The organism is Sphingobium xenophagum (assembly GCF_002288285.1).
GTDB classification, from domain to species: Bacteria; Pseudomonadota; Alphaproteobacteria; order Sphingomonadales; family Sphingomonadaceae; genus Sphingobium; species Sphingobium xenophagum.
In genome coordinates, this window is record NZ_CP022745.1 from 2,453,503 (window position 1) to 2,568,845 (window position 115,343).

Consider the following 115,343-nt stretch of genomic DNA (forward strand, 5'->3'; position numbering starts at 1 on the left):
CCTTGGCGTTGGCGAGGTTTATGACGGCGCGCTCACCGTTCGGCTGCCCATCGACGCATCGGGCGATTATCGCATCATCGTGCAAAGCGACAGCGCCGCCGCCGTGCCGGAAACCAGCGCAGGTGAAGCCAATAACAGCGCCTCTGTCGCGCTCACCGTCGCGCTCGCTCCCTATGCCGACCTGGACGTCAGCAACGTCACCGCGCCAGCCCGCACGATCAATGATCCCGCGCGCGTCAGCATCGGCTGGACCGTCACCAATATCGGCACGGGGCTGGGAACGGTCGATAGCTGGACCGATCGCGTCTATGTGTCGCGCGATGACATATTCGGCGATGCTGATGACATATTGCTGGGCGAACTGGTGCATTCGGGCAGCGTGGCGGTGGGCGAAAGCTATGACGCCAATCTCGACCTGATCCTGCCTGCCGGATTCTATGGGCGCTATACGCTGTTCGTCCGTTCGGACGCGACGGATGCGGTGTTCGAAAATGGCGCGGACGCGAACAGGACCGCGCTGGCTGGCTTTTTCGACGTGTCGCCGATCGTCTGGGCCGATTTGCAGATTGATAGCGTCGTTGCGCCCACAGTGGCGCAATCGGGCACATCCATCGATGTGACATGGCAAGAAAGCAATCAGGGCATCGGCCTCACCAACACGGGCGAATGGTTCGACAGCGTCTATCTGGAAAGGACCGACGGCACTGGCCGGGTACTGCTTGGCTCGGTCAACCATCTCGGTTTCCTGGGGGTAGGGGACAGCTACGAACGCACGGCCAACTTCACGCTGCCCGACGGGATAGCGGGAGAGTATCGCATCGTCGTGATCGCGCCGGGTTCCGACAATCCCAATGCCACGCCCTATGAATTTGCCTTTACCGGCAACAATAGCGGCACGTCCGCCCCGATCAGCATCTCGCTGGCGCCGCCACCCGATCTTCGCGTCACGGCCATCTCTGCGCCGACAAACGGCGTCGAGGGCGGCGTCGTCGACATTAGCTGGACGGTCAAGAATGAAGGGCTGAGCGCGGCTGAAGGCAGTTGGGTGGACAGGGTCTATCTGCGCAAGGCGGGCGACAGCGGCGCTGGCACGCTGATCGGCACCTACAGCTATACCGGCCCGCTGGCGGCCGGCACCAGCTATACGCGGCGCGAGGAAATGCGCCTGCCCGCCAAGACCAGCGACCGGTTCGAGGTGATCGTCGTCACCGACGCCGCAGACGCGGTATATGAACATACGGCGGAAACGAACAACCGCTCGGTCGATGACGAATCCATCCTGGTATCGGTGCTGCCGCGCCCCGATTTGCAGATCAGCGAGATCATCGCGCCTGACCGGGTGACGGCAGGGGCGACCGCGTCGGTCGATTTCACCGTCATCAACCAGGGGCTGGTGGAAGCCAATGGCAACTGGACCGATCAGGTCTGGCTGTCGCTGGACGACAAGATCAGCGGCGACGACATTCTGGTGTCGCGCCTTGCCAACCCGATCGCGCTCGGTTCGCTGGAAAGCTATGAATCGAGTTCCGCCACCTTCACCGTGCCATTGCGGTTCCGGGGCAATGTGTTCGTGCTGGTGGCGACCGATAGCGGCAACGCCATCGACGAATGGCCGAACGACACGACTGCCAGCAATGTGCGCGCGCAGCAGATTTATGTCGAACCCGTGCCCTTTGCCGATCTGGTCGTCGACAATGTTGTCACCAATGCCCAGGCGTTCGAGGGCAACAGCGTGCCGGTGCGCTATACCGTGACCAATCGTGGCGCGGGCACCAGCAACCTGGGCCAATGGACCGAGCAGGTCTGGTTGACGAAGGACAAGAACCGGCCGCACCCCGGCCTTGGCGATATATTGCTGACCAGCCTTACCTACACCGGCGGCCCGTTGGAAGTCGGACAGGGCTATGACCGCGAACTGACCGTGACCCTGCCGGCAAGCGTGGTTTCGGGCACCTATTATATCATGCCCTGGGTCGATCCCTACGCGACGCTGCTGGAGGACTCCCTGGCCATCAACGTCAATCCCGACGATCCGGCCGAAATTCAGAGCAGCAACTATCGCGCCCGCGCGATCCAGATCGTTGGTACCCCGCCCGTGTCCAGCACGCGCGCCATTGCGGTGACGGACGTGACCGCCCCGGCGGAGGCCAAGGGCGGCGACGATTTCACCGTCAGTTGGACAGTGCGGTCGACCGGGGACGCCAGGGCGACTGGCTGGACCGATCAGGTCTATCTGGCCGACGCGCCGTTGCTGGAGAATGCACGCAACATATTCAATCTGGGCAGTTTCGACAATCTGTCGCCCCTCGATCCGGGTGCGAGCTATACCAACAGTGCGACGTTCAAGCTCAATCCTGCCGCGGCCGGGCTCTATGTCATCGTCAAATCGCAGCTGGGCGGCGATCCCAACACGCTCGACAACGCAAAATTCGCCAGCACCAGCGTGACGAACGCACCGGCCGACCTGCAGGTTGTCAGCGTGGTGCCTGCCGCGCCGGGTGTCGTCGCTTATTCCGGCGAGCGGACAAGCGTTACCTATACCGTGGAGAATAAGGGCGCGCCGGTCTGGTCGGGCACGCAATATTGGACTGATCAGGTGTGGGTGTCGAAGGACCCGACATTCATCGAAAACCGCGCAACCTATGTCGGATCGGTCACGCAGGCCAATGAAGGGCTGGGCACGGGGCAGAGCTACACCAACACGCTGGACTTCGACATGCCGCCGGGGGTGGATGGCGAATATTATGTCTATGTGTTCACCAATACGCCATCGCGCCCTAGGGTGCCGAGCGACATCGTCCGGTCGGGCGTCAATGATTCACTAAGGGACGATGTTTTCCGGAAGTTCGTGTTCGAGCTGCCTGCCGGCACGGTTGCCCAAGCGGAATTCCCTGTCGTCTATCGCGAAGCGGACCTCAAGGTTACCGAACTGACGCTGCCGGACACGCTGCCTGCGGGTGGCACGGTCGAAATCAGCTTCCGCGTCGAAAATGTCGGCACCCGCGCGACGCGAGAGGATAGCTGGGTCGACCGGGTCTATCTGTCGCTCGACGCCTCGCTGGATGAAGGCGACTGGCTGATGTCGCGGGAAGCGTCGCCGGGCGTCATCGTCCGCGCCGAAAACGCGCATGTCGGCATACTCAATCCCGGCGAATCCTATATTGCGAAAGTCACCGTCAGCCTGCCTTTCGAGCTGGAGGGCGAATTTAATGTCATTGCGGCTGCGGATTCGGGCCTGGAGCAGTCCGGCTACGCCAAAAGCACGCTGTCGCCGCGTTTGTCCGGCGTGCGCGGGCAGGTCAACGGCAAGGTCAAGGAATATGCAGGGGAGGGCAACAACCTCACCGTGCAGCCGGTTACGCTCACGCCCTACACCCCGCCAGACCTTCAGGTTGCCTCGCTCGGCGTGCCCCTGCGCGCGACCCGTGGACAGCCGTTCCGCGTGGAATATAGCGTCACCAATGCGGGCGGCGCGACACCGGCCCTGCAACCGCAATGGGACGACCTTGTCTATCTTTCCCGCGATCCGTTTCTTGACCTGACATCGGATCGTTTCCTGGGCTCGATCCGCCACACAGGGGGGCTGGACGCTGGCGGCACCTATTCCGTCGTCAAGGATTTCGTTGTGCCGGGCGACCTGGGCACCGAAGCCTATTATGTTTTCGTGGTGACCGATCCGGCGCGCTATGACGCCACGGGCAGCCTGTTTGAAGCCGACGAGCGCAACAATATCCGCGGCAGCGACGTGCCGATGGTTATCGAGTTGCCACCGCCCACCGACATACAAGTCACCGATATTGTCGCGCCCGACAATAAGCAGGCGGGCGATCCCGTCACGATCAGCTGGACGGTGACGAACAAGAGCACAGTGACCGCGTCGGGCAGCTGGAGCGATGCGGTCTATCTCTCGCGCGATGCGACCTGGGACGTAGGCGACAAGTTTTTGGGACGCGCCAATTTCGCAGGCTCCCTGCTGGCGGACCAGAGCTATACGCTGAGCCTGGATACGACGCTGCCCGGTGCGGCGGCGGGCGACTATCGCATCATCGTGCGGGCCGACGCGCGCAATCAGTTGTTCGAGGATGTGGGCGAGGCGAACAACATCACCGCTGCCCCCAACGCCACCAGCATCTCGATTGAGACGCTGACGCTCGGAATCCCCTTGTCGGTCAATCTCAAGCCGGGGCAGGAGCGGCTCTACCGTATCGTCGTGCCGGCAGAACAGACGTTGCGGTTGCGCGTAGCCTCCGATGACGAGCGGGCGATCAACGAAGTGTTCGTGCGGCATGACGATGTACCGACATCGGCGCTGTTCGATGCGACCTATACCGGACCACTGGCGCAGGAACTGACCGCGATCGTCCCGGATACGGAGCCGGGCGTCTATTATGTGATGGTGCGGGGCTATAGCGGCCCGGACGACGGTAGCACGGTGCGGCTGATCGCCGATCTGATGCCGATGGTGATCACCAGCATAGAGACCGATACCGGCGGCGACAGCCGCTATGTGACGACCACGATCAAGGGCGCGCGCTTCCACGAGAATGCGATCCTCAAACTGTCTCGGCCGGGCATTGCCGAATTCGAGCCGGTGACCTGGAAGGTGATCGACAGCAGCACGATCATCGCGACCTTCGATTTTACGGGCGCGGCGCACGGCCTTTACGATCTGAAGGTCACCAATCCCGATGGGGCGCAGACGGTCGAACCCTATCGTTTCCTCATCGAACGGGGCATCGAGCCGGAAGTCACGATCGGCGTGGGTGGGCCGCGTGTCATATTGGCGGGTGATCAGGCGACCTATTCCATCGCGCTCAAGAATATCTCGAACCTCGACGCGCCCTATACCTATTTCCAGGTCGGCGTGCCGGAACTCAATTACAACCAATATGTCTATGGCCTCAAATTCCTCGAATTCTTCACCAATGTGCGGGGTATTCCGGAGGGCGCGGAGGGCAGCGATAACGCCAGTGTGCCCTTCATCAACCTGGAATCGATCACCAATACCAACGGGCAATTGCTGACATCGGGCTTCCTTTTCGATCAGCCCGCTGACGGCTTTGGCGGCTTCACCGTCAACGTCCGCACCTATCCTGGCCTCAAGGAAATGGCGGATCGTGCCTTCAGCGCGTTTCAGGACAGGATGAACAACCAGTTCCCCGACCTCGCGCCGCTCCTCGATGGAGGAGAGGGCGGACTGGGCGAATGGTGGGAAGCGGTGAAGGACAAGGTGAGCGAGATCATGCCTGCCGCGCGCAGCACGCTCGACCAGCTCGATTTTGTCGGCCTTTACCAGCAGAATAGCGCCGTGCCGAGCAAGGACGAGATCCCGTTCATCCCGTTCCGCTTCCATATCGTCGCTGCCGCCACGACCATGACGCGGGCCGAATTTGTCGAATTCCAGTCGAAGCAGGCGCGCGATTTGCGCACCGCCATCCTGGAGGCGAATGACGCCCCCGCGCCATTGCTGGCGCTTGCCGCCGATGAAGGGCAGTGGACGGAACTGTATCTCGCCGCGCTCGAACAGGCCGGGCTGTTGCGCGACGAGCAGGACGTGCCGCCGATCCGGACGAAACAGCATATCGTCAGTCTGATGACCACGTTGGCATCGGGCATCTTGTTCGGCCCCGGCGGTTCGTCGGTACGCTCTACTGGCGATCTGCTCACCTTCTTCGATCAGGTCCGCGCCTATTACGGGCATGAAGACGGGCTGATGGCCGCCATCGAATATATGGACCCGCGCCATAGCGACAAATATGATGGCGAGGTGCCGGTGCCGGCGCTGCCGGAACGGGCCGACTATGATCTGGGCCTGTCCACGCCCACGCATTTCGAAGCGTTCCGAATTTTCGTACCATGGGTGCCATTCGACCAGCGCGGTGCCGGGCTGCCCGCCGATTTTCAGATCAACGGGCCAGAGCCGGTCGACGGCCAGGAATTTGCCCAGCTGGATTTCTCGCGCTTTTTCGCCAGCGAAGGGCAGGTGAACCGGCTGGCGTCGATCACCGGGCCGCAGACGCTCGACACGCAGGGCTGGCTGCCGGGAGCGGCGGAGCTGCCCTATACCGTCAGCTTCGAAAATGCGGCTGGTTCAGCGCGCTATACCAATGAAGTGCAGATCGTCACCACGCTCGATCCCGATCTTGATCCGCGCAGCTTCCGGCTCGGCGATATCAAGATTGGCGACATCACCATCGACGTGCCTGATGGCCGCACCAGCTTCGACGCGGAGATTGATTTCACTGCCACGCGCGGTTTCATCCTGCGGGTCAGTGCGGTGCTGGACCTGTTCCAGCAACCGGCAAGCGCGAGCTGGCTCATCCAGGCGATCGATCCGCTGACCGGCGAAGTGTTGCAGGACGCGACCCGCGGTTTGCTGGCACCCAATGATGCCAGCGGGACGGGCGCGGGCTTTGTCAGTTACACGGTGGTGCCGGGCGACGATGTGGCGACCGGCGAGCGCATTTCCGCCTCCGCACGGGTGCTGATGGACGGCTTTGCGCCAGAAGACACCATCGTCCTCAGCCAGATGGTCGATGCCGTCGCGCCGACCAGCACGCTCACCGCCAAACGCGTGGGCACGACAGCCAATTTCGAGGTAAACTGGCGCGTTCTGGACGATGTCGGCGGTTCCGGCGTCAAGCATGTGACGCTTTACACCGCTGAAAATGGCGGCGATTTCAAGATCTGGCAACGGATGTTGCCCGACGCGATCGGTATGCTGGTCTTTGAAGGGGAGGCTGGCAAAAGTTATGAATTCCTGGCGCTGGCGACTGACATTGCGGGCAATCGCGAAGTGCCCAAGCCCGGCGTCAACGCTATTTCCGACGGGTCCAGCGTCAATCTGGGCGGCGTGCCCACCGTGCCCGACACGACGGCGCCCAATTTCGGGCAGCCGCCAGCACCCACGCCGGAACCTTCGACCAACGCGCTATTCACGCAGGCCGAAGCGCTGGTTCCTGCTGCGGCTCCGCTGAGCGCGCCGAGCGAATTTGATTCCGTCCTAAGCCCCTTTGTCGCCCGCGCTTTCGCCACCGGCATCACGCGCAGCACGACCGAAATTGGCCCGATGGCGATCGTGGAGACGCCGGACGGTGACTTCCTTGTTTCCGGCGGGACCAATCGCGGCACGATCTGGAAGTTCAGCGGGCAGGGCGGCGCGGCGGCGACGCCGTTTGCGGAGCTGGACACGCCCATTTTCAACATGGCGTTCGATGCCGAGGGCGGCCTGTGGGCGACCACGGGCGGCGGGCCTCTGCTGCGGCTCGATCCGCAGACCGGGGCCATTCTGGACCGGTTCGGCGATGGCATCACCATCGCGCTGGCGGTGCATCCCACGACCGGCAAAATCTACGTGTCGACCAACAGCGGCGTGTCGATCTTCGATCCCGACGATGGCAGCTTCACACAGTGGAGCAGGGATGAAAATCTGCGCGTCGGCAGTCTGGCCTTCGACGATGACGGTGCATTGTGGGCGGTGACCTGGCCCGACCGCAAGCAGGTGGTGCGTTTCACCGATCGCGCGCGGGCGGAAACAATGCTCACCTTCGATGCGCCCGCAGATTCGCTGGCGTTCGGCAAGGCCGGGACGCGGCTCGAAGGATTGCTGTTCGTCACGCACACCGCCGGAACGGTGGACGATGCAGGGCTGGCCGAACCGGGCGGCGCGCTGACCATGGTGGACAGCGCGACCCTGCGTCGGATCGACGTGGCCAAGGGCGGTTCGCGCGGCGACGTCGTCATCACCACGAGCGATGGCCGTGTGCTGGTGAGCCAGAGCAACCAGGTCGACATCGTGGCGCCCGCGACCGCGCCCGTTGTCATCGCCACGAATCCGTCTCCCGATGCGCAGATTGCGCTGCCCCAGGCTTTCCTGTCGGTCACCTTCGATCAGGATATGTTCGCCGGTTCGGCCAGTCAGGCCGGATCAGTGACCAATGCGGAATATTACACGCTCAACCACGCCACTCTGGGCGTTCAGCAGATCCGCGCCGTCACTTATGATGCGGCCAGCCGGACCGCGTATCTGAACGTCGGCAACATCCCGGCGGGCGATTATATACTGACCATCGGCGCACCGCTGACATCGGCCAATGGCCAGCGCATGGGCGTCAATTATCAGACCGGATTTTCCGCGTTCGAGGATATTTCCACGCTTGTCGACATCCTGTTCGAGGATACGAGGCTGGACCGTGCGACGGGCACCATTTCCTACAAGGTCACGATCACCAACAAGACTGACGGACCGATCACCCTGCCGGCCTTGTTGACGATCGACCCGCTTGGCGGCTTCCCCGGCATTCCGCAGGGCGCGACCGGCCAGACCGACGATGGCCGCTTCCTGATCGACCTGTCGGGCGCATTGCCCGCCGATGGCGTGCTGGAGGCAGGGGAAAGCACGTCTGGCCGTACGGTTTCGATCACGACCTCGGCCAATCGACGGCTTGATTTCGTGACCGGCATCGTCGCGAACGCCGTTCCCAACACCGCGCCGTCCTTCGTCAGCGTGCCACCGCAATCGGCGACCGTCGGCACGCCGCTTAGCTATCAGGTGGTGACGAACGACGCGGAAGGGCAGGCGGTGTCCTTCGGATTGCTGACCGCGCCTGCGGGCATGACGATCGACTCGACGACCGGCTTGCTGGAATGGACGCCGCCTGCGGGGACGGCATCGCTCGCGCCGGTGGTGATAGAGGCTTTCGATTCACGCGGCGCCGTGTCGCTGCAACGCTTCGTGCTGGCGATCGCCGGGGGCAATCGCGCGCCGGAATTTGTCTCGTCCCTTTCCGCCGTGTCGAGCGGGGAAGGGCAGTTGTTCGAATTCGAGCTGGTTGCAGTCGACCCTGAATCGCAGCCGCTGACCTATTGGGCGGATGGTCTGCCTGCCGGGGCGACCTTCGATCCGGCGACACGGGCATTTTCCTGGTTGCCAGGCTATGAATCGGCGGGGACATATGATGTCCGCTTCTTCGTCACCGACGGCCTGTCGCGTGACGAAGTGGTCGTCACCCTATTCGTCGCCGAACGGAACGAGCCGCCGCAGGTGGTGCCCGTCGCCGACAGGATCGCGCGTGAAGGCGACTTCGTCAATTTCCGGATCAACGCCAGTTCGCGCAGCGACCGCGAACTATCCTATGGCGCGGAAACGCTGCCCTTTGGCGCGACGCTGAACCCGACGACCGGCGAATTTTCCTGGACGCCCAACTATATCCAGAACGGCGTCTATGACATTGCCTTCTTCGTCACGGACGGCGAAACGCTGGTTCGGTTCGTCACGAAAATCACCGTCGAAAATGCCAATGCCGCACCCGTGTTCGACCAGCTTGACGGATGGCAGGTGCTGGAAGGGCAACAGCTTGCCTTCAACATATTCGCCTTTGATCCCGACAACCCCTATTATACCCCCGCCCTTCGCAACGGCGAAACGGGCGAGGCGGTCGAGACCAGCGAAACGTCCCGGACAGTCACCGTCGAGTTGATCGGCGATCTGCCGCCCGGCGCGACTTTTGATCCGGACACCTATGATTTCACCTGGACGCCGACCAATGCGCAGGCTGGCGATCATGTGGTACGTTTCCGTGCGACCGATGACGGCAATGGCACGGGCGTTCCGCTGACCACGGACATCATCGTCCCCATCAGCGTGTTCAACCAGAACCGCCGTCCGGTGGTAAGCCCGATCGAAAATGCGACGGTCGCCAAGGACGCCGTCTTGGAAATTCCCGTCAGCGCCACGGATGCGGATGGCAATCCGCTGGTCCTGGCCCTGCGGAACGAAAGCCCCTTCCGTCCGCTGCCCGATTTCATCACCTTCGTCGACAATGGCGACGGCACCGGCAAGATCCGCGTTGCGCCGGTTGCCAATGCACGGGGGGATCATGTCGTCATCCTCACGGCGACCGACGACGGGGACGGAACGGGTGAACCGCTGGCGGGCGGCTATGCCTTCACGATCAAGGTCACCAGCCCCAACGAGGCACCGGAAATCGGCTATATCGGCGACGTTGTGGCGGTGATTGGCGAGACGATGAAGGTCATCGTCAATGTCACCGACATGGACCAGGATGCGCTGACCTATGCTGTTGCCGGACTGCCGGGCGCAACGATCATGCCGACCAGCGTTTATGGCCGGGCGCTGATCGAGTGGACGCCCACACTGGCGCAGGCGGGCACGCATGATGCTCTGGTCACCGTAACCGATTCCGGTGGCGGCGCGGTTACGCCGGTAAGCGACACCGCCGCGTTCAAGGTGGTCGTGCGCGCGACCAATACGGCCCCGCAGCTTGCGCCGGTCGGCAACCATAGCATCACGGAAGGCGAAACGCTCTCATTCACCCTGGGCGGTGCTGACGCGGACAATGACAGCCTGACCTTCACGATGAGCGGCGCGCCCGATACGGCCTCGCTCGATCCGGCTACCGGCGCATTTGTGTGGACGCCGCCGCTCAATTCCAGCGGCGAATATAGCATTACTTTCTCCGTCAGCGACGGCCATTCAAGCAGCAGCGAAACGATCATATTGACGGTCGCCAATGCCAATCAGGCGCCTGTGTTCGTGCCGATGGGCCTGCAACTGGCGCGGGAAGGCGCGCCGATGGTGTTCCGCATCATCGCGGGCGACCCCGATGCCGATCCCGTCATCTATCAGGCGCCCAACGGCTTGCCCGAAGGCATGCTGTTCATCCCCGCGCGGGGCGAAATTCAATGGACGCCGGGCTATGCGCAGGCCGGTGATCATATCCTGCGCTTCACCGCGACCGACCCGCTGGGCGCTGTCGATACGATCGACGTCACGGTCAGGGTGGCCAATGTCAACCGCCTGCCGGTGCTCGACGAAGGCTTCCACGCCTTCCTGATCGGAGAAGAAAAGCGGTTCACCGTCCGGGCGAGCGATCCGGACAGCGAAGATGTCCTGACATTCTCCGCAGAGGATTTGCCCGAAGGGGCAACCTTCGATGCTGTCACCGGCGAATTTGTCTGGACCCCCGGTCCCGGCCAGGCGGGCGATTATGCCGTCACGCTGATCGCCGATGACGGGCGGGCAAAGGTCCGGCAGACCATATTGCTGCGCGCCACGATCGAGCCGGTGCCGCCCGTGGTCCGCCTGGAACTGACGCCCAGTTTCCCGGCGGCGCCGGGTCAGAATGTGCTGATCCATGCCGTGGCCGACAGTCTGGCGGACATCACATCCCTGCGCGTTCAGCTTGACGGTCAGGACGTGCTGCTCGACGCCAATGGTCGGGCGACCGTGGTTGCCGGCGCACCGGGCAAATATGTCTTCACCGTCACCGCGCGGGATGCAGATGGTGGTGAAAAGACCATCACGCAAAGCTTCAAGGTCCGCGATCCGCTGGACAAGAATGCGCCCAGCGTCTTGTTCGACGGCGCGATCGATGACGCTATCGTTACCTCGACCCTCGCGATTGCCGGGACCGTCGACGACAGCAATCTCGACCGCTGGACGCTGCAACTGATCGACGGGCAGGGCGATGTCACCCTGCTGGGCGAAGGCGGTTCCAATCTGACAGGCACGCTCGCGACGCTTGACGGGCGCAGTCTGGCGGATGGATTCTATCGCCTGCGGTTGACCGCTACCGACATTTCCGGTCGCACCAGTGTCGACACGGCGATGATCGAACTGCGCACCGGCGCTGACAAATTGTCCCGCTATACGACGCAGCATGTCGATATATCGACCGTGCTGGGCGGCGTACCGTTCGATCTCGTCCGCGCCTATGACAGTATCACCGGCAAATGGACGTTCCTTGGGATCGACGCCGATATTGTGACCAGCGTCGGCACCCAGCCCAATGCGGGCGGCGCGCTGCCCGCGTTCGAGATTGGCACGCGGCTGTTCCTGACCTTGCCCACCGGCGAGCGGGCGGGCTTTACCTTCAACCCTGTCGAAGAGGTTATTGGCGGACAGACTTTCTACCGCCCCGCCTGGATAGCCGATGGCACGCATGGCTGGCAGTTCAGCTCGATCGATGTGCAGCTTCGCAAGATTGGCGGCAAATTCTACGATGTGGATAGCGGGGCGGCCTATAATCCGGGTTCGCCGTCATTTGGCGACCGGGACTACGCCCTGCGCGCGCCCGATGGCACGATCTACATCCTCGATAGCCAGCGCGGCACGGTCGAAATCCAGAAGGCGGAAGGCAAGCTGCTGATCGGCGACAGCGGCGTCACCGCGCTGGGCGGCGATGCGCTGCGTTTCCTGCAGGACGCGCGCGGCAATGTCACCCAGGTCACCGATGCGTCGGGCAAGGCCAGCATCTATAGCTGGGACGAGGATAACCGGCTGACCGCATTGCGCGACCTCGTGACCGGCGCTGGCATCCGTTACGGCTATGTCGATGGGCGGCTGGCGCTTGAAGTGCCTTCGTCGGGGACTGGCAAGCGGATCGTCTACGCTTCCGACGGCACAGTCGCGACCGAAGCGATTGTCGCTGATCTGGCTACTCCGGCAAAGTTCACCGGCCAGACGATATCGGGCGATCTTGGCGCAGGCGGGGCTGAAAGTTTCGCCTTCACCCTGCGTGAAACCGAACTGGAAGGATTGCCCAATGCCTTCGTCATTCTGAGGGTAGAGACGACGGGTTCGGTCACGCCGCAGATTGCGGGGCTATCCCCCCTGGCCAGCGCGCAGGCGGGCGGCAAGGTCGTGACGCTGTTTGCGCTGTCCACATCGGGCCTGAACGAATTGCGGATTGCCGGCAGCGGCGCCTACGCCTTCGAAATGCGCGCTGCGGGCGACATTAATGGCGATGCGAAGGTAGACGGACTGGACAGCGCCGCCGTGGTCGCGGCCCTGGCCGGATCGGACATCAGTGGCGATGGCGTGACGAACGCGACCGACACGCAGATCGTCGCTGCCAATTATGGGTTCCGGGCGAACCAGTCACCCCTGATCGCCCCCACCATTCCGACGGAAAAAACCCATGTCGACTTGCAGCGCTATGTCGACCTGACCAAGCTGGCGACCGATCCCGATGGAGACCGTCTCTATTTCCGGGTCGTCGGGGCAACCGGCGGATCGGCGGCTCTTGCCGCTGACGGGCGTGGCGTCCTGTTCACGCCGACCGCTGGCTATTCCGGCGCGGCTTCGATCCGTTTTTCGGCCGATGACGGCTTTGGCAGCTCGGCGGAAGGTGTCATCGACATCAATGTTTCCGACGCGGCCTTGCGGTCGTTGAATTTCGCGCAGCGCCAGCCTGCCTTTGCGGCTGCTGGCGAAAGCGGCGGCGTGGCCCTTATCGGTCAGTTCGCCGATCAGGCCGATGTTGCGCTCCCCTATTCCTATGTGACGGCGAGCGTCGGCCATCCCGACATCGTGCGTCTGGGATCGGACGGGACATTATTGGCTCTGGCCCAGGGTGCGACCTATTTGAAGGTTTCACGCGGCAACATTGCGGCGGCCACGTCCCTGACGGTGGGCGATCCCAATAGCGTGCGTGAGTTGATGACGCAGATTTACGGGATCAACGCCTATCCAGACAGCGTGACCCTGTTGCCCGACGGTGGTTCGCGCGCGATCATCACCAGCCTTGACGTGACGGAGGAAACCTTCGCCAACGGGGCGGCGGCGGGGACCGTCTATGTGTCGGCCGACAGCGCGATCGTGACCGTGGATGAAAACGGGCTGATGCGCGGTGTGGGTGCCGGATCGACCTTTGTCACGGTGATCAACGGGTTCAGCGAGGACCGGGTGATGGTGTCCGTCGCACCGCCGGTCATTGGCGACGATGTCGCGGTCAACGGCGCTGCTGGCGCGATTGTGCAGAATGCCGATGGCGTCCAGATCGCCTTTGGCCCAGGGGCGCTGAGCGGCGATGCCACGGTGACGATCGATACGCTGACGGAGGCTGAGCTGCCCATCGTCATGCCAGCGACCGATGCATTTCATTTCCTGAGCGCGTTCGACCTTCAGGTCGATGGCGCGGAATTCAACGATACCGTGCAGATCGCCGTGCCGGTAGCGGGCAATGTGGGCGATCAGGTCTGGTTCTTCGCCAGCGTTGATTTGCCGCTCGGCCCGAATGGCGAGACTATCCCTGTCTGGACGGTGATCGATTCAGGCGTGATCGATGCCGACGGGATGGCGCGGGCGAAATCGCCGCCCTTCCCGGGCCTCAGCAGGCGCGGGGCCGTCCTGGTGGCGGGGGCGGCCAAACCGCTGCCGATCCTGCGGCTGAACGTCGGCTTCACGGCGCTCAATGCGCTGGTATTCGCGCCCGCGATCGGCATTGCCGCGGTTGGTGGCCTGGCTGGCGCGACGGTCGCGCTGGGTCTGGCTGGCGCCGCGCTTGGATCGGTGGCGCTGCCATTATTTGCGCAGCTCAAGGAAATCCAGATTTACGCCGATCTGGCGAAAGACCAGGCAGCCGTCCGCCGTATCGACCTGTCGCCCGAATTCACGCAAGCGGAGCTTAACGACGGCAAGACGATCGTCGCCAACTTCCCGCCGCAAGCCTTCCAGTCCGACAAGGGGCCTGTGGTCTCCAGCGTGTCGACGCTGGTCGCCAATGACGGGAGCACGGCCGTCACGATAACCGGCCTTGACTTCATCGATGGCGAAGCCGGGTCGATCAGCGCCAAGAGAGACAATGTCCGCGTCGTCCTGACCCATGGATCAAAGCGCGTTGTCATATCCGACGCGGTGATAACGGGCGAAGTTGGCGCGGTGCAGCAACTCAAATTCACCGCGCCGCCCACTGTCCTGCTGGGGGCCAGCGATGTCACGATCGTGCGCCCGGCAGTCGGCTCGTTCGGTTCGGCGAGCGGCGAACCCAATGATTTCACGGAACTGGTGGAAAGCGCGGTCGTCAAGATCGACAATAAGGCGGGATATGCCTTTGTCGGCGATGCGAACGGCGTTCAGATCATCGATCGCAAGCTCTCGTTCGAAGAATCCCAGCCCAATGACGAATTGATCGCGCGCATCGATCTGGGCGCGCCGGTCAGGGAAATCGTCGTGACCGGCGATCTCGGCGCGGCATTCGTCGCGACCGAAAAGGGCATTGCCGTCATCGATACGCTGACGCTGCGCCAATATGACCTCAACCCCAATAGCAACGATGATTTCATCAAGGTCGAAGGCGGCGTTGTCACAGCGCTCGCGGTCGATACGGAGAATGGCTATCTCTACGCGGCCGGGCTGGGCAAGGTCTATGTCATCAACATCGATCCGGGCCGGGACAATTATCTTAAGGTCGTTGGCGATCCGCAACATACGCTGAACATGGAAATCACCAGCCGGGGTGAACAGTTCGGCCATATCACGAGCATGGCATTGAACGCCGACGGCACCCGCCTCTATGTCGGCCTGCCGGTGTCAGAAATGTTCGGTCAGCGCCCCTGGATCAACAATCAGAACAGCGATCCCGGCCTGATCATGGTCGTCAACGTCAATGAAGAGCAGCGCCCTGTCGAGGGTGAGGCCAATATTCATGGCTGGCGTACGGTCGTCGACAAGGTGGCGTCGGGTATCGAAGTGTTCGATATCCAGCCGACGGTCGATCCGAACAAGATGGTGTTCGTTGCCCGTGGCGATCGCAATCGCGGCGCCAAATTGCTGGAATATACGCCAGCCGGCACGCATATCGTTACCCAGATCGGTACCCTGACCATGGGTCAGGAAATCGGCGTGTTCGAACAACCGTTCACCATCGGTGGCCTGGTCGTCAGCGTGGACAAGAAGCGCAGCACGGATGAAGGCCGGTTTTCGATTGGCCGGGTGCCGGACCTGAACGTCCATAATGCGTCTGGCATCGCGGTCACGCCGGACCTGGAATATATGTTCGTCGCCGATTGGGGCGTCCCGACCCTCTATTGGTATCGCGACCTTGATTATTCGCAGCTGGTCGACGAATTTTATCGGGTCGGGTCCAAAATCCTTGTGATCAAGGATCCCTTCGGACCGAACCGCCAGCTTGTCGGCGCGACGACGCCGGTACCCTTCGCGTTCCTGGAAGAACTGCGCGTCGATAGTTCCGGCACCAAGCTTTATGCCAATTACCGGGGTGCCGGTAACATCGTCATCATGGACATCAACAAGGTCCGCGACATCGCCAAGCGTAGCGATTTCGACAAGCTGCTGGTCGAATTCCAGGACAAGGCGATCGACAATCCCAACTATCCGTTCGACATCTATAATGAATCCACCGGACAAGGTGCCGTGGATGTCACCCGTCATGGCCGCGGGCTGGCGCTTAATGCGATCCAGGCGCTCAACCTGATCACTCCGACGACCGAACTGGATATTCACGGCGACAATCCGCCGCCTCTGACGTTCAAATGGGAGTTTGATCCCACGCTGATGCCAGCCGGATCGGTGATGAAGACCAGCTTCTATCTCAGTTCGCTGGCGCCCGGTGACGGGTTGTGGCCCGACGATCCCATCCGTGAACGGGGCGTGTTGCAACAGCCCGACTGGCAGGGTGCCGACAAGCACCCCAGCCGCATCTTCACCAAGGTGAATCTGGAAGCGGGCAAATGGCGGGTTCTGGCGAGCGGCGAAGTGGTGCCGGACGGGGAACTGCCGCCCGGCAAGTTTGAACTGACCTTCGATCCGGAGTTCGCGCGGGTTCTGACCGGCGGGCAGACCTATTTCTGGGGCGTGCGGTCAACCGAATTTGGAATTCGTGATTTCCGGCAGTTTACGGTTCTGCCCGATCAGGCGCCAGCCGGCACCTTTAACGGCGTCACCGTCCTGACCCACGGATTCCAGCTGGACGGCATCTGGACCGACAATGATTCCTTCCACCAGCCTGCCGCGTTCCAGGAAATGGGGGAGATGATTTCACGCCTGGGCGGGGGCGGTATCGTCCTGCTCTATGACAAGAATGAAGGCACATGGGCGGACATGAGCGACCCGACCAGGGTTGTCACCGGTGATATGCTGGCCGCCTATGCGGGCAAGCCTGTCGTGCTGATTTCCGATTGGGTCCGCGAATCCGCCCATGCCGAAGCGGGCTTCTCCGAAGCTGCCGCCGACTCGCTGTTCGCCGCGCTCATGGATCTGGACGCTGAATCGAACAACATGTTGCTCAGTTCGCCATTGCATTTCATCGGCCATTCGCGCGGCACGGTGGTCAATAGCGAGATCATTCAGCGCCTGGGCTATTATGGCCGGGTCACGAGCGGCATTCACATGACCACGCTGGACCCGCATGATTTCGTGCAGGATTCGCTGGATATTCCGGTCAACACGCTGCTCAACATTGCCAAGGCCTATAGCAGCTTCAAATCGCTGGCGCTTGCCGTGCGATCGGTCGCTACCGCGGTGGGGGCTGTCGGTTCGGCGGTCGGCTCCGGTGGCCTGACATTGGTCGCGACGGGCGCGATCCTGGGCGGCGTCGGCAAGGGCATGGTCGAAGCGGCAGGCGCCGCCAAGATGGCGTTCCGTATCCAGAAGTTCCAGGATCTGGCGCAGACATTGGGCATACAGCTCGACCCGGTGAAGTTCGGCGATTTCCTCGATCCCGACGTCAAATTGTGGTCGAACGTCAGTTTCAGCGACAATTATTATCAGGATGCGGCGTCGCAGACCTTCACGACGGCGACGCCCAACGGGCGCGACATCGGCCCGACGGATATATCCCGCTATCTGGGTGGCGTGGTGCCGGGTGTATCCGGTTTCAATCTGGACGATTTCGCCGGATTGGGGGCAGGCGGCCCGCATAGTCGCGTCTGGCAATGGTATGCCGGTACGATCGACACCAACATGACCAAGTTCCAGGGTCTGGATATCTATCGGCGCATCACCGACGATGGCATCCGGCCCAAAGTATTCGGCATACCCTCGCTCGATCAATGGAATATGGAACCTTGGTACTTTGTCGATCCGGCCAAGGTCACCAGCCCCAGCATGTCGGTGCGGATCGGTGCGGCGAACCAGATGGTCACCGGCAATACGACGTCCACGACCCATTTCAACATCACAGACGGCGTCGGCACCGGCTGGTTCTATTCCGTCGCAGGCGGCGGGGCGGACTTCCGGCCGATTATCAGCGGTGGCGAGGTGGACGTCACCACCGACAATAGCGAAGCGCCCAATCCCGGTGGTTCTGCCGTCCAGAGCATCTTCAACGGCAATTTCGAACAGGGCACGCGCGAATCCCTCAACGTCCATCTGGAACGCATTGCGACCGGCGAACTGGATGACGATGCCGGGCGCTTCCCGATTTCCTACGAAATTCCAGGCTTCGCATTTCATGGCGGGCAGGGGTTCAAGCTCGACCTGCTCGGCCTGCCCGACGCCGACGCCATCGGCAACATCGATGTCGCTGCGCTGTTCATGGTCAACACCAATCCCCAGGCGCTGGTCAAGAAGGTGCTGGTCAAGATCTGGGAGGACTTTTTCGACAGTCAGGTCAACCTGGCCAACCAGATCACGATCGGCAATTTCAAGCTGCCGACGCTGAACTTTGTCGAAGCGAAGCTGGCCGCCAAGGTGGTCGGCTGGGCCGGTTTCGATGCCGGCAAGAAAATCGACATGGTCAACAAATATTTCAAGGCGACCAACAAGGTATTCAAGGCCGCCGGTATTGCGACGGAAGCGCTGAACGATGGTCTGAACACGCTGGTCGAAAGCACCGGCGTGACGATGTCGCTGGGTGCCGATACGAAGGATGAAGCGGGTCTGGAGCGGCTGAAAGCCTATGTCTCCAACGCAATCGAAAACGGCTTCGACAAGCTGTTCCCCAACCAGGACAATTATTCGCTGATCATGGGGGCCAGCGCGGCGCTCACAAAGATCATCGACTCCTTCCTGCCCGATGGCGACATCTGGGAAGCGATCAAGATGGAAACGCGCAGAATTCTGCCGGGTCTGGATTCGATCACCCACAATTTCGTCTATGTGCCGAAGGACCAGCCCTATCTGACCTTCAAGATCTACAAGCCCTATATGCTGCAACCCGGCGCGAAGATCCGCGTGCGGTTCGAAGGAGCGGGGCTGCCCACCATCGATGCGCTGGTCGCCAATCAGGAAGAGGGCGCGCGTCAGGTCGATCTGGGCACCGGCATGTTCACGTCCAGCGAATTCTCCGTAATCGTCCCTGACGAATATAAGGGCCGTTCGGCGACCATCACCATCACCCATGAAAACATGGCGCCGACGGAGGAAGACAAGCAGGATCTGGAGGACGCGGCGTTCATCGATGCGATCACCGATGCTGCCAAGGATCTGGGCACGGCCGTCAGCCAGATCTATCTGCTCGACGATCTGCGCTTTACGACGGTCGCCGCGATCAACGGGGTCATGCCCGGTTCGCCGCAGGTCGCGGCCGAAGGGGTCGCGATCACGCCCGCCGCTCCGGCCGTCACGCTGGAACAATTGGCCAGCCTCGTCGATGACGCGCGCCTTGCGTGGATCGCAGCGGGGATCAGCGACAGCGATGCGCAGAAATTGGCCGACCTTGAATTTGCCGTGACCGATCATCAGGGTGCGGCGCTGGCGGTTCATTCGGGCCATGTCATCACGATTGATGCGGATGGCGCCGGGCATGGCTGGTTCATCGATATTACGCCGGACGGATCGAGCGAGTTCCTGACGTCGGGCGGACGGATGCTTGCGATCGACGGTAGCGCGGCGGCAGGGCGCTACGACCTGCTCACCGTGCTCATCCATGAAATGGGGCATGAACTTGGCCTGTCGGAATTGCCTACCACGACCATTGGCCGGGTGATGAATGAAGCGCTGGGGCTGGGTGAACGGCGCTTGCCAGGTCTGGCTGACCTGCCGGTCGTACCGGTCGTACCGGTCGCAGCGCCAGTCGCGGGTGCCATTCGCACCGTTACGTTGACGGGGACAGGCAGTTCGGTGCCGGTTGTCGTGGTTGGTGCGCCGTTCGCCTTGCTGCCTTCGGGGACGCCAGCGACCGCGCCTTTCCAGAATGGCGATTTTGGTACGGCGACGGGCTGGTCGCCAGTCGGTGGCGGCGTCGTGTCCGGCGGAGTGGGCGTCCTTGCCGAGGACAGCCGTTTCCTGTCCTCGCTCAACCAGAAATTCGTCCTGCCCAATGGCGCAACGGAAATCAGTTTCCAGATCCGGTCTGCGGTGCTGGGGTCGAACAATGCGCTGCCGCCTGATGCCTTTGAAGTGGCGCTGCTTGATCCGGTCACGGGCCAGTCGCTGCTGGGCGATCTGGACGGGCTGGACCTGTCCGACGCCCTGCTCAACCTTCAGGCCGATGGGTCGCTCTACCTTGCCCCCGGCGTGACCGTGACCGGCAATCCATTGACGGGCAGCGCGACGGTGACCGTTTCGCTTGCAGGGGTCGACCGCAGTAACGGCGCGTTGCTTTCCTTCGACCTGATTGCGATGGGTGACCTCGACAGCCGCGTGACCATCGACAATGTCGCGTTCGTCGCGGTGGCGAATAACGCGCCAGTCGCGACCAATGACAGCGGCAGCGGCGATGAAGATCAGGACATACTCATCGATCTTCTGGCCAATGACAGCGACGCCGATGGCGATCTGCTGAGCATTGCGATCCTGAGCGGCCCGGCAAATGGCACGCTGATCCCGCCGACCGTGACGGGGGGAGCGTGGACCTATCGCCCGGATGCGAATTTCGCGGGAGCGGACAGCTTCACCTACAGCATCACCGACGGGCTGAGCGCGCCGGTGTCGGCCAGTGTCGCCATCACCGTGAACGCGGTGAACGATCTGCCGGAACTGGCCGTGGTGCAGGATCGCAGCGCGGTACAGGGCAGCTTCGTCACGCTCAATCTGCTGGGAAGCGACGTAGAGGATGTCGCATCGGGCCTGACCTACGCGCTCGTCTCCGGCCCAGCCGGTGCCAGCGTCAACCCGTCGGGCCTGTTGAGCTGGACAGCGGGTCTGCCGGGCATCGAGAATTTCACCGTGCGCGTCACTGACAGCGACGGTGGAATTGCCGAACGCAGTTTTGCGATCACCGTCGTCGCGCCGGGCAACGAAGCGCCTGTCTTTGCCGCGCTGCCGGATCGGGATGTCAATGCGGGATCGCTGTTCACGCTCCAACTGGCCGCAAGCGATGATGATGATGCCGCGGCGGATCTGACTTATACGCTGATCGCTGGCCCAAGCGGCGCGACGCTATCGCCTGCCGGCGAATTGCGATGGGTAGCGACCGGAAGCGGCCCCCATCAGGTAACAGTCCGCGTGACCGATCCCAAAGGCGCGTTCGACCAGCGGAGTTTCGTCCTGAATGTCGTGCCGGTCATCGGCAACACCGCACCGACGCTGCCTGTTCTTGGCGATGTCGCGGTTGAAAGCGGCAAGCTCCTGATCCTGCCGATCACGGCCAGCGACAATGAGGATGTCGCCGAAGCGCTGACCTATTCGCTGGTCAGCGGCCCCGATGGCGCGGCCATATCGGCCAGCGGCCTGTTCAGCTGGCAGGCGGGCAATCCCGGCTCCCAGACCGTGACAGTGCGCGTCACGGATACGGGCGGGCTGATTGCCGAGCGCAGCTTTGCGATTCTGGTCTCGAACCCTGCGCCTATATTCGCGCCGATCGCCGATCGCTCGGTATCGACAGGCGGCAATGTCGCGATCACGCTTTCGGCCACCGACAGCAACCATGGCGCAGCGCAGCTCGTCTATTCGCTGGTCAGCGGTCCGGCAGGCGCAAGCGTGACGAGCGATGGGCAGTTCAGCTGGACGGCCGCCGGGCTGGGCAGCCAGCCGGTCGTGGTTCGCGTGACTGACCCGCTGGGCGCATCGGCGGAGACGGGCTTCAACATCGAAGTCACGAACGTCGCGCCGGTGCTGGCCGATGTCGGCCCGGTCGCCGTGAACGAAGGCAGCGTGCTTTCGTTGCAACTGGTCGCCAGCGATACCGAGGATGCGGCGGCGGACCTGACCTATACATTGATCGCTGGCCCAAGCGGCGCAACGCTGTCACCCACGGGCGAATTGCGATGGGTCGCGACCGGAACCGGCTCCCAGACCGTGACAGTGCGCGTCACGGATACCGGCGGGCTGATTGCCGAGCGCAGCTTTGCGATCCAGGTCTCCAACCCCGCGCCTATTTTCGCGCCGATTGCCGATCGCTCGGTACAGACGGGCGGCAATGTCGCGATCATGCTTTCGGCCACTGACAGCAACCATGGCGCAGCCCAGCTCGTCTATTCGCTGGTCAGCGGTCCGGCAGGCGCAAGCGTGACGAGCGATGGCCAGTTCAGCTGGACAGCCGCCGGGCTTGGCGCTCAACCGGTCGTGGTTCGCGTGACCGATCCGTTGGGGGCGTTTGCGGAAACGGGCTTCAATATCGAAGTCACGAACGTCGCGCCGGTGCTGGCGGCTGTTGGCCCGGTCACGGTGAATGAAGGCAGCATGCTTTCGTTGCAGCTCGTCGCCAGCGATGCCGATGATGCAACTGACGACCTGCTATTCTCGCTCGTCTCCGGACCAGCGGGCGCGACGCTGACGGCTGGCGGGCTGCTGAACTGGCGCCCTGCCGACGGCGGGGCGGAGGCGGCCTTTACCGTCCGCGTGACCGACCCCCATGGCGCGCAGGCGGAACAGAGCTTCAACGTCGCCGTGGCCGATGTCGCGCCGGTCCTCAGCGTGTTTGGCCTGACCACGATATTGACCGGCAAGACCTATACGATCGCGCTGGGTTCGAGCGATCCGGGCGACGACCGGCCGATCGAATGGGTCATCGACTGGGGCGATGGCACAACGCCCACATCGGTGGAAGGCAGCGCTACCGCTGCAAGCCACATCTACGCAGACGACGGCAATTTCCTGGTCAGCGCGCGCTTGCGCAATGACGATGGCAGCTTCTCGGCGACACCGCTCGGCGTCGTCGTCAATGATCCGCCATTGCTGCGGTTGACGCAGGCGGGCTTTACCGATGGCGGGCTGGTCGTGCGTGTTTCCGAACCGCTGGATGCTCTGGCAGGCAGCCAGGCGGTGCAACTCACCGACGGCAACGGCAATTCGCTCGCACTCACGCTCGGCCTCGCGACGGACGCGCTGGGCTTCACGTTGACGCGCGCCGATGGCAAGCCGCTGCAATATGGCAGCTATGATCTGGTCATTGCCGACGGCGCATTCATCAGTGCGGATGGTTCGGTGCTGGATGGCGATAATAACGGCTTGGTCGGTGGCGTCTATCGCACGCGCCTGACCTTCAGCCAGTCCATGGCGGGCAGCGCGCGCCTGCCCGACTTCATGCGTGGGCCGGGTGAGCATGTCGACGTGCCGTTTGCCGATAATGCGGGGCTGAAAGTCAGCTTCGCCAGCCAGGGCGGCGTCAAGACCATGACATTCACGGTCTTGTACGATCCCGCCCTGTTGCGGGTCGATGGCGTGTTGCCGGGCGCCGATCTGCCTGCGGGCGCGAGCCTCGGCTTCGTGACGGAGGCGGCCGCTGGCGGCAAGCGTCTGGCCTGGATCAGCGTCAGCAGCGATACGCCGATCGCTGCGGGCGACCGCTGGATACTCAGCCTAGATGCGACCGTGCCGGACACGGCTCCTTACGGGTCGAGCGAAGTGCTGGAAGTGAAGGTCGAAGCGATCAACGCGGCTGCTCCCTCCGCAACCGAGGATGATCAGGCGCTGCAACTGGTCGGCTATTATGGCGATGCCAATGCAGATCGTCGCCAGACCATGGCGGATCTGTGGCTGGCGACACGGGTGGCGCTGAACATCGACAAGGGCTTTGCGGCATGGGGCGACGCGCCGCCCGCGCTGGTCGCTGACATTCGCGACCATCGCCCATTGGCGAACCCGCTGCTGCCGGACATCGAATCCACCCCGGTCAAACCAGCGCCATTGTGGCAATCGCAGGTCGTGCTTCCCCCCGATTTCGGTCCGATCACCTACGGATTTTACGATGCGGTGGATCGCTGGGCGCAGGATATTCGAGCGACGGATTCGGCATGGTATGAAGTGGGGATGGACGGCAAAAAGCAGGATCAGTCCGACGCCACTGCTCCAGCCCCGGCAACAGGTTCCGACACGCCACCATCCCCGGCGTCGACACCAGCGCCTGTTGCGCCAGTGCCGACAGCGTCGGCCCCCGTGGATGACGCCGTCACGGCAGCGGCTGTCGCCGGGGCCGCGCCCGTACGGGCGAAAATCAACATGAACGCGCAGCCGGTTGCCAGCCGGATGATGGCCGCGATGACGGACGCGGATGATCAGTGCGCGACATGGCTGTCGCGCTTCCTGCTCGACAATGGCGATAGCCCTGCATGTTCCACGACTGATGATTTCCTCCCCATTCTCATTCCCGGTCTCAATCAGCCGAGAGAGAAGGCGGGCGACAAGCGCCGCAGGGATGCCATGCGCACAAGTGAAGGGCCTTCGGGCGAACTGGAGAAAAGCGAATGAATGACAAGTCCGCGACGGCCAAGGGACAGGCCGCGCCGCGCCAGCAGAAGCTTCGGTTCAACAGTGCCAATGTCAAAAGCAGCTATTGCAACATGTGCAACGCCACCAGCACGCGGGAGGAAGTGGTGCTCAATTTCGGGGTGAACCAGAATTGGGACCAGCCCAGCACTACGCCTGCGGAACTGGAGGTCGATCTGCAACATCGGATCATCCTCAGCCCCTTTGCCGCCAAGCGGTTGAGCGAGGCGCTTTCGCAACTCGTGCGTGACTATGAAACAAGATATGGCAAACTCGCCTGAGGTCGATGTTGTAGGACGCTGATGGCGTAGATTTGTGTTCTGCGTCGATTGGGGTGGCTTCAGCATGGTTCGCCAATGGGGGCAAAGGCACGAGATGATCAGCCGGGCGATAATTTCAGGGGCCATGATAAATTGAGAGCCATGCCCTCCACATCCGAACCGGCCGATGATGCCCGGCTATGGGCGTCGATGGCCAGCGCGCGCGATGCCGGGGCGTTCTGCCGCGCCTGGCTCGATCTGCAATGCGCGCGTACGCCGGGGGCGATTGCGGGCCTTGTCGTGCTGGAAGGGGAGGAGAACAGCTTTGCCCCGGCGGCTTCGTGGCCAGCAGGGCCGCAGGATATTCCCCATTTACGCAAAGTGGCTGAGCAAACCCTGACCAGCGGTCAGGCGGTCGTTGAAAATGACCCCGATCATCCTGCGCATACCGGCATCGCCTATCCCATCGCGGCGGGCGGGCGGACCTATGGCGCGGTCGTGCTCGTCATCGCGGGCGCCACGGCGGAGCGATTGCAGCCGATATTGCGCGAACTCCATTGGGGCGTGGGCTGGATATTGTCGATCGTATGGCAGCATCAAGCCAACGAACAGGCCGACCGAAACGCCGCGTCCATCGCCGCACTGGATGTGCTGGCCGCGGTCGAGGAACATGAGAGTTTCGATGAGTCCGCCGTCAGCCTGTGCAATGCCCTGGCCGTCGCGCTTGAATGTTCACGGGTCAGTTTCGGCAAGGTTTACAAGGACAAGGTCACGCTTGCCGCCATGTCGCATGGTGCATGGTTTCGCAAGAAATCCGATACCGCCGAAGCGATCGAGGCGGCGATGGACGAAGCGCTGGATCAGGGTGTCACACTCAGTGTTCCCTCGTCAGAGGGCAACCGTCTCATCACGCTGCAACAGGTCCGTCTGGCTGCCAGCGGCGGATTGATGGCGGTCGCGTCCGTGCCGGTGCTGGATCGCGGACTGCCGGTGGGCGTCATCACGCTGGAGCGCGATGCGGACGGCGCGCCGTTCGCCCCCCGCGACCTGCTGTTCGCGCAGAGCGTGGCGAGCCTGACGGCGCAATTGCTGGCATTCAAACTGCGTGAGGAACGCTGGTTCGGTGGTCGCGCCCGGCGGCATATGATGGACGGCGCGCGCGCCCTGTTCGGCCCACGCCGTCCGCTTGCCAAGGCGCTTGGCGTTGCCGCTCTGGTATTGCTGCTGTTCCTGCTCGTGCCGCTTGCCCAGTTCCGCGTCAGCGCCGACGCTGCGCTGGAAGGGCGGGTGCAACGTGCCGCCGCAGTGCCCTTTTCCGGGTTCATCGCCCAGTCCCATGCCCGCGCGGGGGATGTCGTCAAACAGGGCCAGTTGCTCGCCACGCTCGATGATCGGGATTTGCAGATCGATCATGCCCGTTCGGTGAGCGAAGTGCAGCAGCTTGATCGGGAATATCGCGAATCGCTCGCCAAGCACGAGCGGTCGAACATGAATCTCGATGGCGCCAAACTGCGTCAGGCCGAAGCACAACTGCGCCTTATCGAATATAAGCTTGCGCGGACGAATATTCTTGCGCCGCTTTCCGGCGTACTGGTTTCCGGCGATGTCAGCCAGCTCGTCGGCACCCCTGTCAAGGAAGGCGAAATCCTCTTCGAGGTCGCGCCGCTCGACGATTTTCGCGTCGTCCTGCATGTCGAGGAGGCGGACATCACCTATCTGCGGCCGGGACAAAAGGGGCGCTTTGCCCCAACCGGCCTTGCCGGGGGAACCGTGCCGTTCGTCGTTACCCGCATCTCCTCCGTGACCGGGACGCAGGACGGCAAGAACACCTTCCGGGTCGAGGCCGAACTGGACAGCGGCGCGCCACGGACGCTGCGTCCGGGCATGGAGGGCATTGCCAAGGTGACGATCGACCGCCGGTCCAATCTCTGGATATGGACGCGCGGACTGCGCAACTGGCTCCAGCTCTTCTTCTGGAAGTGGATTCCCTGAGCGCATCATGGCCAATCCGTTTCACAGCTCGTCATGGTTTCAGGTCGCGCGGCTCCGCCCCCGGCTCAAGGGGCATGTGCGGGTGCGCAGGCACCGCTATCGCGGGCAGGTCTGGTATGTGATCGACGATGGCGCCTCCGGCAAGGCGCACCGCTTCCCCAAGGGCGCCTATGAACTGGCAGGCCGTCTTGACGGAACGACGACGGTCGAAGCGCTTTGGGAATTGCTGGTGGAACGTCTGGGCGAGGACGCACCCAGTCAGGATGACGTCATCGCTGCGCTGGGGCAACTGCACGCGGCCGATCTGCTTGCCAGCGATACATTGCCTGACACCGGCGAAGCCTATGAGCGGCTCAAGAAAGAGCGTCGCCAGCGCTGGTTGCAAAATCTCAAAAGCCCGATGTCGGTGCGGATCAATCTTGTCGACCCGGATCGCTTCCTCACCCGCCACATGAACCTGGTCGCGCCTCTGTTCAGTGTCGCCGGGGTCTTTCTGTGGCTGTGCGTGGTCGTGCCCGCGCTGCTGCTGGTCGGCACTAATTGGAACGCGATGACCGGCAATCTGGCCGATAGGGTATTGGCAGCCGACAATCTGCTGCTGATCGCGCTCATATATCCGCTGGTCAAATGCATCCATGAACTGGGTCATGGCTTCGCCGCCAAGAATTTCGGGCGCGAAGTGCGGGAAATGGGCGTGATGCTGCTCATCCTGGTACCAGTGCCCTATGTCGATGCCTCGCATGTCAGCATCCTTGCCAACAAATGGCAGCGGGCGCTGGTCGGCGCGGCGGGCATGATCGCCGAAGTGTTTATCGCCGCGCTCGCCACCTTTGCCTGGGTGTTGATGGAACCGGGGCTCGCGCGGGCCATCGCCTTCAACATCATGCTGATCGCTGGCGTGTCGACCGTGCTGGTCAACGGCAATCCCTTTTTGCGGTTCGATGGCTATTATATCCTGTCGGACCTGATCGAGATTCCCAATCTGGGCAGTCGCGCCAACAGGTTCTGGGCGCATCTGGTCGACAAATATATATTCCGCACCCCCGGCGTGCTTCCGTTCGACGCGACGCCCGGCGAAAAGCGCTGGTTCCTTTTCTTCGCCCCGGCTGCGCTGATCGCCCGCATGACGATGCTGATCGCCATCGCGCTGTTCGTGGCCCAGAAATATTTCGTGGTCGGCGTGCTGATAGCGCTCTGGTCATTGTGGAGCGGGCTGGGCCTGCCGGTCTGGAAGATGTTTGCGCATGTGGTTTCCAGCCCGCAACTGCATGGCAACCGGAAACGGGCGGTCAGGATCACGCTCGGCGTCGTCGGCGCGCTCTTGCTGGCGCTGTTTGCTGTTCCGCTGCCGCTGCACGTCAATGCACAGGGGATCGTCTGGTTGCCGGAGGAAGCGCATGTGCGCGCTGGCGCTGATGGCGTCATCACCCGGCTGGCGGCGTCCGACGGCACGCCGGTCAAGAAGGGCGCGCTGCTGATGCAGGCGGAAAACCCGGTGCTGGAGGCCGAAGTCGAGCAGATACGCTGGCGCTTGCGCGAACTGGAGGCGGAGGCAGATGCCGAACTGGCCGGCGATCTGGTCAAGCGGCAGATCAGCCAGGACGCATGGCGCGAATATTCCCGCCGACTGGTCGTGCAGGAACAGCGGCTGGGGGATCTGGGCCTGACGGCGGGGACAGATGGCACGTTCATTCTCACCCAGGCCCCGGCGCAGGATTTGCCTGGTCGTTATGTGCAAAAGGGAACGCTGCTTGGCTATGTGACGCCCGGCTATGCGGCGGTCGCCCGTGTCGTCGTGCCGCAGGATGATATCGAACTGGTGCGGGCGCGACTGCGCGGCGTGCGCTTCTGGCTGGGGTCCGAACCGGGCAAAAGCTGGGATGGGAGCATCGCCCGCGCGATACCGGGCGGCACCTTCGAACTGCCGAGCGAGGCGCTTTCCACCACGCACGGCGGGAGCATCCCCACCGATCCGGGCGATGAGAAGGGGCTGACGGCGCTCAACCGCGTGTTTCTGTTCGATGTGTCGCTGCCACAGCAATTGCGCGATGCCCGGTTTGGCACCCGCGTTCATGTCCGTCTGCAATTGGGGTGGGAGCCGGTCGGCTGGCAATTCATGCGCCGTCTGCGCCAGCTTTTCCTGACGCAATTCAATGACTGACGCGACGCTTTCGCGCTGGGGCGTATTCAGCGGCAAGGCGCGCGAAAAGGCCCGCCATTTCTGGCATGAGGCGCGCAGCGACGCCCGCCCGGTCATTGCGCCCTATGCAGAGCGCGGGCCAGCGCCGTCATGGAAATGGGACCGGCCACTCGCGCTCCTGCTTGGCCGCTGCATGCTCGCCGCGCAGCGGGGCGCGCCTGGCCTGCTCGATCGGGCGCAGCATATCGTCCAGCGTTGCGAGGAACTGGCCGATCTGTCCGATGAGGCGCTTGATGCTTCCTGCCGGGAAATCCGCGCCCGGCTGGTCCGCGAACGGCTGGGCGAAGCGGTGGTCGATGAAGCCTTCGCCCTGATCCGCGAAGTGAGCGGTCGGGAACTGGGCCTGCGCCATTTTCCTGTGCAATTGGCCGCCGGGCTGGTGATGCTGGATGGCGGGCTGGCCGAAATGGCGACGGGGGAGGGCAAGACGATCACTGCCTTGCTACCCGCGATCACCGCCGCGATGGCCGGCATGCCGGTGCATGTTTTCACGGTGAACGATTATCTGGCCGAACGCGATTGCAACAAATTGCGCCCCGTGATCGAGCGTTTTGGCCTGAGTTGCGGCCTGATCATCCATGGACAGGAAAATCCCGAACGCCGCGCGGCCTATGGATGTCATATCGTCTATGGCACGAACAAGGAGATGACGTTCGACTATCTGCGCGATCAGACGGCGTTGGGAAAAAGGAGAGGGCAGGGGCGGCGCCTGATTGCAGAGCTGTTCGGCCAGGTTGCGCAGCCCTTGCTGATGCGCGGGCTGCATTTCGCGATCGTGGACGAAGCGGATTCGATCTTCATTGATGAAGCACGCACGCCGCTGATCCTATCTGCCGAACTGCCCGGCGATGCAGATGGCGTCTATCTCGCGGCGCTGGAACTGGCATCCAAGCTGGAAGAAGGCCGGGACTATCTTCTGACCGAAGGCACGCGGTCGGTGCATCTGACTACGTATGGCAAGGCCAATGTCGCCGAATTGTCCCAAGGGCTGCCGCACACCCAGTGGCGGATCAGGCTGGCGCGTGAGGAACTGGCGATGCGGGCGATTTCCGCCACGCGGCTGTTCCTGCGGGACCGCGACTATATCGTGACGGATGGCAAAGTGCAGATCGTCGATGAATCGACCGGCCGGGTCATGGCCGATCGATCGTGGGAAGGCGGCCTGCATCAACTGGTCGAGACGAAGGAAGCCGTCGAGATTTCGGGCGTTCGCAACACCATGGCCCGCATCACCTATCAGCGCTTTTTCCGCCGCTATCGCCGGTTGAGCGGCATGACCGGCACGGCCGGGGAGGTGGCGGATGAGTTATGGGCCGATTATGGGCTGAAGGTCGTCGTCATCCCGCGCAATCGGACCAATATACGCAATGATCGCGGTCATGTGATGGTACGGTCGGCGCAGGACAAATGGGCGTTGGTCGCCGCCGAAGTTGCCCAGGTCCAGGCGCAGGAAGGCGCGCGTCCGGTATTGATCGGCACCCGCTCGGTTGCGGATTCCGAAGCCGTCTCGCACGCACTGGCTGACGCTGGCATAGCGCATCGCGTACTGAACGCGCGTCAGGACGAGGAGGAGGCGGACATCATCGCGCAAGCCGGTGCGCCGGGCGCCGTCACGGTCGCGACCAATATGGCCGGGCGCGGCACTGACATCCTGCTCGATCCAGAGGCCAAGGCGCTTGGCGGATTGCATGTCATCCTCACGGCCTTTCACGACACCGCACGCATTGATCGTCAATTATTCGGCCGCGCGGCCAGGCAGGGCGACCCCGGCAGCACCATTGCGATCACGGCGCTCGACGACCAGCTCTATGCCGATTTCGCGCCGCGCGCCGCCCGGATCATCGGCTCATCCGTCACGAACTGGCCCCTGATCGATGGCAAGGCGAACATGCTGCGCCGACTGGCCCAGCGCAATGCCGAGAAACGCCATGCCGCCGACCGGCGACAGACCGAACTGGCTGAGGAACGTCTCCGCAAGACGATGGCCTTTGGCGGCGGAGAATAGCGAAGCGCTGATCGCTCCCCGGAAAAAAGCGAACGCCTGCCGGTCAGTCCGCCTTCACGGTCGGCTGATAGAGGATGCTCTGGTCGAAATTGAGATCCGCCGCGTCCGCCTTGCCCATCACCGCGAGCAGGGCGAAGCCCGCGACATAGGCGTCACGCCGCGCGGTCAGCATCGTGACCTGGGCATTGAGTAGTTCCTGTTCGGCATTGAGCTGGTCGAGCAACGGGCGCAAACCCGCGCTGACTTCCGCTCGCATCCCCGCCAGCACCTGCTGGTTGGCGTTGACCCCGCGCTGCGCCGTGTCGGTCACGTTGGTCGCCGCCTGCCATGTCGCGAAGGCGGATCGCGTTTCGGCAATGACCTTGCCTTCGGCATCCAGCGCCTGTTTGTCGGCGACATCCTGCTTCGCGCGGGCCTGTCGCGTCTGCGCGCCGGTGCGCCCGCCATCCAGTATCGGCATTTTCAAAGTCACACCGACAAAGGCCGTCGTCCCGCGATCCCCGTTGCGCGGCCCTGTGCCCTGCTCCAGCGAACCGAGATAATCATATTGATTGAGCCCGCCAATCGCGCTCAATCGCGGGTAAGCCTGCGATCGGGCGACATCAATGTCATACCCCGCGGCGGTCCGCTGCACGCGGGCGGAGGCTATTTCGGGATTGTTGGCCAGCGCCATTTCCACGGCATCGGTGGGCGATGCTGGCATTTGCGGCAAGGGCGGCGGCAGTTCCAGATTTTCGGGCGCCCGGCCCACCAGCCGCAAATATTGCTCCTTGCTTGAAATCAGCCGCGCTCCGGCGGTTTCCAGCTGGCTTTCCGCCAGCGCGAGCCGCGCCTCCGCCTGCGCCACGTCGGTCGGCCCGCGACTGCCCGCGCGGCGGCGATCGTCGGCTTCCTTGACGGTGTAGCGCATCACATCGACATTGTTGCGGTTTAGGCCGACCACCGCCTCGTCGCGCAGCACGTCCATATAAGCGCCCACAACAGCGGAAAACAGGTCTGCCTCCGTCTTGTTCATGCCGAAATGGCTTGCCTCCAGCCGCGCCTTGGCTGCGTTCATACTGCCGCGTACCCCGCCAAAATCGAACATGAGCACATTGGCGTTGATCTGACCGACAAGCTGACGATCCGGGTTGGAAAAAAATCCGCTCGGCGCGGGTTTGCCGGTCAGGACATTTTCCTGATAGGTCGCGCTGCCGTCGACCGTGGGCATACCGGCGGCGCGGGCCAGCGGTACATCCTCTTCGGCAACGCGGATGCTGGCGCGCTGGGCCGATATGGTCGGGTTGTTGCGATAGGCCCCTTCCAGCGCCTGTTGCAGGGTTTCGGCGCTGGCGGACGATGGCAGGATGGCGCATGCAGCGATACCTGCGAAATAGACTTGCTTCCTGGTCATGTCCGTAAAGCTCCTGTCTGATCAGTGGGATGGGACCGCCTATTTGCTCCGCGCGGTAATGCTTGCGGGCTTGCGGTCGATTTCCAGTCGGCAGCGCAGTCCTGCGGGCAGCTTGTTGCCGGGATTGGGCAGTTCGAGACGCATGCCGAACGTGCCGCTGGCCGCATCGAACACGCGATCGATCACCTTGATCCGCGCCCGATATTTTCCTCCGACCGGCGCTTCGGGAAAGATCGACACCTCGTCCCCCACCTGCACCGCGTCCAGTTGCGCGATAGGGGCAAAGACTTCGACATTCAGCGGATCGACCTGCGCGATCGTCAGAATATGCGTCGCGTCGGCGCCCCGATACTCGCCCGGCGCCATGCGGCGCTCCGTCACGATACCATTGACCGGGCTGCGCACGGTCTTTTGTCCGATCACGCGCTGCGCCTGCACATATTCCAGTCGCGCAACCCGCTGATCTTCCGCCGCCGCCTTGCGCTCTTCCGCGGCGGATTGCGCATTGGCGCGCGCTTCGTCGACGACGTCGCGGGCAAGATATTGGCTGACCTGGTCGGATCGCTGGCTGACCGTGGCGAGATAGGCCGCCCGGCTGGCAGCGGCACGTTCCGTGTGGGGGTTGGACGCACGCGCCTGTGCGGCGGCGGCGGCGGCGCGCTCGACATCGGTGTATAGTTGAGCAACGACCTGCCCGCGCTGAACATCATCGCCCCGGTCGACATAGATATTCTGGATCACCCCTTCGACGCCACTATTCACGCGCACGATCTGGCTGGGTTCGATCAGGCAATCTGTGGGGCGGGCCGCATCCATTCCGGGCGGAGTCGCAGCATTGCCGCTGCTGGGCCGAACTGGCGCGCCGGCGGCCTTGGCGGTTGTAACAGGGCCAGCTGGCGCTGGCGCCTTCTGTTGCGCAGCGGGTGTTTCATCACTGCGGACGACAAGCGTTATCCCGGCAATCAGCGCCAGCGCGCCGCCACCGAAAATAACAGCCTGTTTGCGATCCATCGACCAAGCCTCCCCCAAAGCACGGCATCAGACGGCTCCCGCCATCCATTGCAGCAATTTATGCGACTTGTATCTTTGGCGAAAGGTCGGAAGTCCCCACTTCATTCCGCATCGGCAACCTAGCCAAGCTTGCAAAATGTTGCAACTATTTGTGACGTTGGAAATGTCTTGGAATAGGTCAGGAAATGCCCGGCAATGTCGCCTCTGCTCTGGGTTGGGCGCGTCGTGCAGGCAGGCTGCATTTGACTGGTGACCCCTACGGGAATCGAACCCGTGTTTCAGCCGTGAGAGGGCCGCGTCCTAACCGCTAGACGAAGGGGCCATGCGCCGCGTCGGGCGGCTGGCAGGGGCCGGGCTTTAGGAAGGCGTGCCGGGCGCGTCAAGGAAAACCGCGCCGGAACCAGACCAGTTGAAAAGCCGCATGCCAAAAAAACCGCCCCATGCAGAGCATGGAGCGGCCTAGGTTCAGGGAGGAGACGCCTCCAAAGGGGGAGGCGCCCATACGATACACCCGAAAGGGGGGCAGGTGCATCGCATGTTCAGTAGATAGGGCAGGTCACATTCCGTTTCAAGAGGAGATGCAATCGCTTTTTCTATCAATTATTTCCGCCGTTTCGGGTTAACTTCCCGTTCAGGCCTGAACGACCTGGGGAATCGGCCCCTTGCCCAGATTGACCTGCGCTTCGAAAATGTCGCGCATCAGCTGAAGCGAAAAGAGATGGGCGTGGATCAGCGGCAGCATCCCGCTCTGGTTGATCTTGCGCAGCTGGTCGCCGCGCAGGTCGCGCAGCTTTTCCTCGTTGATCATGCGGAAACCACGATAGACGAAGGGCTGTTCGTTGCCCGGCGTCTGGATCGCGACCTCGCCGTCCATCAGCAGGTCCATTTCCTGCAATTCGCGCACGAACTGGCCGGTGCGGGCAGCGGCCTGCTCGAAATCCTCGCAGAATTTCAGCACGCCCTGGGTCAGTTCGGTCGGCTTGCCATCCTCGAACAGGGGCTGGCCATCCTCGAACGGGCCGATCGCCGGGCTGGTCGGATCGAAGCACAGCGACAGTTCGTCGCTGTCGGGACGCAGCTTCGCCAGCATCCAGGGATAGCGCCGAACATAGGCCGGAATGTAGGACGGACCGCCCCGCAGCTTGCCTTCGTCATCGACGAAGATGTTGACCCCTTCATTAAGGCCCATCAGCGCCAGCGGCACCGAATCCGTGCCCGCCGAAAAGATGATCGGCACGAAACGCTGGGCGGCGACAAATTCGTCGATCGTCAGCGGAATGGCGTGCTGGCTGGTCAGGAACGGCGCCGAATCGACCGCTACGCTACGGAAATCGGCATGATCCAGGCTGCTCAGCGGAAGGAGGTCGTTATAGAAGATCGGCAGGTTATTCGCGGGCGCGCTGGCCATGATCCGTTATCCATTCTGTCAATAAAGCGGCGCTGTGCAGTGGCGCCGCCGGGCGTAAAACTGGGAGAGGGCGATAAAGCCCTGCGCAGCGGGTGGCAATTGCTTTCACACATTGGTTCCGGGCCTGATCTTCAGGCTTCATCGGGCAGGGGAATGAGTTTCCCCGGATTGAACAGCCCTTGTGGATCGAATGCGGCCTTGATCGCCCGCAGTGCGCCGATCCGCGCCGGGCCGGCCAGCCGCGCCAGCTCCGTCCGCTTCATCTGGCCGATGCCATGTTCGGCGGAAATGGACCCGCCCGCCGCTACCACAGCATCATGGACGAAGGCGTTGATCGCCTGGCCTTGCGCCGCGATCCAGCCTGGCCCGTCACTTGTCCCCTTTGGCGCGCGGACATGGAAATGGACATTGCCATCGCCCAGATGGCCAAAGGATGACGCCGTCGTGCCGGGAAAGCGCGCCATGGCCGCGTCGGCCGCATCGATCATGAAAGCGGGCATCCGCGCCACCGGCACGCTGATGTCATATTGCAGCGCCGGCCCCTGCGCCTTTTCCGATTCCGACAGCGACTCGCGAATTCGCCAGAAGGCTTCGGCCTGCGCTTCATTGGCGGCGACGACCGCGTCGATCGCAATTTCCCGTTCGAACGCCAGCGCCAGCGCGCCCTCCAGCCGTTCGACCGGCCCCGGATCGCGCAGATCGCCATGATCGACCTCGATCAGCACATGCCATGCCGTCCGTGTCTCGATCGGCGACCGGGTGCCGGGGATATGCCCCAGCACAAAGCCCAGTGTCTCGTCGGCGATCACCTCGAATCCCTCGACGGCATCGCCCAATTCCGCTTCCACCAGCCGAAGCAGCGCCAGTGCATCGGCCGGGGAGGAGACGCCGACCCAGCCGACCGCCCGCGCCGCTATGGCCGGGACCAGCCGCAGCGCCGCCGCCGTGATCACGCCCAGCGTCCCTTCCGCGCCGATCAGCAGCTGCTTGATGTCGTAACCGCGATTATCCTTTTTCAGCGCATCCAGCCCATGGAAGATGCTGCCGTCGGGCAGCACTGCCTCCACCCCTTCGACCAGCGCGCGCATCGTTCCGTGGCGCAACACCTGCGTACCGCCCGCATTGGTCGACACCAGCCCACCGATGGTTGCGGACCCCTTGGCCCCCAGGCTCAACGGAAAACGGCGACCGGCGGCTTCCGCGGCATCGTGCAGGTTGCTCAGGATCACGCCCGCCTCACAGATCGCCAGATTATCGTCCGCGCTCAGGCTGCGAATCCGGTTCATCCGCCGCAGCGACAGGACCAGCGCCGATCCGTCGGCAGGCGGCGTCGCCCCGCCCACCATCGACGTATTGCCCCCCTGCGGCACCAGCGCGACGCCCAACTCGCCAGCCAGCGCCACGATGGCCGCAACCTCCTCCACCGACGCAGGTGACAGGATCGCCGCCGCCGTGCCATGATAGCGCCCGCGCCAGTCGCTGACCCATGGCGCAATATCATCCGGGTCGGTGATGACGCCCTTGGGGCCAAGCAGCGCGGAGAAACGATCGATAATAGCCTGTCCAATCATGGGACGCACCTATCCCCTGAATTCATCGACTGTTCAACCATGGGTCGATAGCTTCCGATTCCCAAAAGGGGTTCGATTTGGTTCATTCCATATTGCTGCTGATGGCCGCCACTACGGCTAGCCCGGTTCAATGGGCGCAAATGACGATTGAACAGCGCGTCATCATTCGCGTGCCGATGGCGCGCAAGGGCAGGGCGCCCGCGCGCATAACGGAAAAAGCCGCCGACGCATGGGACGAAAAGAAGGGACCGCGCTGCGTCGCGCTCCGCTCGATTCGCGCTGCCGCCATCGCCGTGCGTAACGGGGTGGACCTGATCCTGGCCGACGATCATCGCTATCGCGCGCGGTTGGAAAAAGGGTGCGACGCGGCGGCTTTCTATTCCGGTTTCTATGTCGAACCGGACGAGGACGGGTCGCTATGTTCGGGCCGGGACGAATTGCAGGCGCGCGGCGGGACCAGTTGCGCCATCGAAAGCTTCAAGCGGCTGATCGCCGTCGAACCCGACGATTAAGTGTCGCGATCGGGCGGCAGGACAGGGCAAATCGCGCGATTTCCTTGACAAGCGGCCGATATTTCCGCAATGCGCGGCCGATTTCCGTCTCGCTATCGTGCAGGGCGGACAAGCCTCCTGTTCCCGGACCATTGAATGACTTTTGCCGATCTCGGCCTTTCCGACGAATTGCTCAGGGCCGTAACCGAGGCCGGTTACGATACGCCCACGCCTATTCAGGCGCAGGCGATCCCGTCCGTCCTGATGATGCGCGACATTATCGGCATTGCCCAGACGGGGACGGGCAAGACCGCCAGCTTCGTGCTGCCGATGATCGACATCCTCGCCCATGGACGCAGCCGCGCGCGGATGCCGCGATCGCTGATTTTGGAGCCGACCCGCGAACTCGCCGCCCAGGTCGCGGAAAATTTCGAGAAATACGGCAAATATCACAAACTTTCGATGGCGCTGCTGATCGGTGGCGTGTCGATGGGCGACCAGCTTGCCGCGCTCGAAAAGGGCGTGGACGTGCTGATCGCGACACCGGGCCGCCTCATGGACCTGTTCGGTCGCGGCAAGATCATGCTCAATGGCTGTTCGCTGCTGGTCATCGACGAAGCCGACCGGATGCTCGACATGGGCTTCATCCCCGATATCGAGGAAATCTGCACCAAGCTGCCCGCGCAGCGCCAGACGCTTCTGTTTTCGGCAACCATGCCCCCGGTCATCAAGAAACTGGCCGACAAATTCCTGTCCAACCCCAAATCGATCGAAGTCGCGCGCCCCGCCAGCGCATCGACCAACATCACCCAGCGTCTGGTGAAGGTCGACGCACGCAAGAAGCGCGACACCTTGTCCAAAATGCTGCGCGAAGCCGACGTCACCAGCGCGGTCATCTTCTGCAATCGCAAGACGACGGTGCGGGACTTGAACAAGAGCCTGCAACGCGACGGCTTCAAGTCGGGCGAAATCCATGGCGATATCGACCAGGGTTCGCGCATCGCCGAACTGGAACGCTTCCGCGCCGGCACCGTCAACATCCTCGTCGCGTCGGACGTCGCGGCGCGCGGTCTGGACATCAAGGGCGTCAGCCATGTGTTCAACTATGACGCGCCCTGGCACCCGGACGATTATGTCCACCGCATCGGCCGTACCGGCCGTGCGGGCGCATCAGGCGTCGCTTACACCTTCGTCACAGAAGCGGACGCCGAAGCGATCGACAATATCCAGAAGCTGATCGGCACCAAGATCGAGGTCGTCGGCGCGGCGGAGGCCATCGCCAGCACCGAACCGACCGCAGAATCCGCACCCAAGACGCCAAGGGGCCGCAAGCCCCGCACGGCAAAGCCTGCTGCTCAAGCGCCCGTCGCGGACGAGCCCACCGCTGAAAAGCCCAGCCCGGCCCGCCGGTCACGCGCGCAAAAGCCGCGCGAGGAAGCAGCCACCAGCCCAGCCGCCGCCCCCCGCGCCGCCGAAGCCCCCGCCCGCCAACGCCGCAACGATCATCAGGACGACGGCCCCGACGAAGGCTGGAACGGCCCGGTCCCCGAATTCCTGAACTTCGGCTTCGACGCCTGACCAGAGGCGGACGGGCTTTGCCCTGTCCGCCAACGAGCGACCAGAAACGCCCAACTCCGTCATCACCGGACCCTTCGGCAAGCTCAGGACAGGCTTGATCCGAGGTCGCGGTTTCTGCGCGAAGAAAAGCGGGATGCCGGGTCAAGCCCGGTATGACGAAAGGGGAATGGCAATGAGCGGCCAGAAACGCCCGTAAATTCCTCCCCTGCAAGGGGAGGGGGACCACGAAGTGGTGGAGGGGTGTCACACTATCGAGGGGAAGACACCCCTCCGTCTGGCCTACGGCCATCCACCTCCCCTTGAAGGGGAGGATGATCGGTGACGACCATTCTAGGTCACTCCGTCAGACCATGCGGATCGCTGAAACCGGCCATTCATGCCGATGGCAAGGCGAAGACTGAATGACCAAATCTGGTGGCTAGCTGCCGTTCCGCTTCCAGTCCGCACATGGTGGAAGCGGACGTTGGAGATCAGGCAGATCGTGTCGTCGTTATCGAGCTAAGGCTAGGCCACGCCTGCCATGTTCCGACCGCGTGGGCGATCCCGTAGCCAAGAACGACGAGAGAACTGACGATGGCGAAAGTATCGACGGTATGCGGCTTTATCACGAGTATTGGAACAAGTGCCAGTCCCCGAAGCAGGTAAACACCAGTGATGAGCACCAACGCGGTCCGCAAAAGCGGCAGACGCCTGATAAGACCAGCGGCGGAGAATGCGTAAAATGCCCACACCATGAGGACAGAGGCAATCGCCGCCGTCACCACCCCGGGAACCGATGAGCCACGTTCGGCGGCGACCGCCATCTCTTCGCCAGCTCCGAAGAACCTGTACCAGTCCGGTCCGCCTACAATGGTAGCCACATGCAACACCGATGCGGCGACGCTCAGTATCCCCGCTGCTACGAGCCAGCTATTTCTCATCTGTTTCCCTCTACCCCGTCCTAAAGTGTATTGCAGATGCCATACACCTGTCAAGAGCGTCCGCTTCAGGCGCTCAGGAGCGACGTGGGAACGACCGACATTTGGGCGATTGTTGTCGCACGTTTTTATCTGCGCATCTTCCGCTATCGCCGGTCAGCTTCGCAAAACCCGACCTTCCGCCATCCACCCATTCCATCCCCTCACAACAACCCCATAGCCCGCATACTGCTATGCCCGTTCGTGCCGACGATAATATGGTCATGCACCGCGATGTTCAGCCGCTTGCCTGCGTCGATGATCTGGCGTGTCACCTCTATGTCCTGACGGCTGGGTTCGGGCGATCCGCTGGGGTGGTTATGCACCAATATGATCGCTGCTGACCCCAGGTCTATCGCCCGCCTGATCACCTCGCGCACATAGATGGCCGCCTGGTCGATCGACCCGTCGCCCATATTTTCGTCGCGGATCAGCATGTTGCGCGCATTCAGGTGCAGCACCCGCACCCGCTCCACCCCCAGAAACGCCATGTCCGCGCGCAGATAGTCGAGCAGTGCCTGCCAACTGGCCAGCACGGGCCGCGCCGCCACTTCGTTGCGCAGCGTCCGCAGCATCGTCGCCTGCACGATCTTGATCGCCGCGATGCTGGTGTCGCCCATGCCCGGCACCCGCGCGATCGCCTGCCAGTCCGCGCTCATCAGCCCGCCAATGCCGCCAAATTCGCGCAGCAACGCCTTGGCCAGCGGCTTGGTATCGCGCCGGGGAATCGCCAGGGCGAGGAGATATTCGATCAGTTCATGATCATGCAGCGCATCCCCGCCGCTTTCGGCCAGCTTCTGCCGCAACCGCGCGCGATGCCCTGCGCCATCATGCGTGACTTTTGCGTCCTGCTCCGCCAAACCTGCGTTCCTCGCTACTGGCCATCGACGCTATAAGTTGCGGAATCGCGGGGCAAGGATATTTAATCGCGTACGGACGTTATGGTCCCGTTACGGACCATCAGCGTTACTTGAAAGCCGGGGTTGGCCATAAGCATGGAAGAACAGGACGGCGAAGAGCAGGTTCGCCGGGGTTGGCTACGCTGGCTGGGTGTCGGCACCGGGTCGCTTGCACTGGTGCTGGCCGGGCTGTGGACGCAGCGCGCGCCGATCGCGGAAAATTTCGTCAGCCGCGAACTGAACCGGCGCGGGGTGCAGGCCAATTATGATCTGACCGATGTGGGCCTGCGCACCCAGCGGATCGAACATATCCTGCTGGGCGACCCGGCCAATCCGGATCTGACCGCCGACTGGGTAGAGGTCGACATTGCTTTCGCCGGTCTGACGCCACAGGTCGCCGCGGTGCGCGCGGGCGGCGTGCGGATGCGCGGTTCCTATCGCGACGGCGTGCTGCGGCTGGGCGAACTGGACAAGTTCAGCGATCCTGATTCCACCGAACCCTTCAGCCTGCCCGACATCCTCCTTGCACTCAACGACGCGCGTTTGCGGCTCGATACCGATGCCGGCCAGGTGGCGATGCGTATCGACGGGACCGGCAATCTGCGCTCCGGCTTTCAGGGCAAACTGGCCGCCGCCATGCCCCGCGCGGCCTTTGCCGGTTGCGGCCTGACGGACGGGCGCGCGTCGCTGGCCATCGCCATGGACCGGGGCCGTCCGCATGTCACCGGCCCGGTGCGTGCCTCGGCGCTTGCCTGCCACGATAGCGCCGCCATGGCCCGCCCGACGGCGACGCTTGACCTCACGCTGGGGCAGGCGTTCGACCGCTGGAGCGGCCATGTCGACCTGTCGGGTGAGGCGCTCAAGGCCAGCGGCATCGTCCTGGCCGCACCCAGCGGCCGTGTCGATTTCGACGGGACGGCATCCGCCACCAGCGGCCGCGCCCGCATCGGCGCAAGGGCGCTGGCGGGGCAGGGGGCCATGATCGAACAGGCGAGCCTTGCGGGAACATGGTCGGTCAAGAGCGGCGAAGCGAAGGCGCAAGGCGAACTGTCGGGGCGTCAGCTCCATATGGCGGGCCGCGATCCGCTGGCGTCGCTGCGCAGCGCCACCCTTGGCTCCCCCGTCGGCCCGCTCGCCACCCGCTTGGCCGATGCCGTGCGCCGCGCGGGGGACAATAATCGGATCAGTACGCGCTTCGCCTTCGTCCAGCGGGGCGCCGCGGGCAGCCTTGCCCTCACCGATAGCCGCCTTGTCGCCCGCAGCGGCGCGCAGGTCGGCCTGTCCCCGGATGGCCGCATCACGCTGGCCTGGCCCGGCCGCGCCGGTTCCAGCCTCGATTGGGCGCTCGAAGGCGCGTTGCGGACGGGCGGCGGCGGCCTGCCCGATGCCGCGCTGCGCCTGGCCCGCCGCGCGGGTGGCGGCTTTGGCGGCGAATTATTCGTCGATCCCTATGCCGCTGGCGACGCGCGCCTGAGCATCGATCGGGTCCGCTTCATCGCCCAGCCCGATGGCGCCACCCGTTTCTCGACTGCGCTGCGCCTCGATGGGCCGTTGCCCGATGGTCGCCTGCGCGGCCTTCGCTTGCCGATCGAGGGGCAGCTTGCCGCCAATGGCGCGCTGGCGATCAACCGCCGCTGCGTGCCCCTGTCGTTGATCGAAGCCCGCTATAGTGCCTTTGCCATTGGCCAGACGCGCCAGACACTTTGTCCTCTGGATGGCGGCGCGCTGTTCGCCATGGGTCCAAAGGGCATCAGCGGCGGCGCGGACATCCCCGATCTGGCGCTTGTCGGCACCAGCGGCGACAGCCCGCTGCGCCTGACCGCCGATCATGCCCGCATCGCACTTGGCCAGACCGGCTTCGCCCTTGCCAACCCCGCGCTGACGCTTGGCCCGAACGACGCTCCCGTCCGCCTGACCGCCGCCAGCCTGGACGGCGCGATGACGGCGCGCGGCCTTGGCGGCACTGTGAGCGGGGCAGGGGGGCAGATCGGCACGGTTCCGCTGATCGTCGAACAGGGCAACGGTACCTGGCGCTTCGCCGACAGCGCGCTCGATTTCCGCGCCGCCATGACCGTGCGCGATTCGCAGTCGCCCGTCCGCTTCAACCCGCTTGCTGTTCCCGATTTTGCCCTGACCCTGAAAAATGGCCGCATCGCGGCGACCGGCACGCTGGCCTCCCCGCGCAATGGCGCGACCGTCGCCCGTACCAGCATCGCGCATGAGCTTGGCAGCGGTAAAGGGCATGCGGACCTCAACGTGCCCGGCCTGGTTTTTGGTCCTGCTCTCCAGCCTGACGAAGTCACCCCGCTGGCGCTCGGCGTCGTCGCCAATGTCGCGGCGACGGTGACGGGGAACGGGCGGATCGACTGGAACGGTTCCAACGTCACCTCCACCGGCACGTTCCGCACCGACAATGCCAATCTCGCCGCCGCCTTCGGCCCGGTGCAGGGCCTGTCGGGCGAAATCCGCTTCACCGACCTCATCAACATGGTCACCGCGCCGGGCCAGACCGTCAAGATCACGTCCGTCAATCCCGGCGTGGAAGTCCGCGACGGCACTGTCCGCTATCGGCTGGAAGCGGGGCAGAAGGTCCGAATCGAGGGCGGCGGCTGGCCGTTTTCTGGCGGGCAGCTGGTCCTGCTTCCCACCACCATGGATTTCAGCGCCGACGTCGATCGCTACCTGACCTTCCGCGTCATCGGCCTCGATGCCGGGGCGTTCATCCAGGCAATGGAGCTGGACAATATCTCGGCCACCGGCACATTTGATGGCCTCATGCCCCTCATATTCAACTCGCAGGGCGGGCGGGTCGCGGGCGGGGTGCTGGTCGCCCGGCAACAGGGCATGCCGCCGCTGCTGATGCCCGAAGGCGTCTTGCCGACCATCCCCTGTGATCCTGCGCGGCAATCGGGCGTGCTCTCCTATGTCGGTCCCGTATCGAACGAGCAGCTAGGGACGATGGGGCGGCTGGCATTCGATGCGCTCAAGAACTTGCAATATAAATGCCTGACGATCCTGATGGACGGCGCGCTGGACGGCGAAATGGTCACCAATGTCGTGTTCAACGGCGTCAATCGCGGTCAGTTGGGCGGCACCCCGGCAGGGTTGGCACGCAACTTCACGGGCCTGCCCTTCCTGTTCAACGTGCGGATCGCCGCGCCCTTCCGCGGGCTGCTCGGCACCGCCCAGTCCTTCATCGATCCCTCGCAACTCATACAGAACAGCATCGGCGACCAGATGCAGGCGACCATGAAGAGCAAAATGAACGAAAGCCTTGCGGTTCAGCCTGCGGAAAGCGACAACATGCCAAACAGGGAGCGCAAATGAAGAAGCAAGCAATCATGATGGCGGGTTTCGCCGGTCTGGCCCTGGGGGCTGTATTCAGGTCAAGGCGCCTGACAAGCCGATCGAAATCAACCTGAATGTAAAGGTGCAGCAGGAGGTCGTCGTGCGCCTGCAACGTGACGCACAGGATCTCATCCAGAATAACCCGGAGTTGTTCCCGCAATGACACGCAAGATGCTCATGATCGCCGCTGGTGCCGCCGTCGCGCTGGCCGCTGGATTTGCAATGACCGCGCCCGCCCGTGCCCAGACCGGGGCCGTGGCCAGCGCCATGGCGGCCGGCACGGTGGGCGAACAGGCCGATGGCTATCTCGGCATCGCCGGGACGGTGGCGGGCGATGTCCGCGCCGAAGTCGAATCGATCAATATCAAGCGTCGCGCTGCCTATACGCAGCTGGCCAGCCAGCGGGGCGTCACCGTGCAGGATGTCGCCGCCGCCACTGGTTGTCAGACGCTCAGCAGCAGGGTCAAGACCGGCCAGGTGTATCGCATCGGCGCTGGCGCGTGGCAGACCAAGGGTGCCGGCCCGATCGCGCTGCCGCCCTATTGCGCGTCGGCGGGCTGAAAAGACGCACTGGCGGACTTTTCTCATTCCTTCGTCCGGGGGTGCCAATCTCTGCCCAACCATGGTTGACTATCCGCAATCGCCTTTCTAAACGGGCCGCGCCTTGACGGGTGCAGCCGCAAGCGCCATGCCGCCTGCCATATGGGGTAAAACCCCGATGGAGGACGAACATGGTTGCGGATGGACCCGGACAGGACCCGGCGGGGGAAGATGTGCGCATCACGTCTCTGGAAGAGCGGATTGCGCGCGCTGAATCCGTTGAAAAGGTCAGGCAGGGGGCTGTGGAGCAACAGGCGGACGATGGGTCTCGCCTGGGCAACCGGGTTCTTGCGGAACTGATCGGCGGTCTTGTCGGCGGTGCGTTGATCGGCTGGGTTTTGGACCGGCTGTTTGACACATCCCCATGGCTCCTGCTCGTTTTCCTCGGTCTTGGCATCGTGGCGGCGTTCAGGAACATCATCAGATTGACGACGACGAAGCGTCCCCCGGAATAAAGGACGCTTTTGTCATAGTCCGACGTTTAGACGGTTTAGACGTAACAGGGGTCCAGCGTGGCAGAATCCGGCAAAATCGATCCGATGCATCAATTTGCGATCGAACCGCTGTTCGGTACGGATCATCTGTCGATCGGCGGCTTCAACATCGCCTTCACCAACAGCGCGCTCTATATGGTGCTCGCGGCTGTGGTGCTGTGGATCTTCGTGATCGGCGGCATGAAGCGCGAACTGGTCCCCGGTCGCTGGCAGATGGCGGTCGAATATATGACCGGCTTCATCAAGAATCTGCTGATTGCGAATATCGGCGACAAGGGGCGCAAATATATCCCCTACGTCTTTTCGCTCTTCATGTTCATTCTGCTGGCTAACCTTCTGGGCCTGCTGCCGCTGGGTCTGGTGGGGCTTCACCCCTTTACCTTCACCAGCCATTTCACCGCCACTGGCGTATTGGCGATCATGAGCTTCTCGATCGTCCTGATCGTCGGCTTCGCCAAGCATGGCTTCCACTTCTTCTCGCTGTTCGTGCCCCATGGCACGCCTGCGCTGATGGTGGTGCCGCTCTTCTTCATTGAACTCGTCTCCTTCATGGTGCGTCCGTTCAGCCTGGGCCTGCGACTGTTCGTCGCGATGACCGCTGGCCACGTACTGCTGAAGGTGCTGGCGGGCTTCGTCATCAACAGCGCCAACGCCTCGCCGGCTTTGGGTCTCACCGTCGGCACCGCCAGCTTCGTCCTGATGATCGGTATCAGCGCGCTGGAAATGCTGGTTGCGGTGATCCAGGCCTATGTGTTCGCGCTGCTGACCTCGGTCTATCTCAACGATGCCGAAAACCTGCACTAAGATTTCCGTAATTTCGTCAACATTATCAATATTCTAACGAAGGAGTTTACGACATGGACGCAGAAGCCGCAAAGCTGCTCGGTGCTGGCCTGGCCGCGATCGGTGCGGGCATCGCTGCCCTCGGTGTGGGCAACGTATTCAGCGCGTTCCTCGAAGGCGCGCTGCGCAATCCGGGCGCTGCTGATGGCCAGCAGGGCCGTCTGTTCATCGGTTTCGCCGCGGCGGAACTTCTGGGTCTGCTGGCGTTCGTTATCGCCATGATCCTGGTGTTCGTGGCCTGACACATATTGGGTGCGGGCTGGGCGGCTTCGTGCTGGCCCGCCCGCATCCCCCCAAATTGACCGCGCCCTGATCGGACGGATAGATATGCCTCAAATCGCGCAAATCGCCGAAACCTACTCCAGCCAGATTTTCTGGTTGCTGTTGACCTTCGGCTTCGTGTTCTTCGTCATCGGCCTCGGCATGGTGCCCAAGGTTCAGGGTACGGCGGACGCGCGCGACGCGAAGATCAGTGGTGATCTGGACGCGGCCAAGGCCGCCTTCGCCCGCGCCGACGAAGCGGAAGCCGACTATCGCGTCCGTGACGCGCAAAGCCGTGCCGCCGCCCAGGCGATGCTGGTTCAGGCCAAGGCGCAAGCCGCCAAGGCATCCGAAACCAAGCTCGCTGCCGCCGACGCTGAAGTCGCCGCCAAGATCGCGGCCGCCGAAGCCCGGATCAAGGCCGCCAGCGATGCCGCTCTGGCAGAAATTGAAACCGTCGCTGCCGATGCGGCACGCGACATGGTGGCCCGTATCGCTGGCGTGCAAGCGTCGGACGATGCAGCCCGCAACGCAGTAAAGGCGGCACTGGCCCATGGCTGAGGCAGCAGCACAGCATTCGGCGGAAACGCCCCCGAGCCTTGAACAGGCAATCCATGCCGAAGGACTGGAGCCGGTTGGCACCGTCGCGCACGAAGGCGTCGCGCCCCATACAGATCCCAAGGCTGTCGGCATGGACGCCACCGCCTGGGTCAGCCTGGCGATGGCGGTCTTCATCGCCATCCTTCTGTTCAAGAAGGTTCCCGCTCTGATCGGCAGCGTGCTTGACGGGCGGATCGCACAGATCAAGGCGCAACTCGCCGAAGCCTCCAAGCTGCGTGCCGAGGCCGATGCGCTCAAGGCCGAATATGAGGCGAAACTCGCCGCCGCTGCGGGTGAGGCCGAAGCGATGCGCAAGTCTGCCGAGCATGAGGCCGAAACCCTGCTGGAGGACGCCCGCACCGCTGCCGCCGATCTGGTCGTCCGTCGCCAGAAAATGGCTGAGGACAAGATTGGCGCCGCCGAACGCGCTGCCATCACCGCCATCCGCGCCCGCGCCGTCAACGCCGCAACCACGGCCGCGGCCAGCCTGATCGCACAGGGCCATGATGCCAGCGCCGACAAGGCTCTGGTCGATAGCGCCATCAAGGGTCTCGGCCCGGTCGTCTGATCGCGCCACGCCAGACAAAAAGGAAAAAGGGCCGGGCGCAATCCCGGCCCTTTTGCGTTGGCGCTTTAAGTCCTCCCCCGTGGGGCTGAGAAATCGCGCATGACGTTTCGTTATTTCTACAACGTCATCCTGAACTTGTTTCAGGATCCATCGTGCCCCAAACACTGCCGCCGCGTGTGACGAGAAATGGATGCTGAAACAAGTTCAGCATGACGATGAAGGCAAGGGCAGTTTCATAGGCGCGATAGCTCTGCCGGAGGGGCGATGGGTTCCCTGTGGCCATCACCCCAACCGCCCCCATTGCGATCCCCGCCCGGCACGCTATCTCATCCCCATGTCGCAACCCCAATCCCCCGACCGTTTCAACGAGGACAAGGCCAGCTACACGGTGCGCGGGTCCGGCGCGCCGGATATCGACGCGGGGGTGGAGGCGATCCGCACCACGCTGCGAACCCTGCCGATCCGGCCCGGCGTCTATCGGATGCACGATGCGCGCGGCGACGTCCTCTATGTGGGCAAGGCCCGCGCGCTCAAGAATCGCGTCGCCAACTATACCCAGGTCGACCGCCTTCCCCGCCGCCTGCAACGCATGGTCGCCCAGACCCGCTCGATGACCATCGTGACCACCAACAGCGAGGCCGAAGCCCTGCTGCTGGAGGCGCAACTCATCAAGCGCTACCGCCCGCCCTACAATGTGCTGTTGCGCGACGATAAAAGCTTCCCCTTCATCCTGCTGCGGGAGGATCATGCCTTTCCCCGCGTCCAGAAGCATCGCGGCGCGCGCAAGGCGAAGGGCCGCTATTATGGCCCTTTCGCCAGTGCCGGGTCGGTCACCCGCACCATCAACGCGCTGCAAAAGCTCTTTCTGCTCCGCTCCTGCACCGACAGCTTCTTCGCCAATCGCTCGCGCCCCTGCCTGCTCTATCAAATCAAGCGCTGCTCTGCCCCCTGCGTCGATCGCATCGACCCGGAAGGCTATGCCGAACTGGTCCGCGACGCGCAGGATTTCCTGGGTGGCAAGTCGACCAAGGTGCAGCAGAAACTCGGCACCGCGATGCAGGCCGCGTCCGATGCAATGGATTTCGAGCAGGCCGCCGTCATCCGCGATCGCCTCAAGGCGCTGACCTTCATTCAGGGCAGCCAGGCGATCAATGCCGAAGGTCTTGGCGACGCCGACATTTTCGCGCTGGCGCAAAAGGGTGGCGCAATGTGCATCCAGGCCTTCTTCATTCGTGGCGGACAGAATTGGGGCCATCGCAGCTTCTTCCCCGTCCACACCAACGAAGTGGCGGAGGACGAGGTGCTGGCCAGCTTCATGGCGCAGTTTTACGAGGAAGTGCCGCCGCCCAAGCTGGTCCTGGCCGACCGCGCGCCCGCCGAATGCGAATTGATGGCGCAGGCGCTCAGCGAACGGATCGGCAGCAAGGTCCGCATCGAAGTCCCCCAGCGCGGCGATCGCACCCGCCTGATCAAACAGGCGCAACGCAATGCGGTGGAGGCGCTGGACCGCCGCCTCGCCGAAACCACCAGCCAGGGCAAGATTCTCGACGAGATGGTCGAGATGTTTGGGCTGGACGCTGTACCTGATCGCATCGAAATCTACGACAACAGCCATATTCAGGGCGCTCATGCCCTTGGCGCGATGGTCGTCGCGGGGCCGGAGGGGTTCCGCAAAAACGCCTATCGCAAGTTCAACATGAAGAACCCCGAAATCTCCAACGACGATTTCGCAATGATGCGCGAAATGTTCGAACGCCGTTTCGGCCGCGCCCAGCGCGAAGACCCTGATCGCGACAGTGGCGAATGGCCCGATCTGGTGCTGATCGACGGCGGCAAGGGCCAGCTATCGGCCGCCCGCGCCATGCTGGAGGAAATGGGCATCGAGGATGTCACGATGGTCGGCGTCGCCAAGGGGCCGCACCATGGCCGCGACGGGCGGGAGGTGTTTCACCTGATGGATGGCAGCGAACTGACGCTCCCGGTCAATCACCCGGTCCTCTTCTACCTCCAGCGCCTGCGCGACGAAGCCCATCGCTTCGCCATCGGCGCCCACCGCGCCAAGCGCAGCAAGGCGATCACCGTGTCGTCGCTGGACGAAGTTCCCGGCATCGGCCCCGCCCGCAAAAAAGCCCTGCTCATGCATTTCGGCACCGCCCGCGCCGTCCGCGACGCGGCGCTGGAGGATCTGGCCCGCGCGCCGGGTGTTTCAAAAGCGGTGGCGCAGCAGGTCTATGATTATTTTCATGGCTGATCCCGGCGGGGGCGCATAGCGCATGTCGATCCTCGCGACCCCTGCGATCATTTGCTCGCTGCGCCAGCATGGCGAACATGGCGCGATCGCGCGGTTGCTGACACCCGACCATGGCCTGATCGCGGGCTATGTGCGGGGCGGCCGATCCCGCGCGATGCGTCCAGTGCTGCTCCCCGGGAATAGCGTCGCGGCGACTTTCCGCGCCCGGACGGAGGAACAGCTCGCCAGCCTGACCGTCGAACTGGCGCATAGCCGCGCACCGCTTCATGCTGAACCCTTGCCTGCCGCCGCGATCGACTGGGCCTGCGCGCTGACCGCCATCGCCCTGCCGGAAGGGACGCCCTATCCCGCGCTTCATTCCGCGCTCGATGGCGTGCTGGGCGCGGTGGAGGCCGCCCCTGCGGCCCGTGGCTGGGCAGTGGCGCTGGTTCGCTACGAACTGCTGCTGCTCGCCGAACTGGGCTTCGGCCTTGATCTGACGCGCTGCGCTGCGACGGGCGACGCCACCGATCTCGCCTTCGTCAGCCCGCGCAGCGCGGCGGCGGTCAGCCGGGCAGGGGCCGTCGGCTATGAAAGCCTGCTCCTGCCGCTTCCCCCCTTCCTGCTGGAGGGTGGCACGGGCGAATGGAGCCAGATACTCGACGGCTTGCGCCTGACCGGCTTCTTCCTCGAACGCTCGATCCTCACCGACTGGCGCGCCGATGTGCTGGCAGCAAGGGAAAGGCTGGTCGAAAGGCTCAAAAGGGCGGTTGCGTGAAACCTCCTGTCTCCATAAGGGATCGCCACGCAATATAAGGAGTGCCCGCCCATGTTGATCGCCCTGTTCCCCGGAGACGGCATCGGTCCCGAAATCGTCGATCAGGCCAAGCGCGTGCTGGATGCGCTGGCGATCGACGGCCTGACCTATGAGCATGGGCTGGTCGGCGGCGCGGCCTATAAGGCGGTCGGCCATCCGCTCCCGCCCGAAACGCTGGAACTGGCCAGGCGTGCCGACGCCATCCTGTTCGGCGCGGTGGGTGATCCCGATTGCGACGCCCTTGAACGCCATCTGCGGCCCGAACAGGCGATCCTGGGCCTGCGCAAGGAACTTGGCCTCTTTTCCAACCTGCGCCCGGCCAAGGTATTTCCCGAACTGGCCGGCGAATCCGCCCTCAAGCCCGAAGTTGCCAGCGCGATCGACCTGCTGATCGTCCGGGAAACCAATGGCGACGTCTATTTCGGCGAAAAGGGCTTCCGCACCACGGCCGACGGCCTGCGCGAAGGCTATGACATCATGTCGTACAACGAGGCCGAAGTGCGCCGCATCGCCCATAGCGGCTTTCAGGCGGCACAGGCGCGGCGCGGCAAGCTGTGTTCGGTGGACAAGGCCAATGTGCTCGAAACCAGCCAGCTTTGGCGCGACGTGGTGATAGAGGTATCGGCGGACTATCCCGACGTGGCGCTCAGCCATATGTATGTGGACAATGCCGCGATGCAGCTGGTCCGCAACCCCGGCCAGTTCGATGTCATCGTCACCGGCAATCTGTTCGGCGACATTTTGTCCGATCAGGCCAGCATGTGCGTCGGCTCCATCGGCATGCTGGCGTCCGCCACGCTCAACGGCAGCGGGCAGGGGCTGTACGAGCCGATTCATGGGTCCGCCCCTGACATTGCGGGCACTGGAAAGGCCAATCCGCTGGCCACCATCCTGTCCGCCGCGATGATGCTGCGCTATTCGCTCGACCTCGGCGCGCAGGCCGATCGTATCGAGGCGGCCGTGGCCAAGGCGCTGGCCAACGGCGCGCGCAGCGCCGACCTGGGCGGCGCCATGACCACGGTCGAAATGGGCGATGCGGTGCTGGCGGTTCTTTGACAGGCCACCGCCGCCCTTAAGATTTCGTCGCCCCGTCGTTCTTAAAAGAAAACGGGGACGCAACGAATGACGATCATATTGAAGCAGGATCATGACGCCTTGCGCGCCATGATGCACGATTTCGCGCATGTTCTGCGCACGCGCGGTTCCGACGCCTTGCCGGACATAGCGCGCAGGCGTATCTCTTTTTCCCAGCTGTTCCGCCAACATATGGGGCGAGAGGACGCCCGCGCCCTGGATTTGCGGAACGGCCGTCAGGCGGCGCAGGCCGATCCGGTCCTGCGCGAACATGGCCGGGCAATCCGCATCCTGTTCCTGCGCTACAGCGACCATATCAAATATTGGACGCCAACAGTGATCAAGGGGAGTTGGGACGACTATCTTGCGGCGGTGCTGGTGCTGCAAGGCGAATTGGCCGATCGGATGGCGTGGGAAGAACGGTGCCTCTATCCACTGATAGATGCGCAGCCACGCGGGGCAGCCTGACGCGCGACTGAATGCTGACATTTCCTCAGGGTCAGAACCGGACTGCCGGCGGCAGTTCAGGGCCAATTTCATCGCAAAGGTTCTGTCCTGTTCCCGGCGCCCGGCTTATTGCGGCTGTCATGACAGATTTCTCCCTTGCTTCGCTCCGTTCCGCCGCCGCGATGGTCCATGCCCAGGTGCCGCCAACCCCGCAATATGCCTGGCCGCTGCTGGCCGCGCGCGCGGGATGCGAACTCTGGGTAAAGCATGAAAATCACACGCCCACCGGCGCGTTCAAGGTGCGCGGGGCGATCACCTATATCGACTGGCTCCGCCGTACGCACCCGCATGTCACCGGCATCATCACCGCAACCCGTGGCAATCATGGGCAGGCGCAGGTCCGCGCCGCCACTGCCGCGGGGCTCAAGGCCACGATCATCGTCCCCCACGGCAATGCGCTGGAAAAAAATGCGGCCATGCGGGCGTTCGGCGCGACCCTGATCGAACATGGCCATGATTTCGACAGCGCCAAGGCCGAAGCGCTCCGCCTGTCTGCCGAGCAGGGGCTTTTCATGGTCCCGGCCTATCATGACGAACTGGTCCGGGGCGTCGCCAGCTATGGGCTGGAACTGTTCGATGCGGTGCCGGACCTCGACACGGTTTACGTCCCCGTCGGCTGCGGTTCCGGCCTCTGCGGCACCATCGCGGCGCGCGATGCGCTGGGCCTCGCGACCAAGATCGTCGGCGTCGTCTCCGCCCATGTCGATGCCGCCAAGCGCTCGTTCGAGGCGGGCAGGCTGCTCGCCAGCCCCACCGCCTACACTTTTGCCGATGGCGTGGCGGTATGCACGCCGGTACAGGCCGCGCTTGATTATTTCGGACCCCGCGCCGACCGCTTCGTCGCCGTCACCGACGATGAAGTCGCTGCCGCAATCCGCCATTATTGGCAGGACACGCATAATCTGGCCGAAGGGGCCGGAGCGGTCGCGCTTGCCGCCGCACTTCAGGAAAAGGAGGCGATGCGGGGCAAGAAGGTTGCAGTTATCCTGTCTGGCGGTAATGGCGACATGAGCCAGATGGCCGAAATATTGGGCGGCGCCACCCCCGTGGTGCGGCAGGACATGCGGAAAGCGATATGAAGCGGAAAAGCGGTCAGAACCCGGATATCACCAAGAACTGGAAGCCAGCCACGCTGGCGATCCGGGGCGGCACCGCGCGCAGCGAATGGGGCGAAACCTCCGAAGCGCTCTTCCTGACCAGCGGCTACAGCTATGACCGGGCGGAGGACGCCGCCGCACGCTTTGCCGGTGAACAGCAGGGCATGACCTATTCGCGCCTCCAGAACCCGACCGTGGAGATGCTGGAACAGCGTATCGCCCTGCTCGAAGGGGCGGAAGCCTGTCGCGCCACAGCAACCGGCATGGCGGCGATGACCGCAGCGCTGCTCTGCCAGTTGTCGGCGGGCGACCATGTCGTCGCGGCCAAGGCGGCGTTCGGTTCCTGTCGCTGGCTGACCGACACGCTGCTGCCCAAATTCGGGATCGAAACGACCACGATCGACGCGCGCGACACCGCTGCGTGGGAAGCCGCGATCCGGCCTAACACCAAGGTGTTTTTCTTCGAAACCCCCGCAAATCCGACCATGGATGTGGTGGACTTGCGTGCCGTCTGCGCCATTGCGAAGGCGCATGGCATCACCAGCGTCGTGGACAATGCCTTCGCCTCGCCAGCGCTCCAGCGGCCCATGGAATTTGGCGCGGATGTCGTGGCCTATAGCGCGACCAAGATGATGGATGGTCAGGGCCGGGTGCTCGCGGGCGCGGTCTGCGGCACGCGCGAGTGGATCGACAATGTCCTGCTGCCGTTCCACCGCAACACCGGGCCGACGCTCAGCGCCTTCAACGCCTGGGTGGTGCTGAAGGGGCTGGAAACGCTGGACCTTCGCATCCGCCGCCAGAGCGAAAATGCGCTGAAGGTCGCCGCCTTCCTTGAAGGCCGCGTGGCGAAAGTCCTGTATCCCGGCCTTCCAAGCCATCCCCAGCACGCATTGGCCATGTCGCAAATGGCGATGGCCGGTCCCATCTTCTCGCTCTATGTCGGCGGTGGCCGGGCCGAAGCGCACGGCCTGCTCAACGGGCTCGAACTGGTCGACATCAGCAACAATATCGGCGACTCGCGGTCGCTCATGACCCATCCGGCCTCCACCACCCATTTCGGCATGGCCGAAGCGGCGCGGCTGGAAGTCGGCATTACCGAAGATATGCTCCGCCTGAACGTGGGTCTGGAGGATGCCGACGACGTCATTGCCGATCTTGATCGCGCTCTCACGTCGATAGGGCGTTGACGGGAGGCATCGGCCAAGCGCATCTCAGCATCATGAACGCGCTTTTCCCCTTCCACGCGACGACGCGCGATGTGACTGTTCATGTCGCCGTCTCCTTCCTGCCCGAACAGTCGGAGCCGGACCGGGGCCGCTGGTTCTGGGCCTATCATATCCGCATCGAAAATCACGGCGACCTGCCGGTGCAACTGCTCAGCCGCCACTGGATCATTACCGACGGGCGGGGCGTCCAGCACCGTGTCGACGGCGACGGCGTGGTCGGTGAACAGCCGGTGGTACAGCCGGGCAAAAGCTATGATTATGTGTCGGGTTGCCCGCTCAATACGCCCACCGGATCGATGCAGGGCAATTATCAGATGATCGGCGTGGGCGGCGAAACCTTTGAGGTCGCGATTCCGCATTTCGCCCTCATCGCCCCGGCGGTCGCCGAATGAAGCGCACCCATTTGCCGCTGAACGGCCTGCGTGTGCTGGACGCAGCGGCCCGGCACCTGTCCTTCACCCGCGCCGCTGATGAACTGGCGGTCACGCCCGCTGCTGTTGGCCAGCAGATTCGCGCGCTGGAGGATCTGCTGGGCGTCGTCCTGTTCCGCCGCACGCCCAAGGGGCTGGAACTGACCCCGGAAACCGAAGGCGGCCTCGACGCGCTGCGCGCCGGCTTTCTGGAATTTGAGGAAGCCGTCCGCGCCATGCAGGCGGGCCAGTCCAGCAGCGCTCTCACCATTGCGGCGCCGCGCGACATCACCGCCAAATGGCTTCAGCCGCGTCTGGCCGCCTACGCCGCCAGCCAGCCCGGCCTGACCTTCTCTCTGGTCGCGGCTGACGAGATGCTCGATTTCACCGAAGCCAATCTCGATGTCGCGCTGCGCCTGTCCGACCGGGTCGGGGAGCATGAGGGCGTCCAATTGGGCGAGCCGCTCTTCGTTACCGTAGAGGCGGCCAATGGCGGCCCGGACCAGCGCATCGAATGGCCCGGCTGCCCGTCGAGCGATCAGCCTGCCAGCATCCGCGTGGCCGACGCCGGACTGGCGATCGAGGCCGCCGCGACTGGCTTTGGCCGTGCCAGCGTGCCGTTGCTGTTGGCGGAGGCGGATTTGACCGCCGGACGCATCCGTCAGGTCGGCGACGCCGTCGCTTCGCCGCTGTCCTACTGGCTGATCGCCCCGCTACCGCAATGGCGGCAGAAGAAGGTGAAGGCTTTGGTCGAGGCGCTGACGCGCTGATATTGCGATGAGGATAGGTGATATGCGTGGCATGGCCGGATGGACGAGCAGCGTTCTGGCGTTCGCGCTGGTTGCCTGTTCCGGCGGCGAAGATTCGCTCGCAAATGATGCAAGGACGCCAACCGTTGCGCAAAATGCCGCGGGGAATGCTGCTGGTGGGCCTGTCCCCGATGCCAACGCTGTAGGGAATGTCGCAGAGCCGGACGCCGACAGTTCAGTGTCGACCATCTATGGCGATTGCTATCTCAGGATCGACGGCAAGGTCTATCTCGACATCAAGAAGGATTGCCCGATGGTGTCGTTGCATGACGGCAATGGCAGTCTGATCCTGAATTCTGATGGCGAGCATCAGGTCAAAACCTATTTCGCCTATCTGACACCCAATGGAGACGGTACGGCTGGCGCGTCATGGAATGAAGAACCCGGCGTCACCCATGCCCAGGCGCTGTTGTCCGAAAATCTCAAGCGGGACGGCGCCTGCTGGTTCGACAGTCGTGTCAGGATTTGCGCCACCCAGCGCTGAAGCGGGGAGTGTCAGCTCACCTCGTCGGGTCGCAGCCGCCGCAATTTCGGGACGGTGGCCATCTGCGCTGCATCTTTAATGTCCACCCGCAAATCCTCGCGCATCTGATGGATGGATGCGATCACTGGCCCCATCGCCACACCCAGATCGACCAGCGCAGTCTCGGCCAGTTGCAGCGAGCTTTCCAGCGTCTCCGGCACTGCATCGCTCGCACCCGCCTTGTAAAGCTGCGCGGCATGACTGGTATCGCGCGCGCGGGCGATGATCGGCAGATCCGGCACCCATCCACGCACCCGCCGGGTCAGCCGGACGGACAGGACCGGGTCGTCCATCGTCAGGATCAGCGCGCGGGCATGGCCCAGCCGCAGCTTGTCCAGCATTTCCACCCGCGCCACGTCGCCGAATAATATGGGATAACCCGCCCGCCGCGCTTCCGCGACGACGTCGGGGTCCGATTCAACGACGATGAAACGCTGCTTGTGGGTCTTGAGCAGGTCGCACACCATCCGTCCGACCCGGCCAAAGCCGATGACGACCGCTGCTGCCTCGGCATGCTCCTCGCTCGCTTCGGGCAGTTCTTCACCCAGCGCCATTTCCAGTCGGCGGGCGACATCATGGCCAATCCGCGCCAGCAACGGCGTGATGGTCAGGCCAATGGCGGTGACGATCTGCCAGAAGGCGGCGGTCGACGGCAGGATCAGTTGTGCCGCCGCTGCGGTCGACAGCACGATCAGGGTGGTCTCCGACGGGCTGGACATCAGCACGCCAACCTCCAGCGCCACGCCCTTGCGCGCCCCGGAAAAATAGAGCAGCGCGGCGGTCACCAGCGTCTTGGCCAGCACTACGCCCGCCACCGCCAGCACCAGGCTGGGCCAGTTGGCCAGGATCACGCGAATGTCCAGGCTCATGCCGACCGTTATCAGGAATACGCCCAGCGCCAGCCCCTTGAACGGCGCGGTGATGACCTCGACCTCGCCATGATAATCGGTTTCGGCGATCATCAGTCCGGCCAGCAGCGCTCCCACGATCGGCGACAGGCCAGCGATGGACGTCGCCAGGCTGGATACGATGACGACCAGCAGGCTCGCGGCCAGAAACACCTCCGGGCTTTTCGTCCGCGCCGCCTGGCTGAAAATATGCGGCAGGAACAGGCGGCCCAGCACCAGCATGATCGCGATGGTGATGCCGCCGCGCATCAGCGTGCTCATCATCTCGCCCCACGCCCCGTCGGGACTGGCCGCGACGGACGGTGCCAGCGCGCCGAGCATGAAGATGATCGGCACCAGCGCCAGATCCTCGAACAGCAGCATCGAAAATGCGGCTTTCCCGACTGCGCTCTGGGTGCCGACCATCGGCAGCACCACGGCGGTCGAGGACAGCGCCAGCGCCAGCCCCAGACCGACTGCGCCTGCGGTCGGTTGGCCCAAGGCGTAGAGGCCGAGCGCAATCAGCGCCCCGCTGCACAGCAATTCCGCCGCGCCCACGCCGAACACCTGCGCCCGCATCGTCCATAAACGCTTGAAGCTCAGTTCCAGCCCGATGGAAAACAGCAATAATATGACGCCCAGTTCCGCAAATGGCTCGATCGCCGCGCGGTTGGAAATGGTGACATGATAGAGCCAGGGATATTGCCCGACCAGCGCGCCCAGGCCAGCCGGGCCGACCGCCAGCCCGACCAGGATGAACCCGATCACCGGACTGATGCGAAAGCGCGCAAATCCGGGAATAACCAGTCCGGCCGCGCCAAGGATGACGAGGGAGTCGCTGAAGCTATGGGGATCAATCGCACCGGCCATGTCGCCATCATTGCGGCAAGTCGGTGGAATATCCAGCCTTTTGGTAGAAAAATGCCGTTACGGCAATTCGCCAAGCGCCGCGCGGGTGCCTGCCCAAAACCGGGGATTTGAGAAAAGTGGTGCGGACGGCGGGACTTGAACCCGCATTTCCAGGGGAAGGCGGATTTTAAGTCCGCTGCGTCTACCGATTTCGCCACGTCCGCGTGCCGCATTCCCTGACGGCTGGCGCGGATCAGGTCAAGCCGCTGTGATCAGCTTTCGCCCTTGACGTTCAGCCGCTCGCGCATTTCCTTGCCCGGCTTGAAATAGGGGACGCGCTTGGCCGATACCGGCACTTGCTCCCCGGTGCGCGGGTTGCGCCCGGTGCGGGCTTCGCGCGCGCGCGTCGTGAAAGCGCCAAAGCCGCGCAGTTCCACACGACCGCCCGACGCCAGCCGGTCGACAATCTCGCGGAAGAAAAGATCGACGATCTTCTCCACCTCCGCAAGGTTCAACCCCGGATTTTCATCAGCCAGTTTCTGGATCAATTCCGAACGGATCATTGGTTGTCCAGCGCCCCTCTGCCGTGTCCCATCCATTGCATAGAGATTTGGCAAGGCGTTGACAATGAGGGAACAAGAAGTTCGTTTCGTTTCCAGAAACATTTGCAAAAGCCCGCCGGAACCAGTGTTCCGGCGGGCTTTCTGTTCGCTGCAAGGTGCGAAGGGGTTTAGCCTTCGGTCTTGGCCTTCAGCGCTTCGCCCAGAATGTCGCCCAGCGACGCGCCGCTGTCGGACGAACCATATTGCGCCACAGCCTGCTTCTCTTCGGCGATCTGCATCGCCTTGATCGAGAAGGTCGGCTTCTTCGCACGGTCGAAACCGGTGATCATGGCGTCGAACTTCTGGCCGATCTGGAAGCGTTCCGAACGCTGTTCGTCACGGTCACGGCCCAGGTCGCTGCGCTTGATGAAGCCGGTGGCGCCATCTTCGCCGGCCTGGACTTCCAGGCCGCCGTCGCGGACTTCAAGGACGGTCACGGTGACGATCGCGTTCTTGTTCAGGCCAGCGGCAGCGGCAGTGGTGCCGCCCGCAGCCGGACCGCCACGCTCAAGCTGCTTCATGCCAAGGCTGATGCGCTCCTTCTCGACGTCGATGTCCAGAACGACCGCCTGCACGGCTTCGCCCTTGCGATGCAGCGCCAGCGCGTCCTCGCCAGAGATGCCCCAGGCGATGTCGGACATGTGGACCATGCCGTCGACGTCGCCGTCCAGGCCGATGAACAGGCCGAACTCGGTCGCATTCTTGACTTCGCCCTCGACGGTCGAACCGATCGGGTGACGCTCGGCAAAGCTGTCCCACGGGTTCGACTGCGCCTGCTTGAGGCCCAGCGAGATGCGACGCTTTTCGGGATCGACTTCCAGAACCAGAACTTCGACTTCTTGGCTGGTCGAAACGATCTTGCCGGGGTGGACGTTCTTCTTGGTCCAGGACATTTCCGAAACGTGGACCAGACCTTCGATGCCCGGCTCCAGCTCGACGAACGCACCATATTCGGTGATGTTCGTGACGCGGCCCGACAGCTTGGCGCCGATCGGATATTTGGCCGATGCGCCTTCCCAAGGATCGCTTTCCAACTGCTTCATGCCAAGCGAGATGCGCTGCGTGTCGCGGTTGATGCGGATGATCTGGACGCGAACGGTGTCGCCAATGTTGATCATCTCATTGGGGTGGTTGATGCGCTTGTACGACAGGTCGGTGACGTGCAGCAGGCCATCGATGCCGCCCAGGTCAACGAACGCACCATAGTCGGTGATGTTCTTGACGACGCCTTCGATGATCTGGCCTTCGGCCAGCGTCTGGATGAGGCCGCTGCGCTGTTCGGCGCGGGTTTCTTCCAGAATGGCGCGACGCGACACGACGATGTTGCCGCGGCGGCGATCCATCTTCAGGATCTGGAAGGGCTGCGGAATGTCCATCAGCGGGGTGACGTCGCGAACCGGGCGGATGTCGACCTGGCTGCCGGGCAGGAAGGCCACGGCGCCGTCCAGATCGACGGTGAAGCCGCCCTTGACGCGACCGAAGATGACGCCTTCGACGCGCGCGCTCTCGGTGAACTCGGCTTCCAGCTTGTCCCAGGCGGCTTCGCGGCGGGCGCGGTCACGCGACAGCATCGCTTCGCCATGGGCGTTTTCGACGCGATCGACATAGACTTCGACTTCGTCGCCGACCTTGATGTCGGCCTTCTGGCCCGGCATCGCGAATTCGCGCAGCGGCACGCGGCCTTCGGACTTCAGACCTACGTCGATGACGGCCAGGTCGTTTTCGATGGCGGTAACGGTGCCCTTGACGACGCGGCCTTCAAAGCCGCCGTCCTCGCCACCGAGGGAATCATTGAGAAGCGCGGCAAAATCGTCGCGTGTGGGGAATGCCGTAGAGGCCATTGTCAGTCCTTCATACATCATTGCTGGCCAACCGGTTGTATCCGATGGTCTTTGGCCAAAACACGCGCAGGACCGAATATCCGGCGCGTATCCCGCCGGTCAGGGGCTTGGGAACGCGCGGCTGTGAAAAGCGAAAAGGGCGCGTGGTAAAACCGCGCGCCTTGACGGGTCAGCCCGCAGGGCGACCTTCAAGCTGGGCGTCCACAAGCGCAATGGCCCGCTGGACGGCCGCGTCTATAGTCAAATCGCTTGTATCTAGCAAGTCCGCACCGTCCGCGATTTTCAGGGGCGCGTGATCGCGACTCATGTCGCGGGTATCGCGTGCCTGAATGTCGGCGATCAGGCTGTCCATATCGGGCTGTCCGCCCTGCGCCAGACTGTCCTTGTATCGGCGTTCGGCTCGCACATGGACGCTGGCGGTGACGAAGATCTTGGCGTCGGCGTCCGGCGCGATCACCGTACCGATGTCGCGGCCGTCCAATATCGCGCCGCCTGGCTGGGTCGCAAAATCCCGCTGCCGGGCGATCAGCGCGTCCCGTACCGCCTGATGCACCGACACGCGGGAGGCAAGGCTACCGACCGCTTCGCTCCGCAGCGCCGGATCGGCCAGTATCTCGTCGCCAAAATCGCAGGCGGCCAGCGCATCGGCCTTGATGTCCGGATCGCCACCGCGTTTCAGCACCGACAGGCCGACCGCGCGATACAGCAGCCCGGTGTCCAGGCAGGGCAGGCCATAATGACGCGCCAATGCCTTCGCGATCGTTCCCTTGCCCGACGCGGCGGGGCCATCGACAGCTATGATCATCGGGCGTTGCCTTTGCGGATCGTGTTGGCAAGGCCGATCACCGCGATCGCCGCCCAGACAATCTCCAGCGCCATCGACGCCAGATTGAAATGGATGGTGAGCGACGCGATCAGCAGCAGCGATCCCACAAGGTTCAGCAGGTTGAACCACAGGAAGTTCAGTTCCCTCGCTATATTACTATAGGCATAGGCGACCACCATCAGCCCGCTGCCCAGCAATCCGACGATATTGGCCCAGTCCATCGTCATGCCAGAGCGCCCAGCGTTCGCAGTAGCGGGACAAAGGTGGGGAAGCTGGTCGCCACCGGCGCCATATCGTCGATCATCACCCCGTCGCGCGACACCAGCCCGGCCACCGCAAAGCTCATGGCGATTCGATGGTCCAGCTTGGTTGCGATAGGCCCGCCGCCCGCCAATGGTGCGCCGCCGCTGCCCTCGATGATGATGCCGTCCTCCAGTTCCTCGACCGTTACGCCGATCGCGCGCAGCCCGGCCGCCATCGTTGCGATCCGGTCCGATTCCTTGACCCGCAACTCTTCCAGACCGCGAAACACGCTGCGCCCCTGCGCCAGCGCGGCGGCGATGAAGGCGACGGGATATTCGTCGATCATGCTGGGCGCTCGCGCCGGGTCCGGCTCTACGCCCTTGAGCGCGGAGGCCGTGACCGCCAGATCGCCCACCGGCTCCCCGCCGACCTCGCGCGGATTGATGACCTCGATCGAGCCGCCCATTTCCCGAAGCAGGTCGATCAGGCCCGCGCGCGTTGTGTTCAGACCGACATTGGCGATCGTCACCTGCGATCCGGGCACCAGCAGCGCTGCGACCATCGGGAAAGCGGCCGACGATGGATCGCCCGGCACGACGATCTGTTGCGGTTTCAGTTCCGCTTCGCCTACCAGTGTGATGATCCGCGTTCCGTCTGCTTCGACCTCGACTTCCAGTTCCGCGCCAAATCCACGGAGCATCCGCTCGCTATGGTCGCGCGTCGGAATCGGCTCGACCACGCGGGTGATGCCGGGCGTGTTGAGGCCTGCCAGCAATATCGCCGATTTGACCTGCGCCGACGCCACCGGCAACCGATAATCGAGCGGCACGGCGGGGCAGGCGCCACGCATCGTCAGCGGCAGACGGTCGCCCGGACTGGTGGTGAAGCTTGCCCCCATCCGCGCCAAAGGCTCGGTCACGCGCGCCATCGGTCGCTTGCTCAGGGAAGCGTCCCCTGTGAAAGTGGCGGTCAGTTCATGGCTCGCCAGCAATCCCATCAGCAACCGCGTCGACGTGCCGCTATTGCCCATGTCGAGCGCCTGTTCTGGTTGGAGCAGCCCGCCCACACCCACGCCATGGATATGCCAGATGCCGTCCGCATCGCGCTCTATGTCCGCGCCCATCGCCCGCATCGCCGCGGCCGTCGCCAGCACATCCTCGCCTTCCAGCAGGCCTTCGACCCGGCTTTCGCCCACCGCCAGCGCCGACAGCATCAGCGACCGGTGGGAAATGCTCTTGTCCCCCGGCACGGCGACGCCGCCCGACAGGGCAGGGGCGGCGGTGAAAGTCATGGGGGTCGGCGATGAGGAAGTGGCAGTCACTGAAGCGTTCCGATCATGTCGGGGTCGAAAAAATGCGCCCGGCTTTTGACAGCGCCGTCCCGCTATGGCAAGGCGCGCGACGTTTCGCGGGCAACTTCACCGTTGCGCCGCGTAGTTGGTATTTGAGCATCAAATAAAGGATTAGGCCGGACATGGTGAAGGCTGAATGGGGCACGAAGCGGACCTGCCCGAAATGCGCCACGCGTTTCTATGACCTGGGCAATGACAGCCCGGTCGTCTGCATCAACTGCAACGCGGCCTGGGAACCGGAGCCGGTGCTGAAGTCGAAGCAGCCGCTCCCTTATGAGGAAGCGCCCAAGAAGGTCATCGAAACCGCAGACGGTGAGTTGGAAACGGCCGATGACGATCTGGACCTCGACATCGACGTCGATGATGACGGCGATTCGCCGGACAATGACGTCGATCTGGGCGGTGACGACGACCTGGGCGTCGATGCGGCCAGTGACGACGACGCGGACGATAATTAAGTCATTTTGTTCTTGCCAAGGATGGCGCTGCGACCTAATGGCAGCGCCTCCGAAGCGCCGGACCCAAACGGCGCTTTAGCGATGGAAATGGGGCCTTAGCTCAGCTGGGAGAGCGCCTGCATGGCATGCAGGAGGTCAGCGGTTCGATCCCGCTAGGCTCCACCAGTTTCGCCGATACAGAAGCCGTCCGGGGGATGGCTTCCGGCGAAACTCCCGAAGCGCAAGCGGAGGGGCGCGATCATATACCAACGGGTTCCGCAGCATCGCTGCCGAACCGGATGGGGCCTTAGCTCAGCTGGGAGAGCGCCTGCATGGCATGCAGGAGGTCAGCGGTTCGATCCCGCTAGGCTCCACCAAAATCTTGCGTGCAATCGCGCACAATCCTAAATGGCTGCCAGATGCTGCGGTGCGATGAGCATCGCGTCAAAAGAGGTGCATCTATGCGGGACGATTTCGCTGCCTCGGTTGCGGCGCACGGTGATGACGATCGGATTCGGGCGATACTGGAAGAGGTCTGCCAGACGACAGGCATGGGTTTCGCTGCGGTCGCCAGGGTGACGGAAGATCGCTGGGTCGCGTGCCAGATCGTCGACCGGATCGAGTTCGGCCTTGATCCCGGCGGGGAACTGGAAATCAAAAAGACCCTGTGCGACGATATCCGCCGTTGCGGCGAAGGCATCTATATCGATCATGTCGCCATGGACCAGGACTGGCGCACGCATCATGTCCCCCTTTTTTACGGCTTTCAAAGCTATGTGTCGCTGCCTGTCATTCTGCTTGATGGCAGCTTCTACGGCACGCTGTGCGCCATTGATCCCAACCCCCGTTCGGTCAGCGCGCCGGCCATCGTCGCCGCCATGCAGGACTATGCCCGATCGATCGGTGCGATATTGTCGGCGAAATGATGCTGTTGTTCAGTCGATAGTGCCGGGACTTCGCCTGACTCGTTTGCGTCCAGCGGGGCCAAGGTAGATTTCCGACCTTGAGCGGTGCGGCCGCGACAGGCCTCTCCATGCATATGGCCTCATACCAAAGGTCGATTTGATCTGCGTCTAAATGCGCGGGCGCGGATCGGGTTAATTACGCTCTGTCATCGGCAATCGGATCGGGACCGAAGGTCCGCCTGCATCCGGCTTCAGCGTTTGTTGTCGATGATCAGAGGAGATTTGGCTCATGTTCCCATTTTCGCGCACCCTCACGGCTATGGTCTGCGCCCTCGCGCTTTCCGCCGCCCCCGCCCTGGCCGCCCCGCATGCCGATGCAGCACAGGCGCAGGCCATGCTCGAAAAAGCCGTGGCGACCATCAAGACGGCCGGTGCCGGGCCTGCCTTTGCTGCGTTCAATCAAAAGGACGGGGCATTCAACACCGGGGAACTCTATGTGTTCGTTTTCGACCTGAACGGGGTCTACGAAGCCTATGGCGCGCATCCCGGCTTGGTCGGCCGCGATGTCAGCGATCTGACCGATGCGGAAGGCAAACCGATCGTGCGCGACATGATAGAGATTGCCCGCACCAGCGGCCATGGAAAGATCAATTATGTCTGGCTCAACCGCGCTGACAATCGGGTCGAACGCAAGATGTCGCTGATCGAACTGGTCGACAATCATGTCGTGGGTGTCGGCTATTATCCCGAATAGGCCGGGATCGACCAGGGACCATCGACGGCATGTACTGCGTCGATGGCCCGTCACGCCGGGTCAGGGGATGGACACGAAACTGTCCAACACGCGCTTGCGCCCGGCCGTTTCGAACTCGATTTCCAGCTTGTTGCCTTCAATCTCCGCCACCGTGCCATAGCCGAATTTCTGGTGAAACACGCGCAGGCCCAACGCCATGTCGCTGCGCCCCTTGTTGCCGATAGACACTGCCGATGCGCGCGCCTCCACGATCCGCACCGGCTCGCGGCTGAACTGGCCGGATGACTGCGCCCGCTGCCACCCCGGCCCGCGCCCTTCGCCGCGCCCGACATGGGCGAACGGATCGTCCCGTTCCGACCAGTTGGCGCGCCACAGGGACGCGCCACCGCTCATGCTGCTTTCCGCATCGACATGCTCCGGCGGCAATTCGCCGACGAAGCGCGACGGAATGCTGCTGGTCCATTGGCCATAGATGCGTCGATTCGCGGCGTGCAGAATCGTGCAGCGCTTGCGCGCCCGCGTGATCGCGACATAGGCCAGCCGTCGTTCCTCCTCCAGGCTGTTGAGGCCGCCTTCGTCCAGCGCCCGCTGCGACGGGAAAATCCCTTCCTCCCAACCCACCAGGAAGGTCGAATCAAACTCCAGCCCCTTGGCGGCATGGATCGTCATGATCGTGACCTTGCGCTCTTCCTGCTGCGCTTCATTGTCCATGACGAGGCTGACATGCTCCAGAAAAGCGCCCAGCGTCTCATATTCCTCCATCGCCCGCGCCAGTTCGCCCAGATTTTCCAGCCGCCCGGCGCTCTCGGTCGATCGCTCGGCCTGCAACATCGCGGTATAGCCGCTCTCGTCCAATATCTGCCGCGCCAGTTCGGCATGGGGCAGGGCGGCCGCCCGGTCGCGCCAGCGCGCCACATCGCCCACGAAAGCGCCCAGCGACCGACGCGCCTGCGGCGTCAGTTCGTCCGTGTCGAGGATGCGCGCCGCCGCGTGGAGCAGCGGTATCCCCTCTGCCCGAGCCAGCCGGTGCAATTTCTCCACCGCCTTGTCGCCAAGACCCCGCTTGGGCACATTGACGATCCGTTCGAACGCCAGATCGTCGGCGGGCTGGTTCACCAGCCGCAAATAGGCCAGCGCATCGCGGATTTCGGCCCGTTCATAAAAGCGGAAGCCGCCGACGATACGGTACGGCATCCCGATCTGGATGAAGCGATCCTCAAACTCACGGGTCTGGTGCTGCGCCCGAACCAGGATCGCGACTTCGTCCAGCGACCCGCCATCGCGCTGGATCGCCTCGATCTCCTCGCCGACCCGCCGCGCTTCTTCCGGCCCGTCCCATATGCCGACGACGCGCACCTTCTCGCCCACGTCGATGTCGGTCCACAATGTCTTGCCCAGCCGATTGCCATTTTCGGCGATCACGCCCGATGCCGCGCCCAATATATGCGGGGTGGAGCGATAATTCTGTTCCAGCCTTATGATCTTCGCGCCGGGAAAATCCTTCTCGAACCGCAGGATATTGGCGACTTCCGCCCCGCGCCAGGAATAGATGGACTGGTCGTCATCGCCCACGCAGCACAGATTCTTGCGCGTCTGCGCCAGCAGCCGCAGCCACAGATATTGGCTGGAGTTGGTGTCCTGATATTCGTCCACCATGATATATTTGAACCGCTGCTGATAGCTTTCCAGCACGTCGCGATGGCTTTTCAATATCGTCAGAACATGCAGCAGCAAGTCCCCGAAATCACAGGCATTAACCGCGCGCAACCGGGCCTGATAGGCGGCGTACAGCTTTTGCCCCTTGCCATTGGCATAGCCCTCGCTCTCGCCCGCGCTGATGTCGTCCGGGGTCCACCCCTTATTCTTCCACTGGTCGATCAAGCCGCCCAATTGCCGCGCGGGCCAGCGCTTCTCGTCAATCCCTTCGGCCTGGATCAACTGCTTCATCAGCCGCAACTGGTCGTCCGTATCCAGAATCGTGAAATTGGATTGCAGCCCGACCAGTTCGGCATGACGCCGCAGCATCTTGGCCGCGATCGCGTGAAACGTGCCCAGCCATGGCATCCCCTCGACCGCCGGGCCGATCATACGCCCCACCCGTTCGCGCATTTCCCGCGCCGCCTTGTTGGTGAAGGTGACGGACAGGATTTCGGACGGCCAGGCGCGCCGGGTCGCGACCAGATGGGCCAGACGCGCGGTCAGCGCAGCCGTCTTGCCCGTTCCGGCACCCGCCAGCACCAGCACCGGCCCTTCGGTCGTCAGCACTGCTTCGCGCTGCGGCGGGTTCAGGCCCTTGATATAGTCGGGGTCGGTGGAGGAGGGGGCGGGAAAGTTCATGGACAACAACTAGGGCTGGGCAGGGGCGGGGGCAAGGCATCAGCCTTGCAGTGACGCGCCTTCTATGAGAACAAAAGGGGAATTGTGCAAGGGAGGACGAATCATGGCGACGGGGAAATGTCAGTGCGGCGCGATCCGCTACGAAGTCAGCGGGGAGCCCGCGCATAGCGCCATCTGTCACTGTGCCGATTGCCGCGCCAGTTCCGGCGCGCCGATGGTCGGTTGGGCCTTGTTTCAGCGGGATGCGGTGAGCATTGAAGGCACGCCGGTCGCCTATCAATCCTCCCAGAACGCGACCCGTCATTTTTGCGGAACGTGCGGTACCGGGCTGTTCTACACCAATCCCGCCATCTTCCCCGGCGGCATCGATATTCAGACCGCGACGCTTGACGATCAGTCGGCCTTTCCACCCCAGGCGCATATCCAGATGGCCGAAGCGCCGCCATGGATGGCTACCGCCAACGAACTGCCAAAATTCGATCGCTTTCCCGGCGAATAAGGCGGTTCGATACGGAGGGAAGGGCAGATGCTCCTCTCTTGCGCACATTGGCCAGACGATCACTCCTGCTTCATCTCATGGCGCATCCGGCACGGCTCACCGCCACAGCCGGAACGGGCGCGTCACGACTCCGGTTCTTCGCTCACTCTTCCCCGCGTAATGGGGCCATGAGAAAAGAAGGAAAGGATATTTTCCGATGAAGTCGATCATGCTGGCCAGCGCCGCGATGCTCAGTTTTGCCGCCGTTACAGGCGTTGCCACCGCGCAGGAAACCCCGGCTCCGATGAGCCAGCCGCCCGCTGGCGACATGGCGCCGCCTGCCGATCCTGCCACCCCCGCCATGCCAGCAGACCCTGCCATGACGGCCCCTGCTGCACCCGGAACTGCTCCGGCAACCCCTGCTGATCCCAATGCAGGGATGCCGACCGGCGCCGTCCCGGCAGACCCCGGCATGGACCCGGCGCCTGCTGGCGTTCCCAATGACCCGGCTGCACCCGTCGGATCGGCTGCAAACCCTGTGACCGTAGGCGGCAACATGACCCCGCCCCCGGCGGAGGCGAAGGACTATCCCGTCTGTTCGAAAACCGTGCAGGACAGCTGCATCAATCCGAGCGAGGCGCGCAAGGCGCGTCGCCGCTGACCAATGCATCCGGGCCGGGCAGGGCAGCGATGATCGCTGCCAGTCCGGCCCGGTCGCGGGTCGCATCGCTCAGGCTGTGCCGGTCCAGCACGGCCAGAAATGCAGCGGCGGCCTGCGCCAATATGCCGGTCAGCCCGCAAGACGGGCTGACCGGGCAGGTCGCACAGTCGGCCATTCTCATGTCCGGCTCGCTATGCCGGACCACCGCGCCGATGCTGATTTCCTCCGGCGCGCGTGCGAGCGAAAAGCCACCGCCGCGCCCGCGCTGGGTCGCGATAAAGCCACCCTGCGCCAAGCCATGCACCACCTTCATCAGATGATTGCGCGACAGTCCGTAAGCGTCGGCAATCTGCGCAATCGTCGCCCGCCCGTCTGGCGATGCTGCCAGATGAATCAGTACGCGCAGCGCATAATCGGTGTGTCGGGTCAGTTGCATGGTTTCGTTCGTTAATCCTCCGACTGGCAGGTTAAAACATATATCCTGTTTACATCTTAAAAGATGCAAATTAAATACCGCTTATCGAGTCTGTCGAAAGGCGTTTATATGTCCAGCTCACTGTCGGCTTCCACCATCGCAATCGTCAAATCGACTGGTCCCGCCCTGCGCCAGCATGGCGTCGCCATCACAACGGCCATGTACGCCAGGCTCTTTCAGGACGAAGAGGTAAAGGCGATGTTCGATCAGGCTGCACAGGCAAGCGGCGAACAGCCCAGGCGTCTGGCTGCCGCGATCCTTGGCTATGCGGAGAATATCAACAAGCTGGGTGCGCTCGACGGCGCGGTCGCCCGCATGGTCGCGCGCCATGTCGAAACCAGAGTCCGGCCGGAACATTATCCCAAGGTCGCCGCCGCCCTGCTGCCTGCCATCCGGGAGACATTGGGCGAAGAGGTCGCAACGGATGCAGTGCTGAACGCCTGGGCGGAAGCCTACGGCTTTCTTGCAAACATATTGATCGCCAAGGAGGCGGCGGCTTACGAAGCCGCCTGATCCACTGCCCGCAATATGGTGATCCGCGCCTTGCCCGCGTCACGCACGGCGTCGATGGCAAAGCCCTTCACCTCGACATCCTCGCGCCGGTCGGTCTCGATGCTGATCCAGGTCGCAGGCCCGGTCCAGCCAAGCCGCCCCAGCTTGTCGAGCGCAACCTGTCCCGCCCCCGTGCCATAGGGCGGGTCCATGAAGATGAGGTCCAATGGCTTGGGCGCGGACCCCAGAGACAGGACGCTCGACGCCCTGATGTCGGGCCTGATGCCCAGCCTTTCGCCATTGGCGCGGATCGAATCGATCGCCAGCTTGTCCTGCTCGACGAACAGGCATGTCGCCGCGCCGCGCGACAGCGCCTCGAACCCCAGCGCTCCGGACCCGGCGAAAAAGTCGCCAACCGCCAGTCCCTCGAACGATCCGATCCGGCTGACCAGCATCGAAAACAGCGTCTCGCGGGTCCGGTCGGCGGTGGGTCGGGTCGCGTCGCCCTTCGGCGCGGTCAGCGGGCGACCGCGCCATTGGCCGGATATGATCCTCATTTGCTGTCCTTCAGGCTGGCCTTGAACTGGACCAGGTCATGCTGGCGTATTTCCTGAACCGCGCCGGGCGGCAGGTCGCCCAGCAGGAAGGGGCCATAGCTGGTGCGGATCAGTCGGTTGACCTGCAACCCCAGATGTTCCAGCACCCGGCGGACTTCACGGTTCTTGCCCTCCGTCAGGGTCATTTCGATCCACTGGTTGCGTCCGGTGCGCCGCTCCAGATTGGCCTCGATCGGGCCGTAGCGAACGCCCTCAATCTCGATCCCGTCGAACAGATCCTCCAGTTGCTGCTGGCTCACCTCGCCAAAGGCGCGCGCCCGGTAGGTGCGGGGTACGCCGGTGGAGGGCAGTTCCATCTGCCGCTTGAAGCCGCCATCTGTGGTCAGCAGCAACAGCCCTTCCGTGGTCATGTCCAGCCGGCCGATGGGCATCACCCGCGGCAGATCGGCGGGCAGCTTGTCATAGATGGTCGGCCGTCCGGCGGGATCGCGCTCGGTCGTCAGGAAGCCGGTCGGCTTGTGGAACAGGAACAGCCGGGCAGGGGGCGGCGCGGCAATCGCCACGCCATCGACCGCCACGCCATGGAGCGACGCCAGCAAGGTCGCGGGCGTCTCGACCGCCACGCCATTCAGCGTCACGCGCCCTTCCTCGATCATCCGCTCGACCTCGCGCCGCGAAGCGACCCCTGCGCGCGCCAGCAGCTTGGCGATGCGCTGTGGCTCGCCCTTGCCATCGCTGGCCGCGGCGGCGCGGGCGGGATGCGGATTGGCGGGCGTCTTGGCCCCGGCACCCGGCTTCTTGAAACCGGGCTTGCGACCCCAAGGCTTGGCGCTGGCGGCGGGTCCGGTGGTGCCGTCCCCCGGCTTGCCAGAGCGCGGCTTTCCATCGGCCTTGCGGCCCGGCGCGCCAGCGCCGGACGGGCGTTTGGGGCCGCCAGGGCCTGCCCTGCGGGGCGGTCCAGATTTTTTCGGCGGTTCCAAGGGCGGGTTCCTTTTCGTGGGCACTGGCCCTTCCCATATGGCGGGAAAGCCAGCAACGGGCTGAACGGTGCCGCCCCGGCGCTTGGGCGAGGGCGTTATTGCACTCGTCCGGCAACCCGGCGCGGTACGCGGCGTTTGATCGGTGGGCATGGCGCAAACAGGGCGGATCGGCAAATGTTTTTCGGGTTTGTGAAGGGCGAAGGCGCACGCACCGGACGGCGCAAGGCGATCCGCACCGTGCTGGTGGTGGAGGATGAACCCCTCGTCGCCTTCGACAATGAACATGCGCTCGAACAGGCGGGCTACCGCATCGCGGCGACGGTGGATGATTACGACCACGCGATCAGCGTCATCGACGGTGGCGGGCTCGATCTCGTGATCGCCGATGTCAGCCTGAAGGGCGACCGCAGCGGGATCGACGTCGCCCGCCACGCCGCGACGAAGGGGCTGCCGGTTCTCTTCGTCACCGGCGCCTGCCCGCTGGACGCCCGCGCGCTCGCGCTTGGATGCTTGGCCAAACCCTATGCCCCGCGCGATCTGGTGGCCGCGATCGGCGTGGTCGATGCCGTGCTGCGCGGCGCACGCCGTCCACGCTCGCCGATCGGCCTCACCCTGTTCGATACGTCCGATTGATCCGATAGCAGGCTTGCCAGCACCGCATCAGGCCATATGGTGGCGCGCAACAAAGGCTTGCGGGGGACGCGCACCATCATGACGGATGCCATTACCGGCACGAACAGCTGGCTTACTGCGGTAAAGCCCTATGCCCAGAAAGCCCCTTTGGCGGCCTTTTTTCTGGGCGTATCGTCCGGCTTTCCCTTTGCGATGATTGGCGCGACGCTGACTACGCGCCTCGCCCAGGACGGTATCGACAAGAAGGCGGTGACCGCCTTCACCCTCGCATTTCTGGTCTATAACCTCAAATGGCTTTGGGCCTGGGTTGTCGATGGCGTCCGTCTGCCGGTCATCGGTCGGCTGGGGCAGCGAGTCTCATGGCTCCTCTTGGCAGGTCTGCTGGTGATGGCGGCCGTTGCCAATCTGGCTTTGGTCGATCCGACCACCAGTCTGATCCAGACAGCTTATGCCGCCATATTGGTGGGCGTCGCCGGGGCGACTTTCGACATTGTGATCGACGCCTATCGCATCGAATTGTTGAAGCCTGAACAATTGGGCGTCGGGTCGGGCATGTCGCAATATGGCTGGCGCATCGGATCGGTCGCGGCCGGTGCGCTGGCGCTGGTACTGGCGGCGCGGATCGGCTGGGAAGGGGCATATCTTGCCTGCGCCACCTTCGCCTTGCCTGCCATGCTTACCGGCCTGTTACTGGGCGAGCCGGAACGCCATCGCGATCCGCTGGAACGGCGCGGACTGGGTGAAATCTGGCCGTCGATCGCAGGGCCATTAATGGAGTTTTTCCAGCGCAAGGGCGCGCTGCTCGTGCTGCTGTTCATCCTGCTGCACAAGATTGGCGACACGCTGGCGAACCTGACCTTCCGCCTGCTGTTTGACGACATGGGCTATACCAATGACGAAATTGCGATTTACGACATCGGCATCGGCTTCTGGGCTTATCTGATCGGCATATTCGTGGGCGGCGTTCTCTACGCCCGGCTAGGTATGAAAAGATCGGTGTTGCTCAGCCTCATCCTGATGGGCGTTTCCAATTTCAGTTTCGCGGCGCTGGCCGCACTGGGCAAGAGCAATTGGGGCATGGCAGGCGCAATCGGGTTCGAGAATTTCGCCAGCGGCATCGGCGGCGTCACCGTAGTCGCCTATTTTTCGGCTTTGTGCGACCTGCGCTTTACCGCCGCCCAATATGCGCTGATCTCCGCAGCCGCCAGCATCGTGGGCCGCTTCCTCACCGGGACGACAGCAGGCGGTCTGATCGAACAATTTGGCTATGTCGATTTCTACCTGCTCACCACGGCGGCGGCAGTGCCGGGCATCATCCTGTTCTGGCTGATGATGCGCGCCGGTCTGATCGATGCCAGCGTCGGCAGCGCCGCGACCGATCCGGGCGATCACCCCTCGCCATAAAGCTCCAGCGGCCGACCCAGGTCGGCGTGCGCCTGTGCGACCGCCTGCAAGCAGGTCAGCGCGCCCAGCGCATGGTCATTACCCAATAGTCGGCTGACATGCGCATAGGCCGCGTTGGGATCGCGCAGGGCGTCCCCCGTCGCCTGCATCATCAGCGCCTCGTCCACTGTCATCCGTACGCAACAGCAGGGCGCGACCAATATCTTGCGGCTCGACGCGCGCGCCAGTTCCAGCATCATCGCCCGCATCAGCACGAGCGGACGCCGGTAGCTGCGCCCGAATGCGCCCAGCATCGCATTGGCGGCATGCGCGTCGTTGACGCCCGCGCTCGCCATGCGACGCATGACGAACAGGAACAGCCGGTTGCCATAGCCTGACGGCATCGGCCGGGGCAGGTCGTCGAGGGAGGATGTCTCTCCATGTGCCATGATAGTGCGCCTTCTGCGGTGGTCTGATGTCCGCAGATTACGCTATTGCGAGTCAATCGCAAGTATAATCAGTCAGGCAGTTGATCGTTCAGCCGCAAAATCTCGCCCGCCAGATAAAGCGACCCCCCGATCAGCAGCTTGGGCGCTGAATGGCCAGCCGCTGCAATCGCCCTGATCGCGGCGGTCGGCTCGTCATGCGCGGTGCAGCCAATGCCCCAGCGCGCCGCGATCGCGGCGAATCGCTCTGCTCCATGATGCTCATGCCCTGGCACCGGCAATGCGTGGATATGCGCGATCCGCCCTGCGAAGGGGGAGAGGAATGCATCGACATCCTTGTTGGCGAGCATCCCGATCACCAATTGCAGCTTCTGTCCCTCCAGCCGCTCGCCGGTAAAAAAGGCACTGATCGCTTCGCCCGCGCCCGCATTATGCCCGCCGTCGAGCCACGCCGTCGCCGCATCGGACAGGGGCGCGAGCAGGGGGCCATGGTCGAGCCGCTGGAGTCGTGCTGGCCAGTGCGCCCACAGTGGCGCGGCCTTGAGTGCGGCTTCCGACAGAGGCACAGCGTTTTGGTGCCGCAACATGGCAAAGGCCAGCGCGGCATTCTGCACCTGATGTGCGCCCGCCAGCCGGGGTAGCGGCGTGTCGAGCCGCCCCTGTTCATCGCGATAATGCAGCCGGTCGCGATAGGCGGCGGCGTCCCAGCCATCGCCCTGGCCGACCCAACTGGTTCGCGCACGCGCGACCGCGTCCATCATCACCGGGAATAGCGTTTCGGCATAACGTTGCGTGACCAGCGCCGCCCCTTGTTTGGCAATCCCCGCTTTTTCCGCTGCAATGGCGGCCAGCGTGTCACCCAGAAAGGCCTGATGGTCGATGCCCAGTTGCGCGATGCCGCACACCACGGGATTGGCGATGACGTTGGTGGCGTCCAGCCGCCCGCCAAGGCCAACCTCGACAATGCAGGCATCGGCCGGATGCTCGGCAAAGGCTAGAAAGGCTGCCGCTGTCGTCACCTCGAAAAAGCTGGCATTCACCCCTTCGGCAATGTCCAGAACACGCTCCAGATAACGCGCCAGCGCATCGTCGCTGATCAATTGTCCCGCCACCCGGATACGTTCGTTGAAGCGGACCAGATGGGGCGAGGTAAAGACATGGACGGTCTTGCCATCGGCTTCCATCGCCGCGCGCAGGAAGGCGCAGGTCGATCCCTTGCCGTTGGTGCCCGCAACGTGAAAGACCGGCGGCAGCGCGCGGTGGGGATTGCCCAGCCGCTCCAGCAGCGTGGTTATCCGCTCCAGCCCCAATATATCGGCGCCAGGGGATAACGACCAAAGCCGGTCGAGTTGCGATTGCACCGCAGGATGATCCGATACCGCGTGATCGGCCATGCGCGCCGTCCCCCCCCTATAGGCTTGATGTCAGGCGGCAGCCCTTGGCGTCAGATAGTCGATGACCCGCGCCAGCGTGTCGCGCAATTCAGCGCGATGAACCACCATGTCGATCATGCCATGGTCCAGCAGATATTCGGCGCGCTGGAATCCTTCGGGCAGCTTTTCGCGGATCGTGCTTTCGATGACCCGCTGTCCGGCAAAGCCGATCAGGGCATTGGGTTCGGAAATCTGGATGTCACCCAGCATAGCATAGCTTGCCGTGACGCCGCCCGTGGTAGGATCGGTCAGTACGACGATATAGGGCAGGCCCGCGGCATGCAGCTTCTGGATCGCGACGGTCGCGCGCGGCATCTGCATCAGCGACAGGATGCCTTCCTGCATGCGGGCACCACCAGCGGCGGTGAAGATCACATAGGGGCATTTATGGGCGATCGCATCATTCACGCCCTGGATGAAGGCCGCGCCCACGCCCATGCCCATGGACCCGCCCATGAAGGCGAAATTCTGCACGCCCATAACCAATGGCACATCGTCGATCGCGCCACGCGCGTTGATCAGCGCGTCATGATCGCCCGTCGCCAGTCGTGCGGCCTTGATGCGGTCGGGATAACGCTTGCTGTCGCGGAATTTCAGCGGATCTTCCTGTACATGCGGGGTCGGCAGCAGGATGAAGCCGGCGTCCAATATATGCTCGAACCGTTCCGAAGGCCCGATGCGGCCATGATGGTCGCAACGTGGGCACACAGACAGATTTTCTTCCCATTCCTTGATGAAGATCATCTCCGAACAGGATGGGCATTTGTGCCACAGCGTTTCGGCGGTCTGTTCCTTCTTGGCGATGAAGGGGATGGCCTTGCGGACGCGGTTGATCCAGCTCATGCGGCGGTTTCCCGTGAATTGGCGGTGAGCGCACCGCTCAGGGCGGCGACGAATTGCTGAACGAAGGGCGCGGCGGCATCGCCGTGCGACCCGACCAGATCGACGATCGCCGATCCTACGACGACGCCGTCGGCAATGCGACCGATCGCGGCGGCCTGTTCCGGCGTACGAACGCCAAAGCCGACGGCTATGGGCAGGTTGGTCGCGGCCTTCAACTTCTGGACGGCCATATCGATATTGGCCTGCGCTGCCTGCTGCTTGCCGGTGATCCCTGCCACCGACACATGGTAGAGGAAGCCGCTGGCGCCCTCCAGTACCGCGGGCAGCCGTTTGGCGTCGGTGGTGGGCGTTGCCAGCCGAACCAGATGAATACCCGCGCTGCGCAGCGCAGGACCAAGTTCTGCATCTTCCTCCGGCGGCACATCGACGCAGATGACGCCGTCCACACCAGCCGCCTTGCACTGGTCGGCAAACCAGTCGGACCCGCGCACCAGCATCGGATTGGCATAGCCCATCAGTACCAGCGGCGTGTCGGGGTGGCGGGTACGGAAATCGGCGGCAATCGCAAAGATATGCGCCGTTTTCGTGCCGGACCCCAGGCTGCGCAGATTTGCCAGTTCGATCGCCGGGCCATCGGCCATAGGATCGGTAAAGGGCATGCCGAGTTCGATAATGTCCGCGCCCCCGGCGACCAGCGCGTCGAGGATCGCGGGGGTGGCCGCGACGGTCGGATCACCGGCGGTCACGAAGGTGATGAGCGCAGCGCGGCCCTGTGCCTTGCAGGCGGCGAAGCGGGTAGCCATCCGGTCCATCATCACATCTCCACGCCGAGCGCGTCGGCGACCGTGAAAATATCCTTGTCCCCCCGGCCAGACAGGTTGACGACGATGATCTTGTCCGCATCCATGGTCGGCGCAACCTGCTCCGCCGCAGCGATGGCATGGGCGGATTCGAGGGCAGGGATGATGCCTTCCAGCGCAGACAGTCTCTGGAAACTGGCGAGCGCTTCATCGTCGGTAACCGGCATATATTGGACCCGGCCAATTTCGTGCAGCCAGCTATGTTCCGGCCCGATGCCCGGATAATCCAGCCCAGCCGAAATGCTGTGGGCTTCCGTAATCTGGCCGTCCTCATCCTGAAGCAGATAGGTGCGATTGCCGTGCAATATGCCCGACGCACCGCCCGCCAGGGATGCGGCATGCTTGCCGGTCAGTCCTTCGCCGGCCGCTTCCACACCAATCATCGCGACGTCCGTGTCGTCCAGGAAGGGATGGAACATGCCGATGGCGTTGGAACCGCCGCCGACCGGGGCGATCAGCATATCGGGCAGGCGTCCTTCGGCCTCCATCATCTGCGTCTTGATTTCCTTGCCGATGATCGACTGAAAATCACGCACCAGTTCGGGGTAGGGATGCGGCCCGGCGGCTGTGCCGATGATGTAGAATGTATCATGCACATTCGACACCCAATGGCGCAGCGCGTCGTTCATCGAATCTTTTAGCGTTGCTGATCCCGACGTCACCGGAATGACCTCAGCGCCCAGCAATTTCATGCGGAACACATTGGGCTTCTGGCGCTCGACATCCTTGGCGCCCATGAAAATCTTGCATTCCATACCGAACAGCGCGGCGACGGTTGCCGTCGCGACACCATGCTGACCAGCGCCGGTTTCGGCGATCACCTTCTTCTTGCCCATGCGACGGGCGAGCAGCGCCTGACCGATGCAATTGTTGATCTTGTGCGCGCCGGTGTGGTTGAGTTCCTCGCGCTTCAGATAGATTTTCGCGCCTTTTCCGGCAGGCGCGTCCTTGCGCAGCGCTTCGGTCAGCCGGGCTGCGTGATATAGCGGGTTGGGGCGTCCGACATATTGTTTGAGGAGATAATCATATTCCTCCTCAAACGCCGGATCGGCCTTCGCCGCGCGATAGACTTTTTCAAGGTCCAGGATCAGCGGCATCAAGGTTTCGGCGACGTAGCGCCCGCCAAACTGGCCGAAATGGCCACTGGCATCGGGCTGGCTGCGCAGGCTGTTGGGCAAGCTGATAGTGTCGGTCATGATCGTTTCAGTCTCTTGGGTCAAAATGGGCGTTCGCTTCGGTCGGGGAAGCGATCAGCGCCATCGTGTCCCGATGCGCTCGACAGGGGCGAACAGCGTCAACATTGGGAAACCGCTTTGCAGAAGGTGATGATCTTGTCCATATCCTTGATGCCCGGCGCGCTTTCCACGCCCGACGAAACGTCGATCAGGGGCGCGCCGGTTATGCGGACGGCTTCGGCGACATTGTCTGCGGACAGGCCACCCGACAGGCCCCATGGTCCCGGCACTGCCACACCGCGCAGCAAGGTCCAGTCGAACCGCAGCCCCATGCCGCCGGGCAGTGCCGCGCCATCGGGCGTCTTGGCGTCAAACAGCAGCCGGTCGACCGCGCCGGTATAGGCGCTGGCCGCCTCGATGTCGGCGCGTGTCTTGACCGAAATCGCTTTCCATACCGACAGGCCGGAGCGATGGCGGATCGCCGCTGCGCGCTGCGCGCTTTCCTTGCCATGGAGTTGCAGGGCGGTGAGCGCGCCGGTCGCGACCAGTTCGTCCAGCATCTCGTCGGTCGGATCGACCACCACGCCAACCCGCTCGACATGGGCAGGGGCGATCGCGGCCAGCGCCCTGATCTGGCCGGTATCGACGTGGCGCGGGCTTTTGGGGAAATGGACAAATCCGATATGGCTGGCACCGGCACGCACGGCTGCGCCTACCGTATCGGTAGTCGAAAGGCCGCAAATCTTGATCGCGAGTCGGGACATGGCAGGGGCTTTAGCCGCGATGCAGCGTGAAGTCACATGACCGGAGGGGCATTGGCAGGCAGAATCGGGGGCATGTGGCCCGGCTGGGTCAGGTCCATATCGTGCAACGCCAGCCATTGGTCGGCATGGTCGATACAGGCCCGCCCCAGAAACTGGTCCAGCGTCGCCACGATCTGCGCGTCATCAGTCTCTTGTGGATCGAGCGGCGGATGCCAGTGCAGATCGAAATATGGTCCATCGGTACGGGCGAGATAGAAGGGCAGGAATTTTGCGCCTACCTTGCGCGCCAGCCGCAGGGCGACCGACAGATTGCCCGACGGCATGAGTTCGCGGCCGAATGTCGGGAACCAGACCTGCAACTCCCGCCGCTCGTCCACCAATATATAGAGCGTCGCCCGGTCTTTCTGGGTCAGATGCTTGAACACGCCGCGCGCCGCGCCTTCGCCACTGATCGCTTCGCCCATATAGCTTTGCCGCGCTTTCTTGAGCAGTGCGGCCTGCGCTGGATTGTCGGGTGGGTCATATATGCCCAGCCCCGGCCGGTCGGTCGACGCTTTGATATGTGCGGCCAGCAAATCCCAGTTGCCGGTATGGACGGTCAGGCTGATCATCGGTCCCGGCCCGTCCAGCACCGCCTGATAGCCGGCCCGGTCGATGACGTTGACATGCCGTTCATTGACGAGCCGGTCGATATTGGCCAGTTCACCCAGCGTCCGCCCGATGTTGAACCAGCGCCGGGTCAGCATCGCCTCGCGCTCTGCCTCCCCAAGGTCCGGTCGCAGGATCGCCAGATTGGCGCGCGCACGGGTGTCGCGCAGCTTCATGCGTGGACGGGCGAAGGTGACCGATAGCCAGCCGCCGAGCCAGGACGCGATACGCGCAGGCAACAGCCGCAGCAGGGCAAAGAGAAAGGGGTTGGAGAGCATGGCGATAGCGTCATACAGATGCGGCCGAGACGGTAAAGGGGCGCTGGCGTAACATGCTGTGGCTATGGATATTTCTTCAGGGACTTAGCCTGCTGGGCGTCGTCAACTACTGGCGCCACCTGCCGAGGGACCGCAAGATCGAGACACCCGACGGCGTGGTCATGCTATTATCGGTGCGTGACGATTGGGATGGCGGACCAGACCTGATCGCCCGGCTGAAAGCCCAGACGGCGCACTTCCGCCTACTGATCGCGACGTCAGGCCAATGCGCTGCCGCCGATGCTTTGGCCGCACGGGAGAATGGCTGGGTGGAGGTCGTCCATGCAGGGGTTGCCAGCGATGAAGGGCAGAAAGTCCATAAGCTGCGCGCAGCGTTGCGGGCATTGCGGCCTGACGATCGCTATGTCCTTTTCATTGATGCCGACATCGAACCGCCTGCGCGCCTTGTTGGGCGACTGCTGTTCCCGCTGGTCCGGGGGAAGGCGGACATCGTCACTGGCTACCGCATGCTTTTGCCCGAACGCGGACCGATGCTGGCGCTGGTCGGCGCGGTGGAGATGCAATTGGCGACCCTGCCGCGTTTCGCCAGCGCGACCATGCCCTGGGGCGGGGCGATGGCGTTGACGCGCGACGTGGCCGATCGGCTGGACCTTGACCGGGCGATGGCGGGGCGACTGTCCGACGACATGGCGATTGGCCTGGCTGGCTGGCGCGCCAAGCTGCGGTTGCGGCCAGTGCGCGATCTGCTCGTGGCCAGCCCGCTGGCGGGCGATGCGGCGCAGGTGCTGGGCTTTGGCGTGCGGCAGTACCGGCATATCGTTACCAACAGTCCCGGCATGTGGGCGCTGGCAACGCTGGTGGTCGCGGTACAGGCAGCAGCTTGGTTCTGGGCATTGGTCTGGGGTGGCGGCGCGATGATCGCTGTCGGCTATGGCGCTGCATGGGGACGGGCGCTGATGCGAAGGGCGATCCTGGACAGCGTTCTGGAACCGGATCAGGCGAGCCGCGCCCGGCGGTCACTGTGGTGGGACGTTGCCGCACCTTTTGCGGTGACCTGGGCACATCTCATCGTCCAAATCGCCGCTGCATCATCATCGCGCATCCGCTGGGGCGGGTGGGATTATTGGGTCAGGCGGGGAATGGTCGTGCGGATGTGCCGGATCGATCAGAATCCGGCCGGAAACTGATGCAGCCCATCTTCCCCGATACGCAGCACCACCTTGCCCGCGACCGCACTCAACGGCAGGTGGCCATATAAGTGCGGAAAGAGCGCGCCGCCGCGCGACTCTTCCCACTTGATCGCCTCGCCGAACGGAGCCAGGTCGACCATCACCATTACCAGCCGATCCTGCCCGGCAAAATGCTTCGCCGCTGTCTCCGCCGCCTGATCGCGGGTCGACATGTGGATATAGCCATCGGCCAGATCGACCGGCGCGCCCGCAAACACGCCGTCGGCCTTCAACTGCGCATACTGGTCCGCCGTCAATATCTTGTAGGCGAACAGGTCACTCATGCCTCGGCTTCGTCCTCATCATTCTCTTCGATGCGCGCGGCGCTGACGACATGCTCATCCTTGGCCACGTCGAACAGGCGGACGCCCGCGGAATTGCGGCCGATGACGCGCAGGCTGTCGAGGCCCATGCGGATCAGCTTGGCCTGATCGGTCACCAGCATCAGATGATCTCCATGCGTGACCGGGAAGCTGCCGACGACCGGTCCATTGCGACCGATATTGTCGATATTGGTGATGCCCTGTCCACCACGCCCGGTGCGTCGATAATCATAGGCGGAGGAGAGTTTTCCATATCCATTGGCGCAGACGGTCAGGATGAACTGCTCGCGCTCCTTCATCAGCGCAAACATCGCCTGATCGGCCATTTCGCCGTCCTTTTCAGGCTTCCACGGGGCGTAGCGGAGATATTCCTCGCGCTGTTCCTGATTGGCGCCTGATCGATGCAGGATGGACAAGGAGATGACTTCATCGTCACTCTTGAGCGTCATGCCGCGCACGCCGGTCGACGTGCGGCTCTGAAACTCGCGCACATCAGTTGCGGCAAAGCGGATCGCCTTGCCCTGGCGCGTGGCGAGCAGCACGTCATCATTCTCGGTCAGGAGCGCGACGCCGATCAGCCGGTCTTCGCTGCCTTCGTCGAAGCGCATCGCCAGCTTGCCATTGCTCGGCACATTGGCAAAAGCGTCCATGCTGTTACGCCGGACAGTGCCGTTCGCGGTGGCGAACATGACGTGCAGGTCTTTCCAGCTATCCTCATCTTCGGGCAGCGGCAGCACGGTGCGGATGGTTTCGCCGGGACCAAGCGGCAGCAGGTTGACCATCGGCCGCCCGCGCGTCGCCGGGCCGCCTTCGGGCAGGCGCCATACTTTCATGCGATAGACTTTGCCGGCGGTAGAGAAGAACAGCACCGGCGTATGGGTCGACGTCACGAACAATTCGGTGATGGCGTCCTCATCCTTGGTCGCCATGCCCGACCGGCCCTTGCCACCACGCGCCTGTGCGCGGAAGCTCTCCAGCGGCGTGCGCTTGATATAGCCCTGCACCGTGACGGTGACGACCATATCCTCTCGCTCAATCAGATCCTCATCCTCGATCCCGTCGGCAGCGGCGGTGATTTCGGACAAACGGGGCGTAGCGAATTCCCGTTCAATCTCTTCAAACTCTTCCCTCATGACGGCATAGAGTTTGACCCGGTCGCCCAGGATCGCCAGATATTCGGCGATCGCGTCGGCCAGTTCGGCCAGTTCCTTGCCGATTTCGTCGCGGCCCAGCGCCGTCAGCCGATGCAGGCGCAGGTCGAGGATGGCGCGGACCTGAAGGTCGGACAGCTTGTAGAAATCCCCGGCCACTTCGACGTCGATCGCCTCGACCAGCCGGATATAGGGCGCGATCTCGCCGATCGGCCATTCGCGGGCCAGCAGCTTCTCGCGCGCTTCGGCGGGACTGGACGATCCACGGATGATCTTCACCATCTCGTCCAGATTGCTGACCGCAACAACCAGACCCAGCAAGATATGCGCCCGGTCGCGAGCCTTGTTCAGCTCGAACTTGGTGCGGCGGGTGATCACCTCTTCGCGGAACTTGACGAAGGCTTCGATGATGTCGCGCAGGTTCAGCAGTTCGGGGCGGCCGCCGCGAATGGCCAGCATATTGGCCGGGAAGCTCGATTGGGCGGGGGTGTTGCGCCACAATTGGTTCAGAACGACTTCGGGGGTCGCATCGCGCTTCAGGTCCATGACGATCCGCACGCCTTCGCGGCTGGATTCGTCGCGAATGTCGCTGATCCCCTCGATCCGCTTTTCCTTGGCGGCTTCGGCAATCTTTTCGACCAGACCGTTTTTGCCGACCTGATAGGGAATGGCGGTCAGAACGATCGACTGGCGATCGCCGCGCCCTTCCTCGACCACATGACGCGACCGCATCATGATGGAGCCGCGGCCGGTGTGATAGGCGCTGCGTGCGCCGGACTGGCCCAGGATCAGCGGCGCGGTCGGGAAATCGGGACCGGGGACGATCGCGATCAGTTCGTCGATCGTGATGCCGGGATTGTCGATATAGGCAAGGCACGCGCGCAACACTTCGCCCAGATTATGGGGCGGGATGTTGGTCGCCATGCCCACCGCGATGCCGCCCGCGCCGTTGACCAGCAGGTTGGGGAAGCGGGCGGGCAGAACCTGCGGTTCGCTTTCCGATGCGTCATAGTTGGGGGTGAAATCGACCGTATCCTTGTCGAGATCCTCCAGCAGGGCGTTGGCGACCTTGGCCAGGCGCGCTTCGGTATAGCGCATAGCGGCTGGCGGGTCGGGGTCCATCGAACCGAAATTGCCCTGACCATCGATCAGCGGCACGCGCATCGACCAGTCCTGCGTCATGCGGGCCAATGCGTCATAGATCGAACTGTCGCCATGGGGGTGATATTTACCCATGACTTCGCCGACGAGACGCGCCGATTTGCGGTAGGGACGATTATAGACGAAGCCCGATTCCTGGGCGGAGAAGAGAATGCGGCGATGCACCGGCTTCAACCCGTCGCGCACATCCGGCAGGGCGCGGGACACGATGACCGACATGGCATAGTCGAGATAGCTCGCCTTCATCTCGTCTACGATGCTGACGGGGCTGATGTCCGAAGGGTCGGCGAGGCTGGTCTCGTCGTTCAAGGCGATTCTCTTTTTTGGATGGAATGTGTTTCTGCGTTCGCACTAGCGGAGCGAAACAAATCTGTCACCCCTCGCTCACGCGCGCGCCCGCACGGACAGACAACAGGGCCGGGGTGATGACAGCTGCTTTCGGAACGAAGCGCGCGCATGACAGTTGCAAAATCCGCCGATATAGGCTTGTTCAATGGCCATTCACGCGCCGCCCCCTAATCGGCGCACAACAGACTTAAAGTCGCCCATGGCTTCCCCCGCCCGGTGCATTGAGGAGAAGATGATCATGCGTTTTGTTACCCCGGTGGCGCTCGTACTGGCTTTGGCAGTAGGTGGTGGCGCGATTAGCGCGCCTGCATTTGCGGCCAAGAAGGAAGAGAAGAAGGCCGGACCGAAGCTCAATGTTTCGCCCGAAGTCATCAAGGCTCTGCAGGCGGCGCAAAAGGCCGCTGAAGCGCAGGATTTCGCAGGCGCCAAGGCTGCCCTGGCCGACGCCGACAGCAAGGCGAAGTCGAACGATGACAAATATCAGATCGGCGCCATCAAGCTGAACACCTCCATCGCGAGCAAGGATAACGCGCTCCAGGGTGAAGCATTGGCGCAGATGCTCGACAGCGGCCTCACGCCCGCCGACCAGGCTGGCCAGTTCAATGCGGTTGCTGCCGATCAGGCGTTGGCTGCCAAAAATTACGATCTGGCGATTCAGCGGGCGCAGGCCGCGCTTGCGGCGGGTTATAAGCCCGAAGCGATCAACCCGACCCTGGCCCAGGCCTATTTCGGCAAGGCGGGAACCGGCAATGCATCGGCTGAACCGGCGCGCGGTTTCAACGTTCAGGGTCTTGCCGCGCTCAAGGCTGCTGCTGATGCCATGAAGGCTGCCGGGCAGCAGGTGCCGGCCCAATGGTATCAGATCGGCGTTGGCCGGGCCGAAGCGGCCAAACTGCCCGAAGTGACCGAATGGGCCAAGATGGCCTATCAGGCTGACCCGAGCGGCGCGAATTTGCGGACGCTGGTGCGTCTGTTCCAGCGCGCCAATCCGAACATCACGAATCGCGAAAATCTCGACGTGCTGCGCCTCCTGTCGGCGTCCGGTGGTCTGGTGGTCGCCGGTGACTTCCTGGAATATGCCGAAATGGCGTCCAAGACCGGCATCTATGGTGAGGTCAAATCGTCGATCGACCTGGGCCGTTCCAAGGGTGTACTGAACGCGACGCAGGGCAGCGAACTCTACCAGACTGCCATGGGGCGGATCTCTGGTGACAAGGGATCGCTGGGTGCGGCCGAAGCCGACTCCAGAAAGGCGGCCAATGGCAAGATCGCCGCGGCGACCGCCGACGCCTATCTGGGCTATGGCGACTATGCCAAGGCGGCCGCCATGTTCGAACTGGCCAAGGAAAAGGGCGGCGTTGATGCGGACGAAGTCAACACGCGCCTGGGCATCGCCAAGACCATGAGCGGCGACAATGCCGGCGCAAAGGCTGCGTTTGAAGCGGTACAGGGCGGCGCGCGCAAGCAGATCGCTGGTCTGTGGCTCGCCTATCTGGGCACCAAGGGCGCCTGACGGAATACGCGCCGTCGCCCTGATGGCGGCGGCGCGTTTTTGATTTTTTGCTGATATTGATGCGTCCGGGGAGGCTTTTGGGGCTATGCGATTTCTAACCTGTGTTTTTGCGGGCCTGCCGATTGTGTCGGCTGCGGCGTTGCTGGTGGCAACACCCGCGCTCGCGAAAAAGAAGGTTGCTGCCGGTCCCGTCATCGCCATGTCCGATGCGTTTCGTGCCAATGTGGCCGCTGCGCAGGCCGCGCTGCAATCGCGTGACGTGGCCACCGCCAGCGCGCGGATCATGGCGCTGGCGCCCATGTCCGACATTGAAAATTATGTCGCGGCGGGGCTGCGGTTCGAACTGGCGGCCCAGCGCGGCGACGTGCAGGCGCAGCGTATCGCCCTGACCGACCTGTTCAAGACCAGCGAGCTGCCCAAGAAGGATGCGCCGCGTCTGCGCTATGTCGCGGGCTATCTTTCCTATGCTGTGGGCAATTATGACGATGCGGTCGCGCAACTCGATTATGCCAAGACCCTTGGCTATGATGGGATAGATGCGCTGCTGCTGCGGGCCGATATTGCCCTGCGCCGCAACAAGCCCAAGGAGGCAAGGCCGTTCGTGCAGCAGGCGCTGGCGCGTCAGCGGGCATCGGGTCAACCCGTGCCGCTCGCCTGGTCCGACCGGGCGATTTCGATGGCCTATCAGGCGGGCGACTGGACCGAGGTCGGTCAACTCTATCGCGAACGGCTGACCCAGGCGGGCGCGCGGGAAGACTGGCGCTCGGCGATCACCAATTATCTGTCAGCCGCGGGCATCGATTCGCAACTCCAGCTCGACCTGTATCGCCTGCAAGCGGCCAATGGCGCGATGGCGAGCGAGCGGGACTATCAGGCCTACGCCCAACTGGCGGAGAAGGCCGGCTATTTCGCCGAGGCCAAATCCATCATCGAGGCAGGGCGCAAGGTCGGCAAGCTGACCGCGACCCAACCCGCCACTGCATCGCTGCTGAAAGCCGTAACGCCCAAGGCGACCAAGGAGATCGCCGCCCTGCCTGCGCAGGCGAAGAAGGCGGCGGCGGCGTCATCCGGCAAGGACGCGCAGGAGGTGGGTGACAGCTATTTTTCGCTGGGCCAGTTCCCCCAGGCGGTGGAGCAGTATCGCCTGGCGCTTGCCAAGGGCGGGGTCGATGCAGGCCGCGTCAATGCCCGGCTGGGCGTGGCGCTGGCGCGGTCAGGCGATTTGCCCGGCGCGCAGGCGGCATTGAGCCAGGCCAGTGGCAACTGGGCCAGCGTGGCAGGCTTCTGGTCCGTCTGGGTTGATCAACAAAGCCGCAAGGTCGCGTGAGGATGTGCCGGATCAGCCTGTGATCCGGCCACAGCCTGCCACTTATACCGGCAAGGGGACGCCCGGCAGGTTTTTCGACGTGCGGATGGTAAGCGATGTTTTGACGCTCACCACGTTGGGTGCTGGCGTCAGCTTGGACGTCAGAAATTGCTGAAAACTCTGAAGGTCTTTCGCTACAACCTTCAAAATAAAGTCGATTTCGCCGTTCAGCATGTGACATTCGCGCACTTCGGGCAGCTCAGCGACATGGTCCTGAAAGGCTTTGAGATCGGCTTCCGCCTGGCTTTTCAGGCTTACCATCGCGAACACCGTGATCGTATAACCCAGCATCCCCGGATCGACCACGGCATGATAGGAGGTGATGGCGCCTGCTTCCTCCAGTGAACGGACGCGGCGCAGGCACGGCGGCGCGGTCAGGCCCACCTTGCGGGCCAGTTCCACGTTGGTCATCCTGCCATCCTGTTGCAATTCGCCCAGAATTTGCAGGTCAATGTCGTCGATATTCGGGCCGGCCATTATTGTGCTTATTTCCTGTCCTGATTTCCTGTCCCATCATAATAATGTTTCAGGGCAATGCAATTGTCCCACTATGCGACGATCGCTTTCGTTCGCGTAACCAACCCCTTTTCCTTTGCAGGGCTAGGGCTTATCGGTAGTGCGTAACAGCCGCTGCGCGCACCGGGCACCGGTTTGCGCCACGGCCATATGGGGATTATTGGTGCGTTTCAACGATCTGATGCAGACAGTGCTGGCCGCTGACGACCGAGCCGGGCTGGGCGCGGTGACGTTGTGGCGTCAATGTGTCGATCTGCTGGCGCAGCATGACCGCGCCGATCGTATGCCGATGGCCGCGGATCAGCGGGCTGCCTTGCTCGATCGATTGTCGGGGCTACGGTCCAAAATGTCGGAAACGCAGCGCATTGCGACTGTCGTCGAACTCGGCAGTCGGCTGCGGTCGGCCAGCCTGGTCGAATTTTTTGCGCATGACCGGCCCTCTATCGCCGCCGCAGCGATGGCGCGGGCGCAATTGCCCGACATGGTTTGGGACGATCTGCTACCGCGACTGACGCCTACCGCGCGTGGTGTCCTGCGCGGACGACGGGACATCGGCCCAGCGACGCGACTGGCGCTCGAAGCCTTTGGCCCGTCCGATCTGGTGCTGACGACCGTGCGTGACGACATGGTGGGGGACAGCGACATGCTGCTGACCGCCGATATGATCCCCGCGAACGATGTGCAGGAGCCGGAGGTCGAGGCCGGCACGGTCACGCCGCTCCGCGCGCCATTGGGCGACAAGGACCAGATTCGCAATCTGGTCGATCGGATTGCCCAATTCACCAGCACGCGCTCACCGCCCCAGCCCCTGGAACCGCTGGCGGACGAGCCGGCTGACCGCAGCGCCCCGCCGCGCGATTTCGCGTTCGAGACGGATGCCGCCGGCGTCATTCTGTGGATCGATCGCGGGCCACGCGCGGCGTTGATCGGCCTGTCGCTGGGGGATGCAGCGCTGGAGGGTGGCAGCGGGCCGGACGGCCATGTCGCGGGCGCCTTTGCCCGGCGCAGCGGGTTCCAGAATGGCCGTTTCGCGATTGTCGGTGGGAAGATGGCAGGCGAATGGCGACTGTCCGCCGCGCCCTTTTTCGATCCACGATCCGGCCGGTTTCAGGGGTATCGCGGTCAGGCGCGTCGCCCCTTCCTGCATGAAGTGGCGGTACAGCCAGCGCCGCCGCGCGACGGTCTGAGCGGTCTGTCGGCGGATTCGCTGCGCCAACTGGTGCATGAACTGCGCACGCCCCTGAACGCGATTCTGGGCTTTGCCGAGATTATCGAACAGGAATTGTTCGGTCCCGCGGGCGCTGAATATCGTGACATGGCTGGCAATATTGCGGTCGATGCACGCCATCTGCTTGCGGCATTCGATGATCTGGATCTCGCCGCCCGCGTGTCGCGCGGCGACGATGTCAGCACGCCGCAACTGCTCGATCCCGAACTGCTGGTGCGCCAGATCGCCAGTCGCTTCCGTGATCAGGGTGGGGCGTTGGTCGATATCGCCATGGCAGCCAGCCTGCCGCCGGTGCAGATCGACCCGGTGCAGGGGGAGCGCATGGTGCAACATTTGCTGCGCACGCTGATTTCGGTCGCGCCAAAGGGGGAAGCGGTGACGGGCGCCTGCTGGTTCCAGCCCGACGGGGGCAATGGGCGCGTGGTGCTGGCCATCGACCGGCCATCCAGTCTGGCAGGTATGGAAGAAGCGCAATTGCTCGATCCCGGCTATACGTCCGATGGCGACTGGGCCGACGGACCGCTGCTGGGGCTGGGCTTTTCGCTGCGTCTGATCCGCAGCCTGGCCGGAACATGCGGCGGCAGTCTGGATGTGGAGCCGGGGCGCTTGCTGCTCGCCATTCCCGCCGCCAGCATTGCGGAAGATACGCAGCACGCCTGACGGGCACGGCAACCCTATGGCAACCATTGCGCGCTAAGGGGAGGGGCATGATTGTTTCCTCCCATGACGGCAACCTGCTGGCCCCGCCTTTGCCGCAGGACAGGATCGCCCTCGATCCCGCCTTCGGCACCCGGTTCATGCTTTTTGTCGATACCGAAGAGGAATTCGACTGGAACGCGCCGTTCAGCCGTACCGGCCATGGCGTCACGGCTTTGTCCGGCATGGCGCGCGGGCAGGATTATTTCGCGGCGGCAGGTATCAAGCCGGTCTATGTCACCGATTTCCCGGTGGTCGATTGCGACGCGGCGTCAGCGATGATGGCGCAGTGGGTTAGCGATGGCACTGCTGATGTCGGCGCGCATCTTCACCCCTGGGTCAACCCGCCCCATGTCGAGAAGGTGAACGCCGCCAATTCCTATGTCGGTTTCCTGCCGGAAGCGGTAGAGCGCGCCAAGCTGGAAGCGCTATGCCGCCGGATCGAGGAACGTTTTGGCCAGCGACCCATTGCCTATCGCGCTGGCCGCTACGGCGTTGGCCCCAACAGTGCGCGACTGCTTAGCGATGCCGGGTTCCGCCTGGACAGTTCGGTGCGCAGCCGCTTCGATTATAGCCAACAGCAAGGCCCGGACTTTTGCGGATTGCCCCAAACCCCCTATTGGGCAGGGCCGGACCGGAACTTGGTGGAACTGCCATTGTCGACAGCCTTTGTCGGCCTGCTGCGCGGTGCAGGTGAGCGCCTTTATCGCGCAGCCCAGACGATGGGACCGCTCGCCGGCGCCCTGTCGCGCGCCCGCATGTTGAGCCGGGTGCCGCTGACGCCAGAAGGCATCTCCGCATCCGAAGCCATTGCGGCAATCGACGCCCTGATCGAAGAAGGCGTGCCGGTTCTCAATTTCAGCTTCCATTCGCCCACGCTGGAGCCTGGCCATACCCCCTATGTCCGCAACGAAGCCGACCGTGCCGCTTTTTACAATTGGTGGGACAGAGTACTGACCCATCTGGCGAAACGGGGCGTAAGGGCGGCCAGCCTCGATCAGTTTCTTAACGCGGTGCCCATGCGTATCGAGACTTGCCAAGCGGCGTGATGCTCCTTAATCGGGCGTTCGTTGACAAGGTGGGGCCTGTAGCTCAACTGGTTAGAGCTGTCCGCTCATAACGGATAGGTTGCGGGTTCAAGTCCTGCCGGGCCCACCACATTTCCTAATCATGATCTCTATAGCGCATTTCCGCTATAGGCTTTCCCATGGTCGCGAGATGCGCTGTGTCTCACGACATCTCACCCTGGCGCGGCCCACAAGGGGGCACCGACGGGGGCACTGGAATAGAATTTGGGGGCATTCAGGCCATGATTGGACCCGAAAATGGTCAGGCGGCTACCTGGGCAAGTTGACGAGTGGCCTTTGCGTCGCTGACCGGCGGCAAGCCGAACAGACGGCCATATTCGCGCGTGAACTGCGATACGCTCTCATATCCGACCGCGAACGCAGCGGTTGCCGCGCTAACGCCCGCAGAATGCATCAGCCGCCGCGCTTCGATCAGGCGAAGCTGCTTCTGGAATTGTAGTGGTGAGAGAGACGTCACCGCCTTGAAGTGCTGGTGGAACGAGGACGAGCTCATTCCCGCAGCGGCGGCAAGGCGGTCTATCGGCAGAGGCTTTGCGAAGTCAGTGCGCAACAAGGCTACCGCGCGGGCGACACGTTCAACATGGCCATCGGGCCAGCCGATCCGCCTGATCGCATCTCCATGCCGTCCCGCCAACAGCCAGTAGTGCATTTCGCGAACGAGTTGCGCCTGCAGCACCGGCACGGAAGCTGGCCGATCGAGCAGCCGCATGAGACGCAGCGCCGCATCGGCCACTTCGACGTCAGTTTGATCGACCCTGACCGGCGCTAAATCAGAGCAGTTCACGGCCTTCATCTGCCCAGCCAGGTCAGCAATGATCGCCGGGTCCAGCTCTAGGACCAGCGAATAATATGGCGCTGCGATGCTGGCGCGCGTGATCTGGCTGACGGTCGGCACGTCGGCGGTGATCAGCAGCGAATCGCCGGCCGAAAAGTCGAAGCTCTGCGTTCCCATCGTCACGCGCTTCGCGCCCTGCACCACGAGGCAGAGCAAAGGCCGCGAGATATCGTGCTTCAAGTCGCCCGTCGCGGTCGCGCGCACGGCGAAGACGCCCTGAATCGGCGTTGGCGCCATACCCTCGCGATCTGCGTGGACTTCAGCGTGGCGGCGGACGGCGTCAAGCAGCGTGGTCATTTCGCTACCATATCGCGTTCGAGACGATCGCGCATCCTCTTTCGGAGAATTAGGCAAAGATCGTCGAGCTTCCGGCAACACCGGCTCGCCCCAGCGTGACATAAGGGATTCACCGAAAAGAAGGAGACCTGTCATGACCAAGATCGCACTTGTTACCGGCAGCAGCCGCGGCCTCGGCCGCAACACCGCGCTCGCCATCGCGCGCAAGGGAGGCGATGTGATCGTCACCTATCACAGCCGCTCCGGCGACGCCGACAAGGTGGTCGCGGAGATTCAGGCAATGGGTCGGAAGGCTGTCGCGCTGCAACTCGATACGGGCAACGTCGCCGGTTTCGCCGACTTCGCGACGCGCCTCAAGGATGTGCTGGGCACGACCTGGCGGCGCAACACCCTGGATCATCTCGTCAACAATGCCGGACATGGTGACTATGCGCTCATCGCCGACACCAGCGAAGCGCAATTCGACGCGCTGATAAACGTGCATTTCAAGGGCGTGTTTTTTCTGACCCAGACGCTGCTGCCGCTGATCGCCGATGGTGGGCGCATCGTGAATCTTTCGTCAGGGCTGACGCGCTTCTGTGCGCCCGGCTTCGGCGCCTATGCCGCGGCAAAGGGAGCGATCGAGGTTCTGAGCCTCTATCTCGCCAAGGAGCTCGGCAACCGCGGCATCGCGGTCAATACCGTTGCCCCAGGCGCGATCGAAACCGACTTTCTCGGCGGTGCGGTTCGCGACACACCTGACATGAACCAGCAATTCGCCGACATGACCGCGTTGGGACGCGTTGGCGTGCCTGACGACATCGGACCAATGATCGCGAGCCTGCTCGGCGAGGATAATCGCTGGGTCAATGCTCAGCGCATCGAGGTTTCGGGCGGCCAGGCCATTTGAGAAAGTCTGTGGCAACAGGATCACCGGGCCAACAAGATATTCTGGCCACCATTTGCATCCTGATGCAATGGCGCAGCTTGTCCGGGTTACGCATCGCGTAGATCGCCTTGAGGCAAGGATCTTCGATCAGCAGCGCGGTTGTCTGGAGGATGCCGACTTCAGATATCAGCGCTGCTGATTGCGCAGCCGTTCCTTTTCTTCGGTCTGCCAGACCGTGTCGCCGCTTTGCCAGTTCGCTGGACAGCCAGTGCAATCCTTCATCCAGGCATCCTGAAACACCGCAAAGCGGATGCGTGACCCGTCCATGATCGCCTTTTCCAGATTGGCTTCGTAGAATTTCGCTTCCAGCAGATCGGCGTGGATCAGCTTGGCTTCTTTGAAGGACGCGCCTTTCAACAGCGCCTTTTCGAGTGTCGCCGCTGTAAAATCGACACGGTCGAAGGTCGCATGACCAGCCCTTGCAAAAGCGAGATTGGAACCGCGCAGCGATGCACCCGTCAATTGCGCGCCGTTGAGAAACGCGATGGACAGGTCCGCCCCATCAAGATCAGCCCCGTTCAGATTGGCACCGCTCAGGTTCGCATGGCGCATGTCAGCGCGCGACAGCTTGGCTCCACTAAGGTCTGCGCCTGTCAAATCGGCGTTCGCCAGATCGGCAAAGCGCAAGTCCACGCCGGGGCAAGATGTGCGTGGGGCAATGGTGCATCCATTCACGATCCACGGGGTCGGACGCTCTTCGACATTGACGATCTTCTGCTGTGCATAGGCAGGAACAGCAGCCGCGACAATCATCAAGGCAAGGCAGGCGAAGCGCATGGGATGGTCCGATCCACGACAAAAGGGGGTGTCCGGGCGGAGACGCGAGGGAGGTCGCGGTCCGCCCGGACGCTTCGCGCGGAGTGTCGGGCTCCGCGCCAAGACAATTCAGACTTCAGGCAATTCGAACACCCAGAAGGAGCCGCCCTGACTGACCGTGCGCGTTAGGTCGGCCATGTCGCCACCCCATAGCGGCACCGCGCCGCCATAGCCGGACGCCAGGCCGATATATTGTTTGCCATCCTCTTCCCAAGTGATGGGAACCGACACCACGCCCGATCCGGTCTGGAATTTCCAGAGCTCTTCGCCGGTCTTGGCGTTGAAGATCTTCACATATCCATCGCTGGTGCCCTGGATGACGATATTACCCTTGGTGGTGACATTGCCACCCCAGAGCGGCAGAGGCTCCTTGGCTTCCCAAGCGATCTTGCCGGTCTTGGGATCCATGGCCCTCAGCACGCCGACATGATCGTCGAACTGCTTGCGGATGCGGAATCCCTGACCCAGATAGGCCGCCCCCTTGTTGTAGGTGACATTTTCCGTCCAATAATCTTCCGACCAGTCGTTGGACGGGATGTAGAAGAGACCGGTGCCGGGGTTATACGACATGGGCATCCAGTTGGTGCCGCCCAGGAAATTGGGTGTAACCCGGATGCTTTCGCCCTTTTCCTTGCCTGGCGCGGGCGGCGGCGGGCGCTGTCCGGGATTTTCGATCGGGCGGCCGTTGGCGACGTCCCATTTGCTTGCCCAACTGATGTCGGGAACGAAGGGATAGATGCCGAGCGCGCTGCCCTTCTGCTTGCTGATCTTTCCGTCCCGCTTGGTCAGCTTGTCGAGGTCGGTCACGAAGAAATAGCCATTGCGGTCGGCATGGGCGCCAGCGCGGATCGTCTTGCCGTCCTTTTCCAGATCGAACAACACGATCGGGTTGTTGCCCGAAAAGTCCCAGGCGTCATTGGGCGTGTGCTGGAAGAAGCCAACCGGTTCCCCAGTCGATGGTTCGATATAGACCTGTCCCGACGTATAGAGGCTGTCGCCGGGCGAGCGCTTCCATGTGTTCCATGGCGCGGGGTTGCCGGTGCCGATGACGATGGTGTTGGTCTTCTCATCATAGGTGGCCGATTGCCACGGCGCACCGCCACCATGACTCCATGCCTCGACCTTCTTGCCGTCCTTGTCATTGGGCCAGCTGGGCGCTTTGGGATCGCCGGTGAAGGTTGAGGGCTTTCCGTTCAGGCGACCCTGATGCCCTTCCACCATCGGACGCATCCAGATTTCTTCGCCGGTATCGGGATCGCGGGCATATAGTTCGCCCACCACGCCGAATTCATCGCCGGACGACCCGTGGATCAGCATGACCTTGCCGGTCTTCTTGTCCTTCACGATGGTCGGCGCGCCAGTCATGGTGTAACCGGCCTTGTGGTCCTGGAATTTCTTGTTCCACACGACCTTGCCGGTCTTGCGGTCCAGCGCGACCATGCCCGCGTCCAAGGTGCCGAAGAAGATCTTGTCGCCATAAATGGCCGCGCCCCGATTGACGACGTCGCAGCAGGGGCGGATGTCGTCAGGCAAGCGGGCCGTGTAGGACCAGATTTTCTTGCCCGTCTTGACGTCCAGCGCGAAGACGCGGCTATATGATGCGGTGACATAGATGACGCCATCATAGACCAGCGCCTGACTTTCCTGACCACGCTGCCGCTCGTCGCCGAAGGAGAACACCCATTTGGGCACAACCTTCTTCGCGTTATCGGCATTGATCTGATCCAGCGTGCTGAACCGCTGCGCCTTCACGCCAAGGCCATACATCAGCACATTGTCGGTGCTATGTTCGTCGTTGAGGATATCTTCCCACGACACGCCGGCCTTTGTGAAATCATGTTTCTGCGCCGCAGGCTGGCTGACCGCCGGCATCGCAACCAGCATCGCCATGGCCGAAACCAGCAGACACCCCCGTCTTCCCATCATCGCATCCTCCTAAAGCCCGACTGCGGTCATCACCGCTTGTCGAAGCCAAGAGTAAGCGGGGCTTTATGAGATGGTCCTGATAGCTTTCTGAGAAACTGCTCAGAATAGCTTATGCTTTGGTCTGATGACGAAGCAGAAATCCCACTCCTCGGACGGTTGAAAGCTCGGGCGCTCTCTCGTGATGCGACAGATACCTGCGGAGATAGCCTACATAGACGTCGACGGCATTTTCGGTGATTTCTGCATCCTGCCCCCACACTTCATCCAGTATCTGCCCTCGCGTGACGACTTGTCCCGCTTGTCGCGCAAGGCAATGCAACAGGTCGAACTCACGGCGACTGAGAGGGAGCAGCGCTTCACCCACTCGCGCCGATCGGCTGCGCAAATCGACCACCAACTCATCCAGCACGATCCGATCCCGCGATTGGGCGGCGCTGCGTCGGATCATGACATTAAGCCGCGCGAGCAATTCCTCGAACGAGAAAGGTTTGGTGAGATAGTCATCGGCGCCGCAGCGAAAGCCGTCCAGCCTGTCCTCCAGCTCCGCACGGGCGGTCAACATGCAGATGGGAAGGTCATTGCCCCGGGCACGGGCTTCACGGCACAGGTCCGCGCCGTCCGCATCTGGCAGCCCCAGATCCAATATGGCTGCATGAAACTGGCCCGATGCCAATCGCGATTGCGCCCGACGTCCCAGCGTCTGCCATTCCACGGCATAGCCTTCTGCTGTCAGCCCGCGATGGACGAACCGGCCGATTCCCGGATCGTCTTCGACCAGCAATATCCTCAAGCCCGCGCCGGGAGCCTCAGCGACACGCATAATCCTTCTCCATCATATCTGTTAAAGGCGCTGATCCCGCCGGCATGGGCATGCACGATCCAGCGCGCGAGCGACAGGCCAAGGCCAGTGCCGCCAAGGGAACGGCCTGCCTTACCCTGCGCATAGGGATCGAAAATCCGCTCCAGTTCGCTCTCAGCAACGCCCGGTCCTTCATCCGTGACGACGATGCCCACTTCACCCTGCTCATATGTCCCGCTCAATCGCAGCGTGCCGCCCGGTGGCGAGAATTTCACACCATTGTCGATCAGCGCGAGCATCGCCTGCCGCAGCCGATCAGGGTCGCCAATGACAGGCATCGGTTTGTCGAGCGAGCTCAACTCCAGTCGGACACCGCTGGCGGAAGCAAAGCCGGCCGCACTCTTGCCGACCTGTTGCGCAAGATGCGCGAGGTCCACGGGACTGGAGCGCAGGGGCAGGGCACCATCTTCGGCGCGCGCCAAGGTCAGCAAATCATCAAGCCGCCGTTCAAGGAACAGGTTGCTGTCCAATATCTGATGCAGGGCATCCCGCAGCGCCAATATGTTGTCATCAAAGCGCAGGGCCACTTCAGCCTCGCCACGCATCACCGTTACCGGTGTACGAAGTTCGTGGCTCACCTTTGAAAGAAACAGCCGGCGGCGCTGATCGGTGACGGTCAGTTTTTGGTTCAACCGCTCCAGTTCGCGCGTTCGCGCGGCCACTTTCGCTTCCACCGCCTCCGCCATATTTTCGAAATGATCGATCAACCGCCGCACTTCCGACAGATGACTTCCGGGCAATGGCTTTCGCCCATCCTCCCGCGCGATGGACTGCGTCGCATGAGCTACCGCTTCAAGCGGCTTCACAAGGTGGCGCCAAAGAAATACCGCTCCTCCAAACGGAAGGGCCAGCAGGACGATACTGATGGCAAGGATCAATCGCCACGCGTCGCGCTGCGCCTGTCGCGCCGCCTGTGTCGCCACTTCCGCTTCTCTGTTTTCCTTTGCCGCGATGTGCCGGACCATTGCTCGGATGTCTGGCAAGGCAGGGGAGCCGGATCGTAGCAACGAGACCAAATATCGTGCGTTGGCCTCTTCCTCTGCCTGATAGCGAAGCTCCGGCTCAGTGCCGCCGATCAAAGCCGTTTCCGCTGATATGCTCTCGAAATACGCTCCAATGGCGTTACTCAATTCATTCTGGGCTGCGCTGGAATGGTTCAGCAGGATCTGCGCAGCTTCCGCGTCTATCCGTGCCAGCAATAGAACCTGCTTCTGCGCCATGTCCGCGCGTTGCGAGAATATGTGGGTAGATCCCTGCAGGTAGATTATTGTGCTCAGCAATGCCCCAAGGCCCATTGCGATCGCTATGGCCCCAGTCAGGAACAGACCCCGAAAGCCTATCAGAGTCCGCACGATCCTCTCCTGCCCCAAGCCTCTCCAAGGAGAGGCTAAACCAAACCGGCCTTGGCGTCCCTTATACCTAGGGAGGAGGGGCAATGCGCCAGCGCCTTGACAGGGAGCCATCGTCATTGCCCCGGTCGACGGCTTCTATGGCAAGCGGACCTTCATAGAATTAGCGTCAATGAGCGACGTTGCCCTGCGCCATCGCTACCTCAAAGGCCCCGACAGTTCAGCGACCTGCTCGGAACGCAAGTCGATCGCACATTTGCGCGCTCAGGCGCCTTTCATCTTCTTGCGATGTTCCCGCATCATCATATGGCAGGCGAGGCGGTCATGGTCGTCGGACTGGCGCTTCTCCCAGGGCGGCGACCAGTCGGCAGGCGGCTCGCCACAAAAATAGCCGCCCCGCCGAGAGCGGGTCGTCGCATCGGCTGTGGTCGAAAGCGCGGTGGCGATCAGCCCAAGCGCGAGTATCAGTTTGCTAAACGGCATGGCTGAACCGCGTTTCCTGCGGGCGGAGATAGGCGTCGAAACAAGCCGCGACCGACCGGGCGTAGGGTTGCGCCTCCGGGCGGATCTCGATCATTCCGTCGTGCAGGCGGGCAATCCCCATGTTGATGAATTTGGCCAGGTCGCGCGATTGAACGACCCCGTCGCTTGGCGCTGCGCCGTCGCACAGCAGGCGCTCGATCAATCGCCCGCGTTTCTGATCGTCGGCGCTGCGCCTTACGCCGCGGGTCGCCGTCAGCCGCTGTTGGCCGATCATGTCTCGATAGGGCCCGGCATTTTTCTCATTCTGCACGATCAGGTCGGGAAATTGGCTGATCGCACTGGCCCCCAGGCCGATCAGCACGTCGCTGTCATCCTCGGTAAAGCCCTGGAAATTACGCCGCAATCTGCCGGTGGTCGCGGCCTTTGCCAAAGGGTCGCCGGGCAGTGCGAAATGATCGAAACCGATGGCGCGATAGCCTGCGGCGGTCAGCATCGCATGCCCCTGTGTCGCCATGGCAAAACGCATGGCCATGTCGGGAAGATCGGCCTGCGATATGCGGCGCTGGCGGTGCAGCAGATGGGGCATATGGGCATAGCCGAACAGGGCGATGCGCGATGGCGCCAGACGGATGCTCGTCTCCAGCGTTTCAATCAGGTCCGCTTCGCTCTGACCCGGCAGGCCGTACATAAGGTCGAAACCCACGTCGATCTGTGCCCGGCGCAGCCCCTCAACCGCCGCTTCCACCATCTCGACAGGCTGCACGCGCCCGATGGCCTGCTGGACATGCGGCGCAAGGGTCTGGACGCCCAGATTGACCCGCGAAACGCCGATCTGCCCCATGGCGTCGATCCACGCCCGGTCGAGGCGGCGGGGATCGATTTCGACCGATAGCGCAGCATCGCTGGTGTCAAAGCACAGCAGCAACTGGTGATTGAGGCGCACCCAATCGACCAGCGGCAGCGAATTCGGGCTGCCCCCGCCAAATGCGATATGGGTGACGCGCCGCCGCCCGCCCAGGCGGGACGCGACTAGCGCTATCTCCTGCTCCAGCGCATCGACATAGGTGGCGAGGCGGCGGGGCCGTGTCGCAGCACCAGTGTTGCACCCGCAATACCAGCAGATGTCGTGGCAATAGGGGATGTGCAGATAGAGCGAGATCCCCGCATCCTGCGGTAGCCTGTCGAGCCGTTCCTCCAGCGCTTCGGCGCCGACGGCGTCGGTGAATTGTGCGGCGGTCGGATAGCTGGTGTAGCGCGGCACCGGGGCCGCCAGCAGATCGGGATGGTATCGGAACATGGAAAGCGGCCTGCCATCTGCCGCGCGTCCCCGCATTGCGAAAGATCAAATCTCCGATTGCGCGGCGTCAAGGAACGACCGGCCAGCCCGGCCTACAAGGCGTCATTGACCGCAACATCAGGGACGGAGACAATAATGCGTATAAAGACTTTCTTGCTGGCTGGCGCGATGGCGGGCGCACTGGTGGCTGGTCCGGCTCAGGCCAAGCAAGGCGATATCCTGCTGCGCGTACGTGCGATCATGGTCGCGCCGAACGAAAAGAGCGGCAGTGTCCTGCCGGCCTTTCCAGGCGAAAAAGTGTCGGTCGACAACAGCGTCATGCCCGAAATCGACGTCACCTACATGGCGACCGACCATATCGGTTTCGAACTGATCGCCGCGACCACGAAGCATAGCGCCACCGGCCGTACCGGTACGACCGGCAGCATCGGCAAGCTCGCCTCGACGTGGGTATTGCCGCCGACGCTGACGATGCAATATCATCCGGTCGTCGACGGCCCGATCCGGCCTTATGTGGGGGCGGGCATCAACTATACGCTATTCTATGCAGAAGATGCCTCAACGGCTCTGGAGACAGCCGTGGGCAAGACCAAGGTGCATATGAAGGACAGCGTCGGCTGGGCAGGGCAGGTCGGGGTCGATGTCGACCTGAACGAGAAGATCTTCCTCAATTTCGATGTCAAATATATCGACATCAACACCAAGGCGCGATTGGCGACCACGGCCGCTGGTGTGCAGCGCGTCAAGCTGGCGCTCGACCCGTTGGTATTTGGCGTAGGCGTCGGCATGCGCTTCTGATCGAACAGTAGCCCACTATGAGGATCAGCGTGCAATAGGCACCCCCTTCGTGGGGTGATCGGCGTGCAAAAAGGACCCCTTCATCCCGGGGATTTAGTCGGCCGACTGGTTTTGATCAGTTGGCGAGAACGGGATGTTGATCGTGGAGACAGTGGTTCGGATTCGGCGTGAGCATGCAGCGGGTAAGGCGATCAAGGCGATCGCTCGTGACCTTCGTTTGTCGCGGAAGGTCGTCCGCAAAGCGATCCGGTCGCCGGAGGCGGCGTTCAACTATCAGCGCAAAGTCCAGCCGCTGCCGCGGATCGGTCCTTATCAGGATCGTCTCGATGCGCTGCTTGAGGAGAACGAAGGTCGCGGCCGCCGCGATCGGCTACGGATGACGCGTATCCATGACCTGCTGGTGCGCGAGGGGTTCGATGGATCCTATGATGCGGTGCGCCGCTATGCGGCGCGCTGGCGTGCTGCGCGGCGGAAGGATGCTGGCGAAGGCGCACCGGCGTTCATCCCGATGACCTTCCAGCCGGGTGAGGCCTACCAGTTCGACTGGAGCCACGAGGATGTGGAGATCGCCGGCAAGCCGATGCGGGTGAAGGTGGCGCATATGCGTCTCTGCGACTCGCGCGCACCCTATGTCCGGGCCTATCCGCGCGAGGGCCAGGAGATGCTGTTCGATGCCCATGCCCGGGCGTTCGCGTTCTTCGGCGGTGTGCCGCGACGCGGTATCTACGATAATATGAAGACGGCGGTGACGGCCGTGTTCACCGGCAAGGAGCGTGTGTTCAACCGCCGCTTCCTGATCATGACCGATCATTACATGGTCGAGCCGACCGCCTGCTCGCCGGCGGCGGGATGGGAGAAGGGCCAGGTCGAGCAGCAGGTCCAGACAATCCGAGGCCGCTTCTTCCAGCCGCGGCTCCGGTTCGCCAGCCTGGCCGAGCTCAACGGGTGGCTGGAGGCCGAGTGCCGGCGCTGGGCCGAGCATCATGCCCATCCCGAACGCGGGGATATTACCGTCGCCGAGGCGCTGGATATGGAGCGACCGGCCCTGCAGCCGATCCTGGCACCGTTCGACGGCTTCCATGAGAGCGAGCATGCCGTCACCGGCACCTGCCTCATCAGCTTCGATCGCAACCGCTACTCGGTCATGTCGACGGCCGCACGCCGGACCGTTCAGGTGCGCTCCTATGCCGATCGCATCGTCATACGCTGCGGCGATGCGATCGTCGGGGAGCATGAGCGCCACTTCGGTCGGAACCGCACGATATACGATCCCTGGCATTATCTGCCGGTCCTCGCGCACAAGCCCGGCGCGCTGCGTAACGGCGCACCGTTCCAGGACTGGGATCTGCCGCCCGCCCTGCACCGATTACGGCGAAGGCTCGGCACCGGGGACGAGGCCGATCGCAGGTTCGTGCGGGTCCTCTCGGCGGTGCTCACCGATGGCCTGGAGCCGGTAGAGGCTGCCGTGCGCGAAGCGTTGGCGAACGGAACGGCCAGCGACGAGCTGATCCTCAACATCCTCTCCCGGCGCCGCGAGCCGGCGACACCCCACAGCATCGTCACTTCGGAAGACCGGATGCTGCAGCATCCTCCGCTCGCCGACTGTGCCCGCTATGATCTGCTGCGAGGCTATGATGCAGCGGCATGATATGATCGACACGATGCGCGGCCTCGGACTCAAGGGCATGGCGGCGGCGTTCGACGAGGCGGTCACCACCGGCCTCCAGCGCAAGCGCACCACCATGGAGATACTGACCGACCTGCTCCGTGCTGAGGCGACCCACCGGGATGCAGCCTCCATCCGCTATCGGATGACGGCTGCGAGGCTGCCCGTGGTGAAGGACCTGGAGCGGTTCAGCTTCGAGGGCACACCGATCAATGAGGAGATGATCCGCTCCCTTCACGATGGCTCCTTCCTCCCGCCTCGCCGCAATATCGTGCTGGTCGGCGGCACGGGGACAGGCAAGACCCACCTCGCCATCGCGATCACCGCCAATGTCGTGCGAAGGGGCGCTCGCGCCCGCTACTTCAACACCGTCGATCTGGTGACACGCCTCGAAGAGGAGACCCGGATCGGCAAAGGCGGGACCCTGGCGGCGCAGCTGTCGCGGCTCGACCTGATCGTTCTCGACGAGCTCGGTTATCTGCCGTTCGCCCGCTCGGGAGGGCAGTTGCTGTTCCACCTCATCAGCAAGCTTTATGAGCGGACCAGCGTCATCATCACCACGAACCTCGCCTTCGGCGAATGGCCGACCGTGTTCGGCGATCCCAAGATGACCACGGCGCTGCTCGACCGCGTCACCCACCACTGCGATATCGTCGAGACGGGCAACGACAGCTGGCGCTTCAAAAACCGCAGCTGACAGCCACCTTCGGCGCCTTCAAAAATCTATCTTGCGCTGCGCGCGCCTCCGGTCGGGCTACGCCCGCCCTCCGCCGCACGCAGCGCAAGGCCATCTTCAACAAACCAGCATCATATTATCTGAAAAGGGGGTCCCTCTTCGACGCCGATCGGGGGTCCCTTTTGAACGCCGTTTGACAGCTGGACTGTACTGCCCGGCTATCTCACCCGCAGCGAACGCGCTGCCTGCACGCTGATCGAGATACCCGCCCCGGTCACGGTGCCGCGCAACGCTTATTACCTCGTCTGGGCACGCTCATCGCTGCGACACCCGCGAGTGGCCATGGCTCGGGACGCCCTGATTGCTGCACTCCGAATATGATTGTGGCGAACGTATGGCCGCCACCCTGTGGCGCAACCGTGGCGCCGATCGCAGCAAGTAAGGCGCGTTCGTGAGCGCCCGGCCCGCGGCGGGGAGCGAACCGCTCGGCAACAAGCCTGCTCCCGGCGATCTGACGATTATGTCGTCAATTCATCCGGATTCGTCATAAACCGCGAAACAAGGCCCGACCCGACCAAAAATGAGATTGTAAGTATCACCAAAGCTGTGAGCGGCCGAAGGGCGTCCGATAACGGCGCGCCCATCTGGTCGGTGAGGAGGAGGGCGCGGCTGGCGTGGGTTGAAGGGAGCAGTGCGCCCAGCGCTGAGACCCAGCCTGGCATCGCTTCACGCGGCCAAGTCGCGCCCGAGAGAAAAAAGATCGGTAGCGAGGTGGGGATTAGCAACAGCAGCGCGGCGCGCGCGTTGGGGAACAGCCGGGCGGCGAACAGCGAGAAGGCGGCGATGGCTCCTGCCGCAAACAGCGCGACGATCAGCAGGGCGTCGATTCCGGCTTGGCGCGGGATATCCTGCGCAGCGAAGAACCAGCCGAAATAGGTCAGCGTTAGCACGAACGACACGAGGCTCAGCGCCAGCCATTGGCCGCCCAGTTCGTTCCATCCGCGCCGCCTGCGCCCGGCGAACAACACGGCGGTACCAAACAGCATGGTCTGCTGGAGGATCACCGGTGTAACGGCGGGAAAGATATAGGCGCCGTATTCCAGATCGGGGTTGAACAGCGGTTGCGACACGACCGGATCGGCAATGTCGATCCGCACCCCGAGCCGTCCTTTCGCCTCGTTTTTGAGCGTGTTGACGATGGCCCCCTGGATCGCCTCTCCCAAAGCCTTGGTTCGCACGAGGTAGGTTCCGTTGATCCACAGCGCTATGCCGCTGTCCTGCCCGCGCAGGGCGTCTTCCAGCACTTGGCCAGGAAGCAGCAGCACACCATCGACCTTTCGCTCGACCAGCAGGGTGCGCGCCTCGGCAAGGTTGGCGGGGCGGGCGGAGACCTCTGCCAGCGGACTGGCCTCGATCAGATCAACGAGCTGTCGGCTGAGCGGGGTGCGCGCCTCGTCCACGACTGCCAGCCGCACGTCCTGCGCATGGCCCTGGCTGTAAGGCGCGGGATAGTAGAAGCCGTATAACAGCGCTGCGACCACGATCAGCATCAGCGCATCGGTGTTTCGGCCAAGCTGGCGCACGGTGTCGATGAAGGCGGCGCGCAGGCTCATGCCGGCGATTTACTCCCGCCCAGCCATGTCGCAAGCGCGAGTCCCACCGCTGCGTAGCCCGTGAGCAGCAGCGCCGCGCCCCAGGCCTGGCGCGCAGGTGCGCCAAGGAACTGGTCCATTTGCGCGGTCAGGTAGTGAGTAAACGGCAGCACATGATGCCAGACCCGCGCCACTGTCGGCGCGCCCTCAATCGGCAGCGAGCCCCCCGAATAGGCCAGCGCCGAGCCGGCATAGAGCGCGCTCAGCGAATAACCGAAAATGTCGCGCCGTGCGCCCGAGACGAAGGCGAACGACAGCGCCAGAGACGCGGCGATCAGGGCGATCTGTGCGGCAAAGGTCGCCAGCAGCGATCCTTCCATCCGCCCCCCCTTGAAGCCCACCAGCCAGACCATCCAAACCGCTCCCCAGAAGCTCAGGACCGTCAGGTAAGGCACCAGCTTTCCCGCCAGCGCAGCCGCCCCGCCACCCGTCTCTGCGCGCCATGCGTCGAGCGAGCGGCCATCTGGCCCACCGAGTTCGCGCGCCATCGCGTAAACCGCGACACAGGCCGCCAGCAGGTGCAGCATGGCGGGCTGAATCAGCGCCTGCAGATACCATTCGAAGCTCGCTTCGGGATTGAACAGCACCGAAATCTGCACCTGCGGGATCGCTGCCTTGTCTGACAGCACCCCGGCGCGCCAGGCGGTGTCCTCGAATCCGGCGATGATGGATCCGCGCAGCGCGGTCGTCAGGCTGCGCTCGATCGTCGAACCCACGCTGAGGTAGGCGGCGTTATAGTAAAGGCGGATCGGCTCGTCCGCCGCGCGGGCTTGGCCGAAACCGCGGGGAAGAGAAACGAACGCCCAGATCTGCCCACGCCGCATCGCAGCTTCGGCCGCCGCATCGCTGACCGGTTGGGCGGCGATCCGCACCTCGGGACGGCCCGACAGCAATCGGACGAGCGCCTGGCTTTCGCTGGTGCGGGCATTGTCCACCACCCCGACGGGGAGGGCCTGCAGCGCCCCTTGCGAAAGCATCGCGGCGATGATCGCAATCGCGCAGAACGGCACGACCACAAGCGCCAGCAACATCACGCGGCTGCCGGCGATGAAGCCCGCTTCGCGCCGCGCCGCGCCGCCCAGCCGCGCGAGAGCCGAGTGCGCTGTCACTGGGGCCAGTCGAACAGCACGCTCATGCCCGGCCGCAAGCCTTCGACCCGCTCGGCCGGTTCCAGCTTGATCTCGAAACTGCGCGCGTCGAACCCGGCACTCTGACGGGTCGCCTTTTCGCTGGTGAAGCCGGCCTGCGCGGAAATCGCCGTCACGCGGAGGCGCACCGCCTTGTTGCCGAGCGCGGGGACGGTGCCGGTCAGCACCCGGCCTTGGGCCATGCCCGAATAGTCTTTCTCGGAAATGCGCAGGGTCACGCGGGGATGGGCCAGGTCGACGATTTGGAACAGCGGCACGCCAGGCGCCACGACTTCGCCTGGTTCGATCAGGCGGCGGCTGATCTCTCCGGCGATCGGCGCTGTGACCTTCGTGTCGGCGGCAATCTGGCGCGCGGCGCGGTTGCGCGCTTCGGCGGCAACGGCCTGCGCGTCGGACACGGCGCGGGTTTCGCCCCGCGTTCCGGCCATTGTCTTGCGATACTGCGCGTCCGCCGCCGCCGCGTTGGCGCGCGCGGCGACGTTGGCCGCGGCGGCCTCGTCGCGCCGCTGGGCGGAGATGACCCCTTGCGCGTAGAGGCGGTTCATGCGCCCGGCGGTGACGGCGGCAAGGTTGGCGGCGGCGCGGGTCGATGCCGCGATCCCCTGCAGCGATGCGATGTCTTCTGGACGAGCACCCTGGTTGGCGATGGCGTCCAGCGCGCGCGCACTGTCGAGATTGGCCTCGCTCTGGCTCACCAGCGCATCAATTCCCGGGCTTGAAAGGGTCGCGAGGTGTTGGCCGGCGCCGACCTCAGCCCCTTCGGCCACCGCCACTTCCTCAACCCGAGCCAACATCTTGGTCGCGACGTTGACCTCGGTCGCCTCGACCGTGCCCTGGAGCGGCACCGGAAGGGGCCGCGAGGAATACCAGATGCCGGCCAGCGCCAACAGCGCGAGCACGGGCAGCGCCCACAGCAGCCAGTTCGCGCGCCGACCCGTGTCCGGCGCGGTTTCGTAGGGTTCCGTTGCGGCTTCGGTGGGTGCGGGATCGGTGTTATCGGTCATCGACGGTCTGCCTGTCGGGTGCCTGGGCGTAATCGACGAAGCGTTCGCTTTGCCCGCTGGCGGCGAACAGCGCGGCAAGCGAAAGGTCGTATTCGTAAGCCGCCGTCGCACGCTGGGCACGGGCAAGGCCAAGCGCGGTCTGGGCATCGGTCACTTCTGCCGCGGTCCCGACGCCTTCGCGGAAGCCAATCTGCTTGACTCGCAGGTTTTCCTCTGCCGCGGCAACGCTGCTGGCGATCGAGGCAAAGGCGCGCCGGGCGTTGTCGGCCATCAGCCAGGTCTTCTCGATCTCGCCCTCGGTGCGGGTGCGGGCGTCGGCTGCGCGCAGACGGGCGGCTTCGCGGCGGGCCTGGGCTGCGGCTACAAGTTCGCGGCGGTTGACTGCGGAAAACAGGGGGACCTGCACCGTCGCGCCGACGATCCAGTCGGGATCGACCGGCAGCGACTGCTTTCGCACGGCGTTGACCGATCCGAAGGCATAGACCGAAGGCCGCATGGTCGCCCGCGCGGCGCGCTCTCCGGCGGCGGCGAGCTGTTCGGCGCCTTCGGCCATGGCGATCTGCCCATTGCGCGGGACATCGCCCGTCCACGCCGTCAGCGGCGGCAGCGGCGTCGTATTGACGAATAGCGGGGTGGATGGCACGGGGTTGGCCGTGCCGGTGATGCGGGCGAGCGCCAGTTGAGCCATGTCGGCATCGCGCCGCGCCCGATCGTTTGCCCGCTTTGCGGCATCGCGAGCTACAACCGCTTCCAGCGTGAGTGAATGCGGCACAACCCCTTCGCGCTCCATCGCGCGGACATTGCCCAGGTGCTGTTCGGCGGAGGTCAGCGTCTGCCGGCTCGACACCTCGAGCTGGCGGGCGAGTTGGGCGCCAAAATACGTTTCGGCCAGCCGCACGCTGTCCGCCCCGCGCGCCAGCTCGCGGCCGCCCTGCGCCAGCGTGACCTGCGCCTTGGCCGCGTCGCTCACCGCCTCCAGCGCGCCGCCGGTGTACAGCGGCATGATCGCGGTGACATTCGGCCGCACCACGACATCCCGCTGGGTATAGTCAAACTGATCAGGGATCGGCGCGAGCAAGCCGGGCAGGGCCTGGCCGATCCGCCCCGCGATCAGCGCGACGATATCGGCATAGCCCGGCGGATACTGCCCCGGCAGCCCGCCGAGATAGTTCTGGGCACCGCCGAGGAACTGCTCCTTGGGCCCTGTGAGGTCAAGGCTCAGCGATTTTTCGTAGGCGATGACCGAGGCCGAGGCGATGACGGTCGGGCGGTAAAGATGCGCCACGGCTTTGGCCTGATGCTCGGCGGCGCGCAGGTCGGCTTGGGCCGCCACCGTTCCTGCCGGGGTGGCCTCCATAGCGGTTTCCGCTGTACGGTAATCGAGCGCAGTTTGCGCCAGCCCGGGACTGGCGGCAAGAGCCAGCATCAGTGCCGGCACCAGAGGCAGGGCGCGCTTCATTACGGCCGACCCAGCATCGCGCGCATACAGGTGATGAAAATATCGGCCACCGGAAGGCTCGTGTTGTCGTCATCACGGAGCGCCAGGCCGCGCCACAGGACCAGCAGCGTCTCGACGATTTCGGTCGATCGGAACCGCGGGCTCAGCCCGAAATGCCCGACCAGATCGTCGATCCGTTCGGCAAACAGCACATCGATCCGCTGCTCGGCCGCGGCTATTGCGCGGGCCAGGGCCGGGTTGCGCACCGCCTCGAGCCGCAGCTCAATCGCCAGCTGCGCCCATTCGCGGCGGCCGGATAGGGTCGCCAGCCACGCGCCGATCCGGGCGATGGTCTGGTCGAATGTCATCGCGCGATAATCGAGCGTCATTTCGGCAAGGGTACGGACGCGCTCCTCCAGATTGCGCTCCATTACCGCCAGCAGCAGATCCTCGCGCGAAGCGAAATTGGAATAGAACGCACCCTGGGTGAATCCGGCACGAGTGCAGACCGCGCGCAGAGACAGACCCGGCATCGAACTTTCCAGGATCAGCGTCTCGGCCGCTTCGAGCAGCGCCGTTCGCGTTGCCGCCTGCGAGCATTCGCGACGGAGAGGTTTGGCAGCGGCCATTGCGTGCGAATACAGATATCAACTGATATTTCAAGCTATCGTTTTTCAGATGCCGTGCGGAATGTCAGCCTTAGGGAATGTTTGTGAAGTTCAACCGGCGTCGCCCGGCCGAATCAAGTCCATCACGTTGGCGACGTCATGGCTGTTGCTGCCGTCTTGTCCTTGAAGTCGGTGATGACCTCGCTGATCAGCGCCCGTAGCCAGCGGTGGGCGGGATCGTGGCGGTAACGGACGTGCCAGGCCATCTCGACGGGAAAGCTGCCGAGGTCGACCGGGGCGGGCAGGACCTTCAGCCGGGGGTCGTGCATCAGCTGTCGGCAGATTAGCGAGGGCAGGGTGGCGCAATAGTCGGTCACCGCTACCATCTCGGCTGCCGCGAAGAAGTTGGTCACGGAGATCGCGACGTCGCGCTTCAGCTGCTGCTGCGCCAGCGCCTGGAACAAACCGGCGCGCATCCGTCCGGGCGGCACGATGTTGACATGCTTCATCGTCTCGAACTGCTCGCGCGTCATGGCATCGCCGATGGCCGGATGATCGGCGCGGACCGCGCAGGCGAGGCCTTCATCCATCAGGTGCTGGACGACGAGGTTATCGGGCGGATCGACGATGCGGCCCAGCACGAGTGCCGTCGTGCCCGACACGACACCTGTTTCCGCAAGATCGTTGCCGAAGGGGGTCAGGCGGAGCTTGATGCCGGGCGCAACCTTCTCCAGGCGCGCCAGGACAGCGGGGACGATGACGAACTCGACATAGCCGTTCGGCGCGATCGTGAAGAGCCGTTCGGCGTGTGCGGGGTCGAAGGCCTGCTGACCGAGGACCGCGTCGTCGAGCTGGGCGAGTGCCTCGGCGATCAGCGGTGCGAGTTCAAGCGCGATCGGGGTCGGCTGGATGCCATAGCGCTCGCGTACGAACAACTGGTCCTGAAGCATCTGTCGAAGGCGCGACAAGGCGTTAGAGAGGGCGGGCTGCGTCATGCCCATGCGCTCGGCGGCCCGCGTGACGCTGCGCTCCTCCATCAACGCGACGAAGATCGGCAGCAGGTTCAGATCGTAGCGCATGCAGTCATCCTGTCAGACATATATCTGCCATTAGAAAGATAAACTTCTAGAATATATCAACGAGGCCCATTTCCCATCCATCGGCGACGGACGCCGCGAACATGGAGGTTCAGATGAGCAAGGGACAGGTTCTCGTTCTTGGATCGAACGCGACGCAGATCGGTCTGCGTGGCGGCGGTACCGCGACGGTCGGTCAGTATCTCAACGAGACGGCGGTCCCCGCGCTGGCTCTGCTCGACGCCGGCTATGATATTGTTCTCGCCACGCCCAATGGGGCCAAGCCGCACATCGACGCCGTCTCCGTTTCGGTTGATCATTTTGGCGGCGATGAGACGGCATTCCAGCGCACCAAGGACTTTTTTGCCAGCCACCCGGCGATGAACGACGTGCGTACGCTGAAATCGGTCGTCGAAGACGGCCTGGACGGCTTCGTTGGCGTGTTCGTGCCGGGAGGTCACGCGCCGGTCGTCGACCTGATGCTGGACCGCGATGCGGGCACGATCCTCCGTCACTTCCACGCGGCGGCCAAGCCGACCGCGCTCCTCTGCCACGGACCGGTGGTCGTTGTCGCAGCGCTCGAGGATGCTTCGACCTTCCGCAAGGCGCTGGAGGAAGGCGATGACGCCGGGGCGGCCGACCTGGCGCGAGACTGGATCTACGCGGGCTACCGCATGACCGTCTTCTCGGCGAACGAGGAGAAGATCGCTGAGGAGCAAGTGCTGAAGGGCGAGCTCTTCTTCGACATGGAAAAGGCGCTGCGGTCAGCCGGTGGCGACGTCTCGGTCACCGACAAGAACTTCGCTTCGAATGTCGTCGTGGACCGGGAGCTGATCACGGGTCAGAATCCGGCGTCGGACCGGGCCATGGCCGACGCGTTGATCGAAGCCCTCGATCGCGCCGCTGCGTGAGTACCAGGATGACCGGCGGGGCGCTAAGGGTGCGCCCGCCCACGGATATAAACAAGACAAGGAACGGTGCCATGTCCGCCAACGTGAAGATCGTCGCCGTCCTCACCGCCCGTGCGGATACCGTCGACCGCCTGCGCGCTCTGCTCGACGCCATGCTAAAGCCGAGCCGTGCCGAAGCGGGCAATTTGCGCTACGATCTCTGGCAGGACCAGAGCGATCCGAACCGTTTCGTGCTCGACGAGCTGTACGCGGGCGCGGATGCAGTCGCCGCCCACCGTGCGACGCCCCACTTCCAGAACTACCTCTCTCAGATCGGCGATCTGGCCGAGCGCGCCTCGTTTGTCCTCAACCCCGTCTCGGCGACCTGAGGATGGTGCCAATGGGCAAGCCTGAAGAATGGGTGGGTTCGGCACGGCTTGTACAGGCGTTCGACACAGACGAGTTGCGGATGATCGGCCTGTTGGCACCTGCGCTTCGCGTGGTGCCTTTTGGGCCTCATTCATCCACGCGGCTACCGCTGAGGCGGGGCCGCGATCCGGCGAAAAATCAACAACTGACTTGAAGGAATACAGTCATGACCAAGGGTATCGAAGGCAAGGTCGTTCTCATTACCGGCGGCAGCACCGGCATCGGCGCGGAAACCGCGCGTCTTCTCGCGGACCGCGGCGCCAAAGTGGCCATCGCCGCGCGGCGCAAGGAGAGGCTCGACGAGGTCGTCGCGGACATCACCGCTATTGGCGGCGCGGCACGTAGCTACGCGCTGGACGTGACCGACAAATCGGCGGTCCAGTCCGTCGTCGCCGCAATCATTGCCGACTTCGGCCGCCTTGACGTGCTGATCAACAACGCCGGGCTGATGCCGATCCGTCCGATGGCCGAGGTCAACACCGACGAGTGGGACCAGATGATCGACGTCAATCTGAAGGGTACGCTCTACGGCATCGCGGCGGCCCTTCCCGGTTTTCTTGAGCAGGGCAGCGGGCACATCATCAACTTGAGCTCGGTTGCGGGCATCAAGGTCTTCGCACCGGGCGGCACGGTCTACTCCGGCACCAAGTTTGCCGTCAGCGCGATCAGCGAGGGCTTGCGCCACGAGGTGGGGGAAAAGGTCCGGGTCACGTCGATCGAGCCTGGCGCTGTCGAAAGCGATCTGAAGTTCACGACCTCGGGCACGGCTGCCGAGACGGTGCTGGACTTCTACAAGCAGGCCATCCCGGCGGCATCGGTGGCGCGTGCTATCGCGTTCGCTGTCGAACAACCTGATGACGTCGACGTCAACGCGATCGTCATCCGGCCGACCGCACAGGAGTTCTGATTTCGACGAGGAGACGGGGCCGCGTGTGCTCCGCCTCACAAGGAACGTTCCGGCGCGCTCGACCGTTACTTTGCCGAATAATATCTGTCCGTTTCACTTGAGGAGTCATTCATGCCCAAACTAGCCCTGTATGTACCGCTGAAGGCCAAGCCCGGAAAAGAACGCGATGTCGCCGATTTCCTGACCTCGGCATTGCCGCTCGTTCAAGCTGAGCCGGGCACTCTGACCTGGTACGCGATCGAGGAAGGTCCCGGTGCGTACGCGATCTTCGATACGTTCGACACGGAGGACGATCGGCAGGCCCATCTTGACGGCAAGGTTGCCGCTGCGCTGATGGGCAAGGCAGACGAACTGTTTTCCGAACCGCCGCAGATTCACAAGTTCACCCTGCTGGCCGCGAAATAACGGAACGCTCGGCACCCTAGCGCGTCGCTCTCATCGCCCGCGCGGGGGGGACCCGCGCGCGGCGGCGTGGGGTGAGCGGTTTTCCCCGAACTGGCGAAGGAGACACACCATGCGCACCACTCAGACGCTCGACCTGAACGACGCGCGGGCAATCATCGATGCGGGGATCGCGGAGGCCGAGCGGATCGGCAACCCGATGAACATCGCGGTGGTGGACGCGGGCGGCTGCCTCCTAGCGTTTGCGCGGATGGACGATGCGTGGCGCGGCAGCGTCGACATCGCGATCGGCAAGGCATGGACGGCGCGCGCGTTCGACGTCGAGACCAAGGGGCTTGCGAAGCTCGCCCAGCCGGGCGCCGACTTCTACGGCATCCATGCCTCCAACGACGGCAAGGTGATGATCTTCGCCGGGGGCGTGCCGATCAAGGTGGGCGAGACGGTGATCGGCGCGGTGGGCGTGTCGGGCGGCACCGGCAAGCAGGACCAGGCCGTGGCCGAGGCGGCGGCGCAGGCTTTCGCGCACGGCTGAGCCTTGAAGCGCGGTGGCGGGCGCGGCGGAGCCGGCTCAGTCGCCGGGGGTTCAGTCGACGGCGGCGGGCTCGCCTCCCGCGCGGCGCGGGTCGCCTTTGTTTAGCGCGTTATTCGGTCGTTCTGGCCCAGTCATTCAGAAAACCGCCGTCAATCGATCCCGGGACTGCCCTACGGGAAGGAACCTCTCAAATAGCAGCAGGTTCAGTAAGGTGAGAACACTTGGAAGGGTGCGATGTCCTCCGCCGTTGCGATGGACCGGATCATCACAAGCTCTCGATTTGATGACGCGTTGAGAAGAGCTGCGAAAGGAAAAGATCCGTGAAAGCTGTCGTGTACAACGGGCCCAAAGATGTTTCCGTCAATACCATCGACGATCCCAGGATCGAGAAGCAGACCGATGTTATCATCCGGCTGACCACGACCAATATCTGCGGGTCGGACCTTCACATGTATGAAGGCCGTACCAGTTTCGAGAAGGGCAAGGTCTTTGGGCACGAAAACCTTGGCGAGGTCATCGAAGTCGGCTCTGCCGTAGATCGCATCAAGAAGGGCGATCGCGTGTGCATGCCGTTCAACGTTGGTTGCGGTTTCTGCGAAAATTGCGAACGCGGTTTGACGGGTTTTTGCCTCACGACCAACCCTGGAACCGCCGGCGCAGCGTATGGCTTTGCCGAGATGGGTCCGTGGCAAGGTGGTCAGGCCGAATTGATGCGCGTTCCTTATGCGGACTTCAATTGTCTGAAGCTGCCTGAGGACGCTGAGGAGAAGGAGGATGACTATGTCATGCTATCCGACATCTTCCCGACGGGTTGGCATGGCGTCGAACTGTCAGGTTTCCTGCCTGGCGAAAGCATCGCGATCTACGGCGCCGGTCCGGTCGGTTTGATGGCCGCGCATTCAGCCGAAATTCGTGGTGCCTCTCAGATCTTCGTGGTGGATTCTCACGATGACCGCCTGAAACTGGCCGAGGCGATGGGCGCTATTCCGATCGACATGCGCAAGGGCGATCCCGCCCAGCAGATCCTTGACGCGACCGGCGGCCTCGGGACCGACCGGGGGGTCGAGGCGGTCGGGTATCAGTGTTGCGATCGCCACGGCAAGGAGCGCAGCAATTACACGATGAACTGCCTCGTCAAAAGCACGAAGGCCACCGGCGGAATCGGCGTCGTCGGCGTGTTCATTCCGGAAGACCCGAACGCGCCCGACGATCTCCAGAGGGAAGGCAAGATGGCGTTCGACTTCGGCAACTTCTGGTTCAAGGGCCAGAAGATCGGCACCGGCCAGTGCAACGTAAAGCACTACAACCGGCGACTGATGAAGCTTATCGAGCAAGACCGGGCCAATCCTGCCCAAATCATCTCGCACCGACTGCCGCTCGATCAGGCACCAGACGCCTACAAGCATTTCGACGAGCGCGATGCAGGCTGGACGAAGGTCGTGCTCAAGCCGGGCACCTGACCTAAGTCCTCGACGGAACAGGAAATAGATTATGACTTTGGAAGGCAAATCAGTTGCCATTCTGATCGCACCCCGCGGGACGGAAGAACCAGAATTCTCGAAGCCCAAGCAAGCTGTCGAGGATGCTGGTGGCAAAGTGACCGTGGTCAGTTTTGAATCGGGCAAGGCTCGCACAGTCAATAGCGATCTAGATGAGGGCGGCACCTATACTATCGACAAGACGTTTTCCGAGGTCAAAGCCGACGATTTCGACGGACTTGTTGTGCCCGGAGGGACTGTCGGTGCCGACAAGCTGCGCGGCAGCGTCGAGGCAATTGGTTTCATCCGGGCTTTCTTCGATCTGAAGAAACCTGTTGCGGCCATATGCCATGCACCGTGGACATTGATCGAGGCGGGCGTGCTCAAGGGTCACACCTTGACGTCCTACCAGACGCTGAAGGTCGATATCGAGAACGCCGGCGGTGCATGGACCAATGAGGAAGTCGTGGTCGACAACGGCCTTGTTACCAGCCGTGATCCCGATGATTTGCCCGCCTTCTGTGCCAAACTCGTCGCGGAAATCGCAGAAGGTGCGGGCGCATCGCTCGCAGCAGGGAGTTAAGACGGGGTCGTTTCGACGAACCTTGTGAGGGCTCATTCCCAGAAGAAGGTCCGCACAAAGCACGGGCGGCGGATGGCCAGCGAATGGCCGTCCGCCACGCCGCTTATCGCACGAACACGGCGCATCTGACGGGCACTCAAACCCTGAGCCGCGTCAACCCCGGTGACACCTCGCCGGCTCCCGCTTCCAGATCTGACCCATTCCAACGTGTGGTACAGAGTCACCTGATCGAACATGCGTTCGTCCAGATTTACAACCTACAGCGCCGCCTTGAGATAGCGGGCAGTGAGACTGCCTTCCGCTTCCGCAACGACGCCAGGGAGGCCGCTGGCAACGATACGGCCCCCATCTTCCCCGGCTCCCGGTCCCAGGTCGATGATCCAGTCCGCCTGCGTGATGGCGCGCATGTCATGTTCGACGACTACGACGGTATTGCCGGCGTCTACGAGTCCCTGCAGGTGTTGCATCAGCCGGTCGCTATCGGAGGGGTGAAGCCCCGAAGTTGGCTCGTCGAGGATATAGATCGTGTTGCCGCGTTGAGCGCGTTGCAGTTCAGTTGCCAGCTTGATGCGCTGCGCCTCCCCGCCAGACAGCTCGGTCGCAGGCTGACCGAGCCTCAGATAGCCAAGACCGATCTCCCGCAACACGTCGAGGGAGCGCATCACCGATGCCTCGCCAGCGAAGAAATCGCACGCATCGTCGACCGTCAGTTCGAGCACCTGGGCTATATTGCGCCCGTTCCATTCGACTTCGAGCGTTTGCGGGTTGTAGCGAGAGCCATGACAGGTCGAGCACGGGGCAAAAACGCTCGGCAGGAACAGCAGCTCCACCATGACGTATCCCTCGCCCTCGCACACAGGGCAGCGGCCTTGTGCGACGTTGAACGAGAACCTTCCCGGGCTGTAGTGCCGCCGGCGGGCGAGCGGCGTATCAGCGAAGATCCGTCGCACATGGTCGAACATGCCGCTGTAGGTGGACAGGTTCGAGCGCGGCGTGCGGCCGATCGGTTTCTGATCGACCCGCACCAGCCTGCGAACATGCTCCATGCCTGCGACAATGCGTCCTTCACTGTCGTTCTGCGCAACATCGAGCAGCGGATCGATATCCTCCTCCTCCTCCTCGGCCACGCGGGAGCCGCCGAGGTGTTCCGTGACGAGCTCGGGCAGCGCCTGACTGACAAGACTGGATTTGCCCGATCCCGAAATGCCCGTGACAGCGGTGAAGCAGCCGATGGGAAACTCGACGTCGAGACCAAGGAGATTGTTCCGCCTGATCCCTTCCAGGCGTAGCCATGCCTTGGGCTCGCGCGGTGTGCGCTCACTGCGGAGCGGCTCTGCGAACAGGTAGCGGCGGGTGATCGAAGTCTCGACGTCGGCAAGCCCCTCGATCGGCCCGCTGTAGAGGACTTCACCGCCCTTTTCCCCGGCTCCTGGCCCGACATCGACGAGCCATTCCGCGCGGCGGATCACGTCGAGATCATGTTCGACGACGAACAGGGAGTTGCCCGCCGCCTTGAGACGCTCGAGGATGGTGAGCAAGGCTTCGCCATCTGCCGGGTGCAACCCTGCCGAAGGCTCGTCAAGCACATAGACCACGCCGAAAAGCTGTGACGACAATTGCGTGGCAAGCCGCAAGCGCTGCAGCTCTCCGGAGGAGAGCGTCGGCGTGCTGCGGTCGAGCGAAATGTAGCCAAGGCCAAGATCGATCAGCGGCTCTAGCCGCTCGATCAATTCGCAGGCAAGGCGCTGTGCGGCGACCCGCTTTTCATCGGAAAGATTGGGCGTTCGGCGCACGTCGGGCGCAGCCTTGTGCGCCGAACCTCCTGCCGCGACTCGCCGTTCGACCGCCGCATCGCGGGCCGCCTTGCCGAGGACATGGCCCTTCGGGACCGCCGCGTCGCCCCCGTATTCGCCATGCGCGACGGGCGTGAGCAAGTCCCGGAGTTTCAACACCGTCAGGTCGCCGAACTCGGCGATGTCGAGGCCC

Annotated in this window: 89 protein-coding genes, 5 tRNA genes and 1 pseudogene (2 of these 95 only partly in view); 52 read left to right on the forward strand and 43 right to left on the reverse strand. The window is 63.3% G+C overall.

The features are described 5' to 3' along the window. The 5 genes from CJD35_RS12055 to CJD35_RS12075 form a co-directional block, all read left to right on the forward strand. Nucleotides 1-24,334 carry the 3' portion of a putative Ig domain-containing protein gene (locus CJD35_RS12055; RefSeq protein ID WP_095687083.1) on the forward strand. The gene continues 12,767 nt to the left of window position 1, outside the view, so 24,334 of the gene's 37,101 nt are visible here — the last part of the coding sequence; its start codon lies beyond the left edge, outside the window; the stop codon is at nucleotides 24,332-24,334. Further along, nucleotides 24,331-24,633, forward strand: coding sequence for a DUF3467 domain-containing protein (locus CJD35_RS12060; RefSeq protein ID WP_017182489.1), 303 nt, complete (start codon nucleotides 24,331-24,333; stop codon nucleotides 24,631-24,633). The genes CJD35_RS12055 and CJD35_RS12060 overlap by 4 nt, the downstream gene beginning before the upstream one ends. 141 nt (nucleotides 24,634-24,774) lie before the next feature. Next, entirely contained in the window at nucleotides 24,775-26,604 is a 1,830-nt protein-coding gene (locus tag CJD35_RS12065; protein ID WP_017182488.1) for a GAF domain-containing protein, read from the forward strand. Nucleotides 26,605-26,611: 7 nt separating this feature from the next. After that, the gene (locus CJD35_RS12070; protein WP_017182487.1) at nucleotides 26,612-28,765 is read left to right on the forward strand and encodes a hypothetical protein; all 2,154 of its coding nucleotides are present in this window, start codon (nucleotides 26,612-26,614) and stop codon (nucleotides 28,763-28,765) included. Continuing rightward, nucleotides 28,758-30,809 (forward strand): preprotein translocase subunit SecA, encoded by a 2,052-nt coding sequence (locus tag CJD35_RS12075; RefSeq protein ID WP_017182486.1) that lies wholly within the window; start codon nucleotides 28,758-28,760, stop codon nucleotides 30,807-30,809. Before CJD35_RS12070 ends, CJD35_RS12075 begins: the two co-directional genes overlap by 8 nt. A 43-nt stretch (nucleotides 30,810-30,852) precedes the next feature. Here CJD35_RS12075 and CJD35_RS12080 read toward each other — a convergent pair whose 3' ends face one another. The 5 genes from CJD35_RS12080 to CJD35_RS12100 all read right to left on the reverse strand — a co-directional run bounded on the left by CJD35_RS12080 (nucleotide 30,853) and on the right by CJD35_RS12100 (nucleotide 36,192). Then, complete coding sequence (locus tag CJD35_RS12080; protein WP_095687084.1) at nucleotides 30,853-32,202, reverse strand: TolC family outer membrane protein; 1,350 nt, start codon at nucleotides 32,200-32,202, stop codon at nucleotides 30,853-30,855. Between the two features lie 39 nt (nucleotides 32,203-32,241). After that, on the reverse strand, nucleotides 32,242-33,213 hold the full coding sequence (locus tag CJD35_RS12085; protein ID WP_017182484.1) for an efflux RND transporter periplasmic adaptor subunit: 972 nt from the start codon (nucleotides 33,211-33,213) through the stop codon (nucleotides 32,242-32,244). A gap of 247 nt (nucleotides 33,214-33,460) precedes the next feature. After that, a tRNA-Glu gene (locus CJD35_RS12090) sits at nucleotides 33,461-33,535 on the reverse strand. Nucleotides 33,536-33,844: 309 nt separating this feature from the next. Further along, entirely contained in the window at nucleotides 33,845-34,621 is a 777-nt protein-coding gene (locus CJD35_RS12095; protein WP_017182483.1) for a SapC family protein, read from the reverse strand. Nucleotides 34,622-34,752: 131 nt separating this feature from the next. Then, complete coding sequence (locus CJD35_RS12100) at nucleotides 34,753-36,192, reverse strand: FAD-binding oxidoreductase (RefSeq protein ID WP_017182482.1); 1,440 nt, start codon at nucleotides 36,190-36,192, stop codon at nucleotides 34,753-34,755. A 77-nt stretch (nucleotides 36,193-36,269) separates the two neighbouring features. Here CJD35_RS12100 and CJD35_RS12105 point away from each other — a divergent pair, with 77 nt between their 5' ends. Together CJD35_RS12105 and CJD35_RS12110 are read left to right on the forward strand one after the other, a co-directional pair. Continuing rightward, a complete protein-coding gene (locus CJD35_RS12105; protein WP_026002276.1) occupies nucleotides 36,270-36,704 on the forward strand; it encodes a hypothetical protein in 435 nt (144 codons plus the stop codon). Nucleotides 36,705-36,839: 135 nt separating this feature from the next. After that, entirely contained in the window at nucleotides 36,840-38,261 is a 1,422-nt protein-coding gene (locus tag CJD35_RS12110) for a DEAD/DEAH box helicase (RefSeq protein WP_017182480.1), read from the forward strand. A gap of 470 nt (nucleotides 38,262-38,731) precedes the next feature. On the opposite strand, the gene CJD35_RS12115 is transcribed toward CJD35_RS12110, so the two are convergent. Next, entirely contained in the window at nucleotides 38,732-39,181 is a 450-nt protein-coding gene (locus tag CJD35_RS12115) for a hypothetical protein (protein WP_017182716.1), read from the reverse strand. A 200-nt stretch (nucleotides 39,182-39,381) separates the two neighbouring features. Further along, nucleotides 39,382-40,077 (reverse strand): RadC family protein, encoded by a 696-nt coding sequence (gene radC / locus CJD35_RS12120; RefSeq protein WP_017182715.1) that lies wholly within the window; start codon nucleotides 40,075-40,077, stop codon nucleotides 39,382-39,384. Nucleotides 40,078-40,212: 135 nt separating this feature from the next. Here radC and CJD35_RS12125 point away from each other — a divergent pair, with 135 nt between their 5' ends. The 17 genes from CJD35_RS12125 (at nucleotide 40,213) to CJD35_RS12205 (ending at nucleotide 55,484) form a co-directional block, all read left to right on the forward strand. Beyond that, the gene (locus CJD35_RS12125; protein WP_017182714.1) at nucleotides 40,213-43,443 is read left to right on the forward strand and encodes an intermembrane phospholipid transport protein YdbH family protein; all 3,231 of its coding nucleotides are present in this window, start codon (nucleotides 40,213-40,215) and stop codon (nucleotides 43,441-43,443) included. Nucleotides 43,444-43,495: 52 nt separating this feature from the next. After that, nucleotides 43,496-43,627 (forward strand): YnbE family lipoprotein, encoded by a 132-nt coding sequence (locus CJD35_RS23530; RefSeq protein WP_338057772.1) that lies wholly within the window; start codon nucleotides 43,496-43,498, stop codon nucleotides 43,625-43,627. Further along, nucleotides 43,624-44,025 (forward strand): YdbL family probable chaperone protein, encoded by a 402-nt coding sequence (locus CJD35_RS12135; RefSeq protein WP_019051993.1) that lies wholly within the window; start codon nucleotides 43,624-43,626, stop codon nucleotides 44,023-44,025. The genes CJD35_RS23530 and CJD35_RS12135 overlap by 4 nt, the downstream gene beginning before the upstream one ends. Before the next feature lie 170 nt (nucleotides 44,026-44,195). Further along, nucleotides 44,196-44,519 carry an AtpZ/AtpI family protein gene (locus CJD35_RS12140; protein WP_017182711.1) on the forward strand — a complete coding sequence of 108 codons (324 nt, stop codon included), beginning with the start codon at nucleotides 44,196-44,198 and terminating at the stop codon, nucleotides 44,517-44,519. Between the two features lie 57 nt (nucleotides 44,520-44,576). Further along, on the forward strand, nucleotides 44,577-45,362 hold the full coding sequence (locus CJD35_RS12145; RefSeq protein WP_017182710.1) for a F0F1 ATP synthase subunit A: 786 nt from the start codon (nucleotides 44,577-44,579) through the stop codon (nucleotides 45,360-45,362). A gap of 53 nt (nucleotides 45,363-45,415) precedes the next feature. Continuing rightward, nucleotides 45,416-45,643, forward strand: coding sequence for a F0F1 ATP synthase subunit C (locus CJD35_RS12150; RefSeq protein ID WP_006961951.1), 228 nt, complete (start codon nucleotides 45,416-45,418; stop codon nucleotides 45,641-45,643). An 85-nt stretch (nucleotides 45,644-45,728) separates the two neighbouring features. Next, the gene (locus tag CJD35_RS12155) at nucleotides 45,729-46,223 is read left to right on the forward strand and encodes a F0F1 ATP synthase subunit B family protein (protein ID WP_017182709.1); all 495 of its coding nucleotides are present in this window, start codon (nucleotides 45,729-45,731) and stop codon (nucleotides 46,221-46,223) included. Next, a complete protein-coding gene (locus CJD35_RS12160; protein WP_017182708.1) occupies nucleotides 46,216-46,830 on the forward strand; it encodes a F0F1 ATP synthase subunit B family protein in 615 nt (204 codons plus the stop codon). Before CJD35_RS12155 ends, CJD35_RS12160 begins: the two co-directional genes overlap by 8 nt. Nucleotides 46,831-47,164: 334 nt before the next feature. Further along, nucleotides 47,165-49,081, forward strand: coding sequence for an excinuclease ABC subunit UvrC (uvrC, locus tag CJD35_RS12165; RefSeq protein WP_017182706.1), 1,917 nt, complete (start codon nucleotides 47,165-47,167; stop codon nucleotides 49,079-49,081). Between the two features lie 22 nt (nucleotides 49,082-49,103). Beyond that, nucleotides 49,104-49,838, forward strand: a complete 735-nt coding sequence (gene recO, locus CJD35_RS12170) for a DNA repair protein RecO (protein ID WP_017182705.1) — start codon at nucleotides 49,104-49,106, stop codon at nucleotides 49,836-49,838. A 51-nt stretch (nucleotides 49,839-49,889) separates the two neighbouring features. After that, complete coding sequence (leuB, locus tag CJD35_RS12175; RefSeq protein WP_017182704.1) at nucleotides 49,890-50,933, forward strand: 3-isopropylmalate dehydrogenase; 1,044 nt, start codon at nucleotides 49,890-49,892, stop codon at nucleotides 50,931-50,933. Nucleotides 50,934-50,999: 66 nt separating this feature from the next. Further along, complete coding sequence (locus CJD35_RS12180; RefSeq protein ID WP_017182703.1) at nucleotides 51,000-51,419, forward strand: hemerythrin domain-containing protein; 420 nt, start codon at nucleotides 51,000-51,002, stop codon at nucleotides 51,417-51,419. Between the two features lie 119 nt (nucleotides 51,420-51,538). Then, complete coding sequence (locus CJD35_RS12185) at nucleotides 51,539-52,537, forward strand: threonine dehydratase (RefSeq protein WP_017182702.1); 999 nt, start codon at nucleotides 51,539-51,541, stop codon at nucleotides 52,535-52,537. Beyond that, nucleotides 52,534-53,742, forward strand: coding sequence for an O-succinylhomoserine sulfhydrylase (gene metZ, locus CJD35_RS12190; protein ID WP_017182701.1), 1,209 nt, complete (start codon nucleotides 52,534-52,536; stop codon nucleotides 53,740-53,742). Before CJD35_RS12185 ends, metZ begins: the two co-directional genes overlap by 4 nt. A gap of 32 nt (nucleotides 53,743-53,774) precedes the next feature. Continuing rightward, a complete protein-coding gene (gene apaG, locus CJD35_RS12195; RefSeq protein WP_026002311.1) occupies nucleotides 53,775-54,173 on the forward strand; it encodes a Co2+/Mg2+ efflux protein ApaG in 399 nt (132 codons plus the stop codon). Next, on the forward strand, nucleotides 54,170-54,961 hold the full coding sequence (locus CJD35_RS12200) for a LysR family transcriptional regulator (protein ID WP_017182699.1): 792 nt from the start codon (nucleotides 54,170-54,172) through the stop codon (nucleotides 54,959-54,961). The genes apaG and CJD35_RS12200 overlap by 4 nt, the downstream gene beginning before the upstream one ends. A gap of 22 nt (nucleotides 54,962-54,983) precedes the next feature. Continuing rightward, entirely contained in the window at nucleotides 54,984-55,484 is a 501-nt protein-coding gene (locus CJD35_RS12205) for a hypothetical protein (protein WP_017182698.1), read from the forward strand. An 11-nt stretch (nucleotides 55,485-55,495) separates the two neighbouring features. Here the strand turns inward: CJD35_RS12205 and CJD35_RS12210 are convergent, their stop codons facing one another. From CJD35_RS12210 to aroA, 7 genes are all read right to left on the reverse strand, one after another. Then, on the reverse strand, nucleotides 55,496-57,280 hold the full coding sequence (locus CJD35_RS12210; RefSeq protein WP_017182697.1) for a cation:proton antiporter domain-containing protein: 1,785 nt from the start codon (nucleotides 57,278-57,280) through the stop codon (nucleotides 55,496-55,498). 117 nt (nucleotides 57,281-57,397) lie between these two features. After that, nucleotides 57,398-57,483 (reverse strand) — tRNA-Leu (locus CJD35_RS12215). A 48-nt stretch (nucleotides 57,484-57,531) separates the two neighbouring features. Further along, nucleotides 57,532-57,822: an integration host factor subunit beta gene (locus CJD35_RS12220; protein WP_017182696.1), complete on the reverse strand. Its 291-nt coding sequence runs from the start codon at nucleotides 57,820-57,822 to the stop codon at nucleotides 57,532-57,534. 167 nt (nucleotides 57,823-57,989) lie between these two features. Next, on the reverse strand, nucleotides 57,990-59,702 hold the full coding sequence (gene rpsA, locus CJD35_RS12225; protein ID WP_026002310.1) for a 30S ribosomal protein S1: 1,713 nt from the start codon (nucleotides 59,700-59,702) through the stop codon (nucleotides 57,990-57,992). A gap of 169 nt (nucleotides 59,703-59,871) precedes the next feature. Next, entirely contained in the window at nucleotides 59,872-60,507 is a 636-nt protein-coding gene (cmk, locus tag CJD35_RS12230) for a (d)CMP kinase (protein ID WP_017182694.1), read from the reverse strand. Next, nucleotides 60,504-60,755 carry a CBU_0592 family membrane protein gene (locus CJD35_RS12235; protein ID WP_019052007.1) on the reverse strand — a complete coding sequence of 84 codons (252 nt, stop codon included), beginning with the start codon at nucleotides 60,753-60,755 and terminating at the stop codon, nucleotides 60,504-60,506. The genes cmk and CJD35_RS12235 overlap by 4 nt, the downstream gene beginning before the upstream one ends. Continuing rightward, entirely contained in the window at nucleotides 60,752-62,062 is a 1,311-nt protein-coding gene (aroA, locus tag CJD35_RS12240) for a 3-phosphoshikimate 1-carboxyvinyltransferase (protein ID WP_017182692.1), read from the reverse strand. Before aroA ends, CJD35_RS12235 begins: the two co-directional genes overlap by 4 nt. Nucleotides 62,063-62,244: 182 nt before the next feature. Between aroA and CJD35_RS12245 the strand changes: the two genes are divergently transcribed. From CJD35_RS12245 to CJD35_RS12265, 5 genes are all read left to right on the forward strand, one after another. Further along, nucleotides 62,245-62,580, forward strand: a complete 336-nt coding sequence (locus CJD35_RS12245; protein WP_017182690.1) for a TIGR02300 family protein — start codon at nucleotides 62,245-62,247, stop codon at nucleotides 62,578-62,580. Between the two features lie 89 nt (nucleotides 62,581-62,669). Next, a tRNA-Ala gene (locus CJD35_RS12250) sits at nucleotides 62,670-62,745 on the forward strand. A 115-nt stretch (nucleotides 62,746-62,860) separates the two neighbouring features. Then, nucleotides 62,861-62,936 (forward strand) — tRNA-Ala (locus tag CJD35_RS12255). An 84-nt stretch (nucleotides 62,937-63,020) separates the two neighbouring features. Beyond that, complete coding sequence (locus CJD35_RS12260; RefSeq protein WP_017182689.1) at nucleotides 63,021-63,485, forward strand: GAF domain-containing protein; 465 nt, start codon at nucleotides 63,021-63,023, stop codon at nucleotides 63,483-63,485. Nucleotides 63,486-63,753: 268 nt separating this feature from the next. Continuing rightward, complete coding sequence (locus CJD35_RS12265; RefSeq protein WP_017182688.1) at nucleotides 63,754-64,218, forward strand: cache domain-containing protein; 465 nt, start codon at nucleotides 63,754-63,756, stop codon at nucleotides 64,216-64,218. A gap of 60 nt (nucleotides 64,219-64,278) precedes the next feature. Here CJD35_RS12265 and CJD35_RS12270 read toward each other — a convergent pair whose 3' ends face one another. Beyond that, nucleotides 64,279-66,555, reverse strand: coding sequence for an ATP-dependent helicase (locus CJD35_RS12270; RefSeq protein WP_017182687.1), 2,277 nt, complete (start codon nucleotides 66,553-66,555; stop codon nucleotides 64,279-64,281). Between the two features lie 103 nt (nucleotides 66,556-66,658). Between CJD35_RS12270 and CJD35_RS12275 the strand changes: the two genes are divergently transcribed. Both CJD35_RS12275 and CJD35_RS12280 read left to right on the forward strand, forming a co-directional pair. Then, on the forward strand, nucleotides 66,659-67,054 hold the full coding sequence (locus tag CJD35_RS12275) for a GFA family protein (RefSeq protein WP_017182686.1): 396 nt from the start codon (nucleotides 66,659-66,661) through the stop codon (nucleotides 67,052-67,054). Between the two features lie 196 nt (nucleotides 67,055-67,250). Next, complete coding sequence (locus CJD35_RS12280; RefSeq protein ID WP_017182685.1) at nucleotides 67,251-67,694, forward strand: hypothetical protein; 444 nt, start codon at nucleotides 67,251-67,253, stop codon at nucleotides 67,692-67,694. On the opposite strand, the gene CJD35_RS12285 is transcribed toward CJD35_RS12280, so the two are convergent. Then, a complete protein-coding gene (locus CJD35_RS12285) occupies nucleotides 67,657-68,130 on the reverse strand; it encodes an RrF2 family transcriptional regulator (protein ID WP_017182684.1) in 474 nt (157 codons plus the stop codon). The genes CJD35_RS12280 and CJD35_RS12285 overlap by 38 nt on opposite strands. Nucleotides 68,131-68,238: 108 nt before the next feature. On the opposite strand from CJD35_RS12285, the gene CJD35_RS12290 reads away from it, so the two are divergent. Beyond that, nucleotides 68,239-68,682, forward strand: a complete 444-nt coding sequence (locus CJD35_RS12290) for a globin domain-containing protein (protein ID WP_017182683.1) — start codon at nucleotides 68,239-68,241, stop codon at nucleotides 68,680-68,682. On the opposite strand, the gene rsmD is transcribed toward CJD35_RS12290, so the two are convergent. Together rsmD and CJD35_RS12300 are read right to left on the reverse strand one after the other, a co-directional pair. Continuing rightward, nucleotides 68,667-69,218, reverse strand: coding sequence for a 16S rRNA (guanine(966)-N(2))-methyltransferase RsmD (rsmD, locus tag CJD35_RS12295; protein ID WP_019052016.1), 552 nt, complete (start codon nucleotides 69,216-69,218; stop codon nucleotides 68,667-68,669). The two genes, CJD35_RS12290 and rsmD, sit on opposite strands and share 16 nt — an antisense overlap. After that, nucleotides 69,215-70,198, reverse strand: a complete 984-nt coding sequence (locus tag CJD35_RS12300) for a pseudouridine synthase (protein WP_017182681.1) — start codon at nucleotides 70,196-70,198, stop codon at nucleotides 69,215-69,217. Before CJD35_RS12300 ends, rsmD begins: the two co-directional genes overlap by 4 nt. Nucleotides 70,199-70,372: 174 nt before the next feature. Here CJD35_RS12300 and CJD35_RS12305 point away from each other — a divergent pair, with 174 nt between their 5' ends. After that, nucleotides 70,373-70,831 (forward strand): response regulator, encoded by a 459-nt coding sequence (locus CJD35_RS12305; RefSeq protein ID WP_017182680.1) that lies wholly within the window; start codon nucleotides 70,373-70,375, stop codon nucleotides 70,829-70,831. 78 nt (nucleotides 70,832-70,909) lie between these two features. Further along, nucleotides 70,910-72,235: an AmpG family muropeptide MFS transporter gene (locus tag CJD35_RS12310; RefSeq protein WP_026002308.1), complete on the forward strand. Its 1,326-nt coding sequence runs from the start codon at nucleotides 70,910-70,912 to the stop codon at nucleotides 72,233-72,235. Here CJD35_RS12310 and CJD35_RS12315 read toward each other — a convergent pair. The 7 genes from CJD35_RS12315 to CJD35_RS12345 form a co-directional block, all read right to left on the reverse strand. Then, nucleotides 72,220-72,663 carry a DUF6628 family protein gene (locus tag CJD35_RS12315; RefSeq protein WP_026002307.1) on the reverse strand — a complete coding sequence of 148 codons (444 nt, stop codon included), beginning with the start codon at nucleotides 72,661-72,663 and terminating at the stop codon, nucleotides 72,220-72,222. The two genes, CJD35_RS12310 and CJD35_RS12315, sit on opposite strands and share 16 nt — an antisense overlap. Before the next feature lie 68 nt (nucleotides 72,664-72,731). Further along, a complete protein-coding gene (locus CJD35_RS12320; RefSeq protein ID WP_017182677.1) occupies nucleotides 72,732-74,054 on the reverse strand; it encodes a bifunctional folylpolyglutamate synthase/dihydrofolate synthase in 1,323 nt (440 codons plus the stop codon). Nucleotides 74,055-74,084: 30 nt separating this feature from the next. Next, a complete protein-coding gene (gene accD / locus CJD35_RS12325; RefSeq protein ID WP_017182676.1) occupies nucleotides 74,085-74,936 on the reverse strand; it encodes an acetyl-CoA carboxylase, carboxyltransferase subunit beta in 852 nt (283 codons plus the stop codon). Beyond that, on the reverse strand, nucleotides 74,933-75,748 hold the full coding sequence (trpA, locus tag CJD35_RS12330) for a tryptophan synthase subunit alpha (protein ID WP_174703658.1): 816 nt from the start codon (nucleotides 75,746-75,748) through the stop codon (nucleotides 74,933-74,935). The genes accD and trpA overlap by 4 nt, the downstream gene beginning before the upstream one ends. Before the next feature lie 2 nt (nucleotides 75,749-75,750). After that, a complete protein-coding gene (trpB, locus tag CJD35_RS12335; RefSeq protein ID WP_017182674.1) occupies nucleotides 75,751-76,992 on the reverse strand; it encodes a tryptophan synthase subunit beta in 1,242 nt (413 codons plus the stop codon). 98 nt (nucleotides 76,993-77,090) lie between these two features. Then, nucleotides 77,091-77,735 (reverse strand): phosphoribosylanthranilate isomerase, encoded by a 645-nt coding sequence (locus CJD35_RS12340; protein ID WP_017182673.1) that lies wholly within the window; start codon nucleotides 77,733-77,735, stop codon nucleotides 77,091-77,093. Nucleotides 77,736-77,767: 32 nt separating this feature from the next. Beyond that, nucleotides 77,768-78,661 (reverse strand): lysophospholipid acyltransferase family protein, encoded by an 894-nt coding sequence (locus tag CJD35_RS12345; protein WP_017182672.1) that lies wholly within the window; start codon nucleotides 78,659-78,661, stop codon nucleotides 77,768-77,770. Nucleotides 78,662-78,714: 53 nt separating this feature from the next. Here CJD35_RS12345 and CJD35_RS12350 point away from each other — a divergent pair, with 53 nt between their 5' ends. After that, entirely contained in the window at nucleotides 78,715-79,848 is a 1,134-nt protein-coding gene (locus tag CJD35_RS12350; protein WP_017182671.1) for a glycosyltransferase, read from the forward strand. Here CJD35_RS12350 and CJD35_RS12355 read toward each other — a convergent pair. Then, nucleotides 79,827-80,174: a DUF952 domain-containing protein gene (locus tag CJD35_RS12355; RefSeq protein WP_017182670.1), complete on the reverse strand. Its 348-nt coding sequence runs from the start codon at nucleotides 80,172-80,174 to the stop codon at nucleotides 79,827-79,829. The two genes, CJD35_RS12350 and CJD35_RS12355, sit on opposite strands and share 22 nt — an antisense overlap. Continuing rightward, the gene (gene gyrA, locus CJD35_RS12360; RefSeq protein WP_017182669.1) at nucleotides 80,171-82,834 is read right to left on the reverse strand and encodes a DNA gyrase subunit A; all 2,664 of its coding nucleotides are present in this window, start codon (nucleotides 82,832-82,834) and stop codon (nucleotides 80,171-80,173) included. Before gyrA ends, CJD35_RS12355 begins: the two co-directional genes overlap by 4 nt. Before the next feature lie 277 nt (nucleotides 82,835-83,111). Here gyrA and CJD35_RS12365 point away from each other — a divergent pair, with 277 nt between their 5' ends. Together CJD35_RS12365 and CJD35_RS12370 are read left to right on the forward strand one after the other, a co-directional pair. Then, nucleotides 83,112-84,386, forward strand: coding sequence for a hypothetical protein (locus CJD35_RS12365; RefSeq protein ID WP_026002306.1), 1,275 nt, complete (start codon nucleotides 83,112-83,114; stop codon nucleotides 84,384-84,386). An 85-nt stretch (nucleotides 84,387-84,471) separates the two neighbouring features. Further along, a complete protein-coding gene (locus CJD35_RS12370; protein ID WP_017182667.1) occupies nucleotides 84,472-85,713 on the forward strand; it encodes a hypothetical protein in 1,242 nt (413 codons plus the stop codon). 42 nt (nucleotides 85,714-85,755) lie between these two features. On the opposite strand, the gene CJD35_RS12375 is transcribed toward CJD35_RS12370, so the two are convergent. Further along, a complete protein-coding gene (locus CJD35_RS12375; RefSeq protein WP_006950751.1) occupies nucleotides 85,756-86,229 on the reverse strand; it encodes an Lrp/AsnC family transcriptional regulator in 474 nt (157 codons plus the stop codon). A gap of 199 nt (nucleotides 86,230-86,428) precedes the next feature. Here CJD35_RS12375 and CJD35_RS12380 point away from each other — a divergent pair, with 199 nt between their 5' ends. The 3 genes from CJD35_RS12380 to CJD35_RS12390 all read left to right on the forward strand — a co-directional run bounded on the left by CJD35_RS12380 (nucleotide 86,429) and on the right by CJD35_RS12390 (nucleotide 89,350). After that, nucleotides 86,429-88,156 (forward strand): sensor histidine kinase, encoded by a 1,728-nt coding sequence (locus tag CJD35_RS12380; RefSeq protein ID WP_017182666.1) that lies wholly within the window; start codon nucleotides 86,429-86,431, stop codon nucleotides 88,154-88,156. Nucleotides 88,157-88,203: 47 nt separating this feature from the next. Beyond that, the gene (locus CJD35_RS12385) at nucleotides 88,204-89,241 is read left to right on the forward strand and encodes a polysaccharide deacetylase family protein (protein ID WP_017182665.1); all 1,038 of its coding nucleotides are present in this window, start codon (nucleotides 88,204-88,206) and stop codon (nucleotides 89,239-89,241) included. A 32-nt stretch (nucleotides 89,242-89,273) separates the two neighbouring features. After that, nucleotides 89,274-89,350, forward strand: a tRNA-Ile gene (locus CJD35_RS12390). 171 nt (nucleotides 89,351-89,521) lie between these two features. Here CJD35_RS12390 and CJD35_RS12395 read toward each other — a convergent pair. Further along, nucleotides 89,522-90,319 carry an AraC family transcriptional regulator gene (locus tag CJD35_RS12395; RefSeq protein WP_244917186.1) on the reverse strand — a complete coding sequence of 266 codons (798 nt, stop codon included), beginning with the start codon at nucleotides 90,317-90,319 and terminating at the stop codon, nucleotides 89,522-89,524. A gap of 85 nt (nucleotides 90,320-90,404) precedes the next feature. On the opposite strand from CJD35_RS12395, the gene CJD35_RS12400 reads away from it, so the two are divergent. Then, entirely contained in the window at nucleotides 90,405-91,301 is an 897-nt protein-coding gene (locus CJD35_RS12400) for an SDR family oxidoreductase (protein WP_241763624.1), read from the forward strand. A gap of 67 nt (nucleotides 91,302-91,368) precedes the next feature. On the opposite strand, the pseudogene CJD35_RS23035 reads toward CJD35_RS12400, so the two are convergent. The 7 genes and pseudogenes from CJD35_RS23035 to hemN all read right to left on the reverse strand — a co-directional run. Then, nucleotides 91,369-91,455, reverse strand: a pseudogene (locus tag CJD35_RS23035) (RNA polymerase sigma factor SigJ); the annotation flags it as partial. A gap of 11 nt (nucleotides 91,456-91,466) precedes the next feature. Next, entirely contained in the window at nucleotides 91,467-92,117 is a 651-nt protein-coding gene (locus tag CJD35_RS12405; protein ID WP_017182662.1) for a pentapeptide repeat-containing protein, read from the reverse strand. 108 nt (nucleotides 92,118-92,225) lie between these two features. Continuing rightward, on the reverse strand, nucleotides 92,226-94,082 hold the full coding sequence (locus tag CJD35_RS12410) for a PQQ-dependent methanol/ethanol family dehydrogenase (RefSeq protein WP_095687085.1): 1,857 nt from the start codon (nucleotides 94,080-94,082) through the stop codon (nucleotides 92,226-92,228). A 109-nt stretch (nucleotides 94,083-94,191) separates the two neighbouring features. Beyond that, nucleotides 94,192-94,902 carry a response regulator transcription factor gene (locus CJD35_RS12415; protein ID WP_026002450.1) on the reverse strand — a complete coding sequence of 237 codons (711 nt, stop codon included), beginning with the start codon at nucleotides 94,900-94,902 and terminating at the stop codon, nucleotides 94,192-94,194. Continuing rightward, nucleotides 94,869-96,410 carry a sensor histidine kinase gene (locus CJD35_RS12420; RefSeq protein ID WP_244917187.1) on the reverse strand — a complete coding sequence of 514 codons (1,542 nt, stop codon included), beginning with the start codon at nucleotides 96,408-96,410 and terminating at the stop codon, nucleotides 94,869-94,871. The genes CJD35_RS12415 and CJD35_RS12420 overlap by 34 nt, the downstream gene beginning before the upstream one ends. Nucleotides 96,411-96,554: 144 nt before the next feature. After that, complete coding sequence (locus CJD35_RS12425) at nucleotides 96,555-96,773, reverse strand: hypothetical protein (protein ID WP_017183487.1); 219 nt, start codon at nucleotides 96,771-96,773, stop codon at nucleotides 96,555-96,557. Next, a complete protein-coding gene (gene hemN, locus CJD35_RS12430; RefSeq protein ID WP_017183486.1) occupies nucleotides 96,763-98,070 on the reverse strand; it encodes an oxygen-independent coproporphyrinogen III oxidase in 1,308 nt (435 codons plus the stop codon). Before hemN ends, CJD35_RS12425 begins: the two co-directional genes overlap by 11 nt. 135 nt (nucleotides 98,071-98,205) lie before the next feature. Here hemN and CJD35_RS12435 point away from each other — a divergent pair, with 135 nt between their 5' ends. From CJD35_RS12435 to istB, 3 genes are all read left to right on the forward strand, one after another. Continuing rightward, on the forward strand, nucleotides 98,206-98,868 hold the full coding sequence (locus CJD35_RS12435) for an OmpW/AlkL family protein (protein WP_086485483.1): 663 nt from the start codon (nucleotides 98,206-98,208) through the stop codon (nucleotides 98,866-98,868). 133 nt (nucleotides 98,869-99,001) lie between these two features. Continuing rightward, entirely contained in the window at nucleotides 99,002-100,516 is a 1,515-nt protein-coding gene (istA, locus tag CJD35_RS12440; protein WP_021238707.1) for an IS21 family transposase, read from the forward strand. After that, nucleotides 100,503-101,231 (forward strand): IS21-like element helper ATPase IstB, encoded by a 729-nt coding sequence (istB, locus tag CJD35_RS12445; RefSeq protein ID WP_031304487.1) that lies wholly within the window; start codon nucleotides 100,503-100,505, stop codon nucleotides 101,229-101,231. Before istA ends, istB begins: the two co-directional genes overlap by 14 nt. A gap of 497 nt (nucleotides 101,232-101,728) precedes the next feature. On the opposite strand, the gene CJD35_RS12455 is transcribed toward istB, so the two are convergent. The 6 genes from CJD35_RS12455 to CJD35_RS12480 form a co-directional block, all read right to left on the reverse strand. Next, on the reverse strand, nucleotides 101,729-102,823 hold the full coding sequence (locus CJD35_RS12455; RefSeq protein WP_095687086.1) for an ABC transporter permease: 1,095 nt from the start codon (nucleotides 102,821-102,823) through the stop codon (nucleotides 101,729-101,731). Then, a complete protein-coding gene (locus tag CJD35_RS12460; RefSeq protein WP_095687087.1) occupies nucleotides 102,820-103,971 on the reverse strand; it encodes an ABC transporter permease in 1,152 nt (383 codons plus the stop codon). The genes CJD35_RS12455 and CJD35_RS12460 overlap by 4 nt, the downstream gene beginning before the upstream one ends. Further along, a complete protein-coding gene (locus tag CJD35_RS12465) occupies nucleotides 103,968-105,014 on the reverse strand; it encodes an HlyD family secretion protein (RefSeq protein ID WP_095687088.1) in 1,047 nt (348 codons plus the stop codon). The genes CJD35_RS12460 and CJD35_RS12465 overlap by 4 nt, the downstream gene beginning before the upstream one ends. Further along, nucleotides 105,004-106,473, reverse strand: a complete 1,470-nt coding sequence (locus CJD35_RS12470; RefSeq protein WP_095687089.1) for a TolC family protein — start codon at nucleotides 106,471-106,473, stop codon at nucleotides 105,004-105,006. Before CJD35_RS12470 ends, CJD35_RS12465 begins: the two co-directional genes overlap by 11 nt. Continuing rightward, nucleotides 106,473-107,081, reverse strand: a complete 609-nt coding sequence (locus tag CJD35_RS12475) for a TetR/AcrR family transcriptional regulator (RefSeq protein WP_095687090.1) — start codon at nucleotides 107,079-107,081, stop codon at nucleotides 106,473-106,475. The genes CJD35_RS12470 and CJD35_RS12475 overlap by 1 nt, the downstream gene beginning before the upstream one ends. Nucleotides 107,082-107,203: 122 nt before the next feature. After that, nucleotides 107,204-108,139, reverse strand: a complete 936-nt coding sequence (locus tag CJD35_RS12480) for a LysR family transcriptional regulator (RefSeq protein ID WP_095687091.1) — start codon at nucleotides 108,137-108,139, stop codon at nucleotides 107,204-107,206. 113 nt (nucleotides 108,140-108,252) lie between these two features. On the opposite strand from CJD35_RS12480, the gene CJD35_RS12485 reads away from it, so the two are divergent. From CJD35_RS12485 to CJD35_RS12515, 8 genes are all read left to right on the forward strand, one after another. Further along, the gene (locus CJD35_RS12485; RefSeq protein WP_095687210.1) at nucleotides 108,253-109,047 is read left to right on the forward strand and encodes a type 1 glutamine amidotransferase domain-containing protein; all 795 of its coding nucleotides are present in this window, start codon (nucleotides 108,253-108,255) and stop codon (nucleotides 109,045-109,047) included. 71 nt (nucleotides 109,048-109,118) lie between these two features. Next, complete coding sequence (locus CJD35_RS12490) at nucleotides 109,119-109,415, forward strand: putative quinol monooxygenase (protein WP_095687211.1); 297 nt, start codon at nucleotides 109,119-109,121, stop codon at nucleotides 109,413-109,415. A gap of 11 nt (nucleotides 109,416-109,426) precedes the next feature. Then, nucleotides 109,427-109,609, forward strand: a complete 183-nt coding sequence (locus tag CJD35_RS22430; RefSeq protein ID WP_157742314.1) for a hypothetical protein — start codon at nucleotides 109,427-109,429, stop codon at nucleotides 109,607-109,609. 12 nt (nucleotides 109,610-109,621) lie between these two features. Further along, a complete protein-coding gene (locus CJD35_RS12495) occupies nucleotides 109,622-110,362 on the forward strand; it encodes an SDR family oxidoreductase (protein WP_095687092.1) in 741 nt (246 codons plus the stop codon). 111 nt (nucleotides 110,363-110,473) lie between these two features. Beyond that, nucleotides 110,474-110,767, forward strand: coding sequence for a putative quinol monooxygenase (locus CJD35_RS12500; RefSeq protein WP_095687093.1), 294 nt, complete (start codon nucleotides 110,474-110,476; stop codon nucleotides 110,765-110,767). Between the two features lie 109 nt (nucleotides 110,768-110,876). Further along, nucleotides 110,877-111,296 carry a GlcG/HbpS family heme-binding protein gene (locus CJD35_RS12505; RefSeq protein ID WP_095687094.1) on the forward strand — a complete coding sequence of 140 codons (420 nt, stop codon included), beginning with the start codon at nucleotides 110,877-110,879 and terminating at the stop codon, nucleotides 111,294-111,296. A 320-nt stretch (nucleotides 111,297-111,616) separates the two neighbouring features. After that, entirely contained in the window at nucleotides 111,617-112,756 is a 1,140-nt protein-coding gene (locus CJD35_RS12510; protein WP_095687095.1) for a glutathione-independent formaldehyde dehydrogenase, read from the forward strand. 31 nt (nucleotides 112,757-112,787) lie between these two features. Beyond that, the gene (locus CJD35_RS12515; RefSeq protein ID WP_095687096.1) at nucleotides 112,788-113,357 is read left to right on the forward strand and encodes a type 1 glutamine amidotransferase domain-containing protein; all 570 of its coding nucleotides are present in this window, start codon (nucleotides 112,788-112,790) and stop codon (nucleotides 113,355-113,357) included. Nucleotides 113,358-113,614: 257 nt separating this feature from the next. Here the strand turns inward: CJD35_RS12515 and CJD35_RS23405 are convergent, their stop codons facing one another. Further along, on the reverse strand, nucleotides 113,615-115,343 hold the 3' portion of the coding sequence (locus tag CJD35_RS23405; RefSeq protein ID WP_276327780.1) for an excinuclease ABC subunit UvrA. 938 nt of this gene lie beyond the right edge of the window; 1,729 of the gene's 2,667 nt are visible here — the last part of the coding sequence; the start codon falls outside the window, past its right edge; it ends in the stop codon at nucleotides 113,615-113,617.

Bases quoted from the DNA above. Each gene is read 5' to 3' on its own strand.
- CJD35_RS12060 (WP_017182489.1), top strand. From the start codon at position 24,331: ATGAATGACAAGTCCGCGACGGCCAAGGGACAGGCCGCGCCGCGCCAG.
- CJD35_RS12065 (WP_017182488.1), top strand. From the start codon at position 24,775: ATGCCCTCCACATCCGAACCGGCCGATGATGCCCGGCTATGGGCGTCG.
- CJD35_RS12070 (WP_017182487.1), top strand. From the start codon at position 26,612: ATGGCCAATCCGTTTCACAGCTCGTCATGGTTTCAGGTCGCGCGGCTC.
- CJD35_RS12075 (WP_017182486.1), top strand. From the start codon at position 28,758: ATGACTGACGCGACGCTTTCGCGCTGGGGCGTATTCAGCGGCAAGGCG.
- CJD35_RS12080 (WP_095687084.1), bottom strand. From the start codon at position 32,202: ATGACCAGGAAGCAAGTCTATTTCGCAGGTATCGCTGCATGCGCCATC.
- CJD35_RS12085 (WP_017182484.1), bottom strand. From the start codon at position 33,213: ATGGATCGCAAACAGGCTGTTATTTTCGGTGGCGGCGCGCTGGCGCTG.
- CJD35_RS12095 (WP_017182483.1), bottom strand. From the start codon at position 34,621: ATGGCCAGCGCGCCCGCGAATAACCTGCCGATCTTCTATAACGACCTC.
- CJD35_RS12100 (WP_017182482.1), bottom strand. From the start codon at position 36,192: ATGATTGGACAGGCTATTATCGATCGTTTCTCCGCGCTGCTTGGCCCC.
- CJD35_RS12110 (WP_017182480.1), top strand. From the start codon at position 36,840: ATGACTTTTGCCGATCTCGGCCTTTCCGACGAATTGCTCAGGGCCGTA.
- CJD35_RS12115 (WP_017182716.1), bottom strand. From the start codon at position 39,181: ATGAGAAATAGCTGGCTCGTAGCAGCGGGGATACTGAGCGTCGCCGCA.
- CJD35_RS12125 (WP_017182714.1), top strand. From the start codon at position 40,213: ATGGAAGAACAGGACGGCGAAGAGCAGGTTCGCCGGGGTTGGCTACGC.
- CJD35_RS12135 (WP_019051993.1), top strand. From the start codon at position 43,624: ATGACACGCAAGATGCTCATGATCGCCGCTGGTGCCGCCGTCGCGCTG.
- CJD35_RS12140 (WP_017182711.1), top strand. From the start codon at position 44,196: ATGGTTGCGGATGGACCCGGACAGGACCCGGCGGGGGAAGATGTGCGC.
- CJD35_RS12150 (WP_006961951.1), top strand. From the start codon at position 45,416: ATGGACGCAGAAGCCGCAAAGCTGCTCGGTGCTGGCCTGGCCGCGATC.
- CJD35_RS12155 (WP_017182709.1), top strand. From the start codon at position 45,729: ATGCCTCAAATCGCGCAAATCGCCGAAACCTACTCCAGCCAGATTTTC.
- CJD35_RS12160 (WP_017182708.1), top strand. From the start codon at position 46,216: ATGGCTGAGGCAGCAGCACAGCATTCGGCGGAAACGCCCCCGAGCCTT.
- uvrC (WP_017182706.1), top strand. From the start codon at position 47,165: ATGTCGCAACCCCAATCCCCCGACCGTTTCAACGAGGACAAGGCCAGC.
- recO (WP_017182705.1), top strand. From the start codon at position 49,104: ATGTCGATCCTCGCGACCCCTGCGATCATTTGCTCGCTGCGCCAGCAT.
- leuB (WP_017182704.1), top strand. From the start codon at position 49,890: ATGTTGATCGCCCTGTTCCCCGGAGACGGCATCGGTCCCGAAATCGTC.
- CJD35_RS12180 (WP_017182703.1), top strand. From the start codon at position 51,000: ATGACGATCATATTGAAGCAGGATCATGACGCCTTGCGCGCCATGATG.
- CJD35_RS12185 (WP_017182702.1), top strand. From the start codon at position 51,539: ATGACAGATTTCTCCCTTGCTTCGCTCCGTTCCGCCGCCGCGATGGTC.
- metZ (WP_017182701.1), top strand. From the start codon at position 52,534: ATGAAGCGGAAAAGCGGTCAGAACCCGGATATCACCAAGAACTGGAAG.
- apaG (WP_026002311.1), top strand. From the start codon at position 53,775: ATGAACGCGCTTTTCCCCTTCCACGCGACGACGCGCGATGTGACTGTT.
- CJD35_RS12200 (WP_017182699.1), top strand. From the start codon at position 54,170: ATGAAGCGCACCCATTTGCCGCTGAACGGCCTGCGTGTGCTGGACGCA.
- CJD35_RS12205 (WP_017182698.1), top strand. From the start codon at position 54,984: ATGCGTGGCATGGCCGGATGGACGAGCAGCGTTCTGGCGTTCGCGCTG.
- CJD35_RS12210 (WP_017182697.1), bottom strand. From the start codon at position 57,280: ATGGCCGGTGCGATTGATCCCCATAGCTTCAGCGACTCCCTCGTCATC.
- CJD35_RS12220 (WP_017182696.1), bottom strand. From the start codon at position 57,822: ATGATCCGTTCGGAATTGATCCAGAAACTGGCTGATGAAAATCCGGGG.
- rpsA (WP_026002310.1), bottom strand. From the start codon at position 59,702: ATGGCCTCTACGGCATTCCCCACACGCGACGATTTTGCCGCGCTTCTC.
- cmk (WP_017182694.1), bottom strand. From the start codon at position 60,507: ATGATCATAGCTGTCGATGGCCCCGCCGCGTCGGGCAAGGGAACGATC.
- CJD35_RS12235 (WP_019052007.1), bottom strand. From the start codon at position 60,755: ATGACGATGGACTGGGCCAATATCGTCGGATTGCTGGGCAGCGGGCTG.
- aroA (WP_017182692.1), bottom strand. From the start codon at position 62,062: ATGACTTTCACCGCCGCCCCTGCCCTGTCGGGCGGCGTCGCCGTGCCG.
- CJD35_RS12245 (WP_017182690.1), top strand. From the start codon at position 62,245: ATGGTGAAGGCTGAATGGGGCACGAAGCGGACCTGCCCGAAATGCGCC.
- CJD35_RS12260 (WP_017182689.1), top strand. From the start codon at position 63,021: ATGCGGGACGATTTCGCTGCCTCGGTTGCGGCGCACGGTGATGACGAT.
- CJD35_RS12265 (WP_017182688.1), top strand. From the start codon at position 63,754: ATGTTCCCATTTTCGCGCACCCTCACGGCTATGGTCTGCGCCCTCGCG.
- CJD35_RS12270 (WP_017182687.1), bottom strand. From the start codon at position 66,555: ATGAACTTTCCCGCCCCCTCCTCCACCGACCCCGACTATATCAAGGGC.
- CJD35_RS12275 (WP_017182686.1), top strand. From the start codon at position 66,659: ATGGCGACGGGGAAATGTCAGTGCGGCGCGATCCGCTACGAAGTCAGC.
- CJD35_RS12280 (WP_017182685.1), top strand. From the start codon at position 67,251: ATGAAGTCGATCATGCTGGCCAGCGCCGCGATGCTCAGTTTTGCCGCC.
- CJD35_RS12285 (WP_017182684.1), bottom strand. From the start codon at position 68,130: ATGCAACTGACCCGACACACCGATTATGCGCTGCGCGTACTGATTCAT.
- CJD35_RS12290 (WP_017182683.1), top strand. From the start codon at position 68,239: ATGTCCAGCTCACTGTCGGCTTCCACCATCGCAATCGTCAAATCGACT.
- rsmD (WP_019052016.1), bottom strand. From the start codon at position 69,218: ATGAGGATCATATCCGGCCAATGGCGCGGTCGCCCGCTGACCGCGCCG.
- CJD35_RS12305 (WP_017182680.1), top strand. From the start codon at position 70,373: ATGTTTTTCGGGTTTGTGAAGGGCGAAGGCGCACGCACCGGACGGCGC.
- CJD35_RS12310 (WP_026002308.1), top strand. From the start codon at position 70,910: ATGACGGATGCCATTACCGGCACGAACAGCTGGCTTACTGCGGTAAAG.
- CJD35_RS12315 (WP_026002307.1), bottom strand. From the start codon at position 72,663: ATGGCACATGGAGAGACATCCTCCCTCGACGACCTGCCCCGGCCGATG.
- CJD35_RS12320 (WP_017182677.1), bottom strand. From the start codon at position 74,054: ATGGCCGATCACGCGGTATCGGATCATCCTGCGGTGCAATCGCAACTC.
- accD (WP_017182676.1), bottom strand. From the start codon at position 74,936: ATGAGCTGGATCAACCGCGTCCGCAAGGCCATCCCCTTCATCGCCAAG.
- trpA (WP_174703658.1), bottom strand. From the start codon at position 75,748: ATGGACCGGATGGCTACCCGCTTCGCCGCCTGCAAGGCACAGGGCCGC.
- trpB (WP_017182674.1), bottom strand. From the start codon at position 76,992: ATGACCGACACTATCAGCTTGCCCAACAGCCTGCGCAGCCAGCCCGAT.
- CJD35_RS12340 (WP_017182673.1), bottom strand. From the start codon at position 77,735: ATGTCCCGACTCGCGATCAAGATTTGCGGCCTTTCGACTACCGATACG.
- CJD35_RS12345 (WP_017182672.1), bottom strand. From the start codon at position 78,661: ATGCTCTCCAACCCCTTTCTCTTTGCCCTGCTGCGGCTGTTGCCTGCG.
- CJD35_RS12350 (WP_017182671.1), top strand. From the start codon at position 78,715: ATGCTGTGGCTATGGATATTTCTTCAGGGACTTAGCCTGCTGGGCGTC.
- CJD35_RS12355 (WP_017182670.1), bottom strand. From the start codon at position 80,174: ATGAGTGACCTGTTCGCCTACAAGATATTGACGGCGGACCAGTATGCG.
- CJD35_RS12365 (WP_026002306.1), top strand. From the start codon at position 83,112: ATGCGTTTTGTTACCCCGGTGGCGCTCGTACTGGCTTTGGCAGTAGGT.
- CJD35_RS12370 (WP_017182667.1), top strand. From the start codon at position 84,472: ATGCGATTTCTAACCTGTGTTTTTGCGGGCCTGCCGATTGTGTCGGCT.
- CJD35_RS12375 (WP_006950751.1), bottom strand. From the start codon at position 86,229: ATGGCCGGCCCGAATATCGACGACATTGACCTGCAAATTCTGGGCGAA.
- CJD35_RS12385 (WP_017182665.1), top strand. From the start codon at position 88,204: ATGATTGTTTCCTCCCATGACGGCAACCTGCTGGCCCCGCCTTTGCCG.
- CJD35_RS12405 (WP_017182662.1), bottom strand. From the start codon at position 92,117: ATGCGCTTCGCCTGCCTTGCCTTGATGATTGTCGCGGCTGCTGTTCCT.
- CJD35_RS12410 (WP_095687085.1), bottom strand. From the start codon at position 94,082: ATGATGGGAAGACGGGGGTGTCTGCTGGTTTCGGCCATGGCGATGCTG.
- CJD35_RS12415 (WP_026002450.1), bottom strand. From the start codon at position 94,902: ATGCGTGTCGCTGAGGCTCCCGGCGCGGGCTTGAGGATATTGCTGGTC.
- CJD35_RS12420 (WP_244917187.1), bottom strand. From the start codon at position 96,410: ATGACGATGGCTCCCTGTCAAGGCGCTGGCGCATTGCCCCTCCTCCCT.
- CJD35_RS12425 (WP_017183487.1), bottom strand. From the start codon at position 96,773: ATGCCGTTTAGCAAACTGATACTCGCGCTTGGGCTGATCGCCACCGCG.
- hemN (WP_017183486.1), bottom strand. From the start codon at position 98,070: ATGTTCCGATACCATCCCGATCTGCTGGCGGCCCCGGTGCCGCGCTAC.
- CJD35_RS12435 (WP_086485483.1), top strand. From the start codon at position 98,206: ATGCGTATAAAGACTTTCTTGCTGGCTGGCGCGATGGCGGGCGCACTG.
- istA (WP_021238707.1), top strand. From the start codon at position 99,002: ATGTTGATCGTGGAGACAGTGGTTCGGATTCGGCGTGAGCATGCAGCG.
- istB (WP_031304487.1), top strand. From the start codon at position 100,503: ATGCAGCGGCATGATATGATCGACACGATGCGCGGCCTCGGACTCAAG.
- CJD35_RS12455 (WP_095687086.1), bottom strand. From the start codon at position 102,823: ATGAGCCTGCGCGCCGCCTTCATCGACACCGTGCGCCAGCTTGGCCGA.
- CJD35_RS12465 (WP_095687088.1), bottom strand. From the start codon at position 105,014: ATGACCGATAACACCGATCCCGCACCCACCGAAGCCGCAACGGAACCC.
- CJD35_RS12470 (WP_095687089.1), bottom strand. From the start codon at position 106,473: ATGAAGCGCGCCCTGCCTCTGGTGCCGGCACTGATGCTGGCTCTTGCC.
- CJD35_RS12475 (WP_095687090.1), bottom strand. From the start codon at position 107,081: ATGGCCGCTGCCAAACCTCTCCGTCGCGAATGCTCGCAGGCGGCAACG.
- CJD35_RS12480 (WP_095687091.1), bottom strand. From the start codon at position 108,139: ATGCGCTACGATCTGAACCTGCTGCCGATCTTCGTCGCGTTGATGGAG.
- CJD35_RS12485 (WP_095687210.1), top strand. From the start codon at position 108,253: ATGAGCAAGGGACAGGTTCTCGTTCTTGGATCGAACGCGACGCAGATC.
- CJD35_RS12490 (WP_095687211.1), top strand. From the start codon at position 109,119: ATGTCCGCCAACGTGAAGATCGTCGCCGTCCTCACCGCCCGTGCGGAT.
- CJD35_RS22430 (WP_157742314.1), top strand. From the start codon at position 109,427: ATGGGCAAGCCTGAAGAATGGGTGGGTTCGGCACGGCTTGTACAGGCG.
- CJD35_RS12495 (WP_095687092.1), top strand. From the start codon at position 109,622: ATGACCAAGGGTATCGAAGGCAAGGTCGTTCTCATTACCGGCGGCAGC.
- CJD35_RS12500 (WP_095687093.1), top strand. From the start codon at position 110,474: ATGCCCAAACTAGCCCTGTATGTACCGCTGAAGGCCAAGCCCGGAAAA.
- CJD35_RS12505 (WP_095687094.1), top strand. From the start codon at position 110,877: ATGCGCACCACTCAGACGCTCGACCTGAACGACGCGCGGGCAATCATC.
- CJD35_RS12515 (WP_095687096.1), top strand. From the start codon at position 112,788: ATGACTTTGGAAGGCAAATCAGTTGCCATTCTGATCGCACCCCGCGGG.